This is a genomic window from Gluconobacter frateurii (genome assembly GCF_002723955.1).
Lineage (GTDB): Bacteria > Pseudomonadota > Alphaproteobacteria > Acetobacterales > Acetobacteraceae > Gluconobacter > Gluconobacter frateurii.
Genome location: NZ_BEWN01000001.1, coordinates 805920 through 921262, shown reverse-complemented (window position 1 = coordinate 921262; position 115343 = coordinate 805920). Strand labels below are relative to the sequence as shown.

The following is a 115343-nucleotide window of genomic DNA, read 5'->3' as shown; positions in this document are numbered from 1 at the left end:
ATCTCAGATGAAAATGAAAGCTGACTTCGTTCTCTCATCCTTGGGCAGCCCTCACAAGGAAAACTGATTATTCCCAATAATGGATAGGCCCCTTTTACCCGAAGCCAAAAATGACCGAACGGTTCAGTTCCCTCTTTTCACCGAGGAAATCTGGTCCTACACAAGAGGAAGAACAAGCTGACTGAAACGACGAGGCACACTTGCAACAGCCGGATCTCCCAACAAAAGACGCAGCCGCTCCAGACTGGCATTTGTCGTCTGGGGAGAGCGGTCCGGTTTTGACCCTGCAAGGCTCGTGGATGGCCCGTACCGGCAATATTCCGTCGTTTCCGGGAAACGGCCTTGATAGCGCCCCTGCCGGAAGCACTCTTGCATTTGATACGCGGGCAACGACCCGTTGGGACACGGGGCTCATCGCCTTTCTATGGGACGTCAAACGTGTAGGCCATGACAGGCACATCACTCTGGATACGCAAAGTCTTCCAGCACCGATGCGGCAACTCCTTGATTTGCTGCCTGATGTTCCGGCCGACAAGCCAGCCCCCCGTAAAAAACGGCTTCCATTTCTGGAAACAATCGGGACGCACACGCTTGATGGCCTGACAGAAATCGGAACCGTTGCAGGTCTGGGCGCGATGACGGTTAAGGGCGGTTTCCTTGCCTTGACCGGTCGCAGCCGCATGCGATTTGTCGATCTGCTGACAGATACAACGAATGCTGGTCCCTACGCCCTGCTGATCGTTGGGATCGTCAATTTCCTTGTCGGCGCCATTCTCGCATTTGTGGGCGCCGTCGAACTCCAGAAATTTGCTGCTGGCATCTATGTTGCGAGCCTCGTCGGCATCGCGATGGTGCGCGAAATGGCAGCCGTCATGACAGCGATCATCATGGCTGGCAGAACTGGCGGTTCCTACGCGGCACGCATCTCGACCATGCAGGGCAATGAAGAAATTGATGCCTTGAACGTTTTCGGCATCCCAACTTCAACGTACCTGATTTTACCCGCCGTCCTGTCACTCGTCATCACCATGCCGTTTCTGTACCTCTATGGTTGCCTGGTCGGGATGCTTGGTGGCTTCGTCGTGGCTATTTCAATGCTTGATATTACGGCTGCCGGATATTTTCATCAGACCGTGACTTCATTCGGGATCGGTCAGTTCATCTTTGCCTTTATTAAAAGCATCGTATTTGGTGCTTTCATTGGTCTCACCAGTTGCCGCATTGGCCTGAAGGCCGGACGATCCGCCGCTGACGTCGGAATTGCCGCAACGCGCGCCGTAGTCGTTGGGATTGTCGGTGTCATCGCCATTGATGCCATCTTTGCCGTTATTGCTGACGTGGTGGGGATCTGATCCATGAGCGACACCAGACCAACCGTTCTTTCCATGAAAGACGTAACGCTCGCCTTTGGCCCCAAAGTGATTCAGAAGAACATCACTCTGGACGTCAAAAAGGGTAGCATCTTTGCTGTCATGGGCGGATCCGGTTGCGGCAAGAGTACCCTGCTGAAAAGCATGATTGGCTTGCTACGCCCGACTGCTGGTGAATACCTGGTCGATGGCGACAGATACTGGGACGGATCAGAAGCAGAAAGAACCGAGCTTAATCATCGGTTCGGCGTTCTCTTTCAAAGCGGCGCACTCTGGAGTTCCATGACAATTGGGGAGAACGTCGCCCTTCCCCTCCAGATGTTTACAGACCTGAAACCCGACGTCATCCGCAGACTGGTTGAACTGAAGCTTGGTTTTGTGGGCATGCTACAGGCCATAGACCTTCAGCCGTCCGAAATCAGTGGCGGCATGCGCAAACGCGCGGGTCTGGCACGTGCCATTGCGCTTGACCCGGACGTACTGTTTTTTGACGAACCCTCTGCCGGTCTGGACCCTATTACATCGGCCCGTCTGGATGACCTGATCCTCAATCTCCGGGATGGACTGGGTGCGACGATTGTTATCGTCAGCCATGAACTCTCAAGTCTTTTCCATATCGCTGATGATGGCATCTTTTTGGATGCCAAAACCAAAATACCCATCGCTCACGGCTCTCCACGGGACCTGCGCGATCACTGTGATGAACCTCAGGTCCATGCATTCATGCATCGGGAACGTGACGAAGAAGGACGCAATTGATGAACAGGCAAGCTCTTGTCGGTGCCTTTGTCGTAGGCGGTATCGGGCTGGCCGTTGGAGCATTTGTGCTTTTCGGCAACTTCCATCCGTTCACCCGAATGGAAAAGGCTGTCCTGATTTTTCACGGCGCATCATCGGGGCTTTCAGTCGGGGCACCCGTCACGTTCCGCGGCGTGCAGGTCGGTGCTGTCGACAAGGTCGTCATTGAATATAATCCAGAGACAAAGGACGCTTACATTCCGGTGTATGTGACCATGCGTCCGGACAATATCACCTTGACCAGCAATGCTGCGCATCACCTGCCAACAATCAAGGATCTGGTCTCTCAAGGATTACGGGGAGAGATGAACCTCAAAAGTTTCGTCACAGGCTCATCCGAAATCGATCTGGACTTTGCTCCGGAAACTCCAGCCGTTCTGCACCCGGCGATCGCAACGGTCACCGAGATACCGACCAAGCAGTCTTCCATCCAGGCGATGTCTCAGACCTTGCAAAACCTTCCTCTCAAGGAACTGGGAGATAATGCCAACGCGTCTCTCGCGGCAGTGCGAGAACTTTCCGACAGGCTGGATCGCGATCTGCCGGCACTGATTGAAAGCGTTCGCTCCACGTCCGACCATAGTCGCGATATGGTGGATGCCAGCCGCGATCTGATTACGCACCTTCAGCCAGAGCTGGAACAAACCCTCAAGAGTCTCAACAGACTGGCCGATACCGGTTCAGAACAGTTGAGCGCGCGGGGCAAAGAACTCCATACACTTCTGGAAAACAGCAACGCCACAATCCAGAAGGCCAACCAGAGCTTGGGCAACATCCAGAGCATGACCTCTCCCCGTTCCGCAGACAGAGCCAACCTGGATGCAAGCTTACGGGATCTCGCATCTGCAGCATCAGCCCTTCGCGGATTTGCCAATGATGTCGAACGTAATCCGCAACTTCTGCTGACGGGACGCCACCAATGAAACTGTCTTTCCCTTCTCTGGCCGTTGCAGGACTTCTGCTGAGCGGATGTTCCTCTGCACCCATCAAGTTCTACACATTGGGCGCACCAGCCGTAGCAACAGCAACGACCCCGCTCAGTGCCACCACATCTGTTCTGGAGGTCGATCCCATCCTGCTTCCTGATTATCTGGATAGCCAGGATATGCTTGTCAGACACGGGGATCTGTTGGATCGCAGCACAAATGGGCGGTGGGCCAGTCGCCTGTCTCGCGGAATGACAGATCTGGTGACAGCAAAACTATCGCAGATCTGGCCAACTGTTTTTGTGACGTCTCATACTTCTGCCTCAACACCCAGTACGAGGCTGAACATCAACATCACCCGGCTGGATATTGCAGCGAACGGCCTAGGCACGCTGGATGCAGACTGGTCTTTCGTACCATCGGACGAGCAGAAACCTGTGACGCATCATCGCGCAAGTTTCACGGCACATGGCCCCATTGCTACGGATGCCGGGAACGTTGCTCTGACGCGTGATCTGGTGGAGCAACTTTCTGCAGCAATCGGAGCATCAACTCCAACTTTTTGAGACGAATGCGCAGAGATATTCTTTTTCCCTGCGCGCCTGCGCCCTTTATTCCTCGGGTTGAGCAGACATCAGAGCACTGACAGCACTCCACTCGGGCGCCGCATCTGCCGCGCCGTGATGCGTTGTCGCCAGTGCGCCACACGCTGATGCGATACGAACGGCTTGTTCGAGCGTATGTCCCTGCGCCAGGGCAAAAGCCAACCCGGCATTGAAGCAGTCTCCTGCTGCAACCGTATCAACGGGCCGTACCTGAAATGGCGCGCTATATCCGCTTCGCGTACCGTCGTGCCAGAATACGCCCCGGCTTCCCATTTTCACAAGAGCGGCTTTCGCCCCTTTTGCCAGAAGAATGTCCGCGGCACGCGCGGCGTCCTCAACAGTTTCGGCACGAATGCCCGTCAGCTGGAATGTCTCACTCTCATTAGGCGTCAGAACATCTATTTCCTGCCAGAGCTCTTCCAGAAGTCCATTTTCCGGCGCAGGAGCAGGATCAAGGACAACAATCGCCCCCGCGTTCCGAGCCCGGCGTGCTGCGGCAAGCACGGCAGGCTGAGGGATTTCCAACTGAAGCAGCAAGACTTTTGCACGGCTCAACCATTGTTCAGCATGCAGTACGTCTGTCTCATCAACAGCCATATTTGCGCCACCCACGACGGTTATGCAGTTTTCGCCACTCCCATCAATTCCAATCAGAGCAATTCCCGTTGGGTTGGCAGCATCCTCACGCAGAGGAGAAAGGTCCACACCAAAACGCTCAAGCTCCTGACGCGCCTGCACACCAAAGCCATCCCGACCTATCCGCCCAGCAAGAGCGACCTGAACATTAGAACCTGCTGCAAGACGGCCGGCCGCAGCAGCCTGGTTGCTTCCTTTTCCGCCAAGCATGACAGCATAGCTTTCCCCATGAACTGTCTCTCCAGGTCGCGGCAAACGAGCGGCTCGAGCCGTGACGTCAATATTGATGCTTCCGAAAGACAGGATCAAAGGAGTATTGTCTGGCATGGCTTCGTCTCAGTGAAAGGAAGCCCTCCCCTTAACACTTCCAGCCGATGTCCGTCAGTATGCCGTACATCCGTCGCTGGTGATTTGATCAAGGATCACAGCGCGCTGACAGAAAAATCCAGCGTATAAGAGGATTGATCTTCAGAACGCCCCTGCTGAAGAACATGGATCGCTGTATCCTGTGGGAACAGGCAGTTCACAAGCCAGACCGTATCCAGGCCGGAGCCCCGATTACGGTAAATCAGCCGATACTTCCCTTTTTGAAATTCCGTGACAGCCCTCAGATGAATATCAATGGTTCCCGTACCAGCTTTCATAGCTGCGACTGATGGAAAATACGCCTCCCCCGCAATGAGCTGACTTGGTCGCCCATTGATGGAAAGCGACAGCCCCCGGGTAACACGCGAAACATATCCAACCTGCTCAGCAAGAGACAGGTTTCCATCCCCGTTCCGATCAATCTGACCGATAACGCCCTCCGCGACATCCACCCCGGGTGTGAGCCGCAAATGGAGTGAAATATCGCTGTGCGTAATGTTCAAGGTTGTTGCCTGCAAATACTCGTCCAGACGATGCGCGAAAGCAGACGCAGGGACAGCCAACAAGACAATCGCAGCAAAAGAAGCGATCCTTGTCATGTTCATTGAGCCGTAAAACGGCTGCCGTAACTGTTCGTCGGGTCACGGTAAACCGTATGAACATGCAGCGTAGGATCGCCACCGACGCCCTGAGGAGAAAACTCGATCAGCAGACGGGGACCCTGAATACGGTAATAGGAAGAGCCGTTATGACCCGGCTCGCATGTGGTCGGGCCACTCCATGCAAACCATGTCTCATCGAGATCATTGCGGATTTCCTTCAAACGGGGCGCCGCATAAGCGTCATTGATAATCCCAGCCCATTCCGTAATGAGGTCCATCAGAGCCGCTTTCTGGTCAGCGTTCAAGGCTGATCCTTTGATGCCTTCCGGGATGATCGTCTCTCCATCGTGCCCCGGCCCCTGAACGAGATCATCTACCTTGTAGGAAAGAAGGGCCTGATGACGCTGTGCGGTATCCAGCGAATTCAGAAGCGCAAATGCCTTGTCATTTTCTCCCGACAGCACACGAACCGTTTTGCCATCGCGCTTGTAAATCGCCGGCTGTGCACCCGTCAGCGTAGGAGTCATAACGCCATGAGCGCCGTCAATGACGATATTCAGCCCAAGATGATGGCCACCAAACTGCACCATCCATGGCTTTGTTTCAGAAGGCTGCCCAAAGATCGCAATAGTATAAACGGCTTTCCCGGAAGCAAAAGACGTACCACTTTCTGCGAGGGTCTGATCCGATCCCATGATGTCCTGCACTTTCTCGTAGCCTTTGACGCTCAGAAGAATTTGCAGAAGATGGAGGACCGCCGACTGTTGAGACGTTGTTAGTTGCCCCATTTGCAGGCCGGGACGCAGCACATCGCTCACTGGATAATTGGACCACACAGCCACACCGTAGCGTTCGCCGATAAATCCACCTGGAGGCCCCATACCTGGACCTCGTTTTACCGGCTCGACAGGTTGTGAATCCATCACAGGACGTGCGGGCTGATCCGGCGCACTTCTCCGAAAGCGAGCGAGTTCACCCGACTTTTGTGTAATGAAAGGAAACTGAACCTTTCCAACACTTTTAGAATCGAATGTTGCAAGGAAAGCCCGAGCGGCCATCATTGCCTCATGGGTCTGTTTTACAGACATGGTCTCTTCCGAAGCAGTAGCCGAAATATGCGGTGGAACACTCTTCCCCGAGGCTGGAAAGGCTGCAAGAAACAGCCCTCCAACCATCCAAAATCTGGTATTCATCCAGCCCTCGTTCTTAATCCGCGTTCCCTGGAAAACACGTCTGGTCCAGAGCCAGCACTGAAACACTGCATAGGGCATCGGGGGAGATCAAGGCTTTACCTTTTCTGCTTGGAAGCGTTCACAGGAAAGGAGCACGGTCACGCGCGCCCGAAGATTCTGACACTAACAAAGCGTGACCTTAAGACCTTGATAAAACGAGGAACGTCATGCCGTTTGTACAATTTGTTCCCATCCCTTCAGTAAAACACCCCTGTTCAGTCATGGTCCGGCTGGTCACAGCATCTCTCCTGGCGACGTCAGCACTGGTTCTTCTGTCGCCCGCTGCGCATGCTACAACGTGCGCAGATCTGGCACACACAGCTCTTCCGGATGCCACTTTTACAAAAATCGAAACTATAGCCGCCGGAGCCTGGCATAGTCCGCAGACCTCCCTGACCCGGATCATGAGTACGCCGGGAATGAACCTTGCCGGACATCCGGCACAAGACACGAACCCATCGTTTTGCCGCGTTGCGGTGACCTTGCATCCCTCTACGGACTCTCAGATCCGCACAGAAATCTGGCTTCCTCTCACAGGATGGAACGGAAAATTTCTTGGTGTGGGAAATTTCGGCTGGGCAGGTTCGCTCATGTATGAGGGCATGACGACAGGCGTGAAAGAAGGCTACGCGGTTGCTAGCACTGACACCGGTCATGACAGTTCAACACCAGAGGGTCAGGGAGGCCGTTTCGCACTTGGCCATCCGGAAAAACTGATCGACTATGCCTACCGCGCCGACCATTTGATGACGGTCACAGCCAAAAATCTCATACGCCGCTTTTATGGAAAAGCAGCCTCCCATGCCTATTGGATCGGATGTTCCCTTGGCGGCCTCGAAGGATTGATCGAAGCCAAACGCTATCCTGAAGACTATGACGGCATTGTCGCAGGTGCGCCTCCCAATCCGATCGTCAGCTTTAATGCTGAACAGCTTTGGGCCGGCTGGATGAGTTATCACGATCCTGCCCTCCGCGTGGGCCGTGAAAAATTCCAGTTACTCAACCGTGCCGTTATGGCTGCGTGTGCATCGCCTGTCGGGAAAAAACAGGGTTTTCTAGACGATCCTGAGCGTTGCGGTTTCAAGCCAAGTCAACTGTTATGCAAAGGACAAGAGACATCTGACTGTTTAACAGCAAATGAAGTAAAATCCGCCGAACAGATCTATCGTGGCCCTATTGACCCTAATAGCGGTAACGTAATCTTCCCAGGTCCCGCAAAAGGCAGCGAGGAAGGGTTTTCAGCAGATGGAAAAGCTTTTCCTGTAGCTTTGGATCTCTTCAAATATGCAGCTTTCCAAAATCCGGAATGGGACTGGACCGCACTGAACTGGGACAAAGACATTGCAACCGCTACACGTAAGCTGGGCCCCTTGTTACATGTTGACGACAACCTAACGCCTTTTTTCAGACACGGTGGAAAGCTGTTGATGTATATCGGCTGGAACGACGGTCATAATCCTGAACAACTCGCCAGCTATTACCAGTCCGTTATCAAGAATTCTGGGGCCTCCGGGCAGAATTCTGCGCGACTCATTACTATTCCCGGCATGGGGCACTGCTACGGGGGGTCAGGGTGCGACACCTTCAGCAAACTTGGTGTCATTGATGATTGGATTTCTCGCCACCAATCTCCCGAAACTATTATTGCGGCCTACGTATCCAACGGTAAAATTATTCGTACACGTCCAGTTTGTGCTTGGCCGAAGATAGCGTATTACGACGGGCATAGTAATATGAACGACGCAGCCAGCTTTTCCTGCATCATACCACCAGCGACAATGAAGATGAAGTAAGACATTATCGTATACTACAATATTTATTCAGAAATTACATGACTGATCATGAGCAAACAGGTCAGTCATGTAAGATACAAATTTATAATTACATTAAATTAACGAGTTTATTATAATTTTTCTATGAGTTTTTTAAATATATACTTTCCTCAACTAACAGATTCCAGAATCCCTTTACATATTGCAACATGCGCCCGGTATGAATGAATCTGGATCAATGCTCTTTTCTATTAAAATAGTACAATTTTCATTTTAATAACTATCTTGTTAAGCTATCGTTCACCCATTCAAGGCGTTCTGCACTAAGGTCTGGACGGACCTTCCGTGTGCCCTGCTCGAAACAGATATAGCTCAAAAGGTCTCATCGTTATGTCTTCTACTCGCCGCCAGACAACAGGTCGCCCCGCATCAAAGAAACCTGCTACCGCGCCTCGTGCAAAAAAAACCACGTCGGTTGTAGAGACAGCACCAGAACCTGAAATTGCGGTCGTAGAGACAATTACAGAAACTCCAAAGTCAGTTGTAAGTCCCTTCTTGGCTGACATGGTCTGCGCTTTTGACAGAGCATGGTATGAGCGCCAATATCCGGATGTCACTGCGGCCGGACTTGATGCCGCAACACATTATCGCGAAACTGGCTATCGGGAAGGGCGGCAGCCAAACCGCTTTTTTGATCCCAATGACTATCGTGCAGCAAATCCTGACCTTCTGGAATATGATGGCGATCTTTTCCTGCATTTCATTTTCTACGGCCTTCAGGAAGGTCGGCGCCTGCGCTAATCTGCAAAAAATATTCTCCTACAGACCGGCGCATTAAAAGCGGGCTATTGATAGATTGCTCTTATATCCTGAACGGGAGAGACTTTTTTCTCCGATCCCGTTCAGGAGTCTGAAAACCATGCAGAGTAATCGTTTACGTGTTGCAATCGACATGGACGAAGTAATTGCAGATGCACTTGCAGCACAGCGTCTTTGGTATCGAGACACTCATGGATACATCTGGACCGATGACGAACTGAGAGGCCGGAAGCTAGAAAACCTAGCGGATCCGGAACATGCCAAGAGCATGGAAAAACTCCTGCATGCCGGAGATTTTTTTGCAGACCTAGAGGTCATGCCTGGGGCGCAGGAGGCCCTGAAAGAACTCAGCCAGAATTTCGATATTTTTATTACGACCGCTGCAATGGAATATCCCGCATCCTGTGCGCCCAAGTTTCACTGGCTGAAACAGAATTTCCCTTTTGTCTCCCCTTTGAATATCGTCTTTTGCGGTCACAAAAGTATTCTGGCTGCTGATTACCTCATTGACGACAATGTTCGACATTTCCGTAATTTTCAGGGTCAGGGTGTTCTGTTTTCCGCTCTTCATAACCAGACTGTGGAATGGTCTCCGCGGGTGAATGACTGGCAGGAAGCCGTATCCTATCTGACGGCGCAACGTCTCGCCGGAAATCCGTAAGCCTTCAGAGCGATCACGAGCGACAAAAGCACTTCTTCGAGATTACAACATTGTAAGCCATTCCGGTTTTTTGCTTTTGGATTTGTGCTCCAGTTTACGATACAGATTTGCTCCCGTTTTTTAGCTTCTGGTCTGTGAGCACGTTTCCTTTATGTCCACTCCTTTCCGCTCTGGTGCATTTCGCCTCTCTCCGTCTGATTACCGCGCCCTCACAGACGCCGCACGTCAGGATCCGGAAGCCTACTGGCAGAACCAGAGCACACGACTGGAATGGGATATTCGTCCTTCCTCCGCACAGGATACCGGAAACGGTTGGTTCGCAGATGGCACCCTGAATGCCAGCGTGAATTGCCTGGACCGCCATCTTGAAACCAGAGGCGACCAGACTGCACTGATCTGGCAGGCGGAAGAAGCCGACCACGTTGTTCGCCTCACTTACCGCGATCTGCATGCGCGTGTCTGCCAGATGGCCAATGTCCTCCGCGACCATGGTGTTTCTCGCGGTGACCGGGTTGCCATTCACCTTCCCACGGTCATTGAGGGGGTGATTGGAATGCTGGCCTGCGCCCGACTGGGTGCCATTCACGTCGTGCTGTTTGGCGGGTTTTCTCCAGAAGCCATTGCGGATCGACTGGCCGATAGTGGTGCAACACTGGTGATCACCGCAAATGTCGGTCGTCGTGGCGCGAAACGCATTCCCTTCAAGACGACCATGGACGCTGCGCTGAGCCTACGGCCTGAGACCTTGTCTGTCCGGAATGTTCTGGTTGTCAGTGTGACGGACGAGTCAGTTCCGATGCAGGAGGGTCGCGATGAACTGCTGAATCCGCTTCTGAAAAAAGCCGAGCCGTCCTGCCCTGCCGAAACCATGGCCTCTACGGACCCGCTTTTTCTGCTTTATACGTCCGGCAGCACCGGTAAGCCCAAAGGCATTGTACACGGAACGGGTGGCTACCTGACATGGGCCTCCTACACGCATGAACTGGTCTTTGACCATCAGCCGGGCGATGTCTTCTGGTGCACGGCTGATATCGGCTGGATCACCGGCCACAGCTACGTCGTGTACGGACCACTTTCGAACGGTGGAACCGTTCTTTTATTCGAGGGCATGCCGTCCCACCCGGCTCCGGGCCGCTGGTGGGAAGTCATCCAGTCCCACAAGGTTACGACATTCTATACCTCACCGACGGCCATCCGCGCCCTGATGCGGGAAGGCAATGACCTTCCACGTCAGTATGACCTGACGTCCCTGCGTGTTCTGGGAACTGTCGGCGAGCCAATCAGTCAGGAAGCCTGGTCCTGGTTTGATGACGTGATTGGCGGTGGCCGATGTGCATTTGTCGACACATGGTGGCAGACCGAGAGCGGCGGCATCATGATTTCCCCTGTGCCAGGTGCCGTAAAGGAAAAGCCTGCGTCCGCAACCCTTCCCCTACCGGGCGTTCATCCTGTGCTTCTGGATGACAAGGGGCAGGTTCTGGATGGTGCGACAGAAGGCGTTCTCTGTCTGGATGGTTCCTGGCCGGGTCGCGCACTGACCATCTGGAACGACGATACGCTCTTTCAGACCACTTACCTCCGCCCCTATCCCGGCCACTACTTCACGGGTGACGGCGCGCGACGGGATGAAGACGGTTATTACTGGATCACCGGACGCGTTGATGACGTCATTAATGTCTCCGGCCATCGCATCGGATCCGCCGAAATCGAGGATGCGCTAGCCGCTGAGCATGCCATTGTCGAAAGCGCAGCCATCGGTATCCCGCATGACCTGAAGGGTCAGGGGATCATCGTCTACGCCGTTGCCCGCGATCCGTCTCACCCCGAACTGGAAATGCTTGCGGTCCGCGCCATCACAGCCAAAGTCGGACGCTACGCAGTACCGGAAAAAGTCTACATCGTACCGGATCTTCCAAAGACCCGTTCCGGGAAAAACGTACGCCGTCTGATGCGCAAGATTGCGTGTGGAGAGACAGATGGCCTGGGCGATCTTTCGACGCTCGCAGACCCGGAAATTGTGGACATTCTGATCCGCATTGTTCAGGGCTGACCGATGCACACTGTCGGATTTTAGTTCAGGATCCGGCAGAGCGTCCGAAAGGCAAACACTATGAGGCAGTCTTGGCGCAACGTTCTTCCCGCCACGTGGCGGAGTGACATTCTCGCCGGGTTGTCTCTTGCCTTTACTAACGTTCCGCAGGTGCTGGGTTACGCCCGAATAGCAGCCATGCCAGCAGTGACGGGTCTCTATACCGTCCTGCTTCCGTTGGCGGGTTTTGCTCTTTTCGGATCGTCCAAACACCTCGTCGTCGCAGCAGATTCTGCCACGGCGGCCATCCTCTCAGGCTCACTCAATGCCCTGGCCCCGCTCGGCAGCGCTCATTACATAACGCTCGTTAGCGCTACAGCACTGATGGTAGCAGCGCTCCTTCTTGTCGCGCGCCTGTTCCGGCTTGGCTTTCTGGCAGATTTCCTGTCCCGCACGGTTCTGATTGGCTTCATGACGGGTGTGGGGCTCCAGATCATGATCGCCATGCTTCATGAACTGCTCGGCGTTCAGACTAATGCCCATAATCCCATTCGCCAGCTTGCGCAGACCTTGGCCAACCTGCATCACGCCAATGGCGCTTCAGCCTGTATTGCAGCAGTCACAATCGGTGTCATACTGCTTCTTAACCGCTTTCGTCCGCGCTTTCCCGCTGCATTATGCGTGGTCACCGGAAGCATAGTTCTTAGCAAATATGCCGGACTTTCACATTTTGGCATCTCTACACTCGGGCCTATCAGTGGAGGCCTTCCTCATCTCCAGTTGCCGATCATTGGCTGGAATGAGTTTGTCTCTCTTCTTCCGGTCGCTGCATCCTGCGTTTTCGTGATCATCACGCAGAGTGCGGCAACCTCCCGGTCTTTCGCGACACATTTCAACGAAACGCTTGACGAAAACAGGGACCTGGAAGGTTTGTGGATTGCCAATGCAGCGGCGGCATTCAGTGGAACGTTCACAGTTAACGGCAGCCCCACGCAGACAGCCATGGCCGTTCGGTCCGGCGCCCGCAGTCAGGTTGCGCAACTGACTTTCGCAGCCATTACCCTGCTTGTTCTGCTCTTTTTCAGCGCCCCCTTGCAGTACCTACCCCAATGCGTTCTGGCTGCCATTGTTTTCACTGTAGCAATCGGCATGGTTGAAGTCCGTGCGCTGCTGGCTATCCGCCGTGAAAGCCCCGGAGAATTCTGGCTCGCCCTAACAACTGCCGTCGTTGTTCTGGGCGCCGGGGTTGAGCAAGGCATTCTCATGGCCATTGCCCTCTCACTTTTCCGCCACGTGCGCCACAGCTACGCGCCTCATACAGCGGTTCTTCAGCCTTTCGGAGCAACGGGAGCCCTTGAGTCAGTTCCAGCCCATGGTGGTCTCGAAACTCAACCCGGTCTCATCATTTTTCGCTTTTGTGCAGACCTGTTTTATGCGAACTCGGCCCGGTTCAGCCGGGACGTTCTAACGCTCCTGAATGAGGCCCCTCATCCCGTGCGCTGTATTGTGGTAGAGTGCAGCCCGATCACGGATATTGATTATTCGGCTGCGGAGGATCTGCGTGCCCTCCTCAAAAATCTCAACCAACGAGGAGTCAGGATGTTTTTCGGGCGTGTCAGTCCAGAGCTGAAAGCAGACATGAACCGTCATCGGCTTGTAGGCGCGATTGGCGCCGAAAACCTGTTTGAGGAACTCCACACCGCTTTGGCTGCCGCTCGTCAATCCATTCAGGCTGTTGCCACGCCATGATGGATGGTCAACAGGACGAGAAGAAAGATCTCACCCGACGTCAAAGCAAGAAGGATCGGACGGCTACAGCTCTGGCCTGGGAAGCCTTGCGGCTATTCTCAACGCAGGGATACGAGGAAACGTCTGTCGAGCAGATTGCTGAAGCCGCGAATGTCTCCCGTCGGACTCTGTTCCGCTATTTTTCGGGAAAAGGCGACATCATCCTCGCCTGGACCAGTGAAATGACCGAGGCACTCAAGAACGCGATCGCCTCAGCCAGCCCGGACGCTTCTCTTCAGGACATGGTGCTGCTGGCACTTTTGCCCGTGGTGCACCGTATTACGGCAAACAGAGAATACGCTTATGCCCTTGTTCAGCTTCTGGAACTTGAACCAGCATTACGCAGCGTCAGTTTGCAGAAATATGAGGAATGGGAAGAAGCGCTGGCTAAAGCTCTGATGGCGCGCCTCCCCCCTACCGATATGCCGTCTCTTGCCGCGCGGCTAATTGCCCGTACGGCCATTGCAACATATCGGACGGCCGTTGATGAATGGATGAAAACGGAAGGCAAAGCCGATCTGGAAGATCTGCTGCGCCGCGCCTTTACCTTTCATCCCCTTCTGTGGATGGAAGACAGCCCTCTCAGCCTTGGCTGAAAGGGCTCATATGGCTTAGAGATCCAGTTCGATGGAGAAGTGGTAGGTTCTCGGCAGGCCTGCCACTGCGGAGTTGGTAGCCGTCCCGCCGCCATTGATGCTGGAGGGATAGACGGATGCCCAGTAGCTCTGGTTCGTTACGTTATCGACTCCGAAGCGGAAGACCAGCGGCTGCTGATAGACATGCGTTGCGTAACGAGCCCCCAGATCAAGCGTCACATAAGACGGTGCAAACGTCGTGTTATAAACATTCGCCGCACGACGCCCCATGTAATGAACATTTGCATTCACCGCACCACCCTTCAGGAACGGCAGGCGATAGTCCAGCAGAACATTCGCCATAAGGGGTGGAACACCGACGACCTGCTTGTAAGCCGTCTTGGCCACACCAGTATTGAGAAGCTGCGCATCAAGCCACGTCATGCCGCCGAGAACGCTCAGGTTTTCGGTGATATTTCCGGAAGCCTGAAACTCAACACCATAGTTCCGCTGGATGCCATAATTGGCATACACATAAGTGACAGGGTCCGTGAAACCGAACGGACGGGACATGCGGAAGCCTGCGACATTCAGCTGGAGTCGTTTGGCAACAAGGATCTTGTAACCAACTTCATATTCTTCCGACCGTAGCGGGGCCGTCACTTCATTGACGTTCACAGACCCTGTTGGAGCCGTGGTCCCGGCCTGCAGGGAGCGACCCCATGTGAAATAGGCCGTCTGATTAGATGTGGGCTTATAAATCAGGCTCGTCATCGGGCTAAAGGCCGCGGAACGACTATACGTTGATGTTTTGACGGCCGCTGTGGAATAGTTGTTGGTACTCAGCCAGCTCCAGGCCAGTGTCCCCATGATGGACCAGTGCTTGCCAAGGGAAATCGTATCCCCCGCCAGAAGGGACTGGGTCATGGTGTCCGCAGACTTATAGCGCCCGGAATAATAAGGCTGGGCGCTGGAAACGGTCTGCGGGTTGCCGATCGTGGCTTGCCCCAGCGTAATATTCCCTGTGGACGACGTCGGGTTGTAGTTCCCCATAACGTAGCCATTTGTTCCGATCTCAATCTGATGCTTCAGCGGGCCAGTATGGAACACACCATTCAGGTAGGCCATGTTGCTGCCGGAGACAAAGTCATTGGCCGTCGTAGCTGCCGAAATCGTCTGATTATAGCGCCCGGAGGAATTCAGCAGTTGATTACCGACACTAAAGACATTTCTACCCGCATTTTCCCACATACCACCGAGCTTCAGGCTCCAGTCATCATTGAAATGATGAATGATCTTCATCAGGGCGGTGTCAGTTTCCATATTGTAGCCAGCCTGCTTCTGGCCGTAGCCCTTCTGGCTCAGGTCAGGGGCGTTCGGAAGCTGAATAGCCGTGCTGTAAGAAAAGCCGCCCGGATAACCACGCTGCGCGTAGGTGTACTGGCTGGCATCAATTTGAATAACGGTTTTGGGCGAAAGATGAATATCGAAATCCCCGCTCACCAGATCACGGCGCATGTGAGAGTCCGCGACGTATCCTTCCCCGTTCTGATTCAGCAGATTTAGGCGGTATCCAAACCACTTGTTGTGCCCTACACGCCCGGAAACATCGACGCTCTCCATCGGAGCACCGTTTGAATCCACGCCGACAACAAAACGCTCCGTTTTGCGATCCGTCGGCCGCTTCAGGGTGAAATCAAACGTGCCAGCAGGGTTTTGCGGCCCATACACAGCACCAGACAGCCCGTTAAGCACCTGCAGACTATCAAACTGCTCGGCTGCATAAGGCGTGGTGATGACCATGTTGAGGCCATCCATCCGGGAGTTGGAAATCACGTCCCCTTCAAACCCACGGGACTGCGGCCGACTGGTATTCGGATCTCCGCGCATTTCAAGCTGGGCAGACGGAACAAAAGCAACAAGATCATTGATGTTTCTGACCTGCTGATTGACCAGAACATCATGCGGCACCACCATCACGGACATTGGCGTATCCAGAATGGAACGTGTTCCGAGTGGGCCGAGCGAAGCCTCCTTCGTCCGGTAGTCTGCAACCGTTCCACTTCCACTCCGACGATGAACAGTAATCTGCTCGGCTTTCGGCGCACTTACGGCTTTTTTTGAAGATGACGGATGTTTCGGGACATCCGCCTGGGTCTCCGCAGCGTGTACCGAGAAGCTGCTCATGACAGAGCCAGCCAGAAGACACATCGCAAGCCGCGAGATTTTCATTCCATTATCCTGTATGCTGTCTTTTAGATTCTCTGGACCTTCTACATTTTGGCACTGAGTGCCACAATTTATATGAACCTATTTTCCATATGAAATTGCAGTTTTCCAGGCCAGGTGTTTCCAATCTGGCACAGTTTGACCGGAATTCTGTTACAATCCGAGATTGTCCCTCGTGAGATACGCCATATTACTGCCACGCTGCGCCCTTCATATCTCTCTCAAGAACATGTTCGGATAAACGGCTCTGCTGCGCCGGACCATGTTGAGAAAGGCAATTTATGCGTAAAAAAATTATCGCTGGCACTTTGATGAGCTGCATGCTGGCAATCACGATTAACTCAGCGTCCGCTGACCCACATGGAGGTCCCGGCGGCCCGGGTGGACCAGGTGGCTTCCAAAACCGGGGCGGTCACAATGGAGGTCCAAATTCGTTTGATCGTAACCGGGTGTGGCGTAAGGGCGAACGTTACACAGGACCGCGGAATAATGGATGGATTGTCAACAACTGGCGCGGTCATCCGGGTCTCTGGCAGCCTCCCCGTGGGTACTACTGGATGCAATACGGAAACCAATATCTGTTAACAGCTGTCACAACCGGTATTATTGCGGGTGTTGTAGGGGGCGTGATTGCCAGCCCACAGCCAGTGGCTCCGGGATATCAGCCGGTTCCCCCGCCACCCCCTGGTCCTGGTCCTTACTGAGGTACAGACAGGCTCGGGTGAATATTGACCCGGGCCTTTTCTTATTCCTGAACGACATTATTTTCCACAGTTCAAAGCTCGACAGTTTCGGCGCTCTGGCCCAACACCGTTCTCCCATAAAAGAATATTTTAGATGCGTAAGAAGAGTGATCTGGATATGTGCATCTGATGTTTTCAGGAAGGTGCCTCTATGCCGCTCTCACCTAACTCCAAGGACTGGCTAGGCCTATGCGCGGCGCTCGTCCTGGTTGTGGCCTTAAGCATATTTGGCTGGCTGGGTTGGGAGAAAGTTTCGGGTGATGATTCAATCACGCATGTCGCGATTGCTACGGTTATCAGTGTTGAGAAGATCACCGGGGACAGTGATGACCCTGTCTCATACAAAGTGACTTATAATCTCCACGGCCACCCCTTAAGCAATTATTTCTCAGCCGAATGGTACGAGAGTCACAAGACAAGAAAGCACTTTTTGATTACCTACCGCATGGCCAACGGATACCATATTGACAGCGTTCGATAGGTCTTCCCTACCCTGCCTGAAAAGCCGGATTAACAAAAATCCGGCTTGACCATTTTTGCGTCTCAGGCGAGCCCTTCTTCCTGAAACGCACGCTTCGCAGACGGGCGTGCCATGACCTTTTCTCTCAGTGCCCACGCTTTGCGATGATGGGAAATATCCACCTTCTTGAATACAGCCCATGTCATGATGACAGCCGCATAGGCATCGGCTTGTGTGAAATCATCGCCTAACCAATAAGCATGATCATCAGAGAGCATCTGTTCAAACTGGCTCATCCGGCGATGGATCTGCTCATGAACAGATTTCTCGGCCTCCTCCGTCAGGCCCGGCGCAAACAATCCGCCAAACGCGCTATGCAGGTCTCCACAAAAGCCGAGCGCTTCCTGTAGGCGGGCGCGTTCCATGGAACCATAAACGGGTTTGAACGCAGCAATATCGGCATGGTCCCCGACATATTGAAGGATAGCCGAATTCTGCGTCAGAACGACACCGGGCTCAATCTCGATTGCCGGAACTGCACCGCGTGGATTGATGAGCAGGTAATCTGCGCCGGTTTCAGTTTTTTTGGTGGATGTATCCACCTTCTCAAGACTGTAAGGCTTCCCGATCTCATTCAGAATGATATGGGTGGCCAGTGAACAGGCGCCCGGCTTGTAATACAGCTTCATGGTGTTCTCCTCATCTGCGGAACGTGTACCGAGTTGCGTTTACTCAGCAGAGTGAAAGACGAAAGGCCGCAGCCTCACGCCTTCCCTCACCTGAACGCTTACGGCTGCTTTTCGAATGCACCGGCAATCGTCAGGTTCACGTCATCGCTGACATAAGGCACATACTTCTTCACTCCGAAGTCGCTGCGATGGATTGTTCCCGTGGCCTGGAAACCGACTGTGTAGGCCTTATCCATCGGGTTCACACCTGCGCCAACGAAGTGCACATGCAGCACAACAGGCCTGGTGACACCATGAAGCGTGAGATTGCCACTCACAACCGCGTCTTCTGCACCGGCCGGAGAAACCTGTGTCGAGACAAACGTCGCATCAGGGTACTTGGCGGCATTGAACCATTCATTGTTCTTCAGTTCGTCCGTCAGGACTGTGCTGGACGTCGAAACACTGGAAACGGGGATGGTCACCGACAGCTTCGAAGCCGAAGGATGAGCAGCATCAAGCTTCAGGCTACCACTGACGTTTGAAAACTGGCCCGAATAGTATGTGAAGCCGAAATGCAGGACGGAAAAATCGACCTGTGTATGACCGGCTTCAACCTTATAGGTGCCAGATTTGACATCTGCCGGGGCAGCCGCCAGGGCGCTGGAAGCAGCCAGAGTAAGCGAAAGAGCGGCCATGGCCCCGGAGAGAAGTATCTTCATAACAAAGCCCTTTCTGGACGTTAAAAAAGAAAATGGTGTCAGCCGAAACGGAAGCCGGACAACGCCTTTCCCATGACGGTATCACTGTAGTCGCGAGAACCCGGATCAATTCCTGCGGCTCCAGCGACAAACATCAATGGCATCAGATGCTCTGCTTCTGGATGACACACCCTTGCGCAGGGCGCGTCTTCCCATGAAGCGAGCAACAACGCACGCTGAGATGGCGCAGCCTCGACCGCTTTAGTCAGCCAGCCATCAAACTGTATGGACTGCCTGTCGGCTTCAGCATCAGGTCGTAGAAAGCGTCGCAGATTATGATAGGACATGCCCGCCCCAACCAGCAGGACATTCTCATCCCGCAAAGGCTCAAGTGCTCGGCCGATTTTCATGACATCTTCTGCTGAAGCATGATGGGGCAGAGACAATTCCACCACGGGGATGTCAGCTTCAGGGAAAGCAAGCATAAAGGGTATGAACACCCCGTGGTCAAACCCGCGCTGATCATCTTCATCACCGGCAATACCAGCGCGCTCCAGAAGACGCCGAACTTGGTTTGCCAGAACTGGTGATCCAGGAGCGGGATACTGGAGCGCGTAGGTATGCTCCGGGAACCCATAATAGTCGTAGATTAGTGGAGGTGCTTTGCCTGACGTAACGGTTGGGCGATCAGTTTCCCAATGTGCGGACATGACGACAATCGCCGATGGGCGACGAGGCAAGGTCTTTCCAATACCACGCAGGTGCTCTCCCATACGATCCCAGACGTGAGGCCAATCCATGAAAAAGCATGGGCCACCACCATGGGGTATGAAAAGAACGGGCTGCCGCTCCACGTCGACTTTCGTCGCTGAAATGTCTGTCATGAGAAGCTGCCTCCCTTCATCTCTTAAGGGGCAGGTTGTCATCAAACTGGTGCAACGATAATCCTGACTTCAGGAAAGTCATCTAACACCCGGGGTATGAAATGCTGGATCGTATTACCAGTATGCAGGTTTTTGTCCGGGTCGTCGGACAAGGGAGTTTCGCAGCGGCTGCCCGCTCTTTCGGACTCTCGCAGACGATGGTTACCAAGCATGTGTCAGCTCTTGAAGACCATCTTGGCATCTCGCTGTTCCACCGCAGCACCCGGCGCCTTTCCTTAACGGAGCCAGGGCGCCTTTATCTGGACCGTTGCCAGAACCTGCTTTCCAGCCTGGAAGACATGGAACAGGAAGTATCCGCCGAAGCTCTGGAGCCGCGAGGTCTGCTGCGGCTAAACACGCCAGTTTCTTTTGCAATCCGCTATGTCGCACCACTGTTGCCGGACTTCAGCCGAAGATATCCGCTTGTGACGGTTGAACTTGGTGTGGATGACCGTCGGGTTGATCCCATTACGGAGGGCTGGGATCTGACCTTACGCATTGGCCATCTCCCTCCCAGCAGCCTCAAGGCCCGCCGGCTTGCTCACATTACTTTCACACTCTGCGCTGCTCCCTCCTATCTGAAACAGCATGGCACCCCGAAAACAGTCAGTGACCTTCAGCAGCATGCCTGCCTGGGATATACATTGAGCGATGCCGTGGGCTCGACGCACTGGAGCTTTGGCCGGAAGGGAGAGCGCACCATCCCCATCCAGAGCACTTTAAGAGCAAATAACGGGGACATTCTGAGAACGGCAGCCCTTGCGGGCCAAGGCATCCTATATCAGCCGACCTTTATCGTGGCGGACGAACTTCGTGCCGGATTATTACGCCCCATCACTCTCGACATGCCAGTTCTGGATGGGCCTGACCTGCATGCCGTCTATGTTCCAACCACGCATGTTCCTCTGAAAGTCAGGGCCATGATCGACTTTCTGGCAGAACACTATGCCCCTGTTCCACCATGGGAACGGGTCTTTACTTAGTCCTGAAGGCGGTATCGGGCACGAACGAGGACATCCTGCTCCAGCATGCCAAGTACCTCTGGGCGTTCGTCCACCTTCACGAGAAGCACAACGGTACTGAAGGGATAACCAACACCCAGAACGCGGTCCTGAAAGAGCTGTGCCATTGTGACGGACAGGCCTTCCCGGGAACAACAGGAGCAACCGGCCCCATGGATTTTGCGAAACGGAGACGGTGGGGGAAGCGAAATCTGCCTCGCCCAGCCCTCTTCCACCTGATCCGCGACCAGCACGGCGTCAGACCGACGCGTCAGCGGCCAGTCTGACAGATCCGTCACAACACAAACCGAAAGCTGCATCCCGTTATCCCGCCGTCCGACCAGCTTTGGCGACTACAGGGCGCCTTCCCCAGGTGTTGGTCAGAACCACACCCGCCATAACGATTGCCCCACCCAACAGCGTTCGCACCGTCGGGATTTCATTCGTCAAAATATAGGCCAGAAGCATTGTCACGGGTGGCAGGAGATAAAGCAGCGCAGCTCCGCGTGTCGCCCCCAGATGGCCAATGACGAAGGCCCACGCTGCGTACCCGATAGCCGCTGGGAAAATACCCAGCTCCAGTACGGAGACCTGACTTGCAAAAGACCCATGGACGAAACTGCTGATTCCAGCCGGAAGCCACGGGCTGAGAAACAGGGCTCCACTGATCAGCACATAAGCAATCGTTGTCAGCGCACCATATCGGTGAATGAGACCCTTCTGCAGATTGGTGTAGAGCGCCCCACAGACGGCAGCCCCGAAGACCAGTGTCGCGCCGGAGCCGAAAGACAACCCGCCTGACTGCCCTTCTGCGATCAGGACCACACCTGCAAAACTGAGAACAGACCCGGCCCAGCCCCAGAGAGACATCCGCTCCCCAAGAAATGCCATGGCCATCAGACCAGCCATAAGGGGGGCCGCACTGATGAGAAGGCTCGCCGCACCAGCCGAAACTGTCATTTCTCCGCAGTTAAAGAAGATGTTGTACAGCGTGATACCGACCACACCACAGGCCAGAACCTGTGGCACGTCAGAGAGACGCAAACGTGCCGGTCGCTTCCAGATAAGCCATCCTCCCGCGATAACCGCCGCAATCGCATAACGCAGGGCAGCCAGAGGAATAGGCGCAAAATCATGAAGAGCAATTCGCACAACCGGGTAGGCACTGGCCCACGACAGAATGGCGACAGCTACAAAAAGGAGAAGAAAGCGACCAACTGAATTTGTCATTACAATGCCGTAGCAAATATGTGTCCCCGCGGGGAGGCGTTCCTCATTATGACAGGAGGTCCAAAAGAAGGACAAGAGAGATCCGGTTTGCCAGCAGCTTCCGGGAACCGTTATACAGACGAACCTCCGACGCAGACTATGCCCGCGTCATGGTCTGTCCTGTTCCGTTTCCTTCTTGAAGAGCGCCTCAATGTCCTCACGTCCCCATCTTCTTGATGCCCTGTCAGACCAGGTTCTGCTCTGTGATGGTGGTATGGGATCGCGTGTGCAGATGCTCGATCTGGAAGTTGAAAAAGACTACTGGGGGCAGGAAAACTGTACGGAAATCCTGAACCTGTCCCGCCCGGAACTGGTTCGTGAAATTCATCGCGGCTATTTCGAAGCTGGCGCGGACATGGTGGAGACCAATACGTTCGGCGGCTCCATCGTCACGCTGGCCGAGTTCGGTCTTCAGGATCGCGCCCGTGAAATCAACCGCGTCGCCGCCACTCTGGCAAGGGAAGCCGCAGACACGTTCTCGGACGACCGCCACCGTTACGTCATGGGGTCCATCGGGCCGGGCACGAAACTTCCAACACTAGGGAACATCGACTACGACACGCTTGAAGCGGGTCTGCTTGAGCAATGCCGTGGCCTGATTGACGGTGGCGTAGACGGCTTCCTGATTGAGACCTGTCAGGACACGCTCCAGATCAAGGCTGCGGTGAACGCCGCAAAGATCGCCCGGATCGAGCTTGGATCGGACGCACCGATTTTCGTCCAGGTGACGGTTGAGACGACCGGCACCCTTCTCGTGGGGCCAGATATTGCCGCCGCTGCGACGACCGTTAACGCGCTTGATGTTCCGTCCCTCGGCCTGAACTGTGCAACCGGTCCGCAGGAAATGGCCGAGCATGTGCGCTGGCTGTCCGAAAACTGGCCGGGCTTGATCTCCATGCAGCCCAATGCCGGACTGCCGGAACTGGTTGATGGCAAGACGGTCTACCCGCTCAGCCCGGCTGAAATGGCTGTCTGGATGGAGCGTTTTGTTCGCGAAGACGGGCTGAACCTGATTGGCGGCTGCTGTGGAACATCTACACCACATATTCAGGCCCTGGAGGGCATGCTGCGTCGTGTAGGTGGCGACAAATATCGTCCTGCGCCCGTCAAGCGTAGCACGATCTGGATGCCGTCCGTTTCCAGCCTCTACACCCAGACCCCTCTGCGGCAGGAAAACAGTTATTTCTCGATTGGTGAGCGCTGCAATGCCAACGGTTCAAAGAAATGGCGCGAACTGCAAGAGAGCGGTGACTGGGATGGCTGCGTTGCCGTAGGCCGTGAACAGGCTGCCGAGGGTTCCAACGCGCTCGACATCTGCACAGCCTTCGTAGGACGCAACGAAACCGCGGAAATGAGCGAAATCATTACCCGGTTCACGTCCTCTGTGAATGCGCCACTCGTGATCGACTCAACGGAAACTCCCGTTATCGAAGCCGCTCTGAAGCTGCATGGTGGCAAGCCGATCATCAACTCCATCAATTTCGAAGATGGGGAAGATCACGCGCACGACCGCATGAAGCTGGCGCGAAAGTTCGGCGCTGCCATGATCGCCCTGACGATTGACGAAGTTGGTATGGCGAAGGAGCCGCAGGACAAGCTGCGCATCGCTGAACGCCTCGTCGATTTCGCCTGCAATCAGTATGGGCTGCCGCAGTCTGACCTGATGATCGACCCCCTCACCTTCACGATCGCCACCGGTGTGGAAGACGATCGGAAGCTGGGCCAGTGGACGCTTGAAGGTATCCGCATGATCCGGGACAAATTCCCGGACATCCAGATCATCCTTGGTCTTTCTAACATTTCCTTCGGTCTGAACCCGGCCGCGCGTGCTGTCCTGAATTCTGTCTTCCTTGACCATGCCGTCAAGGCAGGCATGACAGGCGCTATTGTCCATGTCTCCAAAATCCGTCCGCTGCATCTGATTGCACCTGAGGAGGTCAAGGTCGCCGAGGACCTGATTTTTGATCGCCGGACCGAGGATTACGACCCACTCCAGAAGCTCCTTGAACTGTTCGCAGGACGTAAGGCCGCCGATGCCGTCAAGAAGCGTCGCGCCGAAACCCCGGTCGAGCGCCTCAAGGACCGCATTGTCGATGGTGACCGAAAGGGCATTGAGGAAGACCTCGAAGCCGCAATGCAGGAAATGCCCGCGCTGGACATCATCAACAACGTGCTTCTGGATGGCATGAAGGTTGTTGGTGAGCTGTTTGGTTCGGGCAAAATGCAGCTTCCGTTCGTGCTGCAATCTGCCGAGACCATGAAAACCGCCGTTGCGTGGCTCGAACCGCATATGGAACGTGTCGAGGGTCAGCATCGTGGTACGATGGTTCTGGCGACCGTGAAGGGCGACGTTCACGACATCGGTAAAAACCTTGTCGATATCATCCTGACCAATAACGGGTATCAGGTCATTAATCTTGGCATCAAGGTTCCGCTGGCAGACATGATCACGGCGGTTAAGGAGCACAAGGCCGATGCCATTGGCATGTCCGGGCTGCTGGTCAAATCCACGGTCATCATGCGTGAAAACCTGGAAGAGATGAGACGTCAGGGCTTTGATGTTCCCGTCATCCTGGGGGGCGCCGCCCTGACGCGAAATTACGTCGAGGAAGAATGCGCGCTGTCCTATGGTGGCAAGGAGCCCGGTCGCGTGGCTTATGCCAGAGACGCATTCGATGGCCTCTCCCTCATGGACAAGATCTCCCAGAAGGAATTTGACGGTTATCTGAGCGCCATCCAGACGCGCCGTGCCGGCAAGGCCAGCCGCAAGAATGCCCGTGCACCCGAGACGGCAGAGACGCGTGGTTTCGGCGTCGTGGACCCGGCTGCGGCCCGCGAACGCCGGAACCGTGTTGCGGGCGAGCTTCCCCCGCTTGAGCCGCCGTTCTGGGGCGCGCGTCTGGTGGAAGCTACGCCCAACGCCGTTCTGCCATTCCTGAATGAGCGCTCGCTTTATCAGTTCCAGTGGGGCTTCCGGAAACAGGGCCGTACCCTTGAAGAATTCATGGACTACGCGAAGACGGAACTTCGTCCCGTCCTGAAGCGCATGCTGGCTCTGAATTCGGAGCAGAACATTCTCCGCCCGCAGGCCATCTACGGCTACTGGAAAGCCGCTGGCGATGGGAACGATCTCATCCTGTTTGAAGAAGACGGAAAAACAGAAGCTGCCCGCTTCACCCTGCCTCGCCAGCCCAAGGATGACGGCGAGTGCATTGCCGACTTCGTGCGGGACATCAACGACGAACAGCGCGATGTCGTCGGCCTTCAGGTCGTGACGGTTGGGCAGAAAGCGTCTGACCTGGCTCGTGAATGGTTCGAGGCCAACCGTTATCAGGACTATCTGTACCTGCATGGCCTCTCGGTCGAAATGGCGGAAGCCATGGCCGAGTACACACACAAGCGCATCCGTGCCGAACTCGGCTTTGCTGCAGAAGACGACCGCGACATGGAGAAAATGCTTTCCCAGTCCTATCGTGGATCACGATATTCCTTCGGTTATCCCGCCTGCCCGCGCCTTGAAGATCAGGAACCCATCCTGCGTCTTCTGGATGCGGAACGGATCGGTATTTCCCTGTCTGACGGGTTCCAGCTTCACCCGGAGCAATCGACATCCGCTCTGGTCATTCTGAATCCGCGCGCCAAATACTTCACAGTCTGATCCAACGGAGACCCACGCTCATGGCATCCCAGCAAATCGACGGGCTTTTGACCCAGCTTCGGCAAATCAACGGTGAGCGTGGTTTCTTCGCAAACTTCTTCGGGCTTTTCTGCGTGACGTGTCTTCTGGGGCTCGCCAACATGTTCAGCCGGTCCGTTCTTCACGCCGATATGGGTTGGCTTCTCAAGCCACTAATGGTCGTGATGGCGCTTTATTTTTTCCTGCCTTATCTGCTGCTCCTGTTTCTGGACCGTCGCAGAAACGGGTAGTTCCCTCCTCCTTCAAAACGCCCCGCCATGGGGCGTTTTTTTTGCTCTACTGCGGAGCTGGTAGAGAGAGTTTGTCTTTCCAGGTATTGAATTTATAATAATTTTACAAAATTACTCATTTTTCATTCTGGATATTCCATGACGGTTCTCTCCCCCTCTGCCGAAGAACGCCTTCAGACTGTTCTGTCCCGCCTTCACCCCCGGCTGGAAAACCAGATCAGCACAGCGTCTTCCGTTCTGGAGGAACACAGCCACGGTGAGGCCATGGATGCTGCGCGCCTTCCTGCTGCTGTCATATTTGCGGAAAACACCGAGGACGTTTCGGCCGTTTTGAAGGAATGTCACGTCGCCCGTGTTCCTGTCGTTGCCTTTGGAGCAGGAACATCCGTTGAAGGGCATGTCACACCACCAGAGCACGCCATCAGCCTCGACCTGTCCCGCATGACGGCCATCGTGGAATTGAACGCCGAGGATCTGGATTGCCGCGTTCAGGCCGGCCTTACGCGGCAGTCTCTCAATACCCAGATCCGGGATACCGGTCTGTTCTTCCCGGTTGACCCCGGCGGCGAGGCCACGGTTGGCGGCATGTGCGCAACCCGAGCCTCCGGTACGGCAGCCGTGCGCTATGGAACGATGAAAGAGAATGTACTCGGTCTGACCGTTGTACTGGCAACGGGCGAAATCATCCGCACAGGGGGCCGCGTCCGCAAATCCTCAACGGGCTATGACCTGACATCGCTTTTCGTCGGCTCAGAGGGCACACTGGGTATCATTACCGAAGTCCAGCTTCGCCTGCACGGTCGCCCCGACACGCTCTCTGCCGCCGTCTGCCAGTTTGAAAACCTGCATGACGCCATCCAGACGGCTATGGAAATCATCCAATGCGGCATCCCTATCAATCGTGTTGAACTGATGGACAGCGTGCAGATGGAAGCCTCCATTCGCTTTTCGAAGCTCGAAGGCTTCCTTCCCCTCACCACGCTGTTCTTCGAGTTTGCCGGGGCGCCTGCGGCCGTGCAGGAACAGGTCAGCGCTACTGAGGAACTTGCGCTCGCCAACAACGGCCTGGGGTTTGCATGGGCCGAAAGTGCGGAAGATCGTGCACGCCTCTGGAAAGCCCGGCATGACGCCTTCTGGGCAGCCAAGGCGCTGGACCCGACAGCACGCGTGATTTCAACGGACTGCATCGTCCCCATCTCCCGCCTTGGCGAATTGATTGAAGGTGTCTCGAAGGATATTGCAGCGTCCGGTCTGAAAGCTCCGCTTCTCGGCCATGTCGGAGACGGCAATTTTCACACCCTCATCATCACGGAACATACGCCGGAAGGATATGAGCGTGCGCTCGATCTGGACCGGAAGATCGTCGGCCGTGCTTTAGCTCTTGATGGCTCCTGCAGCGGAGAGCACGGGGTCGGCATGGGGAAACTGGAATTTTTGGCGACCGAACATGGAGAAGGCGCACTTAGCGTCATGCGGGCACTGAAGAACACAATGGACCCCCATCACATCCTCAATCCGGGCAAATTGCTTCCCAACGGACCCGTTTATAGAGGATAAGAGCCTCCTCCTTTTGTTCTGCTTTTACGGACCCTGCCTCCAATGCCTTCAGCTTCCGCTACGTTCCCTGATGTCGTCCTGATCGGGGGCGGTGTCATGAGTGCGACGTTCGCCGCACTGCTGAAAGAACTGTCTCCCGAACTGTCCATCACAATGTTCGAAACACTGGAGCATTGCGGACAGGAAAGCTCTAAAGCCTGGAACAATGCCGGGACAGGCCATGCGGGGAACTGTGAGCTGAATTATACGCCGCAGCGCCCGGATGGCAGCGTGGACATCTCCAAGGCTCTGGCGGTCAATACGGAATTCGATATTTCCCGGCAGCTCTGGTCTCACTGGGTTCGCAGCGGGCGTCTCGCAGATGCTGGCTCCTTCATCCATGCCTGCCCGCATGTCAGTCTGGTCTGGGGCAAGGAAGATGTTGCGTTCCTGAAGGCCAGATATGACGCTATGGCCAGCCATCACTGCTTTGACGGAATGGAATACAGCGAAGACCCGGCTGTGATTGCCGACTGGGCTCCATTGGCCATGGAAGGGCGCGATCCGTCCGTCCCGGTAGCAGCCACGCGGATCCGTAGTGGAACGGATGTCGATTTCGGTTCACTAACGCGCAGCCTGTTTTCCAGCCTCGAAAAAGAAACAGGTTTCCATAGCTTCTATCGCCACCGTGTTACGGATCTCGTCAAAACAACGGATGGTCGGTGGCGTGTGACGGGGGTCAACACGCAGACGGGTGCAAGGCGCTCCGTTCTGACGCGGTTTGTTTTTGTTGGAGCGGGCGGGGCGGCCCTGCCCCTGCTTCAAAAATCCGGTATCCCGGAAGCGTACCGATACGCGGGCTTCCCGGTCAGCGGTCTGTGGCTGCAGTGTACTGATCCAGCCATCACCCAACGCCACCATGCAAAGGTTTACGGAAAAGCCCCGGTCGGATCGCCTCCCATGTCCGTCCCTCACCTTGATACCCGCGTGATTGATGGCAAATCCTGCTTGCTCTTTGGGCCCTATGCCGGATTTTCCACGAAGTTTCTCAAGAGCGGTTCATGGATGGATTATTTCCGGTCCCTGAATGGTGGAAACATCATTCCTGCAGTCACAGCCGCCAAAGATAATCTGTCTCTGATGAATTATCTGGTTCGGGAAGTCACACAGAGCGATCACAAACGCTTCCGCTCCCTTCTCAACTTCTACCCACGTGCAAGCGAGAGTCAGTGGACGAAAATCGTCGCAGGGCAACGCGTTCAGATCATCAAGCCGGATAACGGACTGCACGGTGTCCTGCGCTTTGGGACAGAGCTGGTCCGCAGTTCCGACCAGTCTCTTGTGGCTGTTCTTGGCGCCTCACCGGGTGCGTCCATTGCTGCGTCGGTAGCTTTGCAGGTCGTTGAGAAATGCTTCCCGCAGAACGTGACTACGGCTGGGTGGCTGCCCCGTCTTAAAGAAATCTTCCCGGCTTATGGAGTGGATCTGAAGACCGATCCGGACCTCTGCCGTGCACTTCGCCGGGACACAGCCCAAACCTTGCAGATCGAAAACTGATGTCTCAGACGCAGCCCCAATAAAAAAGGCCGGTTATCGTCCCCCGACGAACTAACCGGCCATATCAGACAGACCTGGAGAGCGATCAGGCTGCCTGAACTGTACTAACCTTTGGTGCTGGCGAACGCGCGGAAACGGCACTCGCTGCATGTGGCGTCAGGGTGCGCTGAACAGCATTTTGCCACCCATCAATCATGATGCGACGCTGTGCAGGGTCCATCTTCGGAGAGAACAGACGTTCCTGCTCCCAGGTGGCAGCGACTTCATCAAGATCTTTCCACAGCCCCACGTGCAGCCCGGCCAGGAAGGCGGCACCGATCGCGGTGGTCTCGACATTCACAGGGCGCTCGACGTCAGCCTTCAGCATGCTGGCCAGGAACTGGGCGAACCAGTCATTCGCAGCCATACCGCCGTCAATACGCAGGGTCTTGGCGCGCATGGCTCCATCCTGACGCATGGCGTGAACCAAGTCATACGTCTGGTAAGCGACGGATTCCAGCATCGCACGGGCAATATGCGCCTGCGTTGAACCCAGCGTAAGGCCGCAGATCATGCCACGAGCTTCCGGGTCCCAATGAGGTGCGCCAAGGCCAACGAACGCCGGCACCATGTACACGCCATGGCTGTCAGGAATACGCATTGCCATGTCGTCGGTCTGGGACGCATGGGTGATGAGTTGCAACCCATCGCGCAGCCACTTGATGCCAGCACCAGCCACAAAGATGGAGCCTTCAAGCGCATAAGTCGTCTTGTTACCAATGCGATAACCAATCGTCGTCAGAAGACGGTTGTTGGACTGGATCGGCTTTTCCCCGGTATTGAGCAGCATAAAGCAGCCCGTACCATAGGTGGCCTTGGCCATGCCTTCTTCAAAACAGGCCTGCCCAATGAGCGCCGCATGCTGGTCGCCAGCCATCCCACCGATGACAACAGATTCCCCGAACAGTTCCGGGTCCGTCCGACCAAACTCGCCACTGTTGTCCTGCACTTCTGGAAGAAGCGCACGAGGCACGTTGAACAGGCTCAACAGTTCATCGTCCCACTGGAGGGTATGAATGTTGAACAGGGACGTGCGGCAGGCATTCGTGATGTCTGTGGCATGTTTCTTGCCACCTGTCAGACGCCACAGGAGAAAACTGTCAATCGTGCCGGCGGCAAGCTCTCCAGCTTCCGCACGCTGGCGCGCACCGGGAACATGATCAAGCGTCCAGGCAATCTTGCTGGCTGAGAAGTAGGGGTCCAGCAGGAGGCCGGTCTTGTCCCGAATGATCTCTTCTGCCCCCTGCTCCCGCAGCCGGTTGCACTCATTGGCCGTCCGACGATCCTGCCAGACAAGAGCGTTATGAATAGGCTTGCCCGTCTTGCGATCCCAGATCACTACCGTCTCGCGCTGGTTCGTGATCCCGATCGCAGCGATACGACCGATACCACCCGCCGTTGAAACAGCTTCCTTTGCCGTTTCAAGAACATCTTCCCAGATATCTTCGACGTCGTGCTCCACCCAGCCCAGTTCAGGGTAATGCTGGGGGAATTCGCTGCGAGAAATCGACAGAGCCTTTGCATTGCGATCAAAAACAATGCTGCGGGTTGACGTGGTGCCCTGATCGATCGCCAGGATGCAGTCTTTCTGTGTCATGGTACTTACTCCGGAAACGGACAGATCAGGAGACCTTGTCGATGACGGGGCCTGTTGAAGCAGGCATGGAAGGGTTCGAGACAACAAGAACGGGTTCAGACATGTTTAGCGCTTCAGATACGGACGACGTCGTCACGACAGACACCCGCGGCATGAAGGGACGCAGACCGTACTGATAGATAGCGGCGCCGATTGGGCCACCAACCATGGGTGCTGCAATCGGAACCCACCAGTAGTTTGACGGTGCCGGAATGGCAGCCTGTCCCCACCCTGCAAAGAAGCAGAACAGACGTGGGCCGAAGTCACGAGCCGGGTTAATGGCCCAGGCCTCAAGATAACCGGCAGATGCACCGATGATGGCTACCAGAAGACCAATAATCAGCGCCCCGGAATTCGCCTGCGGTGCCTGCGTGTTGTACTGGCAGGTTACGGCGAAAATACCGAACACCAGAATACCGGTCAGAACAGCTTCATCCCAGAACGCATGAGCGACGCTGATGAAATCGCCCGGGTGTGTGAAGAACACGCCAGCAGAGCCGCCATCAAGCGCACGCGTCAGGCCATGAGCGGCATTGTAGTGGTCAATAACCGGCACATAGAGCGAATACACCAATGCCGCACCCGCCAGGCCACCCAGTACCTGAGCTCCCATATAGGGCACGACCTTCTTCCATGAAAACCCACGGAAGAGTGCGAGTGAAAGCGTCACGGCTGGGTTGGCGTGCGTCCCACTGACCGCACCGGTCGCGTAAATCGCAACCGTGACGGCCAGTCCCCAGACGATACAGACGCCCCAATACGCCGTCTTGTACGGGCTGGGATCGTAAAGCGAATACATGGCCGCCACGCCATCTCCGAAGAGGATGATGATGGCGACAGCAAAGAACTCAGCAAGGAGTTCACCAAGGTAGCGTTTATTCTCTGACATGACCGGATATCCGACATGAGAATTGAAGAGAAGAAGATCAGGCGACGTCCTGCCGCCATGTCTGTGTTGTTTCGGAACCCGCCGGACGACCCGTCTCGACGCGTTCCTCGATATAGGTCTGGAGGGACGCCTTCTCCGCATCCGTCATGAACAGACCAAGCTTGGACCGGCGCCACAGGATGTCCTCAGCCGAGCGCGCCCATTCGTTGTCGATCAGATAATCGACTTCACGGGCACTCAGCGTCGTACCGAACCATTGGCCCATTTCGGTTTCAGCAGCCGTCGCGATATCGAACGCCCGCAAGCCGTAATTCCGGACCAGACGCCATGCTGTTTTCGGCGTCAGATGAGGGGCATAAGCTTGAAGCTTCGCAACCTGACGATCGAAATCGGCTGGCGCGAAATCACCACCCGGCAGCGGTGTGTCCGCCGTCCAGGATGGACCTCCAAATGCAGGAAGATACGTCACAAGTTTTTCAAGCGCATGCTCTGCCAGCTTGCGGAACGTCGTGATCTTGCCGCCGAAAACAGAGAGGATCGGCGCGCCAGAGGCGTCAACATCCAGCACATAGTCACGGGTGACAGCAGACGCATTGCCCGAATTGTCATCATACAGAGGACGAACGCCAGCATACGTCCAGACCACATCATCCGGGCTGACTGATTTCTGGAAATAGCGGTTCACGCTCTCGCAGAGATACTGGATCTCGTCCTTCGAAATCTCCACCTTGCCTGGGTCCTGCTCCCAGGGAACGTCCGTCGTGCCGATCAGCGTGAAGTCCTGCTCATACGGGATGGCAAACACGATGCGCTTGTCGGGATTCTGAAGGATGTATGCCTGCTTGCTCTCGAACAATCGCGGCACAACGATGTGACTGCCCTTGACCAGCCGCACCTTGTTCTTGCTGGCAACGCCAACACGATCCTGAAGCAGTTCTGCGACCCAAGGACCGGCAGCGTTGATGATTGTCTTCGCCTGAACAGTCCGTGTCTCGCCACTTGCGCGGTCAAGAAGAGTAGCCGTCCAAAGCTGTGAGCCACGCTCCGCATGAATCAGCTGTGTGCGTGTGTTGATCGAAGCCCCCAGACGCTCAGCATCCATGGCATTCAGTACGACAAGCCGACTATCCTGCACCCAGCCATCAGAATATTCGAAGCCACGCACATATTCGCTCTTGAGCGGACGACCCGTCACATCGGTACGCAGATTGACGGCGCGAGTCTTCGGCAGCGTCATGGTCGTACACAGGTGATCGTACAGGAACAGCCCGGTCCGAAGCAGCCAGGCGGGGCGAAGTATCTTGGAATGCGGCAGAACAAAGCGCATGGGCCAGATAATATGCGGTGCGATCTTCAACAGTCGCTCACGCTCGATCAGGGCCTCACGAACCAGGCGGAACTCGTAGTATTCAAGATACCGAAGCCCGCCATGGATCAGCTTTGTGCTCGCAGAAGAGGTATGGCTTGCCAGATCGTCCTGCTCGACAAGCAGAACGCTAGCGCCACGGCCTGCAGCGTCACGCGCGATACCACAGCCGTTAATGCCCCCACCGACGACAAGCACGTCATAAGGCGCGCTTTCCCGGTTCAAGGGTGAAACTTCACGAATCGATGACATAACACTCTCCTGTCACCACGCTCCAAAACGAGCATCTGATGTTCGTTTTCGCGCATATTGAACGATAAAGTAAAGAGCCTTATTCGTTTTATAACAGATTAGTGTTCTTTTTTTCGCGCTCTACTGTGATGTTTGGGCGATATGGAGTGTGACGTTCGCGGCGTCCAGGAGGGCTTTGAACTCTTCTGAAACAGGCCGGTCCGTGATCAGATCATCAATATCCGCAAGGCCACCCACACGTCCCATAGGTAAGCGGCTGAATTTCGTATGATCGGCAAGTAATAGAACCCGCTGGGAATTACGGAGGATTGTTCGCGCGCACTGAATTTCAGATAGGTCGAAATCCAGCAGCGTTCCGTCTTCCGCAATTCCGCTGATCCCGATCACACCATATTCGGTTCGAAAGGAATCCAGCGTCTCGATTGCCGCAGCGCCCAGGATTGCGCCATCCTTCGGACGTAGCTCTCCCCCACAGATCACCGTTCGAAAATCAGGCCGCCCAGAAATCAGGGAAGCCACATGCAGGTTATTGGTCACCACCCGCAAATCACGATGGCCACCAAGCGAACGAGCAAAAGCCTCGGTTGTGGTGCCAATATTGATAAAGAGGGACGAACGATCTGGAATGAGGCCGGCCGCGCATCGCCCGATCGCGTCTTTGGCCTTGAGGTTCAGGATCTGCCGTTCGTTATAGGCGATGTTTTCAATAGTGGAGTTCGGTGTGGCGCCCCCATGATGCCAAGTCAGAAGCCCCTGCTCCGCCAGGAAGCCGATATCTCTCCGGATCGTCTGGACTGCCACATCAAACTGTTGGGCCAAGTCCTCATTGGAGACATATCCCTGGCTCCGAACCAGGCGAATGATCTGCTCCTGGCGAGGATTAATCCGGACGGAAAGATTGCTCATAGGGACTGACCTGACATGATTTTCAGGTCAGTGTGACAACCCGAACAAAAACGCGCAATCACGAACTTTCGTTTCTGTTCGGCGATCGCATGTCAGATTTCAATATTCTGCAGAACCTGAAACCCCTCGAACACTGGCGGCCCTACTGTCAGAACCTTGCCCTGCCCCGCACCAGCATGAGCAGCGCGGAACTGCTCCGACTGTGTCCATCCGACAAAAGCGTCATAGGACTCCCAGACGGTATGGGAGGCATAGAGAATATGATCCTCCCGGTTTGGCCCTTGCAGGAACTGGAAGCTGACAAAACCCGGTACCGTCTTGAGAAGAACTTCGCGTTCCAGCCAGCGCTGGCGGAAAGCCTCTTCGCTGTCAGGGCGCACCTTGAAGCGGTTCATTGCAATATACATGATGTCTCCTTGTTTGATGTTCTGCCCGACATGACGAGATCATGGGGGACAACATAGGGTCGGCCGGAACTGTCATGATGATGTATACAGCCGTCCGGAATTCCAAAAACGTCATTCAGCAGTTGGGAGGTCAGGACCTCCTGAGGCGTACCCTGGGCCTGTATCTCACCGTTGTTCATGACTACAACCCGATCAGCACAGGCAGCAGCCCAGTTCAGATCATGCAGGACAAGAAGAACACCGCCCCCTCGCCGCGCATGTGTTCCAGCAATCTGAAGAACTAGCCTCTGCCGCGCCATATCCTGCGCTGACAACGGTTCATCCAGCAGTAGAAATCCCGGTGCGTTATCCTGCGCCGCAATCTCAAGCTGGGCCAGTACGCGAGCCAGATGAACACGCTGCCGCTCCCCTCCTGACAAGGTCATGACATCACGGGCAGCGAATGCAGAAAGCCCCACATGCTCCAGCGCAGTCTGCGCGGCCGCAGCCCTCTCCGAAGCCGGTCGGGACTGGCCTGAAATGGCCGTTCCCATCAGAACAAGCTCCAGAGCCGTAAACCTTGCCCGCATTGGACATTCCTGCGGCAACAATGCCCGACGCTTTGCTAGTTCGCTGTTTGAGAGGTGGCTGATGCTCTTTCCTTCGAAACTGACAGAACCCTGCTGCAGATGCATTAACCCGCAGGCCAGTTTCAGTAAGGTGCTTTTGCCCGCTCCATTCGGCCCAATGACGGCAACAGTCTCTCCGGCAGCCAGTGACAGGTCGAGATTCCGGACAAGACTTCGTCCATTCACCGACGTGGAAACATTCTGGATTTCAAGCGTCATGACGGAATATCCGCTCCATGAATACGGCTAAGAAGCCAGACAAAAACCGGTGTCCCCAGAGCTGCGGTTACAATGCCAACCGGCAGTTCTGCGGGCGCCGCGATAACGCGGGACACCGTATCCGCCGCAGTCAGAAGGATCGCTCCCAGCAAAGCGCTTCCCGGGAGAACAAAGCGATGATCTGGCCCCGTCACCAGTCGCACCAGATGGGGCACGACAACGCCGATAAAACCAATAGCCCCCACAAATGCGACAACTGGTCCAACGGATGCGGCGACCGCCAGCATGGCCAGCCGCTTGGTACGTTCAACGGGATAACCCATCAGCGCAGCATCAGCCTCCCCCAACAGCATCGCATTCAAAGGTGCGGCAATGCGGGTGGCGATAATCCCTGAGACGAGCAGGAAAGGCGTGAGAAGCCCGATACGCTCCCAGTTCGCACCAGAAAAACTCCCGAGCGTCCAGAATGTCAGGTCCCGTAACGCCGTATCATTGGCCCGGAAAATAAGGATGCCTGTCAAAGCACCCGAAAAAGCCCCGAAAGCAACACCAGCCAGCAGAACTGTCGTTACGGAGGTAATACCTGCCCGGGTTGCAAACACATACAGCAGGATCGTGACCAGAAAGCTTCCCGCCATTCCGGCAATGGGAACTGCCCAACCATTGAGCAGGCCTGGCTGCGCCATATCGACGCCCAGAACGATCACACAGGCGGCAGCGAGTGCAGCGCCTGAAGACACACCAATCAGACCGGGATCAGCCAATGGGTTGCGGAACAGACCCTGCATGACCGTTCCCGCCGTTCCGAGAGCTGCGCCCGCCATTGCGGAGAGAACAACACGCGGTGCGCGGATATGGGCCATTACCATCCAGGATAAGGATCTGCCCGCATCCTCGGAACCATGCAGCAACGAACCAATCCCGATACCGCTCGCCCCGACTTCCAGAGCACCTAGCATCACGAGCGCCAGAACCGGAACAAGAGCCAGAAGCCACAGATTCACGTGCCTCCGCACGTCAATCATACCGGCTTTCCTGCATTAACCATCATATGCGCCAGATCGAGTGCAGCTTCAGGCGTGCGTGGCCCAAACCCCAGAAGTCGCTCGCCTTCCATTTCCACGATCGCTTTCTTCTGACCTGCGGGCGTCATGCTGAAGCCGGGATCACTTAGCAAAGCCTGACGGATTTCTGCTCCGCCCTGGCTCATGGTCAGAATGATATCCGGCCGCAGCGTTACGAGAGATTCAGTGTTGAGCAGCTTGTAGCCTTGCAGATTGTCTCCGACGTTAATGCCACCCGCGAGACGGATCACAGCGTCAGCCGCCGTTCCCTGACCAGCAACAAGCGGTCGGTTATTGGTCATCCGCATGACGAACAGAACTCTGGGAGTACCAGAATGGCTTGCTCGCCACTGTTCCAGCGCATCGAAATGTGCCTGGATATCCCGGCACATCTCTTCTCCGGCCTGCTCACGCCCTACCGCTTTGGCCAGAAATCTTGTGCGCTTCAGAATAGCGTCCGGCGACGAAGTAGAATCTACGAACACAACCGGGATACCGGAAGCAACAAGTTGATCCATCGCATCAGCCGGGCCCGACGCATTCATGGCCAGAATAAGATCCGGCCGAACGGACAGGACACCTTCGGAGGAAATGGCTCGCATATACCCCAGAGATTTCTTCTCTTTGAGTGCCTCTTTCGGCCAGGTCGATGTTGTATCAACCGCGACAATTCGTTCCGATACTCCAAGTTGGTAAAGTGTTTCCGTAATGGTGCCGCCGATGCAGGCAATACGGGAAGCACTTCCTACTGAAACGGAACGTCCACGACAGTCCGTTATCAGGCGACCTTCTGCATGCCCCGCGATCGGCACGAGTGTCCCGGCAAAGAGCAGAGTGACAAAACCACGACGATCAAGGCCACGATTACTCATCACGCCTGCTCTTTCCTTTTTCAAAAACGAACACTGTTTCATATGCAATCCATGAAAATGATATTCATTCTCATTTATAACGCAACCCGACTTCTCGCTGCCTCTTCTGCTCCATCTTCTCCAAGCAGCTTCTGGGCAAGGTCCAGACATGTGGAGAAACGGGCAAAAGCCTCTTCCGCAGCGCTTACGCACATGGTCCGGTCCAACTCCGCTCCATCAATCGCAGCCTTGAACACTTTCCAGGACTGCCCCCGCCCCTCTGGAGCTGGCGCGAGATGCCGGGCACCAAAACTCTCTGTCAAACCCAGCGCCAAGGACATGCGAGACAGGATATTGGCGCCGAGCTTTGATCCTTCAGCAACATACAGCCAACCAACAGCAACCGAGGGATTAAATGGAATCACATCCCCGCTACTGGCAGGCGGCTGAGGCAGATCAAGATCATGCATATCGGCTTCTATGCATGCGAACCGGTTGCGCGATTTTAAATCAGGGAGAAGTCGAATTAATGTTTCGCCTTCGTAAATTTTCACTATGTCACGGTGAAAAATATATTGTGACAGCAAGAACATTCTGTAACCGTTCAGACTTGAGAAAAGCCCCATGGACATGATCCGATGATCAGTCCGGTCATGAATGGATTTTGTCTTTTCGCGCAATGCGAATGACAGCGTGTTTTCAGCAAAAAAAGCGCACATTACTGGCGTTTTCCTTTCGTTTCCCACAGACATAATTTTTCAAAAACCAAGACCCTCTCTTCAGATTTGAAGAGTCGGTTCACTTCCTATGTGGCAGATTTGCTTTTCCATCTCAATGAAAATGAGAATCAGTATCAATTAGGTTGACGCACCAAAAACTCTGGAGGATTGAATGCGAACAATTCTCATCTAGAGGCTGAAAATGATTCGACATATATCGGCTCTGACACGTCACCGACGTCAGGCAATGCTGGCTACATCTGCCCTGGCCTGGGGACTTTTAGTCTTCCCTGCTGCACAGGCTCAGACAACAGCAGCGCCTAAAGAAACGCCAGCAGCACCAGCAGCAAGCCCTACCCCTACAGTAAAGCTCCGTCCGCTCCACGTGCACGGACAGGCTTCGGCAGATGTTATCAATTCCATGAAAGTTGATCCCGACGCCGACTATAGCGCTGTCGGAAAGCCTCGTGTCATGACGACAACGGTGACATTGAAAACACTTCAGTCGCGCATGATCGACAGCATTTCAGACTATGCACGGCGCGTAGATGCCGGGATAAATTACAACAACAACAATCTCAGCATTAACATGCGTGGATTGGATCAGAACCGCATTCTGACCACGATCGACGGTATACGGACGATCTGGGCTAATGACGGTGCCCGGGGTGTAGATGGCGGTGTATCATCCTACGATTTTAATTCGCTTGGTTCGATCGACATTGTCAAAAACGCAAATTCCGGCTTTTTCGGAACAGGCGCTCTCGGAGGTGTTGTCTCCCTCAAAACCCTGGACCCGGAAGATATCCTGACGGGAAATAAGGTTTTCGGCGGCCTGACAAAGCTGACCTACGACGGGTCTAGCGAAAGCGGATATCTCAATCAGGCTCTCGCAGGACGTTACCATAACACAATGATCCTTGTTCAGGGCGGCTATCAAACAGGAAGCCAGACTGGAAACATGGGAGGTACCGGCGGTGTAGGCACAACGCGTTCTGACAAGGATCCTGCCTCTTACACACAGGGCAATTTTCTTGGAAAAATTCACCAATATGTCGAAGGCGGCCATCGCTTTGGGCTGACAGGGGAAGTCTTTGATCGCAATTACAACGAAAATACATTGAGCAGCATCAGTTCCACCTACAGTCGTTATCACACGTTGGAAGAAAGCAAGCGGTCCCGCGTTTCCGGCAGCTACGACTACAAGGCGGAGCGCCCTTCTGCATTCATCAGTGAGGCCCATCTCATTGCCTACTGGCAGAAGGTCAACATGATTACCGATACCGCCGCCAATCGTCTTACAGCTCCGATCGGCGAATATGACCGTAACAGCAATCTTGCCGTCCAGTCGTATGGTACAACAGGTTCAATCACCTCCAATGTATTTACCGGTCCACTTCATCACGTCATCACCCTGGGGGGAGAAGCTTATATTACTGATACGAGCCAGTACGCTGGTGGCATAGATAACTGTACAGCGACCGTTTATGCCTGCAGCTTCCTCCACGTTAACCAATCAGATATGCCAGATGTTCATGGTACAGACTTGGGCGCGATCGTGCAGGATCGGATTGGAGTGGGGAAAATGGAGTGGCTCCATATCACTCCAGGCTTCCGCTTCGATTACTACAAGCGCAGCCCGCAATACACACCGACCTATGTCAACAATGCGGCTTACAGCGGCACACCCAACGGTGCCAGTGGCTCCCATTTTTCACCAAAGGTCCTGGTCGAAGCCCGCGTCCTGAAAAACCTTACACTCTATGGTCAGTACTCCGAGGCTTTCCGCGCACCTTCTGCTACCGAAATGTACCTAACATATGGTGGCACAGGAAGTTATGTCTCGATTGGAAATCAGAACCTCAAACCTGAAACCAGTCGAGGCTGGGAAGTCGGCGCCCGATACGGAGATACCAAGCGCGGTGCCACGATTTCATTCTTCGACAATTACTATCACAATTTTATCGACACCATCACCACGACGGCTGCGGCAGCAGGAATTAGCGGCTATTATCCATTTGGTGTCTTTGAATATGTTAATCGTCAGCACGTCCGTATCTATGGTGTGGAGGCCAGAGCAAACTGGACATTCGCCAATTACTGGCAGGTCTGGACCTCCCTCGCCTATTCCGACGGGCGTGACACAGATGAACACGTTCACCTGAATTCCGTAGCGCCCTTCCGCGGGATTGTGGGTGTTGCCTATAACCGGGAACATTGGGGTGCGAACTTCTCGACGACGTTTGCCGCTGCGCGAAACAAGGTCGAAAATATGGCGTCCAATGCCAACAAGACACCAGGTTACGCGATCTTCGACCTGACAGGTTGGTACTCGCCCAAGTTCTTCCCGAACCTGCGCGTTCAGGCCGGAATGTATAATATGTTCAATAAGCGTTATTATAACGCACTGGATATTCCAGACAGCATCAGCGTTCCAAAATCCTACTACTCACAACCAGGTCGGAGCTTCAAAGTCACGACGCTTATCAATTTCTAAACGACCTATTCTTTTCTGAATGGCCCGTATAACTTGTGGGCCATTCAGAAAAACCCCAGCGTCTCACACCCGGATCCGACATTAACCGTCCTGATAGATTTCCGGGTCGCAAGATCGATCTCTGTCACTGTCCCATCATCTTCATTCGCAACGATCACAGTCGTTCCATCCGGCCTGAAGGCTGCATCCATCGGCTTGTTCCCGACTGCAACAGGATACTGGTCCCACTGTGGCAGGCTAATCAGGGTCACAACAGGCTCGAAATCGCCAATAACGAGAAGCCACTGCTCGTCTGGACTAAGCCGAACAATCTGCGCGGCTTTCCTATGGTGTTTGAGTGCGATTTCCTGCCGCAACTCTCCAGCATCCACATCCATCAGAAAAAGGGATGGCTTGAAAGCATTTGTCACCACGACGAATTTTTCGTCCGGTAAATGCTCTATCCCCGCGACAGGTGCAGGAAGAATAATCGTGCGCCTGACGGTATCGTCACCAATACGAATGACAGACAGCGTTGCATCTTCCTCATTCTCCGTGACGATCAGCTTGCGCTGGGGAAGAATGGTCAGTCTGTGGGAATTGCTGGAATGCGTCGGCAGAACTGCCGTCACGCGTTTGGTTTCCGGATCAATTACCGCAAGCGCGGAACTGTTTTCACAGCAGACATACAAAAGTCCGTCCGGACCAAAGCGCAAAGTGTGCGGAGCTTCCAGTGGTGTCAGATCAATATCTGCAACGCGCGTTCTGGCATTAAGGTCAATTACTGAAACGAAATGGTTTGGATTGGGGTTGTTTCCATGTGCCCCATCTCCGAAGGCAGGTATGAATGCCAGCCCGCGTTCATGATCAATTGCCAGTTCGTGCGGCAAAACCGGCATTCCCCCAATGTGATCTAGCGTCTCCAGTGTATCAGGATCGAGAAAAAGAACCTGAGCAGCCTTCTTGTCGACTGCAATAAGCCCGTTGCCGCACGGATTGATCATGAAGGTTATCCTTTGGCTCGCTTTTTCAGATGTATCCACTGAATAAAAAACGAGCTAAAGATCGTTCAGTTTTATGTTTTTTACTGTTTGAAAATCACGAAAAAGCCAGACCCAAAGACAGTTTCGAGAAACCAGCCTGGAAATATCAGGCCATAACCGCCATAGGAGTTTCCAGAACCTGCATATCGGCAATTCGAAGATTGATCCCGGCCCTCACCAAGCGATCACCAACCTCATCAGACAGCCCGGAATCAGTTATTACGGTATCGAAATCCGTGAGATTGGCGAGATGATTAAGCGCGCTGATACCAAATTTACGACTATCCACCATCAGAACACGTCGATCTGCCATGTTCATCAGCGCACTCTTCGCCTTAATGAGATCTTCATCCTGATGATAAGCAGAAAGTCCGTGAATGGCCGAGGTCGACATGAACAGAGTGTTGATCCGCAAAGACGTGACACTCCGCTCGCACAATACCCCCAAGAAGGCATCGAAGGTCGGATTATAATGCCCACCCAGCGCAATCAGATTAATATTCCTTGAGCGCCCCACCTTGGTGCTGATCCCAAGACTGTTGGTCACGACCGTGAGTTGCCCGATCGAACTCAGGCGCTCAGACAAAAACCGGGACGTCGTGGAATCATCAAGGGCGATGGTATCGCCCTCTTCGATCAAGCCCGCAGCAATCGCGGTAATTCCAAGCTTTTCCTGAACGGCCTGCCGAGCCCTGTGCGTAATACTGCTAGCGGCAACGGCATTGGAGAGTGTCGTAACACTTTCGCCAACCTTGCGAATAAGCCCCTGCGTGGCAAGTGCATGCAGGTCGCGGTTCATGGCCGCCCGCGTCATGACAAAATGCGAAAGCAGGTCCTGAATCAGCACGCAGCCCTGCTCCGTCACGTAATCCAGCACGGCCTGTCGGCGCGTTGAAAGACCGCGACTGCCAGGAAGAAGATCAGGGATCATGCTGGCGCCCTTTCCTCGATGACACGGTCGATCAGCTTTTCGAAGTCAGGGACATTCCAGCCAGCACGCCCCACGAACACGCCGTCTACATTTGGCTGCTCGACATAGCTGCGCGCATTGTCCTGGGTGACACTGCCGCCGTAGAGCAACGGCACACGCGCCCCGATCTCCGGACCGGCGATTTCATTCAGAACCTGCCGCAGACCGGTATGAACACGCGCGACACAGTCCGTATCGGCAGCACGCCCCCCTGCCCCAATAGCCCAGACGGGTTCGTATGCGACGAGAATATTGGGCAGATCTTTCACTGCCACATCATGCAAAGCGATCTTGAGCTGTCGCGCCAGCGTTTCCGCCGTTACGCCATAATCATACTCATCAAGGCTTTCCCCGATGCAAAGAAGCGGCTGCAGACCATGCCGCAACGCCGCAGCCATCTTGCGACTTACAGTCCAGTCCGTCTCAGCAAAATGCTGCCGACGTTCGGAATGACCAATCAGCACGATGTCGGCTCCACATTCCTTGACCATTGCTGGTGAAATTTCCCCGGTCCAGGAGCCGCTCTCCTCCCAGTGCATGTTCTGCGCACCCACCCGAACGTCTGAAACTTTCAGAACATCCGCGACAGCCTGAAGAGACGTAAAAGGCACGATGATGAACGGCTTCACGCCCTCTGGCGGTTGATAACCCTTCAGGGCCTCGGCTGCCGCAAGAGCCTCAGCCGGCCCTTTGTTCATTTTCCAGTTCGTGCCGATCCAGACTGTCTTGCGAGTCACCATTCATCTCCACACAAAAGAGAGCGATTGCCGATTCTTTATCGCTCAACATAGGACAGCTTTAACGCTAAATCCTAACATCCCAAACACAGGAAGTTCCGAAATGAATGATATTTTCCAGTCAACTCTCCGCGCCTGATCAACGCGGAGAATGCTCATACAGACGCGAAGAGCTTGGAATGTAAGGATCTTTATAAGATCAGGCGGCCTGTTCCAGCAGCACGCTTTCCGTCACCAGACTATCAGATTCGGCCGGACGCAGCATCGTAATGCCTTTCCGGCTCAGCCCGTCATGATAGAAATGCGTTGCCTCATTCGGTGACAGATCACCATCCGTCACACGGCGCATGGCTTCAATCAGAAGCAGCGGATCATCAGCATCCACGATCTTACGACCAAACAGGGCAGCACGCGCGCCGCTGCCCTGAGCCTGATGCACCAGCTCAAGACAATCGCGCGTTGTTCCACTGCCGCCACCCATGATCCCGACAATAACAGCCGGATCATAATGGCAGAGCTCACTGAGCGCCTCCCCTCCATTGAACGGAACCTTCAGGAAAACAGGCTTTTCCTCTTTTCGTAGTCCGGCAAGACAACGGGTGATCATATCATTGAGGAACAGTCCATAATCCTTGGACGCGATCCGACTTTCATTAGGATTGAAAACTTCCAGGAAATACGAGAACCGATGGATCTGGGCTTCTTCACGGAAGCGGGCGAATTCTTCCAGAGCCAACGTATCCTGCTCGACATCACCATTGAACGTCATGGAATACAGACCAAGACCCGTCTGGGCACGTTCAAGGGAGGCTGAGCGAAATGGGACTGACTTCTGGGACCGATAATCGCTGCCCCGCCCGCGCCAGAGATCGGTCGTATCGTTTGCACGAATAGCCGTCTGCACCTTCGTTCCATCAAATGCGTCCCGCTCCAGCAGGTCTTCCAGAATGGAAGCAGACGTCAGCATGATGTCCACAATATCCTGACGGATAATGGACTGGATTTCAGACAGATATTCCGGTCTGGTCCGAAACGCAGACTGGCCCGGCCGAGGATTGCGACGGCGCCCCATGGCGCTGATACCCGCGGCCATATCTGAGTCCTTGGCGTCTGCCAGAATAAAGTCGTAGCGCGTGTCCTTGCCGGCCACCATGCGTGCAATTTTTTCTTCGTAACGGTTCATGGCTCAAGCCTTCAGAATTTCGTGGGGTTCAGACGAGAGAGGGAATTCACCCCGAAGGTTGTGGCGCTCACGCCCTTCCTTCCAGGCAGCCTGAGCTTCACGAACAATATCCTGCTCGCTCCAGCCCAGTTCTTCCCCAACGACACGAGCGACGTCCTGCACCACGTCCGGTGTCATACGTCCGCTCAATGCAATAGGTGTGCGCCGGTACAGAACATCCGACAGTCGGCGCACCAGCTCATTTCTGGCAATAAACGCCAACTCACGACGCGTGTATGAAGGCAGCGTGCGCAGCGGCGCGTCCGCCTCTTCCTGACAGAACGCGGCAATTTTCCGCGCAAGCGTTCCATATCGATCCAGTAGATCAGCAGCCCGGGGGCGCGGTATTCCGCAGGAGATGGCCAACCTGTCCAGATAGGCCGTGTGCTGCTCCACAGATGGAAAACTACGCCCTCCGCCAATGGCCAGTTCTTTCGTGGACGTACTTCTGGGATAATCTAGCAACGTCAGAATACGATCTGCTACTTCTTCACCCAGCCCTCGGAATGTCGTCCACTTCCCTCCGACGAGAGAGAGCAGAGGCGTTCCTGCAAGGTTGTCTTCGTGGGTGATGTGATCTCGGCTGATAGCCCCCGGATCTGCCGCATTCGTGGCCGGCAAAGGTCGCACACCGCTGTATCGGTAGACGACCTGTTCCTTGGCAATATGAAAACCGGGGAACAGATCCGCCAGCATACGGAGCATGTAGTCCTGCTCTTCATCCGTGCAGACGGCTTTGTCCGGGTCTTCAATCCGTAGGTCCGTAGACCCCACAAGTACATTACCGAAGAACGGATAGGCTAGGCAGATACGCCCGTCCGGCGTGCCGAAATAGACCATCCGCCCCTTCAGTTCCCGAATCAGGTCATCGTGCTTCAGAAGCAAATGGGAGCCTTTGGTGCCTCCAATATACTTCGTTGGGAGACCAAGAACTGCATTGATCTGATCAATCCATGCGCCGCCGGCATTGACGATGACACGGGCCTTCACGGTACGCGTTTCACCCGTCAGCACATCACGCAGTACAAGATGACCATTCTGCAGCGAAACAGGCGCAGTGTAGGTCAGGGCTTCACAATTCGGAGCCGTTTCAAGCCCGTCCTGCACACACTCATAGCCAAGCCGCTCAGGCTGCGTGATGGCAGCATCATAGTACTGAGCCGTCGCCACAACATCTTTCGCCATATGCGGCCATTCGCGGCGCGTACGACGGTTCAGGAACAAAGAATGCCGTGGCATGACCCGGGCACGACGCCCCAGGAAATCGTAGATCTGTAGCCCCGCTTCCAGAACAAGCGCGCCCCGATCCGTCATCTTGCCCCCCAGATTCAGGAAGCGGCGGAAAGACGGAACAATGCCTCCAAACCATGTGCGGATCGGCAGGACCGTCGGCAGTGGACGCACCACATGCGGTGCATTCCTGAGAAGCAGGTTACGCTCAAGCGTGGATTGCGCCACAAGTTTGAACTCGCCTGTCTCCAGATATTTAATGCCCCCATGGATCAGACGGGAGGGTGCGCAGGACGCGCCCGTGCAGATGTCGCTCCGATCCAGAATGAGCGTCCTGACGCCCTGTAACGCCAGTTCGCGGAACAACCCTGCGCCATTGATGCCAGCGCCAATGATGACGACATCAAATTCAGTGTTGTCCGAAACAACGGAAATGGATTTCATGGCCTGATCTCCTGCGTCATTTCAGCCGCGACAATAAAATTTGGGACCGGCGCCTGATTACTCGCCTCGATTGCCCGCCCTTCCGCTGCCCCTTCATACAGGCCTGACCAGAACGGCTTCATGGCCTGCGTGAGCGCAACGTAACGCTGGTAAATGCCCTCATAGACCCGGGTCCGGGCTGGCTCGGGCTGATAGACAGTCATGGGAATATCCTGTGCCGCAACACCGTCTTCGAGACTGTCATGGAGACCAACGGCCACACTGGCTGTCAGTGCCGCTCCCAGCGCACCGGCTTCCCGAACGGTGGAAATTTCCACCGGCATATTAAGAATGTCCGCGAACATCTGGGCAATGGACGGTTGACCGCTCCCTCCCCCCGACACGCCAAGGCGACGAACAGCACCCGTCAGACGAAGGGTCTCGACATGCTCCCGATGATTGAAGATCGTGCCTTCGATCATGGCCTGAAACAGATCGGCCCGGTCATGCCATGACTGTACCCCGAAAAGGGACGCACTGGCCGGAGCCTCGTAAGGGGACCCGAACAGGAAGGGGTGATAGAGTGGAACCGCACGCTCCGCACGGGACCGACCCAACCTGGCGTCAACTTCTCCCGCCAGAATTTGAGCCGCTTCCTTTTCTTCTGGAAGCAGCAGGCGCGCCAGCCATTCGAGATTGCTGGAGGACGCAGGCGAAATAGCCATGCAATTCCACAACCCGCGACGATATCCGGCACGGCAGGCCCATCCGTCTCCAATGACCGGACCGCTCCGGAAAATCTCGTTGATGGAAAAAGTGCCCGCGGTAATGGAGAGATCGCCCGGTTGCGTATAACCGAGCCCCACCGCCGCAGCCGTCACATCATGCAGGCCCACCGAAACTGGCGTGCCTTCAAGAAGTCCCGTCGCAACCGCAGCATCACGCGTAATCGCGCCGCCCCGATCACAGGAAAGGCGCATCTGTGGCAGCGCATTCCTGATCTCTCTGATATCAAGAACATCAAGGATGCTGTCGCTATAGTCCTGCGTGTACAGGTCCGTGAACGACGTACTGGCTTCCGTCAGATCCGTAGCAATTTCGCCAGTCAAACACAGCCGGATCCAGTCCTTGGCGAAAAAAACCGTCCCAATCGCGCCATACCGTTCAGGCTGGTGACGCTTCATCCACGCAAGAAGCGTGTTGGCCGAATAGGGATAAGGCCGCTGCCCCGCAATCGGAACAATCTTCTCAAGACACCCCTCCTGCTTCCATTCCTCGTGCAATTCCGCTGCGCGACTGTCGAGCGACATGATCCCACGCCCTAGCGGCTCACTTGAGCGGTCAAGAACAAAAAGTCCATCACCGTGTGCCGTCACGCCCACGCCGGCAATGGCTCGGGGATCAACGCCCGAGCTCTCAAGCGCCTCTCTGACAGCCTCAATAACTGCGCGCCATGCTTCATGCATATCGCGTTCGACGTGGCGCGGCTCGTTCATATGTTGAGGAACCCTCCGACGGCCCAACCCTACGATCTCACCCGTTCTCGAAAAGACAACGGCCTTCGTCGTGGTGGAACCACAGTCGATCCCGATTGTGAAATCCTGGCGCATCACAGGCCCTCCGGACGTTATCTCGCCATCGGCCTTCACGGAATGATCAGCCGATAACACCAAAAATGTTATTATCAGGTGATATAAGTGTTATTATATCGCCGTCAATGTGATAAATATCACTTTCTATCCCACAGAGCTGCGTGTGTGATATTTCCACCGAAAACCTCATCAAACTGCACATCCGAACATTACAAATCTCGTCAGCGCTGGTATGTAGAAGTCCCTTTGCCGCGAAACGGCCTTCCCGATGGACAAGGATCTTTTTGACAGATGACTGATGGTTCGGGCGTGACAACTGCCTCTCCTGGTGTCCTTCTCAGCAAACGTCGGGACAATAGCGCCAGGCAGCAACAGATTCTTGACGTTCTTCTGGAAACAGGAAGCGCCACGATCGAGACCCTGTCCGAACGGTTTGGCGTCAGCCGCATGACCATCCACCGGGATGCACATGCCCTCGCCGCCCAGGGTCTGATCGACAAACTTCATGGCAGCATTGTTCTTAAAAACCGCGTCGTAACGCAGAAAACTGTCAATTTCCGAAAGTCCCGTGCACCTGATCTAAAAGAGTCGATCATCCATCGAGCCATCTCGATGATCACACCGGAACAGATTCTGGTACTGGATGACTCGACAACGGTTGCAGCGATGCTTCCGCTTCTGCCGGCTCTCGCTCCCCTGACAATTATTACTAACGCCGTCGGAGTTATTCAGGCCCTTTCCCCTTACCCTAACCTCAAACTCATCTGCCTTGGGGGCGATTATAATCAACCGCGCAACGCTTTTTTCGGTCTTGTATGTGAACAGGCGGCCAAATCGCTGCGCGCCAATACGATGTTTCTCTCAACATCGATCATCCATAACGAGACCGCTTTCCAAAACGATCAGGACGTCGTGAAAGTGAAGCAGGCGCTGATGCAAATCTCGGATCAAACGGTCCTACTTGTAGATAGCACGAAATTCCGAAAAGGCGGCCTACATCGGCTCGCCTCCCTAAACGAGTTCGATCTTGTCCTGACGGACTCTCAGCTCAAACCATCCATTCGGAAGTCTCTGATCCAGGATGGAATCAATATAGAAACCTGCGGTTGATTTCTGATTCCGGGAAATTTCGAAATCGAGTTTCCCGGAACGTTCATGTTTCGCTGCATTGTCAAACGCAAATGCAGCCATGATTGACTGATACTCCGGCTTTAAAATTCTAAAAAACACTATTTAAAACGTTTCATTGGTAATGACACAGCGCAACCAAACCTGAAAATTCGTAAAATATCGCCGTTATCACGCATATCATTTGCGGAAACACTGACTGGCCAGAATCAGCTACGAACACTATCTGGAGCAAAGCGATCTCACCGCTCTACACCCTTCGCGAAGCATCTTTTTATGTATCCCACACGTCCACACAAAAAAGTTATCTATTTTAACTATGTATTTTAGTTATAAATTATTTCTTGGGCAGACTGTCCCGATTTCTGCACTCCTACTCCCCTCTTCCTAGAATAACCGCCATCTCAATACGGGCGGTAGGTATCCTACGAAAACCTCCATTTTTGTGGAAATATGGCCAAAAACGGAATGGAAGTTTCAATTGGTATCATTTGTGTCCACAATGATATTAACGATATATTGACGATTACCGATCAGCCAGCGTACCCGTAGTTCTCCGTCTTCCTCGACACACCGGAGATGCTGAAATGGCTGGCATAACATTAAACGATTTCCTGAGTGTCACACGCTGGACACCCGCCGAACTCGCTGTTCAAATCGATCGCCATCAAGACGATATTGAATGGTGGTTAAATAATCAGGAACATGTTCCTGAACGCCTCACTGCCTGGATGAGCCAAATCGTTGATGCCTTTCGGACCAACCCGGCACCAAAAGGCTATGCAATGGAGCGCTCAGAGGGCTGCATCTTTAATGATGACCCATCCATCACTGTCGTATGCTCAGTATGCCGGTTTGCTGCGACATGCAGAGCGTCTCGAACGGTCAAGAACTAGGGATTAGCCATTAGCTTTCAATCCCTGTTGGTGGCGAAATCCTCATGAATTTTGCCAAGCCCTGATTAAGAGCGCGTTCGAACGTGGCAAGCGTTTCTGCCCCAACGTAATGCTCTATACCTTCAGCATCAATGCGAGCATTCTCTTCACTGACGCCCAGCGCAAGAAGAAAAGCCTCTACAATTCCATGACGATGCCGGGCTTTATTGGCCATGGCCTGCCCAGCATCCGTCAAGAACACTCCCCTGTAGGGTTTTTGGGTCACAAGCCCTTCCGCTGAGAGCCGAGCAAGCATCTTGGCAACCGTTGGCTGAGACACGCCCAGCCGTCCGGCAATATCGACCTGACGAGCTTCCTGCCCTTCGGACAAAAGATCGGAAATTAACTCGACATAATCCTCAACAAGCACTTTCTGTCGGGCAGCCCGGTTGGCACGGAATCCTTCTGAATGAGTTTCCATGTCCAAAAGAGCTTTCTGACTGCTTTTTTTGCGTTCCACTGTTTGCCAACCAACTTCGTCATCAATTATTCACAAGGGAATAAAACATTCTTTCATTTAACTCCAGCTTTTGAAAAATTGAGAAGTATCTCATCAATATAGCATATTGCATAATTTAAAGATTTACGTTTGAATGGCATTCTGATGCCAGAAAACTCCATCCCACCTGAAACGTCCTCATGCGATCTGCCTCACAAAACTGCGGCATGGCGTTTTTCACGTGAAGAGGACGAGACACGCCCCTCCCTGCCGGAGGTTTTTTCCAGCATTCATGTCCCTGATGGGAAGACGTCCTGGCTGAAGCGTTTTCTGGCCTTCGTCGGCCCCGGGTACATGGTTTCAGTAGGCTATATGGACCCTGGTAACTGGGCCACGGATCTTCAGGGAGGGGCCCAATACGGTTATAGCCTGCTCTGTATCATCATGCTTTCCAACCTGATGGCAATCCTGCTGCAGGCACTCTCTGCCCGCCTGGGCATTGCTACCGGTCGTGATCTTGCGCAAGCATGCCGCGATCAATTTCATCCGGCAATCAATATTGTCTTATGGCTGGCCTGCGAACTGGCCATCATTGCCTGCGACCTTGCAGAGGTCATTGGGACGGCGGTGGCCTTACAATTGCTATTTGGCCTGCCATTGTTGGGAGGGGCCATCCTCTCGATCCTCGATGCATTTATCGTTCTACTTCTTATGGGACAAGGTTTCCGATATCTGGAAGCCTTTGTCATCGGACTTCTGTCCATCATCGCCATTTGCTTCGGTGTTCAGCTTGTTGCCGCGGCCCCCCCTGTCGCCGGTGTTCTGAAAGGGCTGGTTCCCACCTCTCAGATCGTTACGACACCTGGAATGCTTTACATTGCGATTGGCATCATCGGCGCGACCGTCATGCCACATAACCTGTATCTGCATTCTTCCATCGTCCAGACCCGGGCTTATGACCGCACGCCTGCAGGAAGGCGCGAGGCAATTCGCTGGTCAACCTGGGACAGCACGATCGCCCTCATGCTAGCCCTGTTCATCAACGCCGCCATCCTGATCGTAGCAGCAGCCGCATTTCATGAAACAGGCCATCAAAACGTTGCAGAAATCGAGGATGCTTATCGGCTGCTGTCTCCCATTCTTGGCTTAGGGATTGCCTCCACACTATTTGCCCTTGCCCTCCTTGCCGCAGGAACCAACTCGACTGTTACCGGCACCCTTGCCGGGCAAATCATTATGGAAGGCTTCCTGCGGCTACATATTCCGCACTGGGCCCGACGCCTCCTGACACGGGGTCTGGCAATCATTCCCGTTGCTATCGTGACAGTGATCTATGGCGGCCATGGTGTCGGCACCCTCCTGCTGGCCAGTCAGGTCATTCTTTCGCTTCAGCTTCCCTTTGCCGTCATCCCTCTTGTGATGTTCGTATCCGACCGTCGCAAAATGGGAGAATTCACGATCTCTCCCGTTATGACCGCTCTTTCCTGGGGCGTGGCCGGGTTGATCCTCATCCTGAATTTCAAACTCCTCTATGACACGCTGGCTGGATAAGACCGGCCCTTATCTGACGGATTCTTTATTTTCGTGGCGATTGCATCTCAATATTCAAAAATGGAAAAGCGCCACACACCTAAGAGAAAGTAGCTGTTATAGGTCACCCTGGACCAAAGCCGTGAGCGCTTTCCCCAAGCTGGGCGCAGTATCTCACGGCATCGCCCACGGCCAGATTCAAGTCACACCGCATGGCCAAAATGCGTTATTCAGCCAAGCCATGCGGCGAATGCCCGGCGTAATCCAAGACATTTATGGCGAAATGCATGTCTGTGGAGAACATACAGGTCTCACCTGTCGCATGAATGGCATCAGTCAGGAACTTCCGCACCGGCAGCAACACACGTCAGCCCTGGCAATACAAAAACAGGAACGAGAATACGCTTAGTGAAAGGAAAGGACATATGCAGCTCTCCGCAATGCCATTTCATAGGTATTCGCTCCAGAATACCAAATATGGGAAAATATTCAATTTATAGCGGAATATAATTATTGTATTAATTTAATAATGTATTGCTATTTCTTCTCATCGACTGGCGCGAAAGACATTCCAGCCTGTGTGCTGGACAAGCCGCTCGAGCGCACGGGTTCCAAGCAGGGAATTGCCTTGCGTGTTCAGGCCAGGTGACCAGACTGCCACAGACGCTACTCCCGGCGTAACCGCAAGAATACCACCGCCAACACCAGACTTTCCAGGAAGCCCCACGCGAATGGCGAAAGACCCTGAACCATCATAATGACCGCACATCATCATGAGAGCGAGAACCGTTTGTGCATTCCGGGTTGAAATAACCCGCTCTCCCGTGCGGGGGTTAATCCCGCCGGTCATCAGGTAAGTTCCGACTTCCGCGAGTTGAAGGCAACTCATGGTCAGAGCGCACTGATGAAAATAAAATGCAAGCGTCTCATCGACGGCATTGTGAATATTCCCGAAGGTTCGCATGTAATTCGCGAGGGCCTTGTTGCGGAACCCCGTTTCTTCTTCCTGAGTGGCAACCTCACGATCAATCAGAATGGTATCCGGATCAGCGCTCAACGGACGTAGAAGACCCAGGAGCTCATTCTGAGCACCCTCCAAGCCATAATGCGAAACCAGAATATCCGAGACCACAATAGCACCCGCGTTGATGAACGGATTTCTGGGAATTCCATTCTCATTTTCAAGCTGGATAATGGAATTGAAAGCACTGCCAGACGGTTCCTGGCGCACACGGCTCCACAAGCCTGCATCTACGGCATTCAGGGCAAGAGTCAGGCCAAAAACCTTGGAAACACTCTGAACGGAAAATGGCTCTTCGGCATCACCAACAGTATGGCTGGCGCCTTCCGCGTCAATAATCGCCATCCCAAACCGCCCTAGATCAACAGAGGCCAGGGGCGGGATATAGTTTGCCACCTGTCCTCGGTCCGTTTCGGCCCGCATTTCATCTGCGATTTCCGAGATGATAGCCGTCAGTGACGTCATGGAATACTTCTCCGGATCAGGCGTTACCTCCTACATTTTCTACAAAGGAACACCGTTTAAATTAGCTCTTATGGCGAAATCACACGATGGTTGACGACTTCGCCAACAATGACCAGCGCCGGCGATGAGACTTTGGCCGCAGCAGCCTCTTCAGCGATTGTAGCCAGCGTTCCTGTCAGAACACGCTGAGCTGGCTGAGTTCCACGCTCCACAATCGCAACTGGCCAGTCCTGCGGAAGACCATTTTTCATGAGCCCTGCCATAAGCTCGGGCAGCGTCGATATTCCCATGTAGATTACAACTGTCTGGCGTCGGTCAGCCATATCATCCCATGGCAGATCCAGAACGCCATCCGCACGCGCATGTCCCGTCACGAAAAGACAGGCCTGCGCACAGTCTCTGTGGGTCAGCGGTATCCCGGCATAAGATGCGCACCCGCTTGCGGCGGTAATTCCCGGCACGACACGAAAAGAAACGCCTGCCTCAACAAGAGACTCGATTTCCTCCCCGCCACGCCCGAAAATGAATGGATCTCCACCTTTGAGGCGTAGAACGCGCTGGCCCGCTTTCGCATGCCGCACCATCTCGGCATTGATCGCGGATTGCGGCATGGCATGACGGTCACGCTGTTTTCCAACGAAGATCAGTTCAGCATCCCGGCGCACACGCTCCAGAAGAACCTTGGGCAGAAGATTGTCATATAGTACGACATCAGCATTCTGCATGAAATGCAGCGCCTTAAGCGTAAGAAGATCCGGATCACCGGGGCCACCGCCCACGAGCCAGACTTCTCCGGCCTTTTTCTGCTCTGTCAGAAGTTGATCAAGGGTCCGATCTGCCCGAACCTCATCGCCGGAAAGCGCCGCTTCAGCGCCCGCGCCATCCAGAAAGTCTTCCCAGATTCTTTTGCGATCCTGAACCGCAGGATATTTTTCTGAGACACGCGGCCGCCGGGACTGCATGTAGGCTGCGAGCCGCCCTGTACCTTCTGGCATCCAGCTCTCAATCTGCTCCCGCAGACGACGAGCCAGAACAGGCGCTCCCCCGGCCGTAGAAATAGCCACCCGAACCACTCCCCGCCGCACCTGGGCAGGCGTTATGAACGTTGAAGGCTCCGGGTCGTCAACCGCACAGACGGGAATGTTCAGGCTGTCTGCGAGCGTGGCAACCACCCGGTTAACGGCCCTGTCATCCGTCGCAGCATAGACAAGACGACAGCCCGGCATGACCTGCCTGAGCATCGCGTCATCGACCCGACCGCCAACATGTCGCGCTAGGCCTTCATCCACCCATTCCTGAACAATACCGTTCAAGGCCTCAGCAACAATCTCGATCCTTGCACCATGATCGAGCAGAAGTCGCCCCTTGTTGACGGCAACCTCGCCGCCGCCAACAACCAGAACACGTGCACCTTCCAGACGAAGGGAAATGGGAAACCAGCCTGTCTCAACCCCGGATGCGGGCATCTCTGTATCCATACGCTTTCAGAAAACAGTTCCGGAAAGGAACACCTTCCTACTCACTACACGCCAGTTCCTGACAGGCAAAGCCGGTCACACGCCCATGGACAGAGAGACCATACTCTTCAGATGAAAAAATCGCCTTTAGCGATGGCTGTACCCACCGCCGCCGCCCATATACGGGCCACCACGACGATCATGGTGATGATGCCAGTCATGTCCGTGAGGACCGTAACAAGCCATCAGTGGCAGCATCAGACCAAACCCTAGAAACAGTGTCGCAAAACGCTTCATCACACATTTCCTTTTTTCAGAATTCAGAGAACGCTATTCCGGCAATATGGCCTCATTCAGGCAAAATTTTCATACCGAATAAGCGTCCTATGCCCGCGGAGGCCATTATACCAGTCGGCCTTTTCTGAAAGAGACGTTATCTTTTCAGATGATTTGTCCTATAGTTCGGCCAAGTGCCCAAGACGTCACCTGTGCACTGTTACCCGGAGTGCGCCATGGCCCAGTTCCTCGTCAAAGCTTTTAAATCCCTCCAGAATGGAATTGGTTTTCCGGTTCTTCTGGGCATTCTGGCGACACTGGTCCTCATCGGCTATCTCATCCTGTATGCGCTGGTCATGTAACGCGAGAAAGCACGTCGATCTCCCATGATTTTTTGACGACCGGCTCTTCGAAGCATGCTGTCCAACGACCGGAACTGACTGAATGACCATCACCGAGATTGAAAGACGTCTCGATTTCCTTCGTGAAGCCTCGAAATTAAAAGACGTGCTCCGACGATCATTTACGCAGGATGGCCAACCGGAAAGCACAGCAGAGCATACATGGGGCCTTTGTCTGCTGGTCATCACCTTTGCAGACTATCTTGAAGGCATTGACCTGCTGCGGCTGCTAAAAATCTGCATCCTGCATGACCTTGGCGAAGCCATTCATGGAGATGTTCCGGCAATCTCGATTGAAGCGTCGCTCAATAAATCCAAACAGGAGCGCGAAGATCTTCTGACGGTCATGGCTCCCCTGCCTGACGATCTGAGGACCGAATTCCTTGAGCTCTGGGATGAGTACGAAAACGCGTCTACCCCTGAAGCCAGAATGGCCAAGGCTTTCGACAAGATCGAGACCATCTGGCAACACAATACGGGCGTTAATCCCCCGGATTTTGATCACCAGTTCAACCTGACCTATGGGCGCCGTTACACGGACCACTCTACGCTTACCCGCGCCATAAGAGATGTGATCGATCAGGAAACCTTACGGAACGCAGAAAAAATCTCCTTCTGAGGAGACTATTTTCTGCTGCCGTGTTGCTCGACAAAACAGAACGTATCCGTCAGAACAGGCCTGTTTCAATACGCCTTTCGGAATACGAAGCTTGGCCTGACTTTTCTCTCAGCAGGACCAAAGGCTATTTTCGCGGAGATCAGCGGGTCGACAATGAATAGCCTCACTCATGGCCATCTTGCCGCCACGTCGTCTCGGTTCGTCATACGGACACTTTCATATTACGGTCTCGGAGCCGCCCTTTCCTGCGGCACTGCCTTGGCACAGGCTGACACCGCTTCATTTACACCACCCCCTGCAAGCAGCGCGCAGACAGAAACCCCCTCCACGACTGAGCGGATTGTTGTAACGGGTCACAAATCTGAGGGAACGGTCATTGGCGCGCCTAAGCCGCTCATGCGGATCGGAGCAGACGAAATCCGTTCTTACGGGGTTGATACTGTTACTGACCTACTCACCACCATCTCCCCGGAGACACGCTCAGGCCGGGGCGCCACAGGAAATGCTCCGGTTGTCTTGTTGAACGGCAAACGAATTTCCGGTCTCCAAGAAGTTAATGACCTGCCATTCGAAGCCATATCCCGCGTAGAAATCTTTACGGAAGAAGAAGCTCTACGCTACGGCTACGCAGCAGACCAGCGCGTCGTAAACATCATCACGGTCAAGCAGTTTCGCGCCGTTCGCGCCCGCGCATATGGTGAGACCTCGACGGATGGTGGCGGCGAAAATGGTGCCCTCGCACTCAGCTTCACCAAACTGCATGACGACCGGCGCATCAATCTCAGCGCGCGCTATACGGCAAGTGCGTGGCTGCGAGACAGTCAACGGGGTGTTGCTCCTCCCGCAGCCAGTTCGCTTTATTCCACTCAGGGAAACCTTGCCACGGCTGATGGCAGCAGCCTTGATCCCGCACTCGACGACCTTGCTGGTCAGACCGTTACGACAGCGGGTAGCCCCTCACTTCCCTATGGGCAGGCCGCTACCCTCACCGATATTCTGCAATCCGCAAATTCACTGACCAGCAGCACAAATGCTTCTGCTTATACCCTGCAACCGCGCAAACATGAGCTCTCCCTGAACGGGGTCTACGCCGACCATCTGACCGAAAACGTCACAAGTTCCATCAACCTGAGCTTTGACCATCAGGATCAGATCAGTCTTCAAGGCCCAGCGCGGGGCATAGTCACGATACCAGCCGGAAATCCCTATTCGCCCTTCTCTCAGGATGTTCTACTTTACCGAGGTTTCAGCAACATCCGCCCTCTCCAGCAAACGGGTCACACCGAGACAGGCCATGTAGGTCTGAATTTCAACGGCGATCTCGGAAGCTGGAAATGGAATGGAAAAGGCAGCTACGACTACGCCCGAACAGTGACACAGAGCCAGACTGGCCTCTCCCTGACAACGGCCCAAACGGCTCTGGACACCGGAGACCTGTCTTTCGATCCATGGTCCACCATTTCATCGTCATGGCTCAACAGTAGACTGGTCAATCATGGTCGCACGACCAGCAATCAGGGTCAGATCAGCGGCCTGCTGTCAGGGCCGGTATTTTCTCTCCCCGCGGGAGATGCTTCAACAAGCATCGCCGCAACTGGAACACTCAGCAAACAGAACGCAGCATCGTCCATCAGCGGGGTCACGTCCCGTTCTTCGATCAGCCGGGATATAGGGACCCTGCGGATCAACGGGGACCTTCCGATCGCCAATAGCAAGCAGCACGTCCTGTCGTTTATGGGAAAACTTGATGCCAACGTAAATGGCGCAGTGAGTCAGGTCTCCCATTTTGGGACACTCGGCACTCTTGGCGGCGGTGTCACGTGGTCCCCGACAAGCTGGATTCAGCTTCCCTTCTCAGCTCTACAACAAACAGAGGCTCCAGCAGCCTCATCTCTCGTCGCTCCCACCATCGAGACACCAAACGTCACGACCTATGATTATGTACGCGGTGAGTCCGTGCAGGTCACAACCATTTCCGGTGGCAACCGCAATCTGCGCTCCGCGGATCGTCATGAACTCAGTTTGGGCGCCATTCTCTCCCCGCCTTTTCTGAACGGATCGCGCCTGCACCTCAATTATGTGCATGACAACACACATCATCCCGCTCTTTCACTCCCGACCGCCACGGCAGCTCTCCAGGAGGCGTTTCCCGATAACTACCAGCGCAACGCAACCGGCGTCCTCGAAACAGTAGACCTGCGTCCTGTGAATGCCGAGAACGAGAAACGGACCGAGTGGAATACTACCTTCTCGCTTTCGCGCCCCTTTGGAGACGACCATGCGGCGTCGGATCATAAAAGACATGCCGGTAGTGGCACTCAAGGGCGGTACTACGTTGTTTTGACGCAGGTCTGGCGCCTCAATGATACCGTCAGGCTACGCTCCGGCTTGCCTGCCATTGATCTGCTGAATGGCGGCACCATTGGAGGGCTGGGTGGAAAACCGAAACACGAAGTTGAACTGCAGGCAGGCGCTTACAGGAATGGCTTTGGCGTGCGGCTGGATGGAAAATGGCAGTCCGGCACGACGACGCTCGGAAGCACCTCGGCGGGGAGCCTGTATTTCAGCAGTCTCGCAACACTCGATGTCTCTGTCTTCGTGACACTGGGAGATATGCCACATTGGCAGAACCGGAACTGGGCGAAAAACTTTCGCATCATGCTGTCGCTGGATAATATCTCGAACACGCGTATCCACGTGCATAATGGTATGGGCGTTACACCTGCTGGCTATCAACCCGCTTTCATGGATCCGATAGGCCGTACGGTTGGCCTTTCCCTGCGCAAAACACTGTGACGCTGGAAAAGACCTCGCTTTCAAACTGTGTGACGGAGAATGGTTTCCACAGACTGACGCCATGAAACGGGCTTGAAGCGGTTCTCAATCTCTTTTGCCCACTGCTTCAAATTATGGCGATCTTCAATAGCATTCCGGATAACACGCAATGCGTCATGCAGGTTCAACGGATCAAAATGTTTCACTAACCCCTGATCGCTCACGTTTCCTGCCAGCGCATGCGAGGCCAGACAGGGCTTACCATAATGGAGGCTCTCCAGGACGGGCAGGCTGACGCCTCCAGCAAGAGATGGAGCCACGGTGAAAAGGCAGTTGCGATAGAGATGTTCCAACTGCGCATCGGATGGCGCACTGACGAGCTGCACATACCCGTTCAGCCAGTCCGAGTTTTCAAGCTGCTGCATGAGATCACTCACCAGCCATCCAACCTCCCCCACCAAAATCAGCTTTGGAATAGTTGTAGCAGGCATGACCTGAAGCAGACGACGCCATACCCGCAGTAGCAATTCGTGGTTCTTGCGGGGTTCAAGCGTGGCCACACAGAGAACATACTCCCCTTCAACTCCAATTTCCCCTCTTTCCTGCACGGGCAGATGAGCATCAGTCGAGGTAGGTGCAGTTCCCAAAGGAACAGTCACGATTGGCTGCAAAAGCGGACGACTGATCTGCGCCAGATATGTGGTCACCTCGGATGCGGCGTCGACCCCATCGACAAAAACCTGATCCACCAATGGCAGAATTGTCTGATGCCATGTTTTATACCGAGAGGTCTTATTCTTTAAAAACCACTCCTGACGGTAAACAGGCAGCAAATCATGAACAAAGAGACCGAAACGAACACGCAGCACGTCCCGAAGCCAACGTACCGTCTGGGGATAGTCCTCTCGCTCCCATGTGGACCCAAGAGCAAGAAAGAGATCTCCCGGACGTACCACCTCCCTGAGTGAGGAGCCGCTGAGAACGGATGCGCGGTGCCGTCTGACTGGAACATGAGCCGTTTTTGATAAAGCTGTCCGACGGGCACGATTATCCTGCCATCGCTGCAGGCTGTATCGTGCGGCCGCTCCAAACCATCCTGACCCGGCCCGAAGAACCTGAAGCTGTGTTTTCAGAACATCGGCTACACCGTTGGTCTGCGTAAAGGACGCACCTTCCGAGATTTTCGAAGGCTTAGTTGTGCTAACCTGTCGCCCGGTCAGATGAAGAGCACCAGCCCGGTAACGGGTCACAGCAGGCAGATCCTGCACGTCCGACCAGTCCACGCACACCCAGTTTTGCGGGCCACCTTTCCGGCGTACAAAACCAACCTGAGTTGACGCGCTCACCTGCAGGGCCTGGCAGATCTCCAGCACAACGCGCAGAACGCTCGGCGGACAAATTTCTACTGATGAACGGGAAAACAGTACGTCGATATCAATCCAGATCCTGCTCATCAGCCGGCCCTCCGCAACGTCGGCTGGGACGACTGGTGAGCCACCTCGCAGGATTGCAGAATAGCCTTGGCAGTGTCGGACCATGGTGTGGGCCGAAAATTCTTACGGATCTGATCTTCCCAGGCTTTCAAACCCTCACGATCCTCGATTGTCCGGCAAATGGTGTCATATACAGTCTCGAAGTCATACGGATCGAAATAACGCGCAAAATCGCCACCCGCCTCAGGAATGGATGTCACGTTGGACGCCACACAGGGTCGGCCGAACAAAAGACTTTCCGTCACCGGTAAGCCCCAGCCCTCGTAGAGCGAAGGGAACACTGTAAAGAGACAGTTTTTGTAAAGGCATCGCAGTTCTTCGTCGCTTGGCTCGCGTATCAGACGAACTTTTCCATCCAGATAGTCCGTATTTTCCATCTGCTGCATCAGGTCTTCCACCATGGACGCCGGACGGCCCGCGAAGACCAGTGTTGGCACATCCGTATAAGCCTTCTCGCGAAGCAACCGCGCCCAGACCTGAAACATCAGAATATGGTTTTTACGGGCCTCAAGCGTGGAGACAAACAAGACGTAACTTTTGGCAGGAGGCAGTCCGGGGGCATCGGGACCGCTGGTTGCAACGCTCATATCCCCAAAACCCCCACCCATGGGAACAACCCATGGCGCCTGATTCAGATGCAGGCTGCGTTGGACGAGAAAGTCTTGAACATCTTTCTTTGTTGCATGGCTGATCACCATGATATCACTGCATTGCGGAATAACGTTCTCCAGCCATGCAGAAAACGTTGATACCACCTGAGGTGGGAACCACTCCGGACATGTCAGCGGAATAAGATCGTAAATCAGCAGTACCGGTTTCATACCATAGCTCTTGCGCACCGCACGAAGGCGCTCACCAAAAGCTGCATCTGCCCATGCAGCCCCCATAACAAGAAAAATATCATCCGGCTTCATTCCGTGAGGGCGCGGCAGCGGAGCCGAAGATCCTCTGCCTGACTGAGGTATCCGAACGGGCACATTTTCCCCAGATGCAGAGTGCCTGACAGCCGACTGGTTTCTCAAATCCCGTATCATCCGCAGGACACGCATCTGGAGCGTTCCTGCCCGCAGTAACGGTCGCCCCACAGGCTCGGGCATCTGCTCGAACTTCCTGATCAAAGCGTGACGTAGGGAATTAAATTGCCTGAACGCCACCGCTTTCGCGTTTACAGACTGTAAAGAAAAGTTTTTTCTGCGCGCCTGTTTAGAAGACGGGGTTTTTCGCGAAAGGCCCGAAACGGATGCTATTTCGTCGTCTGCCAGCGATGCAAAAAGATTTTCGACATCTTGAGCGGAAACAATACAGGCAGGATCGCCATCAGCCCCCTTGCGAACATATCCAATACGAACATCTTCCGGGCGAGAAATACATCCCTGCAAGACCTGAAGAATTTCATATACCTGGCGCTGTATACCGCTCGGTCTGCGATTGTGTGCCGCGTACTGGAAGATATCCTCCATATCAATCCAGATGGTATATGCCGCCATGCGTCTCCCTGCTTTCAGACAAGTGCCCGATCGTCTATTTTAACGGTTTTTTAACCCGCTCAGCAGGTGGTATGAAACACGCTCTGCAAGAATACAATACGCCTTGGACAGTCGATGCAGCAGCCTGTTCAGCGGTTTAGAAATATTTTGATATATTTTCGGGAAGAAATTTTCTCTCACACGACTCAAGGCCGCTATTTCTTTCGACGTTGTTCTTCAATTCAGAAAAATGCGTTTGTATGCCAACTCCTTTTTGGCACATTGGAAGAGCAACCCCTGTTTTCAAAGTTTGCAACTTCGCAAACAAAATCCGCAAAAGCCCACCACGCCTGATAGCTAGTTTTTGAGAATTTTTTCAATTCCAATCAATGACTTTACCATAAAAACCACACGACCTTCGCCGATGTGCAACGTTCGGTCATAAAATGTGAGTTTTGATTTTCACCTAAAAGCCTATTTCTGAGGCCGATACATGACAACGATCTGACAGCGATGAAAGTTTCCACACCCTGATGTCGGACGCAACACCGTCTTTACAGCCCCAGAAAGCGGTCGGCGGCCGGCGTGTCATGAAAAATGTGAGCCTCCTTCTGGGCGGTCGCGTCATTAACGCTCCACTCAGCCTGGTTCACATCTGGATGGCCACCCATCTGCTTGGCAGTCACGGGTTCGGGTTAATAGCCATGATGTACGCGTTCGCCCGGACAATGAGTGACCTTGTGGATTTTCAATCCTGGCAGACCGTCTTGAAATATGGGCTGCACCCACTGACCAGCGGGGATTGTTCCGGATTTCAGCGTATTGTTGCGTTCAGCTTCCTTCTGGACGGCATTGGAGGCCTACTAGGGTGCGCAGGCGGTATTGCCATCAGCCTGTCCGGCATGACGCTCCTGGGATGGCCACCGGAAATCCATGTGATTGGCGTCGTCTTCTGCGTCTCGATCCTCTTCATGGCCTCCGCAACGCCAACGGGGCTCCTCAGCGTTTTCAACCGCTATGATCTGATTTCCATTCAGGGCGTGGTGGCTACGATTGTTCGTGTGATCGGTACGGCAGCCCTTGCCTTCACCGGCCCATCTGTCATGGCGCTTGCAACCGTCTGGATTCTGGCTGAAGTTGCTGCCTGGGCAACGCTGAGCATCATGGCCTTGCGAGAACTGATGCGACGAAACCTGATCCGGGGCCTTCCCAGGGAGCTGTGGGGCCTTCTCCCGGATCTTTCCAGCGGAACGTTCTTTAAAACCCATCCCGGTATCCGCCGCTTCGCTCTTGCTACCAACCTCAATTCAGCTCTGGCTCTGACCTTCAACCATATCGGCACTTTGGTCGTGGGCGCTTATGTGGGCCCAGCCAGTGCGGGTTATTGCCGCATTGCCAGCCAGATTGCGTCCGGCATCGCCAAACCAGCGTCCATTATCCAGACAACAGTCTATCCGGAAATGGCCCGCCTGTGGCGTGATCATGCCATGACACGCCTGTATCGTCTTACCTTACAGGTGGCACTAGCAGCGGGCTGCATTGGCACCTGTCTGCTGATTGCAACCCTCCTGGCTGGAAAACCCCTTCTTCAGCTCTATATTGGTAACAGCGGAGCCGTGCAGACGCTTCCCGTCATCCTGTGGCTGCTCGCCGCGGAGGTGGTGGCGGTCTGGGGCCTACCGCTGGAGCCTCTTCTCTTCACAACCAACCGCTCCGGGGCAGCAACGTCAGTCCGCCTTTTGGACTGCCTCGTGTTCTTTCCCGGGCTCGTGCTGGTTGTTCGTCGCTACGGACTGGACGGCGTTGGCCCAATGACTCTTCTGGGCGTCACACTCCTGATTGGTCTGCAGCTTTTCCTTGTCCTTCGAACCCCTACATTGCGGACGGCAAACTGACTATGAAAGTCGTCTTTCCTCTGATTGCACAGCGCCATCAGACGCTGCACGCTCTGCCGATTGCGCTCGAAATGTCCGCACGGCATCCTGAAATTTCCGTACATGTCGCTTGCCTGACTAGCAGCCACCTCGAACTGGCGCGGTCACTGGCAACGCTCTATCCGGAATCACGCGTTCAGTTTGATCTTCTTCCCATTTCGGAAAACCTGCGCCACCGCATCGAAGCTCAGGGCCTCCGTGTACTGGACAGACTCCTGGGCCTTTTCTTTTCACGCCGGTATTTCCGAGGCTTCGAAGCAATTATCGTCCCTGAAGCAACCTCTCTACAGCTTCGCAACATGGGCGTGCGTACACCCCGCATGATCTGGACGGGTCATGGCGCAGGTGATCGCGCCATCGGCTTTGCACAGCATCTGCGGAAATTTGATTACCTGCTTGTACCGGGCCGGAAGGTCGAAGACCGCATGTTGAAGAACGGTATTATCCGCCCGGGCTTCTACCATCGCGGAACATATGCAAAGTTTGATCTGGTTCGGCGAATGCATGCCCGCAGACAGCCACTCTTCAGCAACAATCGTCCGACCGTTCTGTACAATCCACACTTTGTGCAGAAATTTTCTTCCTGGAAGGCTATGGGCCGCGACCTGCTGGACTTCTTTGCCCGGCAAGACCAGTACAATGTGATCTTCGCGCCGCACTTTCGTCTCTTTGACAATAATCGTGATGAGGGAGAAGCCCTCAAACGTGATTATGAAAGTGTTCCGCACCTTATCGTTGACCCTGGAAGTCAACGCAGTATCGATATGACCTATACCATGGGTGCAGATCTCTATCTCGGGGACGTTAGCAGTCAGGTTGCAGAATTCATGATAAAACCCCGGCCCTGCCTGTTTCTGAATGCTCATGAAGCAGACTGGCAGAACAACCCGAATTATCAGTCATGGACGCTTGGGCCTGTTACGGATAATATCGCCCATCCAGCTGACGAAATTGTTAAGGCGTTTGAGACACACTCACGTTTCCTTGAGATTCAGCGCCAATATGTACTAGAGACATTCGAAACTCTAGGCGAACAGCCTACGGCCCCCGCTGCCGCGGATGCCATTGTCGATTTTTTACAGAAAGCCGCCTGATGTCCGGCGACCCTAATGGAGCTAGTCTAGGTTTGACCGAGGACAACCAGAACCCCATCGCCCATCCCGCTCCGACGCCAAGCCGCTCCGGTCTGGTCAGACGGTACGGAGATTTCCCGAGCTTCGCCGCAGCGCTTGATTACGCAGCCCAGGGCGAGAGTGGATTCAACATCTACTCCGGACGTGGACAGCTTCTGGAAGCTCTGCCCTACCGCGTCCTGCGCGAACAGGCGATCTCGATGGCCCGACGCCTTCTGGGCCTTGGACTGGCTCCTGGGGACCGGGTCGCGATTGTTGCGGAAAGCGATGGCGATTTCGCCCGCATCTTCTTCGGCTGTCAGTATGCCGGTCTGGTTCCTGCCCCCCTTCCGCTTCCTGTCGCCTTTGGTGGCAAGGAAGGATATGTGTCCACGCTTCGTGGCATGATTCAGGTAGCGGCCGCGCGCGCAGTTGTCGTGCCGGATGTGATCGGAAGCTGGACTTCTGATATTGTGGACGGTCTGGACCTGATCTTCGGCGGCTCCCCTGCGGACCTGCATCGCCATGCCGAGGCCAGTGTCGATTTGCCGGACATCCGGCCTGAAGACCTGTCCTATCTGCAGTTTTCATCAGGCAGCACCCGCTTCCCGATGGGCGTCTCCGTGACGCAGGCTGCCGGCATGGCCAATGCCCGTGCCATTGCCCGGGACGGCCTGAAGGTTCATCCGGCAGAAGACCCGCGTGATGATCGCTGTGTGTCCTGGCTCCCGCTTTATCATGACATGGGACTGGTAGGGTTTTTCCTGACGCCACTCACATGCCAATTGACGGTCGATCTGCTGCCGACGCGTGAATTTGCCCGGCGCCCGCATGTCTGGCTGGACCTGATCTCGCGGAACCGTGGCACGATCGCCTACAGCCCGTCGTTCGGATACGAGCTCTGCTCACGCCGCAGCGGTCAGGCCGAACTGGATCTTTCGTGTTGGCGCATTGCTGGCATCGGCGGTGACATGATCCGCCACCATATCCTTGAAGGCTTTGCTGAACGCTTTGCCTCCAATGGGTTCGATGCGCGCGCTTTTGTTGCCAGTTATGGCATGGCAGAAGCTACGCTCGCCATCAGCTTCGCTCCGCTGAACACTGGGATCCAGACAGATACAATCGACCTGCGGACGCTCGAGAAGGATGGACTCGCCCAGCCCTCCAACGATCCGTCTCATGCCCTTCGGACCTTCGTGCTGTGCGGCGAGCCTCTGCCTGAACATGAAATTGAGGTGCGCGACCCGTCAGGTAAGGTCCAGCCCGATCGTCATGTCGGCTGCGTTTTCGTTCGGGGCCCCAGCCTGATGTGCGGCTATTTCCGTCGTCCAGAAGAAACAGAAGCTGTTCTGGATGCTGATGGCTGGCTGAATACAGGCGATCTTGGCTATCACCTGAATGGTCAGATCGTGGTCACAGGCCGTGCCAAGGACCTGATCATCATCAATGGCCGCAATATCTGGCCTCAGGATCTTGAGTGGTCCGCCGAAAGTGAAATAAGCACTTTGCGCTCTCGCGACGTCGCTGTTTTTTCAGTTGAAACGGAAACCGGCGAGAGCATCGTGGCTCTGGTGCAGTGTCGCGCCACCGAAGAAGAAAGTCGCAACAGCCTGCGTGATGAAGTCACCAGCCTCTTCCGTCGTCAACATGGCGTGGATGTCCGGGTCGTTCTGGTTCCACCTCGTACGCTTCCGCAGACGTCTTCTGGAAAGCTGACGCGTGCCCGCGCCAAGGCAATGCTGCTCTCGGGTCAGTTCGACCTGGAACAGGCTGCAAGTTCAGCAGCCTGAACAACATCAGTCCGCCCCCTTGCACAGAAGGGGTAGCGGACTGACGTGCTTTGACGCATAAAGCGTCCCCAAAACTGCATACAGAGACCGAGAGTTCAATTTCATGACTGACAGCGTCGCCGGCATCTCCGGCATGATCATCGAAAAACTGCTCGCCAACCCGAAAGTTCCGCGGGACATCAATGGCAACAGCAAGATCGTCGAAGATCTGGCTTTCGATAGCCTGGCAGTCATGAATTTCGTTATGGAAATTGAAGACGAACTGGATGTCTCGGTCCCGCTGGACAAGCTGGCCGACATCCGGACCATCAACGATCTGGCTGCATGCCTACACACCCTCAAGGCCAGCCAGGCGTGATCGATATCTTCGCCAAGCACGCGGCGCTTCGTACAGCTTACGAGGGGCTTACCGCAGTGTCGCCGCGCAACCCGTTTGAGGTTGTGATCGAACGCCCCCTTTCGGCGACGGTTGGGCTGATCGAAGGCCGAGAGACGCTTCTGTTCGGCACCAACAACTATCTTGGTCTGAGCCAGTCTTCGCGTGCGGCTGAAGCCGCTATTGAAACAGCCCGCACCATGGGCGTCGGCACAACCGGCTCCCGGATTGCCAACGGCACGTTCGGTTTGCATCAGCGCCTTGAAAAGCGTCTTGCGTCCTTCTTTGGCCGCAAGCACTGCATGGTGTTCTCCACCGGATATCAAGCCAACCTGGGCACGATCTCTGCACTCGTGAACAAGGACGATGTCCTGCTTCTCGATGCAGACAGTCATGCCAGCATCTATGATGGCGCCAAGCTGTCCGGCGCGCAGGTCATTCGTTTCCGCCACAATGATCCGGTCGATCTGGAAAAGCGTCTCGCACGCCTGAAAGATCATCCTGGCGCAAAGCTGATCATCGCTGAAGGCATCTACTCCATGACGGGGAATGTCGCCCCTCTGGACAAGTTCGTGGACATCAAGACGCGTCACGGCGCTTACCTGATGGCAGACGAAGCGCATTCCTTCGGCGTACTGGGCGAACATGGCCGCGGCGTTGCAGAGATGCAGGGCTGTGAAGATGGCATCGACTTCATTGTCGGTACCTTCTCCAAGTCTCTTGGCACAGTTGGTGGCTACTGCGTCACGGACCATGACGGCGTGGATCTGATGCGCCTATGCTCACGCCCTTACATGTTCACAGCGTCCCTACCCCCGGAAATTATCGCTGCGACCCTTGCGGCTCTGGATGACATGGAAGCGCGCCCGGAACTGCGCGTGAAGTTGCAGGAAAATGCCGCCCGTCTTCACGCAGGCCTAAAGGCTGCCGGACTCCAGACCGGTGAGCATGTTTCTCCAGTCGTCGCTGTTACGCTTGAGAATATTCCGCAGGCTGTTGGCTTCTGGAATGCTCTGCTGGAAAACGGCGTGTATGTGAACCTGTCTCTTCCACCGGCGACGCCTGACAACCGCCCGCTCCTGCGATGCTCCGTCATGGCTGCTCACAGTGCAGAAGAAATTGACAAGGCGACAGCAGTTTTCAAAGCAGTAGCGGAACACTTCCAAGCCTGAAGAAAACTGGATCTTCAAACATAAAAAAGGACCTTCTCGAAGGTCCTTTTTTATGTCTTAGCTCTGCGCCTGCTTGCGCAAGCGCTGCATACGCCGCAGAAGAACTGGCAGAAACAGAAGCGGATGTTTCTGTTCCGCTTCGGAAAGATTCAGGTCCAGCCCCGTATGCCGCTGGATTTTCCAAGCAAGATAGGACGCTCCGTTCTCGAAGGTGAAAGCCGCCTTTATCAAGCGAACGACATTCCGAGACTTGCCGGTCTGAGCGACCAACTTCCAACGCCGTGCAGCACGCTTTCGGGCCCCGAGAGACAGAACGGGTTCCAGCGCATTTCCCGTAGCCGAATAACGGAGGTGAGCCCGCGCCCAACCCAGTGGCAACATGGCTGCAAATCGGTTCTCCTGACCGGAGATCAGGCTTTGCCCTCGGCCCTTCTTCTCAACTCGCAATTCAGAAGCGTAGGTCCGTGAAAAGAGGGACTGCCAGTATTCAATCGCCGTCATACGCGGCGCTCCCAACAAAGCTGCCCAGCAGGACGCCGTGGTTACACACCGTGCAATCAGATCGAGAAGCGTGTCTGCGGCTTTTTCGTCCCTCACCCAGATGAGCCTGACTGGCTGGCAGAATCTGGCCCACAGGGTTGTGTCCAGCGTGCCAAGCGTTGTGCGCTCTTCAAACTGCTGGCGTGACAGGACCGCGATTTTGGCCCGCAGAGTTCGCTGTCCGGTTTTGAATTCCGCATAACGCACATTAGGCGGCAACAGAAGATTGCCGGTTCGTGAAACCAGCCCTCCTGTAAAGCCTCCAGCGTCTTCCGTTACAATATAGAAATCGAGAATACCTTCGAAGTCTTCCGTCCGCAGGACAGACCCATAAAACAAGACCCCAAGAGGGGTCTGAGGGCAGGCAGAAGCCAAAGCATCCGCGAAGGCCACGACATCAGGATGAACCGAAGTTGTCAGTTCCCCGATCAGGAATTTTTCAAGAGCGTCAGGCATGGAGAAAACGGAATGCCGGTCCACGCTCAAGACGCATCTGCTCATGTTCGGACGGCGTGAAAACCTCGCCGTCCAGAACGAAATCGCTTTTCGTCGTCAGAATCATGTCATCGGTGCGGCCGCTGACGTAATCCGGATGACGACGCAGCCAGCGTGGCGCACGGCCACACAGCAACGCAGCCGTCGCGCGTGAGAGATTTTCTGGATGAGCCCCGACATCGAGGTAGCGGAGTCCTTCAACATTCGGCTCCGCATCCCAGAAAGGCCAGATCCCACGGGAGAGCTTGGACAATCCCGTCGTCAGAAACATGAAGCTGTTTCCGTCATACGCATGCCCGGAGGTTTCAACCCTCAGAGCCTCGCCAGAGAGCCAGCTTTCCCGGCTTTTTCGAAACATGAGACTGATAACAGTGCTGAGTAGCGTAAAGCCAACAGCCAGATCATGCGGCGCAAAGCGCACCACAGTCGGGGAATGCGCAATCCGGACAGCCCGCGCATATCCGGTGCAGCCGCCAAAAAGCCCAAGAACGGGACTACGGTCTGTCTCCGGCCATGACAGCCGGATTGGTGTCCGGATGCTGGAACGCATCGCCGCCCCTCGCTGAAGGCGACGGATTGCCTCCATCCCGCGTAGCCCGAACCCGACATCATTGGCGATCAGATTGGTATTCCCTGAGGCCAGGACAGCAATATCCGGCAGCCGGTCGGCAGGATAGACACGGGCAATGGCAGTCAACGCTGTGCTGACTGTGCCGTCTCCACCATCAATCACGATCGTCCGCACATCTCTTTTGCAAAGATGGCGCACGTGCTCCGTCATACCTTCCCGACTATCTGATGGAACGAAGTTTTCACCCAGAAGCGCTTTGGCCTCAACAGCAAAAACGGAACCACTACGCCTGTTCTTGCGGCTACGGGCATTATGAATAAGAGCAAATCGCACTATGGGGGGAGTTCTTCGTGTTATGTTCGGAGCTATGCGGGCGGGTCTAGCACGGCTATGATGGTTCCACCAGAATATGGGTGTCTCCTTCTGGTGGAAAGACTGACTAAGGCCACGTTTCTCAAATGCCCCACACACGCCCCGCAGAAACACGCACTCCGCGGGAGACGCATGCCGTCACCTTGGCCCACTTGTCAGATCCCCACCTTCCGCCACCGCCGGTGCACTGGCGGGACGCCATCAACAAGCGTGCACTGAGCCTTCTGTCCTGGAAAAAGCACCGCCGTCATGTGCATCTGGCTGCAACCTGTGCGGCCATCGTAGAGGACATCGCCAGAAATAATGTGGATGCCATTCTGGTCAGTGGTGATCTGACGAATTTCGGCACCCCGGATGAATTTGCGCTTGCTGCGAACTGGCTGAAACAACTTCCGGCTACCGCTATGGTTATTCCTGGCAATCATGACTGCATGATTCGTCAGCCAGCCGAAAAAGGCCTGCTTCAGTGGAAGACGTGGTCTGCCGCGTCTTATCCGTATGCACGGATTCATGATGGCGTGGCAGTTATCGGTGTGAATTCAGGCGTGCCGACACCGCCTTTCATGGCCTATGGTCGCGTCGGGCGCAAACAACTTGCACGGCTTGAAACCCTATTGAACCAACTTGGAAAGGCTGGGCTGTGCCGTGTTGTCATGATTCATCATCCGCCCAGACGCGGTCTGGTGACTTGGCGCAAGTCCCTGCACGACTACCGGGCTTTTGCCCGGGTGCTTGAGCGCACCGGCGCAGAAATTGTTCTGCATGGCCATTCTCATGACGCGACCCTGACCCATATCCCTGGCACGGACATACCCCTGCTGGGCGTAGCCTCGGCGTCCCTCATGGACAAACGGGAACACCGGCAGGCCTGCTGGAATCATCTCTCCATTCATTCACAGAACAACGACTGGGTCATTCAGATGGCTCGCCACAGATTCGATGGTAGGATTACGGAAAAAGCGTCCTGGGTGCGGCCACGGAAAAACCAGGCATGAAGCAGCGCGCAACCATACTGGACCGGTATCTTCTCACGCAGATGATACCGCCGTTCGTAATCGCTCTGGTCGCAATGCTGATCGCATTGCTTCTGGAACGGCTTCTGGCTTTGTTCGATTATCTGGCATCAGCAGGGAGTTCTCTGGCAACGTGTATCAAGTTGCTGACAGATCTTCTTCCACATTACTTCGGAATTGCAGTCCCGGCGGCGCTTTGCATCTCCGTGTTCCTCACCATTCGCGGAATGAGCGACAACAACGAGATTGATGCGCTTGAAGCCGGTCGGGTTTCCCTTCTGCGTATCAGTCGTCCGTTCATGTTCGTCGGCCTCCTGCTTGGGGCCGCGAGTGTCCTGCTTTACGGATATATCCAGCCAGTGGCCCGATATGATTACCGGGCTGGCTTTTATTTCGCCGCCCATACGGGATGGGCGCCCCATCTTCAGGCCGGCATGTTTGCATCGACATCCAGCACGGCCGTGATGACGGCGGACAATGTGAGCCACGCGGGCACTCGGATGAAGCGGATTTTCATTCGGGAAGTGAACAAGAATGGCGTGGCCCACATCATCACGGCACGCACGGGTCAACTCACCATTTCCAACAAATTGCGTAGTACCCAGCTTGATCTGTGGAACGGGGAAATTGTTGATGACCCATTCCCCAATCGCGCAAATTTCAAGCCAACAGTGACCCATTTTTCCCATGTGGTGCGCATCATTGAACGACCGACCCAGGAAAATTCTTTCCGCTCCAGAGGAGCGGACGAGCGGGAACTAACCCTTTTTGAACTGGCTCATGACCTGCGATACGGCGTTCCCGGGATTGAATACCGTACGCTCCGTGCGGAAATGGATTTCCGTGTGGCGCACGCGCTGGCCATCCCGTTCATTCCCCCTTTGGCCGTGGCATTGGCTATCGGTTCAAGACGGCGCAGATCCGTGTGGGGCCTGATCGCCGTGTCCGCCATTCTGGTGGGCTTCGACCAGACACTGATGTTCGGTCATAGTCTGGCCGCTACAGGGCGCCTCCCCATCTGGTTGGCCATCTGGGTTCCGCTGGCCATTTTCTGTATCGCCTGTCCCGCCACGCTTCTTCGCCGCTCCCGCGGATCCTGGAGACGTCGCAAGCTGGTTCGCCCCTCATGACTGCACACGCACCACGACACGTTCTGTACCGGTATCTGAACCGCGCCCTGCTCGGCCGCTTCATGCTATGCGGTGCGGTTCTTGTTTCTCTGCTCGAAATTCTGGCGCTTCTTGAAAAAACGACGCCCATCCTGAACCGGAATCTGGGCTTTCGGGGCATTCTGACGTTTGCGTTTCTGCATCTGCCGGCCCTGAGCGTTGAAATCATACCCTTGGCGTTCATGATTGGAGCACTGTTCCTGCTCATGCAGATGACGCTTTCGTCGGAAATGGCTGCACTTCGTGCATCCGGCCTTTCGACTGCAGGTCTTTACCAACGTTTTCTCCCGGCAATCCTGATTGTCGGCTTTACCGCCACGGCGGTCCAGTACTGGGTCATCCCTCCCTGCGAAAATGCACTTGCAACGTGGTGGAACAAAACTGATCCCGACGCCGCAAAGCCGGATACACCTGCAAAGCGTATTCTATGGTTCCGTGCGGGACCAACACTCGTGCGGATTGGCCAGTACGCACACGGCGGGTCTTTTCTTCGGGACGTGACGATCTACCACCGTGATGCCAGCGGCCTGCTGACGGGTACGGAGCACGCCACAACACTATCTTATGACGGGCAAGTCTGGCAGCCGACGGGCGCCCAGGATTTGACGCTCACAGATAATGGGGCTTTCGTAAAGGTAACGGGAGGTGACAACCGCTTCGAAATTCCGGCCACCCCCAAGATGATCATGACCCTCTCTGAAGACAACGCTGCCGTTACACCAGCGCAGATCGGGGCTATTCTTCACAAGGGCGCGCCAGCCAGTCTGCCGCGCGCGACATATCGCATGGCACTCTTCAGTGGCATCATTCTTCCATTTCAGATTGCAGTAATGCTTCTATTGGCGCTGCCAGTGATCTATATCCCTCCACGGGCAGGACTTCGAAATCCTCTTCCGGTCTATGTACTGGCTGCCGGTATGGGTTTCGTAATCCTGCAAGGAATGATTTCCGCACTCGGAAATGCAGGAACGCTTGGAGCGCCTCTGGCTACCAGTGCGGGCCCGCTGCTAGGCGCCTTCTTGGGGATGACCTGGATCCTGCGGATGGAGGAAAAATGAGCAAGTCCAAACCCTGGCATAATATGTCGTCCCTGCGGACGGGGCGCAGCTTTGATCTGGGCAAGATGTCTCTGCCCCAGCTGTGGATTGCCTACCTCACATACCCAACGATCCTTCTCTATTTTGCGCTGATTGCCGCCGCTGCCTTTGGAGCCCTTCACTTCTCCCACAGCCTATGGGGCACACTGATCCCCATCCCGGTTGTGATCGCCGTTTATCCTCTGGCCTGGTACATGATCCATCGCTTCATCCTCCACGGGCGCTGGCTGTATCGGAATCACTGGACCGCGGCTCTGTGGAAGCGCATCCATTTCGATCATCATCAGGACCCGCATCTTCTGGACGTACTGTTCGGATCGCCCCTGAACACGGTTCCGACGATGGCGATCATCACCATGCCGATCGGGTATCTCATAAGCGGCTGGAGCGGCTCTTTCTGCGCACTTTCCACAGCTCTGGTGATGACGTGCATCTATGAGTTCTTTCACTGCATCCAGCATCTGGCGTACAAGCCGCGCTGGAAATGGGTCGCCCACATCAAGCAGTTGCATGTTCTGCATCATTTCCATGACGAGGACGGCAATTACGGCATCACGAACTACGTGCCGGACCGTCTTTTCGGCAGCTTTTATCGCGAAGCACGTGATCGCGCCCGCAGCCAGCACGTTTTCAACCTCGGCTATGACATCGAAGAAGCCAAGCGCTATCCTTGGGTCATGGATCTGACGGGATCTCCCCCGAAAGATCGACCAGACGGCGCCCGTCCTGCATCAGACCGTAGCCGCACGGCGTGACTCTCCCCGTTCTGGTTCTTGCCGGTTCCCGCGATGGTGAACAGGATGTCCTCGCCCAACTGGGGAAAGTGTCTCACAAGGCACTTCTCCCCGTTCGGGGAGAACCCATGCTTGGGCGTGTTCTCAGAACACTTGCAGTCACGCCCGGTCTCGGCCCTGTTACCATCAGCATTGAAGCACCTGACCGCATCCGTGACATTGCTGGTACGGCTGAGATCCTGAAAGCCGCCTCCTCCCCCAGTGAGAGTGTTGCAGAGGCGCTAACCCACATCGGCACCCCGTGCCTTGTCACCACGGCAGATCATGCACTGCTACGGCCCGAGTGGATCACTGAATTCCTCGGGAAAACCCGTGACTGCGATCTGGCCGTAGGTGTTGCACTTAAAGCCACTGTCGAGCGGGATGTTCCCAACACCAAGCGTACCTATATCCGACTGTCGGATATGAGTTTTTCGGGGTGCAATCTTTTCTGGATGGGAACGCCACGCGCCGAAGCTGTCGTGGAGCTCTGGAAACGCTTGCAGAAAGACCGCAAGCGCCCTCTGAAAATGGCGCGGACGCTTGGTTTTGGAACCCTTCTTCGCGCCCTCCTGGGACGGCTGGATTCCAACGCACTCTGTCAGCGTATCGAAACCCTGACAGGCGCACGCGTCCGTCTTATACCCTTGTCGGACGGTCAGGCCGCCGTGGATGTCGACAAGCCAGCCGATCTTACCCTGGCCGAAGAGCTTCTGGCACAGCGATCCTCATGAAAATTGCCTACGTTATCAATTCTCTGGAATGTGGGGGCGCACAACTTCCCATCCCTGACATCATCTCTGTTCTTCAAAGTCGGGGCGGTGAAGTCACGGTGTTCAGCCTTGAAAAGCGAGACGGTCTTGCCATCCCCGTGCTGGAGAAGCAGGGAATCAAGGTTCACGTCCGCTCCGGCGGCAAGAAAGATCATCTGGCCGCATGGCGATGGCTTCGCGATGAAATGGATGCTTTCCAGCCCGATCTGATCTGGACATCTCTGACGCGCGCAACCCTTCTGGGCCAGCGTGCGGCCAACAAGCTGGGCGTCCCTGCAGTTCACTGGCAACACTCGGCCCGCCTGAAGAAGGCTAACAGCATTCTGCTACGTCTTCTGTGCCGGAAAGCCGCCCTCTGGGTTGCAGACTCCCCAACAGTCGAAAGCTTTTCACGCAAGAGTCTGGGTCTGCGGAGCAAGGTCATGACCTGGCCCATTTTCCGGGCAGATCCTGCGAGCCCAAAAGCGCCGGCGTGGAAAAAGGGAAAAGTTGTCCGGATCGGAAGTCTTGGTCGGCTCCACGCGGTCAAAGGATACGACCTGCTGTTCGAAGCACTGGATCTTCTGCGCGACCATCCGGATCTGCCACCTTATCGGGTCGTGCTGGCAGGCGATGGTCCTGAAAGAGACGCTCTTGAGAAGATCGTTCTGGACAAGAAGCTACCTGTTGATTTTCTGGGTCACTGTGAAGAGCCATTCACTTTTCTTCCGACCTTGCACCTGTACGTTCAGCCCTCTCATTGGGAAGGCATGTGCGTTGCTGCCCATGAAGCCATGGCTTGTGGATTACCCGTGATAGCCACCCCTGCTGGCGAGATTCCCCATACGATGGATGATGGGCACTCAGGTTTGGTTGTGCCCTTCAACAATGCTCCTGTTCTGGCAAGCGCCATTGCAGAGCTCATCATGCAGCCGAAAAAGCTGCACTCCATGGGGGCCCTGTCCCGCAAGCGCGTGCTGGACCGCTTTGGCCCCGACGCCTTCCTGCGGCAGGGCAATGCGGTTCTGGATCGGCTACCGGGTTTTAGCCCAGCCCGAGACGACGCTTCACGTTCATAAGGTCTCGCCTGGGGCCAAACCCCACACGCTTCACATCTACAAGCGTCACCTGCCCTGCCGCAGATAACGTGTGAAAACCGTCCGGGAAACGACGACGGAGTACGGCAGGCGCGTCCAGAATCGCGTCCGGCGTGACTTTCGGCAGTCCGCGCTCCAGTCCTTCGATTTTCAACAGACGAATACCCCGACCGTAGGTGCCGCGGCAGTCCTGCGTCGGGAGGAAGATTTCTCCATCGACCACGATGGGTGTGCCGCCCGGCCGTGCCCCTGCGCGATCGTTCAGGAAAAGGCCTAGAGACGTCCACGGCCCCATAAGGTCATCAGCCACCGAGAGATAGAGTGTTGACTGGCGTTCTTCCCGCGTACCGGCAGGCGTCCAGAACATCCACCAGCGCCCGGCATGGTGAAAAGGCGTCGCGTCGATGGCAGCTTCCGGAAAATTGAACGCCTCGACCTTTTCCCAACCAAGGGGAAACTGTGTCGCCCGGTAGAGGGTCAACCGGCCAGACGCACTGGCTTCTGGCAGCAGATACGTCTCCCCCTCATGCTCGAACACATAAGGGTACGAAAGGTGCCAGTCTTCACGCAGCACTTCCTCGCGCTCGATAAGCCGTCCGGTGCTGTCATAGACCAGCACTTCGATGACACCTTTCGGGCTCCGGTAATCATAAGCCTCAGCAAAGACATGCAGCCTTCCGCCCCGCCATAATCCGAATGGGTCTGCGAGAAACCGGTGGTCTCCAATGTCTGGCAGGGTTGTGACTTCAAATCCGTTCAGACTTCCTGCCCGGATCAGATCTGCCAGAGGAGCGTGGATAATGGCACAACGCCAGTGGTCCGTGCGCAGGAACGGCATGCCGACTCTCCTTGAACATACAAACAGGGAAAAACAAGAACAGGGGCAGACGTAAAGCGCAGATCGGGGCAATATGGAACCATGAGTTCGGTTCTTTCCGAGATGACACCCGGTTTTCCAGAGAGACAACTCGCTATTAGGCGGGCTGTTCTGGGGCTTTGTCGCACCATGGGCTGGGCCGCGATCAATGAATTCGCTCTGCCCTCAGCCGGGCGCCGTGCAGACGTCATGGCGCTTCTGCCGGATCACAGCCTGACCTGTATCGAGATCAAATCCGGCATCCGTGATTTCCAGGCGGACCAGAAATGGTCCGACTATCGAAGTTGGTCTGACAGGCTATTTTTTGCTGTGGATGACGGTTTTCCGCTGCATGTTCTGCCGGAAGACGTTGGCATCATCACAGTCAGCCTCAGCATGGTTCCAGACAGTCTGTTCCACAGTATTGTGGCGGAATGCGCCGTTATCCGGGAACCAGCAGAGCACAAGCTTGCTGCTGCCCGCCGCAGGACTATTCTGCACCTCTTTGCTACGACGGCGGCCAGCCGCCTGATGTCTCTTGAAGATCCCGCCCTTACTGCCTCCCTGCGTGCCGCGCGCCGCACAGAATAGGAAATACCCTAATGAGTTTTGATCCTGTCGCCGTGCGCCTCGAAGCCGCCCGGAGCGTGGTTCGGGATGCGGCCGCCCTTGCCCTCTTGATGCGTCCGGCGCCCGGTGGGCCGACGGGCACGATGAAGGGGCGGCAGGACTATCTGACGGAAGCGGATGGTGCCGTTGAAGCCTTGGTCAGCAAGCGCATTCAGGAGCTCTTCCCGGAAGATGGTTTCCAGGGCGAAGAAGGTGGCGTCACCCGCGAAGGACAATTCCGCTGGGTTGTGGACCCCATTGATGGCACCTCCAACTTTGCGCGAGGCCGTGATCGATGGTGTGTTTCGCTTGGCCTTCTCAAAGGCGATGAACCCGTTGCCGGTGTGATCGAAGCCCCTGCGCTTGGTGAGGTTTTCACCGCCCGGAAAGGCAAAGGCGCCTTTCTGAATGGCAAGCCGATCAAGGCCTCCCCAATCAGCAACCCTCAGGAAGCGATGATTGAGATGGGATGGTCCTGCCGCGTCTCGACCGAACTGTTCGGCGAAAAGATCGGCGCCATCATGGCTCTGGGGGCCATGCCTCGCTCTGGCGGTTCGGGGGCTCTGGCCCTGACGGATGTCGCCTGCGGCCGCAGTGACGGCTATCTGGAAATCGTGATCCAGCTCTGGGACGTCGCAGCGGCTCTCATTATTCTGGAAGAAGCCGGGGCCACTGTCTCTCCATTTCTCCAGACCGGCGGTCTGACAGGCGGGGCCACCATTCTTGCGGCAGCCCCCGGTATCGCCAAGGCCCTTTCCGAAGCGGTCCAGGTGGAAATCTGAGTCCCTCCCTAATCCCTATTCGTGATTTGGCCGCATTTCCCGCATAGTGCGGGAAGACTTCAATGTTGCCGTTAGCAGAAGGTAAGCTTTATGACCCTGTCCGGTCTCCTGCGTTCGACCGTTCTTGCCGCCACAGGGTGTGCAACGCTCGCGGCGTGCTCTGGTACGTCCACCACAACAGCCAGCGAACAGCAGATCGTTGTCGACAAGGCGACAATCGCAGTTCAGGACCTGTTTGCGAACACGACCGCGACCTCCCGTTCCCAGCAGCTTCTGGCGCAGGCCAAGGCCGTCATGGTTTGCCCGTCGGTGCTGAACATGTCCTTCGGGCTCGGTGGCTCTGGGGGACGCTGTGTTCTCATGAGCCGGGATGCCCGCGGCTCATGGTCTGACCCGGCATTCTATCGCCTGAGCACAGGCTCGCTCGGTATCCAGGCTGGTGTGCAAAGTTCCGAGATGATTTTCTTCATCATGTCCCAGCGTGGCATCCAGGCCCTTCTGGATAGCCAGTTCAAGTTTGATGCAACGGCCTCCGCGTCCTTCGCAACGATCGGAACCGGAGCAGAAAGCAGCACGGCCGGAGCTAGAAATACCGACATCTACGCTGCCCAGAAGGCACAGGGGCTTTATGCAGGCCTCTCTCTGGGTGGCTCGAAGCTGACTGTCGATAGCGGAGCCAACAAGGCCTACTACAACCAGACGGTTGGGCCAGAAGACGTCATCGTGACGATGCGCGTGAATAACCCATCCGCTGATCCCTTGCGTCGCATGATGATGAATGTTGCCAAACTGCCAACAGCATCCACTGCTCACGCGACGGCTGCTACGGCTCCTGCGCCCCAGACTGCCACAACGGATGTCGATCCCGTAGGCAGCAGCCCCTATCCGAGCAACTACGACGCATCGCGCCCTTACAGCACACAGACGCGCGGTGTACAGAGCTCGTCTCTGGCACCCGTTCACTAAAAAACAAAGAAGCCCCGCATCTTAATACGGGGCTTCTTTTATCACTGGGGCGAAGCAGTTTTTTCGCGATAAGCCCTAATATTCTGGTCCTGCTCCTGCAGGGTCTCCGCAAAATTATGACCACCCTCTCCCGTCGCTACAAAATACAGAGCTTTACTGTCTGCCGGATGAGCGGCGGCCTCCAGGGAAGTAACACCGGGGGAACAAATTGGCCCCGGTGGCAGGCCAGTTTCGAGATAGGTATTATACGGACCCGGCGTTTGCAGATCCTCATGCATGAGCGGACGATCCAGCGTTCCGAGACCGTCACTCAGGCCATAGATCACGCTGGGGTCCGTCTGAAGACGCATCCCAAGTTTGAGGCGGTTCAGAAACACCCGCGCCACCATGGGGCGCTCTGACGGCACACCCGTCTCCCGCTCGATCAGGGAAGCGAGCGTCAGAAGCTCCTGTGGGCTCTGGATCAGGCCATCCAGAGCTTCCACATCCCGCTTCTCCCAGCTTGCTTGCAGCTGCTTGTCCATCATGCGGTGCAGACGATCCACGATAGCCTGCCGTGGAGTTCCCCACACATAAGCGATGGTCTGGGGCAGAACTGTTCCTTCGGCGATCTCGGGAACATCACCAGTCAGCACAGGTGCCTTGCGAATGATGTCCGCAATCTTCTTGGCTGTCAGGCCTTCCGGAACGGTCAGGGGATGAGAGAGGGGTTTACCATGGCGCAGAATCTCAAGGACATGCGCAACAGAAACACGGGAAGGAAACAGGAATTCAGACGCATGAATCTGCCCTTCGCGATGGGTCAGAAACGCTGAAATGCGAAAAAATGCGCCGGAAGACCATGTGGGGGACAGGATACCGTCCGCCTGAAGCGCCTTCGTGACCGTGGCATTGTTGCCATGAGGGATCACGAACGCCTTGGAGTCAGGCAGCGGTCCCGGATCGGTATAATGACCGTATCCGGCCACCGCTGCTGCAAGACAGAACAGCGGCGCCATGAATATTGCCAGCTTGCGGCCAGCCTTGGGGGGAAGAAGCGGTGTCTTGTTTTCTTCGCCGTCCGGCTGGCTGTCAGGCATAGACCACAGTAATCCCGTTCAGCCCTCGCAACGCTTCAGGATGATGCTGGCATTCGTGCCACCAAATCCGAAACTGTTGGACAGGGCGACATCGACCTTGCGCTTCTGGGCCTTGAGAGCCACGCGATCAATGACGCTCTCGCGGGCCGGGTTCTCGAGGTTCAGCGTCGGCGGAACGATGCCGTCACGGATGGCCTGAAGGCAGAAGATGGCTTCTACGGCACCAGCGGCACCCAGAAGATGGCCAATGGCAGACTTCGTGGAGGACATGGCAAGGTTCTTGGCATGGTCGCCGAAGAAACGCTCGACTGCATCCAGTTCCAGATCGTCAGCCATGGTGGAGGTGCCGTGCGCGTTGACGTAGTCGATGTCAGACGCCTGAAGACCGCTGTTCTTCAGAGCAGCCTTCATGGCGCGGAAGGCACCTTCATGACCTTCCGCCGGGGCTGTGATGTGATGAGCGTCGCCGGACAGGCCATAGCCGCCGATTTCGCCATAGATCTTTGCACCACGGGCCTTGGCATGCTCGTACTCTTCCAGCACGACCACCCCGGCGCCCTCACCCATGATGAAGCCATCACGATCCTTGTCCCACGGGCGGGAAGCCTTGGTCGGATCATCATTGGAGCCGGTGGAGAGCGCACGTGCCGAGCAGAAACCGGCAATACCCAGCGAGCAGATGGCCGCTTCCGCACCACCGGCAATCATGACGTCTGCATCACCGTACTGGATCAGACGGGAGGCATCGCCGATCGCATGCACGCCTGTTGCGCAAGCTGTGACAACAGCATGGTTCGGTCCCTTGAACCCGTAGCGGATCGAAAGGTGACCGGAAATGAGATTGATAAGCGCGGACGGGATGAAGAACGGTGACAGACGACGGGCCTTGCCGCTCGAAACTGTCAGGGAACCTTCATAAATCGTCTGCAGACCACCGATTCCGGAGCCGATCATCACGCCTGTGGCGCAGCGATCGTCTTCGTTCTCAGGCTTCCAGCCCGAGTCTTCGACAGCCTGGATGGCAGCGGCCAGACCAAGATGGATGAAGCGATCCATTTTCTTCTGGTCTTTGACCGGCACCCAGTCAGACAGCGTGAGACCGCCTTCTTCGGTCGGTCCCTCAGGAACCTGACCAGCGACCTGCGCAGGGAGTTCGGATGGATCAAAATGGGTGATACGCCCGATACCGGACTGCCCTTCGATCAGACGCTTCCACGTCAGTTCCGCACCCACCGCAAGTGGGCTGACAACACCGATACCGGTAACGACGACGCGTCTTCCGTTGATTGCATTCCCGCTCATCGATGCCTCATGTCTCACGTTGTAAACGACCAGTACGGCGCAGCCTTGAGACTGCTCCGTTTATCCGCCCCTGTTTATTATAGGGCGGGATGGGACCAGCCTGAAGCCAGTCCCGAAAGCGCCTCAGGCAGCCTTCTGCTTCTCGATGTAGTCAATCGCGTCCTTGACGGTAGCGATCTTCTCGGCTGCATCTTCCGGGATCTCGACGGAGAAAGCTTCTTCGAAAGCCATGACCAGCTCGACCGTGTCGAGGCTGTCTGCGCCCAGATCGTCAATGAAAGACGCTTCCGGCGTGACCTTGCTTTCTTCAACGCCGAGGTGCTCGACAACGATCTTCTTCACCTTGTCAGCGATATCGCTCATCTGTTTGTTCCTTCTGCCCGTTCAGGGCGTTACAAAAAACTCGTATTGCCGTCTGCCAGTCCGGTAGCCCTCATGGGCTCCCAGCGCAGGCCACCTCCCCTTGCGGAAAGGCGTTGCCGCCGGCCGAACCGGACATCGGCCTTCATCAGACCGGGCAAAGCAGCGCGCGATTAGCACGCTTTGACCTGAAACGCCAAGCGTCTCAGACCATGGCCATGCCACCGTTGACGTGCAAGGTCGTCCCGGTGACCCATGCAGCCTCGTCAGAAGCCAGATACACCACTGCCGCAGCTACGTCATCCGGGTTTCCCATCCGACCCAGCGGAATGGAGCCAACCAGCTTCTCGCGGATGCCTTCGGACAGCACATCTGTCATCGGCGTTTCAATGAAACCAGGGGCGACAACATTGACCGTCACACCGCGCGGACCAGCTTCCTGGGCCAGGGACTTGCTCATACCAACGATGCCGGCCTTTGCAGCCGCATAGTTGGCCTGACCGGCATTCCCCGTCGTTCCAACAACGGATGCGATGGAAATGATACGACCAGCACGACGACGCAGCATACCCTTGAGAGCTGCGCGAGCCAGACGGAACGGGCTTTCCAGATCCACCGTCATGACCTGCGACCAGTCACTATCCTTCATACGGATGGCAAGCGTATCGCGCGTCAGACCCGCGTTGTTCACCAGAATGTCCAGCGGAGCACCAGCCACTTCCTCCGCCTTGGCAACAAGGCCATCGGCTTCGGACGCGTCTGACAGATTGGCAACGGCAATATGCGCGCGCTCACCAAGGCTGTCTGCCAGTTCCTTCAGAGCCGCTTCACGCGTGCCGCTGAGAACAACCGTTGCGCCGAGTGCATGAAGCTGACGAGCGATAGCGGCACCGATACCACCGGATGCGCCTGTTACAAGCGCGGTCTTGCCAGAAAGAGAGAACATGGTTCGTTGTCCTTACAGAGCCTTGAGCAGGGCTTCGATTTCAGCAGGGGTACCAGCATTGTCCGTCGCAAGGTCCGGTGCAATGCGACGCGCCAGACCACACAGAACCTTGCCTGCCCCCAGTTCGTGCATATTCGTCACGCCCATGGCGGCGATGGCCTGAACGCTCTCGCGCCAGCGAACGGTCCCCGTCACCTGCTTGACGAGAAGATCACGGATCGCCTCGGGATCGGTCACCTTGGCCGCCGTGACGTTGGCAATCACCGGCACTTTCGGAGTATTCAATGTTGCCTTGGCGAGAGCCTCTTCCATTTCGTGAGCGGCCGGAGCCATCAGCGACGAATGGAACGGCGCGGAGACCGGAAGCTTCACGGCGCGTTTGATTCCGCGCTCTTTTGCCAGGGAGATAGCGCGATCTACAGCATCCATATGGCCGGAAACAACAATCTGGCCACCGCCATTGTCATTGGCAATCTCAAGGATCTGCCCCTGAGCCGCATCGTCACAAATCGACTGGGCTTGCTCGGCTTCAACACCCAGCAGAGCGGCCATTCCGCCCTCACCTGCCGGAACAGCGCGTTGCATGGCCTGACCGCGCAGACGCAGGAGGCGTGCACCTTCCGCAATCCCAAGCGTCCCGGCAGCCGCAAGTGCAGAATATTCGCCGAGCGAGTGGCCCGCTACCAACGCCGCCTTGTCCGTCAGGGCGAAACCTCCTTCAGACTCCAGAGCGCGAACCGTAGCCAGCGAGACTGCGAAAAGAGCTGGCTGCGTATTCTCCGTCCGGGTCAGTTCATCAGCATCGCCAGTAAACATAAGCTTGGACAGGTTCTGCCCCAGAGCGTCATCGACTTCCTGAAAGACGGCGCGGGAGGAGGCAAAGGCATCGTGCAGGGCCTGCCCCATTCCAACTGACTGGCTGCCCTGACCGGGAAAGACAAAAGCGTGAACGGACATGGAGCCCCCTGCTGGCATGAAAAACAGGCTCAGGGTGATGCTGTTTCATGCGCGATCTGTCAAATTCTGCGTTATCTGTCCGGCGTAAAAGTCAGATATGCATCCCCCGGAATTCTGACACGAACCTGCGCAAAAGGCTTGGTTGAGCGGAAAATCGTGCCTTCCGAATAATCCTGCGGACGCAACAGGACTGTCATGGGCTCTTTGCCTGCGTTGCTGGCCAGCAACGTGACATGACCGCCGGTCACAGCCTCGAAACGCGCGCCAGGCGCCAGATCGACTTTGAGCCGATGCGCATCAGGCATGAGCCAAGACAGGATGACTCCCGTAAGATCCCGGATGCAAGCGTTGATCTGTGCGAGCCAATGCCGTGCCTGAACACCCGTAAATCTGTCCCCCTGAGGCACTTCCACCCGGAGAGACAGTTCTGTCCGGACGTTATGACCCATCGACACTGTCTGAAGAATTGGCGGATTTTCTGCCACCAACTGGGCTGTACGCGGGAAGTGCATCTCCCGATCTGTTCCGAAGAACAGAGGAATATCACCTTGCTTACTATGGATGACGAGGCGCGCTTTTGACGGAAGCTCATGATCCGGCAGCAGTTCACCGGTAAAATGGAGTGATAGTCCCTCCCGGGCTGCAGCCGGAAATTTTTCGAAGCGTTCATAGAGATGGGCGACATCCTTGTAAGTCGCCACGCGAACAGCAGGTTTTCCCGCTACGGTCACATGCTCATCAGCAGCGTACGCCACATGAACAGGGAGACAGAAAAATGCGGTTACAAGACTGAATGTCCGAAATGTTCTGGTCATTATACCCATTCATGACAAATGATGTCTTACCCAATCTTCTGCAAGACAATCAGAACCTGAGGCAGTCGTACAGGATTATCCAGATACTCGATCATGCGGAAAAGACCGCCCCATGCCTTCAGAACATAATTCCGAGGGATAATGGCCTCGCCATAATGCGCCTGAAAATGGGGAGGCTTTGCCGAGGAAGCATGCAGAAACCGGCCGGCCTCGAAATCCGAATTGGCACGGGCCTCATCAATAAAACTGTCCGCACAGGCCTCGTGCCAGGGATGTTCCAATCGCATTCCTGACGCCCGACGCAGACGCTGCTCCGCGCAGAACGCCAGAAAACGGCGGCTCTGTGTTGTCAGAACAACCAGCCCATCCGGCTTCAGAAGCCTATGAAATTCTCGCATCCAGTGACCGGCAAGAAACTCATCCAGATGGGAAAAGGTGGACCAGGACGTCACCAGATCCAGACTTTCGGACACCATCGGGAGCGGAGGCACCGGTCCAGCCTGAAGAAAACTCAAAAATGGATTGGCCCGACGGGCAGCCATGAGAAAGCGATCCGTGTTCTCCACACTCACAAGAGACTGCGGACGCACGTCTTTCATGAACAGACGCGCCGTACGTCCCCATCCGCATCCAAAATCCAGCAGCGCTGTCTCTGGTCGAACAGGCCGACCGGCATAAGCACAGTAAGCTTTGATTTCCCGGTAGAAAACATGCGCTTCATGAATAGAGACTTCTCCATGATGCCCATGAATTTCACGCTGGATGTTGTCTGGTGGGAAGTCTGGCATCCGAACGCCACGAACCTCCCGCGCGAAAACGGAAGCCGTCAGAACATGCAGCCATTCTTCATCGCTGAGACCGTGAAAAGCCTCAAAAACTGCATCCGTCCTGTCGGAATGAGTCATTCTTCTACCGTTACACCATGTCAGTAATGATTAATTAACGTATCTTTACCGACAAGAGAACTGGCCGACGCTGTTTTACGGCATACCCCACCCCTACAAGCCCTATCCGCGTCGTTTTTACATGAACTGAATATGGCTCTTGAAACCAAGGAGAGCCGCATCCCGAAGGTTATATTGGGCATTCGGGTGAATGTAATATTCAAAGAGCGGCGTAAAAATGACGCCTCGTACGACGTGAATTGCGTAATTGAATTCCATCACGACAGCATCCCGCTGCACTCCAGTGGCGTGATTGAGAAGTGTCCCTCCCTTCCGGATCAAAGCCGCTTCCGTGCGACTGACACCGGACGCAATCTTCGTATAGGTCAGGGAAAAGCCCAACGTATCGTATGGTCGGGAAGCGAAGAGACCACGATTAATAAGCGCCCCATAAACCAAATAGCGCCGCAGCGATGTGTGCGGATCATTGTAAATCAAACCAGCCATTCCGGTTAAACCAGATCCTTTGGCCTTATAGTGCAGGAATTGCTGATCCAGCATGACCCATGTGGACCATGATGCACTCCGTTTTTTCTGTGCAAGTCCAGTGGTGGCATAGGAGCCGCCATACAGATCATAATAGTTATCGACCTGAGGCGTGCTGAAAACCTGGGCACCAAACTTGTAGTGGCCCGGCAGTTTCCCGTGTCCGAACACAGGTTCCCAGGCGGTTTCAATTGGTGCGGCATAGCCAATGATATTGGCGCCGTTGAATTTGAAGCCGGTCCGATGCTGATAGACCTGATAAATTCCGTTTTCGATTGGGTACACACCCGTCTGCACATAGACAGAACGCACAGGCCTCCCACGTACACGGAAACCCCATGTTGCCGCCGGGTAACCCGCATCGAAATTGGTATCGGTAATGCCCTTGGGGCGGCCGCAGAAACTTCCGTTCTGAAAATTGCAGAATAATGGGCTGGCAGCAAAATCCGAGATTTCAGACATCCGCCCGGCAGCTATGGCAAGTCGACCGCCATAAAGCGTTTCTTCACCATACATATAAACAAGATGCACAACGACATTGCCTCCTCCGCCGTAATCTTCGGAAGCATGATTGAGCCAGTCACCAAACATACGGTTCGCAGTGGTGCCGTAACGCCCGACCGTAATCATGTGCGTGGCAAATCCACGCAGGCCCGCAAGCTTTTCCCAATCGATATCGAGCTGCATTGCATACTGACCTGCATTGCTCGCACCCTGCTTATAGTTTTCAAAACCCGGCGTGCTGCCTCGCGTCGGCCTGGTAATAGCGCCTGCAAATTCATTGGTGTTATCGACGAGGAAATTGATCCCCCTCTTGCGCAGCCAGTCTGACAGCGGATTGGAAACAATAGCTTCCGGATGAGAAAATTCTGGCACGCTGGTCTTGCGGGAGCCATTTTTCGGCAGAGGCGTCGAGACCAGAAGACTTGGAGCAGAACCAACATCCCGGTCCATAACCTGCCCTAATGCTGGAACTGAGACAAATACACTTCCAAACAAGAAAAGACCCGCAATACGTCGAAGATTTCCACCTTGCACACGAACGCGTAAGTTCCGCATCTTCCATCCCAATAGAACAATCGTTACATCACAAGTTCTTGCGTCATATATTTCAGGATTCTGAACAACAGACACATAAATACAATGACGAAATTTGATAATAAGAGAATTCTATTTTTGACACCTGTCGGGGATTTGATTTTCAAAAACAAAATTCACAGATATATAAAATTTTTTTATATTTTCTTGTTTGAATAAAACAAAGTATACATTTTCCATATTAAATACTCATGTCGGTAAAAATAATTATCAGAGATTGTTTAAATATGAACAGGATGTAATATCACTGTCATATGAAACACATTTTTGTGGATGTTTTCGAAAGTGTGTCTTTTTTTGTGGAAAATCAAAGACAGGAAGGGGAAGAAGTTTATCGTTCACGCGAACCACATGTCGTGGCGTGTGAAGAGAGAGGAAATTTCTGCATGTCTCTTTCTGGTAAGATTGCCGCTGTAACCGGGGCGGCTCAGGGTATCGGCAAGGCCATTGCTCTTCGTTTAGCGCGCGACGGCGCGGACATCATCCTGCTGGACGTCAAACAGGAAACCGTTCAACAGGCTGCAAAAGAAGTTGAAGCTCTTGGCCGTCGCGCCATCGCGCTGACGGCGGACATCAGTAACCGGGATGCATTTCAGGCAACCCTGAAAGACGCTGCCGACCAGCTCGGTGGCCTCGACATCATGGTGAACAACGCCGGCATCTGTCAGGTCAAACCCATTCTGGATGTAACACCGGAAGAAGTTGAGAAGATTTTCCGCATCAACGTGCAAGGCGTCATCTGGGGTATTCAGGCCTCAGCCAAGATCTTCCAGGCCAGCGGCAAGAAGGGCAAGATCATCAATGCCTGCTCTATTGCCGGACATGAAGGCTTTCCACTTCTCGGCATCTACTCCTCCACCAAGTTTGCCGTTCGCGCCCTGACGCAATCCGCCGCCAAGGAACTGGCGTCTTCCGGCATTACCGTGAATTCCTATTGCCCCGGCATCGTCGGGACAGACATGTGGGTCGAAATCGACAAGCGCATGGCTGAGATTACGGGTGCAGACATCGGCGCAACGTATAAAAAGTATGTCGAAGGCATTGCTCTCGGCCGTGTTGAAACTGCCGACGACGTCGCAGGCTTCGTAGCATTCCTGTCCGGTAAGGACTCGGATTACATTACCGGTCAGTCCATCCTGATCGACGGCGGCCTCGTTTACCGCTGATCTGAGACCATAAAAAAGGGCCGGATTCCTCCGGCCCTTTTTTGTTCAGGCGTCCCGCGGGATCAGGCGGCCACGCTGCCAGGCTTCGGCTGCTTCATCAGGGTCCTGCCCCTCCACGCCGATCATATAGTCCAGCGCACTCATGACCTTGTTGCCGAGCATCATCTCGGAAAGCTCATCCAGCAGATCCGTGTCCGCTTTGCGGGCCACGTCTTCACGCAGGATCATGCGAGCGGACATCTCGCCACCCAGTAGCTTGCCCGGATCTTCAACCAGCGTCAGCAAAGACGTGTGAAACACAGCATGCGGCTGTGTTGCGACAACAAGGGGCGCCTCCCCTTCGGCCTGAGCCTTTTCCAGCCGGGCGATTAAAGCGGCTTCCCCAACCACTTCCATCGGAAGAGAGGACAGCGCCGGAAGCTGCTTCAGGGCTTTTTCTAGAATTTCCCGGCTGTCATCCGCAACGATGACACGATCGACGTCAGCGGACGTCAGGGTATTGACCGGACCAACCGCTTTCAGTGCGGCAAAGGAAATCTGTGGCTGGTACAGGTCACCGATAACACGGGAGCCGGGGCCGGATAATTTTTCATCTCGTGGAAACCAGGCGGAAACCAGAAGATCGACTTCCCCCTGCTCCAGCGCTTCTTCGATGTCTTCCGGGTCGAGGTCCACGAACTCGACTTCCACTTCATGCGCTTCGAGAACACGCGCGACCGCACTGGCGCACCCGGCATGAAGCGAGGTGTACAGATGGCCGATCGTCATTTGCGTCATGAGGCAGGTCCGTCAGTCGAAAAGTTGAAACGTGAGACCGTGAAATAGGCCTCACGCTTCGTTTTGTCACGACCCTTACCAGATCTTTACGCGCTGATCCGGGGCCAGATAGAGCTTGTCGCCCTCTTTTACGCCAAATGCGTCATACCAGGCATCGATATTATGTGTAGGGATGTTCACACGCGTGACAGCCGGTGCGTGTTCGTTCGAAAGCATCTGCTGACGCAGCGCATCCGGACGATCCTTCTCACGCCAGACCTGCGCCCAGCCCAGGAAGACGCGCTGATCACCCGTTAGGCCATGGACCTTGGTTTCCGGCTTGCCATGCAAGGAGTCATGATACGCCTGCAGACCAAGATTTAGACCACCAGAATCCGCGATGTTTTCGCCCATCGTCATCTTGCCGTTCACATGGGTGCCCGGCAGAGGCTCCTGCGCGTCATACTGTGCACCCAGACGATCCGCGAGCTTCTGGAATGCATCGGAAGACGCCTTGCTCCACCAGTCATTCAGACGACCATGCTCGTCATAATGACGACCCTGATCGTCAAAGCCATGGCTCATCTCGTGGCCAATGACACCACCGATGGCACCATAGTTCACAGCCATATCGCCCTTCGGATCGAAGAACGGCGGCTGAAGAATGGCAGCCGGGAAGACGATCTCATTCATCGTCGGGTCGTTGTAAGCGTTCACCGTCTGCGGCGTCATGCCCCACTCATCGCGATCCACCGGCTTGTCGAGCTTGTTCAGCTCATGCTGCCAGTTGAACGCCGCACCACGCACGGCATTGCCGTACACATCGCCCTTGCGAACGACGAGGTTGCTGTAATCCCACCACTTCTTCGGATAACCGACCTGAATGGCGAAATGGTCCAGCTTGTTGAGCGCGGCCTTGCGGGTCGGCTCATCCATCCAGGTATTGTGCTCAAGGCGATCATGGAAGGAAGATTTCACTTCCTGCACCAGAGACGTGATCTGGGCCTGCGCGGACGGTGGGAAGTAACGAGCCACATAGATCTTGCCGATCGCCCAGCCCATGGCACCGTTCGTCACGCGGGTTGCACGCTTCCAGCGCGGGGACTGCTGGGCAACACCAGAGAGCGTCTTGCTGTTGAAGTCGAACGAGGCGTCCGAGAAGTCATGCGACAGATAGGTTGCCGCGTTGTCCGCCAGATGGAAAGCCAGCCAGGCCTGAAGCGTGCTGTAATCGGCGGCTTTCAGAACGCGGGCCATGGCCGCAATGCCTTCCGGCTCGCGCACATCAACCTTGCGATCTGCCAGGCCTTCGGCCGGGAGACCTGCTGTGGTCAGGAAGGCCGTCCAATCAAAATCCGGAGCAATCTTCTGGAGCTGGGATACCGGCATCGGGTTATAGATTTTGAGCGGATCACGGGTCTGGTCACGAGGGACTTCGACCTTCGCCAGAGCCGTCTCCAGATCCACCACAGCCTGAGCATTCTTTGTGGCATCCGGCCAGCCTTCAAGCGTCAGCATGCGGGCAATATACGCCTGATAAGCCTTCTTTTTGTCGGCCAGCTTGGGGTCTGTGTAGTAGCTGATATCGGGCAGGCCGAGACCGCCGCTGACACCGATACTCATACCCTGATCGAGCATCAGCATGTAGTGTTCCGGGTCCTTCTGGTCCTGCTCGACGCCAATCTGAAACGTCGAGAACGCCATGGACTTCAGGGATGACCCAAAGGCTGCTGCAAGGCTCTTGGCGTCACTGACCTTGCGGATCTTTTCCAGATCAGCCGCCAGCGGCTTGGCACCAAGCGCGTCTACAGCCTTCTGGTCCAGGAAGCTGGCATAGAACGTGCCAATCTTGCCCATGTCATCCGACGGTTCTGCCGAGACATGCTTCTGGGCTTCGCTCAGGATCGCCTTCTGACGCTCCATGGACAGCTCGTAGAGAATGCGGAATGGCCCGTAGCTGCTCATATCCCCTGGAATTTTCAGGTTCTTGAGATAGGTGCCGTTGGCATATTCGAAGAAATTGTCGCCCGGTTTGACGCTGCGGTTCATGCCGGCTTCATCGAAGCCCCAGCCCGAATTGTAACCAGCAGCCTGAGCACTGACAGATGTCAGGCCCATGGCCAGCGCAAAGAGGCTCGCGCCCTGCGTCAAGCGACGTTTAACAGAAACTGTGGTCTTCACATTATGCCTCATGTTCTGGCGGTTGCCGTAGCATGAGGCATAAAAGATCACGTCGTCAAAAAGCCGTCCATACAGACGGAGACTTTTTGTTACTTACCGTTTTTACGAGAGGCCTTACGGGCCTTTTCCGCCGGGGCCGAAACAGCCAGCACATCATAGTCAAAGACCATGACCTTATCGAGATACGGCCCTGCAAACTCCTTGAAGGCTTCATGAGCCGGATCGAAGAAGGCCGGGTCGGTCACGACAGGCTTGCCCACATAATAATTGCGGTCCCCTTCCGAACGGAAGGTCACAAAAAAAGCCTGCTGCAGGCCGCCCTCGACCCCCTCACCGCTGTTCTGGAAGCCCGTCTCCAGGCTTACGACGACAGGTCGTCCATCCGGGCGACGGCTATCCTGCGCCAGGTGAAGGAAGCGGGCCGCAACTTCGGCACGCTGTGCAGGCGTCGCATCCTTCTTGTATTTGAACATGACCATGTGACGCACCGTTCCGACATGCCAGTCAGATGCGGTGAACTGGGCATATCCCACCTGACGCGCCAGTTGCTGACTCGCAACAGTTGCGCCCGCAGGTGCATCCGCCTTGATCGGGCCAGAGGTCGCAATCGGGAGAGAGTACGGATCAGCCTTTGCGGCAAATCCCTGAGACAGTCCGGCCACGGACATCAGGGCTGCGGCACCCCAGATCAGGCGGCGGGACAGAAGTGAACGGACGTCCATTCTCAAGCTCCAGTATTCAAGACAGAAAATGCACGTCTTCATGACACAAAACTGCATCTTCCGTCTTGTGAATTTCAGCGGAGGACCAACCGGTCAGGCTGCAATCTGGCGCTGGAATGACCGCTTGCGCCACTGGATCAACCGATAGACACCATTTGCCGCAAGCCTCTGAAGCTTTGAATGCGGCGTAAAGCCGATGGTCTTGAAGATCATGGCCGTCACACGATCAATATGCTTCTGCTGATAGAACCCCATCGCCTTGGACATGTACGCCGCGATGCAGCGCTTGTGATCGTAAGGGACGTCCTCTCCTTCATTGGTCGTGTGATAGGCAGAGGCGAGTTCATCGTCCTCACTCTCCGTCACACGACTTAAAGCAATGCGGGTCCGCGCCCAGACGCTTAGCTTCTCGCGCTTCAGATAACGGTGCATGTGATCATAGAACAGCTTGAAGTGGCGGTATTCGTCGGCCGCAATCTGCTTGCAAATGGCTTTCAGAAGCGGCTCATCCGTCGCATCCGCCAGCGCTGTATAGAACGAAGACGTCCCCGTCTCGACCATACAGCGCGCGATCAGTTCGCCCGTGCGGGAGCCACGAATGGATGCATCGACATCTGCATCAATCTTGTAACTTGCCCTGTACCGGTCAAAGGCTTCTTCATAGTCCCAGCTCGGGTCCGCCAGCATCGCCCAGCGACCCAGCGCATCACCATGCTGTACTTCTTCCACCGCCCAGTTGGCCGCCGCGGCACTGAAATCAGGATCACCTATAAAGACCCGACGCAGATATTCCGCGTAGTCCAGACCGTTCTTTTCCACCACTGAAGCAGACTTCACCAGAGGAATGATATCCGGGTCCACGCGGGATGGATCAAAGGAATCCCAGTCCATCTGCTCGATACGCCAGTGTTTCATTGCTTTGCCTCGTCCGTTTTCCGGCTCATAATCATGACGATGAGATGACACGCCGGGGCCATTTTGGGTAGGTGTGACGCAACAACGTTGGAGAAAGCCCCGTGACGGCTCAGAAAATGACACAGCCAGACGTCCGCCACGACTGGACGCGCGCTGAGGTTGAAGCACTGATCAACCTCCCCTTCCCGGACCTGATGTTCCGCGCCCAGGAACTGCACCGTCGTTATTTCGACCCCACAAAAGTGCAGATTTCCACGCTTCTTTCGATCAAGACGGGTGGCTGCCCGGAAGATTGCGCCTACTGTCCGCAGAGCGCACGCCACGAGAAAAGCGTGAAGGCCGAGCGTCTGATGGCGCTCGACAAGGTCATGAAAGAAGCCCGTGCCGCCAAGGCCGCAGGTGCAGGTCGATTCTGCATGGGCGCCGCATGGCGCTCCCCGAAGGAGCATGACCTCGATTCTGTCTGCGAGATGATCGAAGGCGTAAAATCTCTTGGTCTTGAGACCTGCGTTACACTGGGGATGCTGGATTCCACGCAGTCCCAGCGTCTCAAGGATGCCGGGCTGGATTATTACAACCACAATCTCGATACGTCCGAAGAGTTCTACGGCTCCATCATCTCGACACGCACCTATCAGGAACGTCTCGATACGCTGTCCAACGTGCGGGATGCGGGCATCAATGTCTGCTGTGGCGGTATTGTCGGTATGGGCGAAGACCTGTCTGACCGTGCTGGCCTGCTGATGACGCTCGCCAATCTGCCGAAGCATCCGGAAAGCGTGCCGATCAATCTGCTCGTGCGCGTGGAAGGTACACCTCTGGGAGACGTGGAAGCCGTCGATCCGATTACCTTTGTGCGTATGATTGCCACGGCCCGGATCATGATGCCGCAAAGCCATGTCCGCCTTGCGGCTGGCCGTGAGAACATGACGGATGAAGCCCATGCCCTATGCTTCCTGGCAGGTGCCAATTCCATTTTCTGCGGTGAAAAGCTTCTGACGACCCCGAACCCCGCAGAACACCGGGACCGTCAGCTTCTGTCCGCTCTGGGCATGACCCCGATGGTACAGTCCGAAGCGGAAATGGGCACTCTACGCCCTGCCGTTCCAGACATTGCCGCCTGCGAACCTGCTTTATCCTGAAAACAAAAGGAGGTTGCCGTGTTATTGGCAACCTCCGGCCACCTGATCAGGCCTTCAGACGGGCCGCAATATCAGCGACGCGCTTGCCATAGTGTTCAGCTGTGATCAGGTCACCTTTCTGAACACCATCAACACCCGCATTTGCGGGAGAGCGCGCAAGCAGACCGACTGAACCACCCAGATTGTTCGGATCCTCCGCGGTTGCTTCGAGAGTATTCGACGGTGGCATACCAAGGCTGACCCAGATCCCCCCATGTTGGGACGCAAGCGTCTGCAGGGTAATCAGTGTGACCTGCTTGTCGCCACTCGGGCTCGCCGAATTGGTGAACCCGCCAAATACCTTGTCCTGCCATCCACGCGTGAACCAGATTTTGGACGTGGCATCAGCAAACTTCTTAAACTGCCAGCTCACATTGCCCATATAGGTTGGCGTACCGAAAATAATGGCATCTGCCGCATCGAGTGCTGCCCAGTCTGCGTCGGTAATGTCACCCTCTGCGCTGATGGCGACAAGTTCTGCCTGAGCGCCTTTTGCGACATGCTCAGCAACAACTTTCGTGTGCCCATATCCTGAGTGATAGACGACCAAGACCTTCGACATTGTTTTGCTCCTTCACATAGCAAAAACGCGTTTGGATACGTGGTTTCTTTTTGATACCACTCCCTCATCCGTGGTAGAGCGTTCAGACATTCTGAAGCAAGAAGGCACTTTTCAGACACATGGTCACCTCCGAGAAACCTGCGTCACGCCCCCAGGCTCTTTGCTTTAACGTCTACGCCAAGGATTGCCCCACGCGGCTGGTTCTGGATCGGCTGGGAGACAAATGGGCTCTCCTCATCCTTGACCGACTTCAGAATGATGTTGTGCGTTTCAACGCGCTCAAACGGGATATTCATGGGATTTCCCAGAAAGTCCTCTCACAGGTTCTGAAAAACCTTGAGCGCGATGGACTGATTTCACGAACAGTCTATCCAACTGTGCCGGTAACAGTGGAATACAGCCTCAAACCACTGGGCATGACCTTGATCCAGGCGGTCTCCAGCCTGACACATTGGGCCGAAACGCATATGTCAGAAATCGAGAAGGCTCAGCATCTCTACGACGCATCAAAAGACTGATCACTCCCGATGGTCTTCCCGCCTCTGCCAGATCGCTCCTTTACTTTTTCTCTTGGCGCGGCTGCCGTTCTTTCCTAAACCCTCGCCCTTTCGCGAATTCGGGACGGGACCAGCCAGCATGACGACGCATTCTTCTACAGCGCCAAAAATTCGCGTCGGCATCGACTTCGGCACGACCAACAGCGTTGTGGTCATTGCAGATGAGCACGGCACGACGCAGCCTGCCGTCTTCAACTTCATCGACAGCCCGTCTTCCGAAACCTGTCGGACCCTGCTCTGCCTCTGGCTCGATCAGGATGGGAAAAAGCGCGTACTTCAGGACGCCATTGGGCTCGATGCAATCGAAGCCTATCTGGACGATCCGGCGGAAAGCCGCCTCATCATGTCCATGAAGACCTATCTCGCTCAGGGCTCCTTCCGCGAAACCCGCGTCTTTTCCAGCACCATGACGCTTCAGAACCTGATTGCCCGGTTTCTTCGCTCCCTTATGGACAAAGCCGGTATCAGCCCGGATCAGGTCAGCGCCACGATTGGGCGCCCGGTACGTTTTGCCGGCGAGCTCGCGGATGACGAACTGGGTGTAAAGCGTCTCAAGGAAAGCTTTGTCGAAGCGGGTTTTGCAGAACCCAATGTTGTCCTTGAACCGGAAGGCGCCGGCTGGCGGTTCATGCAGCGTCTCGATGCTCCCGCGACTGTTCTGGTCGGAGACTTTGGTGGCGGTACCAGTGACTTTTCCGTCATGCGCTTCGATCCGCACGGCTCTCCCCGCACTGTCACGCTTGGCCATTCCGGCGTTGGCATTGCAGGAGATCAGTTCGACTTCCGCATCATCGATAATGTCATTGCCCCGGCCCTCGGACGGGATACGACCTACCGCGTCATGGGTGGGCAACCCCTTCCCGTTCCGATCGAATGGTATGCGAGCTTGGGCCGCTGGCATCGCCTGTCCCTGATGCGGACGCCTCAGACCCTCCGCAGCATCGAAGATGTCGCTAAGACAGCATCCGACCCGCAGAAGCTCCGCAATCTGCTGCGTCTGATCGAGGATCAGGAAGGGCAGAACCTCTACCGGGCCATCGGTCAGGCCAAGACCGAGCTCTCCCGGCAGGACAGCACCGTACTGCGCTTTGCTCACAAAGATCTTAAAATCGAACAGACGATCACGCGCGCAGACTTCGAGAGCTGGATCAGTCCGGATCTGGATAAGCTGGCGACTGCTATTGACGACGCGCTTGAGCGGACCGGTCTGGGAACAAATGGGATCGATCGCGTGTTCCTGACCGGCGGTACGTCATTCGTGCCCGCCGTCCGTCAACTGTTTATCGACCGCTTTGGGGCAGACCGCGTCGATGGTGGCTCGGAATTCGTATCCGTCGCCGAAGGTCTGGCGCTCATTGAACTGGAGGCCGGAGGAGCGGCCTGAAACTTTAGGTGGAATTGCCTGTCAACCGGTCTGGAGAAATGGATTTCATTGTCCGGGCCGACACGGAAGCGTATTTGAAAGTTCCCTCCAGTGTCAGCGTAAAAGAGGTGTCGGTCTTTCCATAGGCCCGCGTTGTGAGACAGGCACCTGCAGACGTGAAAATCTCTACGACTGAGCCATCAATGAAAATATCCAGTGCGTTGCGAGCTGCCAGAGGAAGCGGTGCGCTATCGCCATTGGCTATCAGTTCGCTTTCCGGGCGGTACGGGTCGTAATCAACGTCGAGAAACGCTCCCTGCCCTCCAAATGTCAGACGTCCCGGTGCTGTCCCGGTGAACGTCAGACGAATCCGGCCATTCGGTCCGTTAGGCGCAGACCAGATGAACGGAGCAAGTTGGCGGAATGGCGCATCTTCCAGCGCGGAAAGAGCCGGATAGGGCTCAAGACGAAGGCTTCCGTCCCTATTGGATGTGACTATTCTTGGAAGAGACATAACGCCACTCCAACCCGCCTCCATGGCGGCATGGCTGCGCTCTGGCTTTTCGGGAATCCAACCCCAGAGAACGCGCTTCCCATGTTCATCAAGCATCGTTCGCCCGGCATAAAACGATCCATATCCTAGAGAATGAATCAACCGAGGCTCAAATATGCCTGCGCGGTAAGAGCCGGATGCGTAATAGACGGTATTTCCCAAGGAGTAGATCAGAACCTGAGTATTGCCGAGCGAAAAAAAGTCAGGGCATTCCATGGCGTCATCATAGGCGCCGCTCATATGTGTCGGGCCATAAAAGAGACCGCGATACGTCCAGTCTTTCAGGTCATGGCTATCATATTTCAGAACCACTCCCCCGGACCGAGCGGAGACTGTCGGACGTTGGCACCCAGCAACATGTGCCACCCTTCCTGATCTTTCCAGACCAGCGGATCACGAAATCCATCGACCTCCAGACCCGGCGGCGGCTCGGAGACCACAGGGACAGGGTTCTGTTCCCAGTGCACCATCTGCAGATCTGACGTCGCAGTACACTGCACAGATGGCTCAATACCCGTATAAAAAGCGATCGCACGGTCTCCGACGATCACTACACAGCCGCTGAATACCCCGAGGCTGTCAGGACCACCGGGAACAGGGCTCAGCGCCACCGGCTCATGATGCCAATGAACCAGATCCGTGCTTGTAGCGTGCCCCCAGTGAATGTTTCCAAAAGCGGCCTTGTCCGGACCCCACTGATAGAACATGTGATAGCGACCATTGACCCACACCGGACCACACGGGTCATTCATCCACCCGTATGGCGCAATCAGGTGATATTGTGGGCGCAACTGATCGGCAGCCATGGCAGCAGCCGAGGGCAAGCGATAAGGGCGCGCGACACTTCGACGTATTTGGCTGAGCGCTAGCAAAGCCACTCCAGACCCAAGAACGACCCGTCTGGACGCCTGCTTCATCTCATTCTCCATTCATTCCGATGTCGTCACTATCGGATGAATTGGGTAGCGTAAACAATGCCAGAAGACGGTTTGGGGGATTAGCGAATGGGTGTCGCTGGCGTACTCACCGTGGAGACCGTGATGGACGCTTTCTCTACATGCCCGGTTTCCTGTACACTACGGCTCGACAGTTCCTGCTGGCGCAAGGCTGCGGCAGTGCTCATGTCTCCCTGTGCCTCAGCGGCCTGAGCGGCCACGAGAAGGGCACGTCGCATCCCTTCATAATCCTGCGCATCCCGTCTTTTCTGCGTCAGGGACATCGCCTGATCCAGAGCCAGGGCTGGCGCATGGTTCAGGAGCGCCAGACGCGCCGCCAGATCCTGATGGTCCATCTTGGCCGCAGGTTCTTTCGAGGGGGCCAGTAACGCTGCCATCCGGGTCAACTGTACTGTGTCCCCCTGATCCGACGCCCCCAGACCAGCCAGATAAGCCGCCCGGTTCCGGATTTCTGCATCCGCCGACTGGAGAGCCATAAGAGCTGAGGCTTCAGAGCCTGTCAGATCATGCTGCCGGTACAGGGCCGCACTTCTGACAAGTTCCAGATCACTGGTCTGGCTATACTGACGAAGCTTCAGGGCTCTCTCGGTACGATCCAGAGCCGTCAAAGCGTCAGCAGGCTTGTTTTCCTCCAGCAACGCCGTGGCGAGGTTGAACCCCGCATCATGGATCTGGGGAGCATCATCCCGGATCAGGGCACGATCCATGGCAGTGCGATACTGGCTCTCAGACTGGTCCGGATGACCAAGATCGAAAGCGCTCCGACCGGTTTCCATGGCATTCTCATAGGCCTGATCCGGATCGGGGCCTTTGCTGACTGACGAACATCCAGCCATCAGCAGACACAGGACCATCATGGGCTTCATGGTCGAACGGCCTCCGCTGGCAGACGATGGGACGGTGTTTTCTGCGCACTTCCGCCAAGGAGCCATAGGCCTCGTAGCTGATCGGTCAGCTTGCGCAGACTGTTTGCGCTGGCTTCCGCCTGTGAGATCAGGGCCGGAATCTGGGCCGTGGCCGCATTGGTATGAGCAATCGTTTCCTGAACCTGCGGCATGCTCTTTTTCAGTGTTGCAGATGCAGACCGGGCATTCTCCATCGTGCCGTCAGCTTTGGTCATGACGCCACCAAGCTGTTTCTCGATTGGCTGAAGGCGCGCGATGACTTCATTCAGGTTCTCAAGAGCCTGATTGGCGCGCTGAAGGGTGTCATCCTTGACCAAAAGGCCACCCACCGTCCCCTTGCCTGCCCGCATATCCGTCAGCATGTCGTTGACCTGCTTGGTGATGGCCTGAACGCTGTCCATGGCAGGGACCAGCTTGTTCCGAACATCTGTGACAGTCTGGGTAATGACGTCCGCAGGATTGGCTTCCACAGTTGCGTTCAGGACGGCATAGCCCCAGTCCATGTCCTCGCCTCTCCCGCGTCCCAGCTCGATATAGCTTGCGCCAGCGACAACGAACCGATGCCGGATCACGGCTGAACTATCCTGCTTGATGAAGGGCACAAACTGGGGTTCGATATAGCCTTCCGCGTACATGCGGCCCGTGCTGTTCAGATCCAGATGGCGGATTTCACCGGCATGAACACCCATGATTTCGATGTCATCGCCAATCGCCAGGCCTGCAACGCCAGTTTCAGGCAGCACAAAGTGGATCTTCTTTTCCGGGGTCAGCCACTGTTTGAGAAACCCGGCTTCCGCTACGGCAACCGCAAACAGGACAATGGTTGCAAGAACCAGCAGCCCAACCCATTCATCCGCGTAGCGGTTCTGAAAGAGCGGACGGGCAGTGTCAGGGCGGCGTACGCGAAACATCAAGACCCTCGCATCGAAAACAGTCCATCATCATAAAGACGCAGGCGAATGCTCGCATCCGACTCATAGGACCGCCAGCTACTGTCATCGGGCGCAAGCCAGACAACCGCACAACCACGATCCCGCGCATCGGTCAGGGCTGACAGAAACGCATTAAGGAGGGGAGCATTCGCATCCCCCATGGGGTTCTCAAGCAACAGAAGCGCTGGCTCCCCCAGAAAAGCCCGCACGCAATCTGCCCGGCAGCGGTCCAGTGGAGAGAGCTTCCCTGGAGAAATGACCGGTAACCCGGGAAGACCGAACTGCATGCCAAGCTGCACGGCCCGCTGCATCAGGCGCTCTTCCGGCACACGGGTATGATATAACTGCGGCCAGAGAATGTTCATGTGAGTGCCGTACAGGTCGATCCAGCCACCATTGGCGACCATTCGCCCGATACGGCCGCGCAGGGCAGCGGCCCGCCGCTCATCCAGATCATTCCATTCGAGGCCCATACACCGGGCCTGCCCATCATCCAGATCCACCAGTCCGACGCACATATCGGCAAACAGACTGGCCTGCTGCATGTCCCGACATTCGATCAGGGCGCAATCGCCGGGGTTCAGGCGCAGATTGTAGCGCACGGATGCCAGCCCGGTGCCGTCAAAGCGGGGTCGGGCGTCCACCAGTTCCAGAACCGGATCAAGGATATTCAGTTCGGTAGCCGGAGCCTTGTTCTCGTCTGCCATGTCAGTCCAACCACACGCTCAGAACGACATTGATCGTCATGATGGACAGGATACCGCGTGCAAATCCGCGAGGCATCAGGGAGGCAAGGTCATCCTCACTCGTAGCATCCATACCAGAGAGGCAGGAACAGACGCCGACGGCAAAACCACTGAAAATGAATTTGGCCGGGATGGCGAAGTAGTCCACCGGGTGCATGCTGCTTACCACCTGATCCAGGAAAGCCCAGACCGGCATGGTGATGACCCCCTCCACCCGGCATACGACATATCCCACCAGAAGAGCCGTAAGACTGAAGATGATCCCCAGCGTGAATCCGCTGATGGTCATGGCAAGGCTGCGGGGGAGCAGGAAGGCCACGAACGGGTCGATCCCCATTCCTGTCAGAACCCGCATCTGCCCTCCGGTGGTAAGTGTTCCCAGTTCGGTCAGCATCAGCATACCCGACCGCCCCAGCAGGATGACGCCCACAAGAACCGGCGCAATCTCACGCACCATAACGGTTGAGAGAATGGATCCGGTCATCTGTGCCATTCCGGCGAAACCCAGCCAGTACACGGCCTGAGCAACGATCCCGAATCCTGTCAGTGCCGCCGTGACGAGAACACTGATCATGCCTCCGCCGGTGGCCTGCTGAAGGGAATGCCAGAATTCTATCCTTACAGTCCGCCGCCAGGATGTCGGGGACAGTCCCAATCGCAGAACGCCCCATGCCGCTCCGATGACCATCAGGGTAAAGCGCATCTGGGCACGGGTGAAATGCCCCAGATAGGCCAAAGCATTCTGAATGCGGGATATCCTCTCCAGGCGGCCTTTCATCGGCGACCAGCCAGAATGAAGCTGCGGGTTACGCCGCTATTGGGAAGATAGAACATTCCGCGTGCCCGGAAGAGGAAATGCTCCCGAAGCTGAAGATAAGCCTGCTCTGAAACCTGGATCGTCCCAGCATCTGGCGCGCTGGCAGCCAGAAGCTCGGCAACATTGATCGCTTCGCCCCACAGATTGAAAACCGCAGGGTCACACCCCAGCATGGCTGCCATAACCGGCCCGACGTCAATGCCCACCCGGAAGACAGGATCGATATCAACGGATGCCAGCAGTGACAGACATGCCTCACGAATAGACACCGCGGCATCCGCAAGACGCAGCATAGCATTCGGGTCTGGCTCCTGCGAGCAACCACCCACCAGAACCAGACGGTTGCTCACAACCTGCACGGAGAACAACCCGGTTTCACGGGAGATGCGCTGGATGTCCTCACTGAGGGATGACACCACTTTCATGGCCCGCTCGGCGCTATGGCGATCCATGGCGTAAGGGTCTGCAAATGAAATGACCATGACCGGCACCTGCGGATAGATCCCGCTGGGAACGGCCTCATCCTGCACACCGCCCGATGCTGGAGGCAGAAGAAACCCCTCGTCGTAGCGGGTGTCTTTCAACTGATGGGTCACGCTCGGCCGGGCATCGGCCTGACGATCAGTCTGATCCAGCGCCTGCGAAAAGCGAAGCGCTACGACGGACGAGACAATCGCCACGATATGCTCCATCGCATCGGCTTTGGACGGGTTTTCAAGCACGATGGCGCCAACCGGCTGATGTCCACGCATCACGGGATGAAAAACCAGCGACGTGGCTTCAACAGCTCTCATGATGATGCGTTGAAAACTCTGGCTGCGCTCATCCTGTCGTGCATCGTCAATGGAGAGGGAATGTCCTTCCATCAAGGCTTCAAACAGCAGAGGATTTTCGCGCTTGGTGATTTCGATGCCGGTACTGTGGACGTCACGAACCGGATCAAAAGCGTCTTCACAAAGCAGCCTGTCTCCATCCGGCAGGAGCCGCCAAAGGCTGGCACGGCGGGAGTTTGTACGTGCCGCCAAAGCTTCCGTCAGGATTGGAACATCATGGGAGGCCTCAAACAGATCTGGCGTACTGGCAATCTCGTAAAGAGAAGCATTTTCCGCGCGCATCTGTTCACGGCCGATTTCGATACGTCTGCGAAGCCGCTCAATACGTCGCCCTTGGATGATCAGCCCCAAAGCCAGCAACGACGCCAGCCCGACCACAAGCGCTGAAAACCACATGTTCTGCCGACGCGCCGTAATGGCAAAATCCGAGAAATCGTTTTCAGGAGCGTTCAGCAACAGCACCCAGCGCCTGTGCACAAACGGTAGCGCTGTCGCGATGGTGACGTAGTTTTTTCCTCGCGCCGAAACCAGGCCGGGGCCCGGCCCTTTCACCCTGAATGTATTCAGTGCCCGGATGAAAACCGGCTGCGTCTTGGGATCAAGATGCATGTTAGCCGGGTCAAAGGTCGGTTGCGTTCCATCATCTGTCGCTGTTTGCCCGGCAATGATCTGGCCATGCATGTCGACGATCACCGCCTTGCCACTCCGCCCGACCTGAAGGTTGCTCAGGAAGGAAGTCAGCCGGTTCAGGGCAATATTGGTTGCGAAAACGGCCTGATGACCATCATTCGTCTGAAAGGCCATGGACGCGGTGATGGTGAATTCCCGCGCCGCGAGATAGGCGTAGGGGTCAGTCCAGTAAAGGGCCCCCTCTCCTCGCCCGATGCGTTTGATGGCTCCCCGGAACCATGGCCGGACCGTAACATCGTATCCGTCCGCCGGATCGAAGCCGGTCCCCACAGGCGTGCCGCTCTGATCGACGTAGGTGTGACGATAGACACCGTGACCATTCTCGATCTGGAAGTGGGTCTGCTCGTAGTCCTTGCCGTGTCGTGTGACCATCCAGAACTGCTTCTGGTCATTGGCCAGATAGAAGCTATCGACCTGAGGCATGTGCGCCAGCATCGAGCGCCCATAGAGCATGAACGCTTCTGGCGAAGCGTCCGTCAGCGGCTCACGGAACATGTCCTGCGCGATGGTCGCGCTGTCCGAGGCTGGGGACAGATAATTCTGAACCTCTTCCGTCACGTATTTCTGCTGGCTTCGCAACAGATCGCTGGACAGGGAAATCGCGCCCTGACGGGTCGTCCGGTAATTGTGAAGACTGATTGCGATAATTGCCGCGATGACGAGCAGCACACCAATAATCGGGCCAAGAAACTGCAGGACCTTCTGCCGGCTACTGGCAGGACTACGTGTCGGGTCAACAATCTCGGCGGCTGACAAGGGCTTTTACTCCGGGATCACGGATATTCGAACGCTATTTCTAACACTCAGTAACATGCCAATATCCTCCGCTCCATGATTGATCGCAACCCGCATGCCGGGTGACAAACGCATGAGGCCTCAAGATTTTTACTTTCTGGCAATAAAATTTCGTCAATTCGGTCCTCTATACATAAAGAGCATAATCCGTATCATACTGGTCCTGTTTCACTGAATCTCCTGTGATGCTCGGGGCACCTCCTGAGAGTGTCACGCTTCAAGAATTCTCGGTGCGTCTCCATGCTTGACCTGCTGCCCTACCGTTCCGTTCTGGCTTTCACCGGCGCTGATCGCGTCTCCTTTCTGCAAGGACTGATCACGAACGATGTCCAGCTTCTGACACCAGACACTGCTTTGTGGAGCGCCCTCCTGACCCCACAGGGGCGGTGGCTGAGCGAGTTTTTCCTGTTCAGCACGCCCGACAGAATTCTGATGGATTGCCCGGCGGATCATGCGGACATGCTGACTAAAAAGCTCTCCCGGTTTCGGCTGCGCGCTGACGTCAAAATTGCCGCCACAGACTTTCAGGTGATTGTCGGGCATGACAGTTCGGCTCCAGCGGATACCGTCTGTGTGGCGAATGACCCGCGATGTGACGATGCGGGATGGCGGGCTGTAGTGGAGCAAGCGCCTGTTGATGCAAAGCATGGTGCGGACTGGCTGAAGAGGCGACTTGAGAAAGGTCTTCCTGAAGCTGTCGATTTTGAGAGCGAGAAGACGCTGGCCCTTGAAGCCAATATGGACCTGCTCCACGGCGTATCGTGGAAAAAGGGCTGCTATATGGGCCAGGAACTCACGGCCCGGACGCATTACCGTGGGCTGTTACGTCGTCGCCTGCTACCGGTTCAGCTTCAGGATGGGGCTTTCCCGGAAACCGGTGGTACGCTGGTCATGGGCGACAAGGAGGTCGGAGAACTGCGCTCCCGTCAGGGATCGCGCGCCTTGGCCATGCTGCGTCGTGAAGCGTGGTCGTCTCCAGAACTTGCTTTTGAAGGCAAACCGGTCTCCGTTGTCTGGCCTGACTGGTTCCCCTTGGAGATGCGTTCGTGACCTACACCCCGCCTGCCCCCGCCATCGTCGATGACATTGTCAGCCAGACGAAGTTCGATGCGAATGGCCTGATTTCCGCCATCGCGCAGGATACGAAGGGCGTTATTCTGATGCTGGCATGGATGAACGCAGACGCCCTGCGGGAAACGCTGCTTACCGGCCGCGTCTGCTATTGGTCCCGCAGCCGCAAATCCCTGTGGCGGAAGGGCGAAACGTCAGGCCAGCAGCAGCATCTTCTGGAAGCCCGGCTGGACTGTGACATGGACGCTGTTCTGATGATCGTGGATCAGACGGGCGTAGCCTGCCATACGGGTCGTCGCAGCTGCTTCTATCATGGGGTCACCCCGGACGGGCTGCGTGATACCGCGCAGCCCGAAATCAGCGCCGAAGAACTTTACGGGCGCTGATCTGTCACGGCCGCTTGTGCTCCGGGAAGCGGCCAGCCCGGCATCATGAACGTTGCCGGGCAGTTATCCTGAACCTGCGGGGATGACCGATAAGACCCATTGGCCGGGAAGGTCGACAGTTTCTGCGGATCGAGTGTGAACCAGAGCTGCGTCAGAACGACTTTCCCATCATGATCAGGTTCGCACTGGAACTGGAGTGCCCGCTCTTCCCGCACGCCGGTCAGTTGTACGAACATCTCCAGCAGATCGTCTTTTTTCACCTGAAAACCGCTATGCTGCGCTAGCCACTGCCCATAAGCGGATGACGCAAAACGATCCCGCAACTGCATGGATGTGATGAAAAACTGATCTGCATCGTAACCGAAGCAACGGGCATGCTTGGTATATTCATGTACATGCAACGGATGCTTCAGGTGAGGAACGACGCTGGCCAGTGCGTTTTCCGTTGCAGGCTGGAGCTTTGGCGGTGTGTCATCGTGATCGTAGATGTCACACCCCTTCATCCACCACTGCTGAACAGGGACGTTCTGCGCTTCAAGTGCGTGCGGCTCTGACGCCCAGAGACCATGCAGGCCAATCAGATGGTTATGCGGCTGACTGGCCGTACAACCGCCTCCACTTGCGCAAAACCCCGGCTGCCAGGTCAGGGCCAGCGTATCGTGACTGAAATCCGTATGGGTAACAGGTGTCAGCGATGGTCCGACAGGCGCCTGTGAAGAAACGCACCCGCCGAGAACAAGAAGGGCAGCAACAACAAGGCGCTTCATGCCTTCAGTCCTTTGGCGTGATGGGTCAGATGATCGGCAATGAAGCTCTGAATGAACCAGTAGGAATGGTCGTAAACGTCATGATGACGCATTTCGAGCGACTGCCCACTTTCTTTTGCGGCCTCGACAAGAGCATCAGCCCGCAGGTCGGACAGGTACTGGTCCTGCAATCCCTGATCCACAAGGATTGTGGCGGGATGCTTATGGCCGTTCCTGAGAAGCAACGTGGGATCGCAGTCGCGCCATTTTGACGGGTCCCCACCAAAATAGGCATCGAACGCCTTCTGCCCCCATGGAATCACACTCGGATGGCAGATCGGTGCAAAGGCTGAAACGGATTTCCAGAACTCGGGATAACGAAGCGCCTGAACGAGCGTGCCCATGCCGCCCATGGAATGGCCCATGATGCCCCGACGGTCCCCATCAAGCGGGAACAGCTTTTCCGTCAGAGCTGGCAGTTCCCGATGGATATAACTCTCCATGCGATAGTGCCTGCTCCATGGTTCAGCCGTGGCGTCCACATAGAACCCTGCCCCTGAGCCGAGATCATACGCGTCATTTTCGCCCGGGGTTCCTGTATCGCGAGGAGATGTGTCCGGCGCAACCAAAGCAATGCCATGCTCTGCCGCGAAACGGATGGCGTTGGATTTGATGAGGAAGGTTTCATGATTGGCGGTCAGACCAGCCAGAACGTGAATAACCGGAACCTTCTGCCCAGCCAAAGCCTCCTTGGGCAGGAAGATCGAGAACGTGGCGGGAACGCCCAGAACCTCTGAGGGATGTTTCAGAACACGCAGGGAGCCCCCACAACAGGCATGCTGCCCCACTGTTTCTATGGCTAGGTTTTCAGACGACATGCTCAGAACTCCACAACGCTACGGATGCTCTCGCCACGCGCCATCAGATCAAAACCGTGATTGATTTCGGAGAGCTTGAGTTTGTGGGTGATGAGGGAATCAATGTCGATCCGTCCATCCATGTACCAGTCCACGATTTTTGGAACATCCGTGCGACCCCGCGCTCCACCAAATGCCGAACCGATCCACCGGCGACCCGTCACGAGCTGAAACGGACGCGTGCTGATTTCCTGCCCGGCTCCGGCAACACCAATAACGCAGGATACACCCCAGCCACGATGGGCGCTTTCCAGAGCCTGACGCATGAGCGTGACATTGCCCACACATTCGAACGTGTAGTCTGCGCCACCACCGGTCATTTCGATGAGATGCCCGACCAGATCGCCATTCGGCCCGAGATCTTTTGGATTCACGAAATCCGTCATGCCAAACTGGCGTGCCATGGCTTCACGGCCGGGATTGACGTCCACGCCGATGATGCGTGTTGCGCCTACCATCTTTGCGCCCTGAATGACGTTCAGACCGATCCCCCCCAGACCGAAGACCGCCACGGTCGAACCCGGCTCGACCTGCGCCGTAAACATGACCGCGCCAATGCCGGTCGTCACGCCGCAGCCGATGTAGCAGACCTTGTCGAACGGAGCGTCCGGGCGAATTTTGGCCAATGAAATTTCAGGCAGAACCGTAAAATTCGCGAAGGTTGAACAGCCCATGTAGTGATGGATCGACTGGCCTTTGTAGGAGAAGCGCGAGGTTCCATCAGGCATCACGCCCTTGCCCTGCGTGGAGCGGATAGACGTACAAAGATTCGTCTTGCGGGACAGGCAGGACGGACATTCCCGACATTCCGGCGTGTAAAGCGGGATCACATGGTCACCCGGTTTCAGATGCTTCACACCCGGTCCGACTTCCCGGACGATACCGGCACCTTCATGACCCAGAATGGCGGGGAACAGGCCTTCCGGGTCCTGTCCGGACAGGGTGTACTTATCGGTATGACACAGGCCGGTCGCCTTGATTTCGACCAGAACCTCGCCTTCTTTGGGCCCTTCAAGCTGAACGGTATCGATTTCAAGCGGCTTGCCTGCTTCAAACGCAATCGCGGCAATGACATCCATCTGACTGTCTCCCTGCATACAGTGCTGCCAAGGTATCGCATTCGGGAAACAGGACGCAAGAGGCGCGTTATGCTTTCCTCCGGCCTTTGCAGGCGGACCTGTCGAGGAGAAAAGTTTCTGTCCCGGTTTGACTGGCAAAACTGCGCAAAACTGCGGAAATCTTTTGGTGTTGGCCGGTCATACTTTTCACGGTTAGTTTCAGAGGACATACCGCATTCAGGCAAGGAGCCTTCGGCTTGATCGTCAATCGCCAACACGGCCTGGCTATTCTCTTCAGAGAATCCCTGCCACCCATTGTTCTCCTGGCACTCTGGGACCTTGTGGTCGTCATTCTCTTTCAGATCTACCATCAGGAATGGATGGACCAGCCTGCTCTTCCCATCTCGTTGATGGGTTCCGCACTGGCCATCTTCCTTGGCATGCGAAACAACGCCGCCTATGCCCGCTGGTGGGAAGGACGGACCCTTTGGGGCGCCATCACGAACAACTGCCGATCCTTCGGACGTGAAGCCGCATCCCTGCTGGGCGGTCGTCCAGATCTTGCACGATACATGGCCGCCTATCCGCATGTCCTGCGCGCCGCGCTGCGTGGGGATTCTACGGGCGAGGAAGTCGAAAGACTGCTCCCGGCTGACGTCCGCACCAAGGTCTTTGCCTGCTCCAACACGGCGAATGCACTGCTTTACGAAATCGGTCTTGGCGTACAGCAGGAAGTGGAACTCAAAGGCATTGATGGTGCCGTTCATGGCACGGTGGATCGTATTCTTTCGGATATTGCCAACGCACAGGGTGGTCTTGAGCGTATCCGCAATACGCCACTGCCAGTGCAGTATTCCGTCATTCCTGAACTGGCAACGCATCTCTTCTGCATCATTCTACCCCTTTCGGCAGTCCAAACACTTGGTTGGATCACGCCTCTTGGGTCCAGTGTGATCGGGCTGCTATTCCAGATGCTGGACCGCAGTGGTCGTGACCTGCAGGAACCGTTTATCGCCAGCGTGCACGCACTCCCGATGCACACCATGGCCCGCACCATCGAGCGCGATCTTCTGCAACCCATTGGAGAGCCTGCGCCAGCCCCAATCCAGCCCAGGCACGGCGTGCAGGCATAATTCAGGTCGGATAGTGCAGGACAGGATACCGTTTTTCTGGTATCGTCCTGAGTTATGAACACCTTCAAGACCCCCCCGAAGGGCGGCATGACCGACGAAATGGCTCGTGCCGCAGCCAAGAACACCGCCCGTCAGACCGATCCCGAGCACGGTTCAGATCCGTTCAGCGAGGGTGATTCCATCGTTTACGCAGCGCATGGCGTAGGCCGGGTGGACAAGATCGGTATGGTCGAAGTGGCCGATACCATGATCGAGATGATCCAGATCTCGTTCCCTGGCAACCAGATGACCCTGCGTATCCCGCTGGCCAAGGCCCGTAAGGCCGGCCTGCGCAAGATCGTCACCCGGGACATCGTGGACAAGGCGATGACGGTCATCAAGGGCAAGCCACATGTCAGCAAGGGCATGTGGGCCCGCCGTGCCGTCGCCTATCAGGAAAAGATCAACTCCGGTGATCTGATCCAGATTGCGGAAGTGCTGCGTGACCTCCGTCGCAACGTAGACAGCCTGGATGGCAGCTTCTCTGAGCGTAAGCTTTTCGAAGCGGCACAGGAGCGCTTCGTTGCAGAAGTTGCCGTTCTCGAAAACACGGACCCCGCAACGGTTCTCGAGAGCCTGACCAAGACCATGAAGGCCGCCTGAGCCTTCCAGAATTCTGTGATGTTTTCATGTCATTATGAAAACATCACAGTTTGAAAAGCATCCTTCAGGCCATTTCCGCGTTGGCGACACGGAAGGCCGCTCCCGGATGCCCTACCCCATCTTTAAATCACTGACGTTCAAGGAGAGGTGAGGACCTATGCCCGCCCCTTACAGCAATCGTTTCGCCGGCAAGAAAGTACTCGTTACGGGTGCGTCCCAAGGTATTGGTGAGGCCACTGCCCTTCGCTTTGCAGAAGAAGGCGCTCAGGTCGCACTGAATGGCCGCAAGGAAGACAAGCTGATTGCTGTCCGCGAGAAGCTTCCGAAGGTCTCTGGCGGTGAACACCCGATCGCCACGGGTGACATTTCCAAGGAAGAAGACGTCCGCCGCCTGATGCGCGAGAGCATCGAGGCCATGGGTGGACTGGATGTTCTGGTCTGCAATGCAGGCTACCAGATTGCGTCCCCGTCCGAAGACATCAAGCTCGAAGACTTTGAAGGCGTGATGGCCGTCAATGTGACGGGCGTGATGCTCCCGTGCCGCGAAGCCATCAAGTACTGGCTTGAAAACGGCATTCAGGGCGCGATCATCGTGAACTCCTCTGTTCACCAGATCATCCCGAAGCCTCATTATCTTGGCTACTCTGCCTCCAAAGGCGCTGTGGGCAACATCGTCCGCACGCTGGCTCTGGAGTATGCAAGCCGTGGCATCCGCGTGAATGCAGTGGCACCGGGCGCCATCGTGACGCCGATCAACATGTCCTGGATTAACGATCCCGTGCAGTACAAGAATGTGTCAGATCACATTCCGATGAAGCGCCCGGGCGAAGGCCGTGAAATTGCTGACGCCGTCACGTTTCTTGCAGCAGAAGACAGCACCTACATTACAGGTCAAACCCTCTATGTGGATGGTGGCCTGACGTTGTATGGTGACTTCGAAAAGAACTGGTCTTCGTAAAATCCTATGGCGCCTTCCCTCACTGTTCTCATCATTGAAGATGATTTTCTGATCCGTACCTGTCTTGTGGAGTTTCTGCAGGACAGCGGACTAACTGTGAGGGAAGCAGGGACCTGCGCGGAAGCGATCGCCTGCATCGCTTCAGAGCCTAGCCTGGACGCCCTTGTGGCGGACATGGCACTTCCTGATGGCGATGGCATGAGCCTCAGCCATCAGGCACGCAATCGCTGGCCCGATCTTCCGGTCATTTACATCAGTGGCCATGGGGATCTTCGCAGGGACGAAACGTCCGGGGATCCCGCAAGGGACCGTTTCATTTCCAAACCCTATTCTCTGGCCGCCATCCTGAAAGCCCTTCAGGAGATGGCAGAGCCGGTTTCGGGCTAGGACAGGTACAATGAGCAGTACCAGCGACATCGCATTATCTTCCCCTCTTGATCATCGTCTGAGCGAAGCGGATCAAAGTCTTAGAGCCGGAGACGCAGAAACTGCTCTGGCGCTGCTCTCCCCTCTCTCAGACAGCGATGCGGTCCATCTGACGAGGGGCCGCGCATTCTTTCGGCTTGCCCGGTATCAGGACGCAGCCGTAGAGCTTGAAAAGGCTACCCGACCATTCGGCGGCCATGCCGTCGTCGCCCTTGTCGACGAAGCGGTGGCCATGCGCCGCAGAGCAGATCTGCTCCTACTGTTTGCAGAAAGCCGCAAGCTAGCCCCTCATGATCCGCGCCTTTTGGATGCCCAGGGAAATATCCTCATGCACCTGGGCCGCTTCGATGAAGCAGAGGTCTGCCTGCGGGAGAGTCTGAAACGGCGCCCGAATGACAAAGGCACTCTCAACCTTCTGGCCATGAATCTGACCGAGCAGGGACGCTTCGATGAAGCTCTCGCCATTCTGGATGATCTGCGTCAGCGCTCCCCAGGGGAATGGGGCCCGGGCTGCAACATGGCTGCCATTCTGAACAATATCGGGCGCCTCGAAGAAGCAGCGAACATCTACCGGGAAACCATTCCTCTTGGGCCAAATGAGGCTGCACTCAGGCTCAATCATTCCATTGCCATGCTCAAAAGCGGCCGTATGGCTCAGGGTTGGGCAGAGCACGAATGGCGCTTCGGAGTGCCGGGGCATACAAACCTGCCGCAGAGCCGCCTTCTGCCCAATATCACGCCATCCCTGAACCTTGTGGGAAAGCGTGTCCTCGTGACGCAGGAAGAAGGTCTGGGCGATACGCTGATGTATCTTCGGTATATTCCCGCTTTGGCCCGAACAGGAGCCATCGTTCATATCTGGGGTACATCCACGCTGGCCGGACTATGTGGCCGTGTTGAAGGTGTCTCCATCGTGCAACACGGTGGCGAGACGCCGGAATACGATTATCATTGCCCATTCATCAGTCTTCCCCGTGCGTTCTCTGCAACGCCAGATGCCATGGGTGCTCCGGTTCCCTACCTGACCGCCGAGCCGGCTAAAGCCACCCAGTGGAAGAAAAGCCTTCGTACTGATTGTAACCTGCGTGTTGGTCTGGTTTGGGCAGGTGGCGCACGGCCGGAGAACACTGGCGCGCAGATGGTAGACCGCCAGCGCTCCATGCCTCTCTCAGCCCTTGCGCCACTCGCTGATCTGAAGGGCATCAGTTTCTACTCTCTCCAGAAGGATGAACCAGCCCAACAAAGGCTGGATTTCCCGGGGCCTCTGGTAGATTTCATGCCGCAATGTCTGGATATGGATGATACGGCTGCTCTGGTGTCCTGCCTTGATCTGGTCGTGTCCGTGGATACGTCCATGGTGCATCTGGCGGGAGGGCTTGGGAAACCTGTCATCATGATGGACAGGTTCAACAACTGCTGGCGTTGGCTTCATGGTCGGGGCGACAGCCCGTGGTATCCGAAAATGAAAATCGTCCGCCAGACCCGTTTCCGGGACTGGTCGGACGTTGTAACCCGGGTCAGGTCACTGCTTGAAGACGCGGTCCGCGCCCGCTAGCCAAGCTTAGTAGTCGAACCCGTAAGACAGGCCGACACTCGATCCCGGATCGTTTTCCGGAGTGGTGAAGCCTGTCACCTGCCCACCTGTTCCGACCGTCGTGTTAAGCTTGAGGCGCTTCGTCAGATCAATCTGAACCTGTGCCTGCGTACCTGAACCCGATGTGGCCTGTTTCGCACCCACATACACGCCCTTCATGACGTATTTTCCGGCTTCCACACTGGTCCCGCCATTATCGACGCCGCTCCCGCCCCCCACAGCAAGACGATCAAGCCCAAGCGCATTCCGCACCTTCCCGAGCGGATCGAATGACGAACCTCCAGCAAGTTGCGCTACAGCAGCAGCAAGTTCTGCAAGTTGAGTCGTGGAAAGGGAATGGGCGTCCGTTCCGAAAAGTAGAATGGCCAAGACTTCATCCCGAGGCTGCGTCGGCACTGATGCGAAGTCGATCTTGGGGGCACTGGCATAGCCAGTCACCAGAAGGCTCGCCAGTGTTCCTTTAGCATTACGATCCGCGCGGAAATCCAGTGTCGGATCGAGCTTGTGATTCACGCCTGTGCCATTGAACGCGACGCGCCCATGCGTGAAGTTCAGGTTGATCCCGGCAAGGTTGAAGTTACCGCGCTTCATGTCGAAACCACCGGTCACTGATGGTGCACTGCTGGTACCACCGACATGCAGCTTGCCCTGCATTTCTGCATCCAGACCATGTCCCTGCACCACAAACTGGCCCGGCGAAATCACATCAATCGCCAGACCAATGATCAGGGCACTGGTCGTGTCTGGTGCCTTCTGGCCAGGACGAACCACATCAAGCTGCGCCACAGAAGCCGGCATGGAGTTGGGGATGTTTACCGTCACGCTTGGAAGAACGATCTTTCCATCCACATCGACGCGGGTCGTGGCCTGTCCGTGAATATGGAGATCCGTGTTGATCGTGGCTGTTACCAGATCACTGGAAATCGGTCGCGCCTTGTTGGAAATGACTTTGATATCCACCGGCAGCCCCGGCCGGAACACACCGACTGTTCCCGTCAGACCAATCGTTCCCTGCCCTGCGTGAGCCAGAACGTTCTGAAGCGTCAGAGTGTCACCTGAGGCCACAATCGCACCGTTGATATCCGTCAGACGGACGCCCTGTGCATAATGATCGAAAGAGACATTGCGCAGGTCAACCTGCCCGGTTGCCCGAGGCTGGGTTGCGTTTCCGGTGACATTCAGATTGATCCCGATCTGACCCTTCGTCGCCATGCCGCTGGCGCCCAGAACACCGTTGGCCACAGACAGATCCACATGGCCCGTCGTGTTCAAAGCGATCGCACCATCCTTCGACGTAGGCGCCGTTCCACGAACGGCCAGAGCCACTTTCGGACCAGCAGCAAGGGTCGCATCCACCTTTGCTGTTTTCCCGGCCAGGCCGATATTTGCCAGAATTTCTGCCGCTGGCAGCGATGCTGCCGGGCCTGTCTGCATTTTCAGACCATGCGCATTCAGAGACACGGTTCCGGTCGGTGCATCCAGTGTTCCGCCCAGATTGGCCTTCGCGGAAATGGTGCCGCTTGCTGCCAGATCCGGGGCGAAAGGCTTGGCAATCGCAGGCGTCAGACGGTCCACCGTCGCAGTCAACGCAAGGCGTGGCTTGATCGAGCCTGCAACATCAATCGTTGCAGGCGCCACACCCTTCGGTGCCAATGTCGCGCGCAGATGATCCACGCCCATGATATCACCGAAGGATACATTGGCGGGCCCACCCAGACGAATATATTCGTCTTTCGCCATGGCCGTCAGACGATCAATGCGGACGGTTTTCTTCGGCAGGTTCAGCAGAACAGCCGTATCGACATTGGCCGGTGCACCCATGACATTCTGGAAAGCACCATTCAGCGTCAAGGCCATCGCAGACTGCGGCCCTTTGACCGTGGCCCGCGCCTTACCCGTGATATCCTGCGAGCGAACGCCTGCGAGATCGAGCGTCAGATCCGGAGTTGGGTCATCAATCGGATTGGAAATCAGACCCTTTAGAGTCAGGGACTGCACGCTCGCCTGAGCCATGGCCAACGCACCATCAAGTCCGAGTTTGACCTGCGGCGGTGCGCCTTGTGGCTCGGTCGTATGAATGGAAAGAGCCAGATGTCCCTTGATGGCCTGACCGATCAGACGCTGGAAATCCGCAAGGTTTTTGACGCTGAGATCCAGATCACCCAGAGGCACCTTCGCGCCATTGGGCAGGCGGAGTTTGCCGTGCCCGGTGAGGCTGTTCCAGCTCAGCTTGTTCAGATCAACATGGAATGCGCCATCATCCGTTTTCTGCACGGCGCTATCCAGCACCAGCGGCGCGTGATCCAGCGTTCCGTGAGCCGTCAGCGTGCCCTGAGGATGTGAGGGCAGATGCTGGAAATCCGCATCCAGTGCTACTGGCCCCTTCGCAACATCCTTTGTCCCGAACTCACCTTCCAGACCGGCTTTGACAGCCAGATCATCGGTCGGTCCATCCGCCGTGGCCGTCAGGGT

At 55.6% G+C, this 115343-nt stretch carries 103 protein-coding genes and 1 pseudogene (1 of these 104 only partly in view); 47 read left to right on the top strand and 57 right to left on the bottom strand.

Annotated elements, in window-relative coordinates; genetic code table 11:
* Positions 1–200 precede the first annotated feature (200 nt).
* From GFR01_RS04235 to GFR01_RS04220, 4 genes are read left to right on the top strand one after another with little or no spacing between them, the layout of a single operon-like run.
* On the top strand, positions 201–1352 hold the full coding sequence (locus GFR01_RS04235) for an MlaE family ABC transporter permease (protein ID WP_099181378.1): 1152 nt from the start codon (positions 201–203) through the stop codon (positions 1350–1352).
* Positions 1353–1355: 3 nt separating this feature from the next.
* Positions 1356–2129, top strand: coding sequence for an ABC transporter ATP-binding protein (locus GFR01_RS04230; protein ID WP_007282142.1), 774 nt, complete (start codon positions 1356–1358; stop codon positions 2127–2129).
* On the top strand, positions 2129–3091 hold the full coding sequence (locus tag GFR01_RS04225) for an MlaD family protein (RefSeq protein ID WP_099181377.1): 963 nt from the start codon (positions 2129–2131) through the stop codon (positions 3089–3091). The genes GFR01_RS04230 and GFR01_RS04225 overlap by 1 nt, the downstream gene beginning before the upstream one ends.
* Entirely contained in the window at positions 3088–3660 is a 573-nt protein-coding gene (locus GFR01_RS04220; protein WP_099181376.1) for a PqiC family protein, read from the top strand. The genes GFR01_RS04225 and GFR01_RS04220 overlap by 4 nt, the downstream gene beginning before the upstream one ends.
* A gap of 45 nt (positions 3661–3705) precedes the next feature.
* On the opposite strand, the gene GFR01_RS04215 is transcribed toward GFR01_RS04220, so the two are convergent.
* From GFR01_RS04215 to GFR01_RS04205, 3 genes are all read right to left on the bottom strand, one after another.
* Positions 3706–4662, bottom strand: a complete 957-nt coding sequence (locus tag GFR01_RS04215; protein ID WP_099181375.1) for a ribokinase — start codon at positions 4660–4662, stop codon at positions 3706–3708.
* 95 nt (positions 4663–4757) lie between these two features.
* Entirely contained in the window at positions 4758–5300 is a 543-nt protein-coding gene (locus GFR01_RS04210; protein ID WP_244902143.1) for a hypothetical protein, read from the bottom strand.
* A gap of 2 nt (positions 5301–5302) precedes the next feature.
* On the bottom strand, positions 5303–6391 hold the full coding sequence (locus GFR01_RS04205; RefSeq protein ID WP_373317582.1) for a DUF3500 domain-containing protein: 1089 nt from the start codon (positions 6389–6391) through the stop codon (positions 5303–5305).
* Between the two features lie 422 nt (positions 6392–6813).
* Between GFR01_RS04205 and GFR01_RS04200 the strand changes: the two are divergent.
* The 6 genes and pseudogenes from GFR01_RS04200 to GFR01_RS04175 form a co-directional block, all read left to right on the top strand.
* Positions 6814–8328: pseudogene (locus GFR01_RS04200) on the top strand (tannase/feruloyl esterase family alpha/beta hydrolase); the annotation flags it as partial.
* A gap of 534 nt (positions 8329–8862) precedes the next feature.
* Positions 8863–9108 carry a hypothetical protein gene (locus tag GFR01_RS15900; protein ID WP_373317583.1) on the top strand — a complete coding sequence of 82 codons (246 nt, stop codon included), beginning with the start codon at positions 8863–8865 and terminating at the stop codon, positions 9106–9108.
* Between the two features lie 118 nt (positions 9109–9226).
* Positions 9227–9787 (top strand): 5' nucleotidase, NT5C type, encoded by a 561-nt coding sequence (locus GFR01_RS04190; protein WP_099181372.1) that lies wholly within the window; start codon positions 9227–9229, stop codon positions 9785–9787.
* 151 nt (positions 9788–9938) lie between these two features.
* Positions 9939–11837, top strand: coding sequence for an acetate--CoA ligase (acs, locus tag GFR01_RS04185; RefSeq protein ID WP_099181371.1), 1899 nt, complete (start codon positions 9939–9941; stop codon positions 11835–11837).
* Between the two features lie 60 nt (positions 11838–11897).
* A complete protein-coding gene (locus tag GFR01_RS04180; protein ID WP_099181370.1) occupies positions 11898–13565 on the top strand; it encodes a SulP family inorganic anion transporter in 1668 nt (555 codons plus the stop codon).
* Positions 13562–14200: a TetR family transcriptional regulator gene (locus tag GFR01_RS04175; RefSeq protein WP_063902887.1), complete on the top strand. Its 639-nt coding sequence runs from the start codon at positions 13562–13564 to the stop codon at positions 14198–14200. Before GFR01_RS04180 ends, GFR01_RS04175 begins: the two co-directional genes overlap by 4 nt.
* Positions 14201–14215: 15 nt before the next feature.
* On the opposite strand, the gene GFR01_RS04170 is transcribed toward GFR01_RS04175, so the two are convergent.
* A complete protein-coding gene (locus tag GFR01_RS04170) occupies positions 14216–16411 on the bottom strand; it encodes a TonB-dependent receptor (protein WP_174694652.1) in 2196 nt (731 codons plus the stop codon).
* A gap of 278 nt (positions 16412–16689) precedes the next feature.
* On the opposite strand from GFR01_RS04170, the gene GFR01_RS04165 reads away from it, so the two are divergent.
* A complete protein-coding gene (locus tag GFR01_RS04165; RefSeq protein WP_063902888.1) occupies positions 16690–17112 on the top strand; it encodes an RcnB family protein in 423 nt (140 codons plus the stop codon).
* 582 nt (positions 17113–17694) lie between these two features.
* Here the strand turns inward: GFR01_RS04165 and GFR01_RS04155 are convergent.
* The 3 genes from GFR01_RS04155 to GFR01_RS04145 form a co-directional block, all read right to left on the bottom strand.
* Entirely contained in the window at positions 17695–18300 is a 606-nt protein-coding gene (locus GFR01_RS04155; RefSeq protein ID WP_099181369.1) for a glutathione binding-like protein, read from the bottom strand.
* Between the two features lie 98 nt (positions 18301–18398).
* A complete protein-coding gene (locus tag GFR01_RS04150) occupies positions 18399–19001 on the bottom strand; it encodes a YceI family protein (RefSeq protein ID WP_099181368.1) in 603 nt (200 codons plus the stop codon).
* Positions 19002–19039: 38 nt separating this feature from the next.
* Complete coding sequence (locus tag GFR01_RS04145; RefSeq protein WP_099181367.1) at positions 19040–19864, bottom strand: DODA-type extradiol aromatic ring-opening family dioxygenase; 825 nt, start codon at positions 19862–19864, stop codon at positions 19040–19042.
* Positions 19865–19965: 101 nt separating this feature from the next.
* On the opposite strand from GFR01_RS04145, the gene GFR01_RS04140 reads away from it, so the two are divergent.
* Positions 19966–20886, top strand: coding sequence for a LysR family transcriptional regulator (locus GFR01_RS04140; protein ID WP_099181366.1), 921 nt, complete (start codon positions 19966–19968; stop codon positions 20884–20886).
* On the opposite strand, the gene GFR01_RS04135 is transcribed toward GFR01_RS04140, so the two are convergent.
* Positions 20883–21224 (bottom strand): hypothetical protein, encoded by a 342-nt coding sequence (locus GFR01_RS04135; protein WP_099181365.1) that lies wholly within the window; start codon positions 21222–21224, stop codon positions 20883–20885. The two genes, GFR01_RS04140 and GFR01_RS04135, sit on opposite strands and share 4 nt — an antisense overlap.
* A 4-nt stretch (positions 21225–21228) precedes the next feature.
* Positions 21229–22134, bottom strand: coding sequence for a DMT family transporter (locus GFR01_RS04130; protein WP_099181364.1), 906 nt, complete (start codon positions 22132–22134; stop codon positions 21229–21231).
* 190 nt (positions 22135–22324) lie between these two features.
* Between GFR01_RS04130 and metH the strand changes: the two genes are divergently transcribed.
* The 4 genes from metH (at position 22325) to mqo (ending at position 29193) form a co-directional block, all read left to right on the top strand.
* The gene (metH, locus tag GFR01_RS04125; RefSeq protein WP_099181363.1) at positions 22325–25831 is read left to right on the top strand and encodes a methionine synthase; all 3507 of its coding nucleotides are present in this window, start codon (positions 22325–22327) and stop codon (positions 25829–25831) included.
* Between the two features lie 20 nt (positions 25832–25851).
* Complete coding sequence (locus GFR01_RS04120) at positions 25852–26100, top strand: hypothetical protein (RefSeq protein ID WP_007282164.1); 249 nt, start codon at positions 25852–25854, stop codon at positions 26098–26100.
* Between the two features lie 138 nt (positions 26101–26238).
* Complete coding sequence (locus GFR01_RS04115) at positions 26239–27657, top strand: FAD-binding oxidoreductase (protein WP_099181362.1); 1419 nt, start codon at positions 26239–26241, stop codon at positions 27655–27657.
* A gap of 42 nt (positions 27658–27699) precedes the next feature.
* Entirely contained in the window at positions 27700–29193 is a 1494-nt protein-coding gene (gene mqo, locus GFR01_RS04110) for a malate dehydrogenase (quinone) (protein WP_099181361.1), read from the top strand.
* Positions 29194–29278: 85 nt separating this feature from the next.
* On the opposite strand, the gene glpK is transcribed toward mqo, so the two are convergent.
* The 9 genes from glpK to GFR01_RS04065 all read right to left on the bottom strand — a co-directional run bounded on the left by glpK (position 29279) and on the right by GFR01_RS04065 (position 38149).
* Positions 29279–30829 carry a glycerol kinase GlpK gene (gene glpK, locus GFR01_RS04105; RefSeq protein ID WP_099181360.1) on the bottom strand — a complete coding sequence of 517 codons (1551 nt, stop codon included), beginning with the start codon at positions 30827–30829 and terminating at the stop codon, positions 29279–29281.
* A 25-nt stretch (positions 30830–30854) separates the two neighbouring features.
* Positions 30855–31757, bottom strand: a complete 903-nt coding sequence (locus tag GFR01_RS04100) for an MIP/aquaporin family protein (RefSeq protein WP_099181359.1) — start codon at positions 31755–31757, stop codon at positions 30855–30857.
* A 37-nt stretch (positions 31758–31794) separates the two neighbouring features.
* The gene (gene glpD, locus GFR01_RS04095; RefSeq protein ID WP_099181358.1) at positions 31795–33375 is read right to left on the bottom strand and encodes a glycerol-3-phosphate dehydrogenase; all 1581 of its coding nucleotides are present in this window, start codon (positions 33373–33375) and stop codon (positions 31795–31797) included.
* A gap of 120 nt (positions 33376–33495) precedes the next feature.
* On the bottom strand, positions 33496–34281 hold the full coding sequence (locus tag GFR01_RS04090; protein WP_099181357.1) for a DeoR/GlpR family DNA-binding transcription regulator: 786 nt from the start codon (positions 34279–34281) through the stop codon (positions 33496–33498).
* Between the two features lie 92 nt (positions 34282–34373).
* Entirely contained in the window at positions 34374–34688 is a 315-nt protein-coding gene (locus GFR01_RS04085) for an antibiotic biosynthesis monooxygenase family protein (RefSeq protein WP_099181356.1), read from the bottom strand.
* Entirely contained in the window at positions 34673–35515 is an 843-nt protein-coding gene (locus tag GFR01_RS04080) for a heme ABC transporter ATP-binding protein (RefSeq protein ID WP_099181355.1), read from the bottom strand. Before GFR01_RS04080 ends, GFR01_RS04085 begins: the two co-directional genes overlap by 16 nt.
* A complete protein-coding gene (locus GFR01_RS04075; protein ID WP_099181354.1) occupies positions 35512–36540 on the bottom strand; it encodes a FecCD family ABC transporter permease in 1029 nt (342 codons plus the stop codon). The genes GFR01_RS04080 and GFR01_RS04075 overlap by 4 nt, the downstream gene beginning before the upstream one ends.
* Positions 36537–37451: a heme/hemin ABC transporter substrate-binding protein gene (locus GFR01_RS04070; RefSeq protein ID WP_244902141.1), complete on the bottom strand. Its 915-nt coding sequence runs from the start codon at positions 37449–37451 to the stop codon at positions 36537–36539. Before GFR01_RS04070 ends, GFR01_RS04075 begins: the two co-directional genes overlap by 4 nt.
* Before the next feature lie 74 nt (positions 37452–37525).
* Complete coding sequence (locus GFR01_RS04065) at positions 37526–38149, bottom strand: biliverdin-producing heme oxygenase (RefSeq protein WP_063902907.1); 624 nt, start codon at positions 38147–38149, stop codon at positions 37526–37528.
* 202 nt (positions 38150–38351) lie between these two features.
* Between GFR01_RS04065 and GFR01_RS04060 the strand changes: the two genes are divergently transcribed.
* Complete coding sequence (locus GFR01_RS04060; protein ID WP_244902140.1) at positions 38352–40646, top strand: TonB-dependent hemoglobin/transferrin/lactoferrin family receptor; 2295 nt, start codon at positions 38352–38354, stop codon at positions 40644–40646.
* A gap of 44 nt (positions 40647–40690) precedes the next feature.
* Here the strand turns inward: GFR01_RS04060 and GFR01_RS04055 are convergent, their stop codons facing one another.
* From GFR01_RS04055 to GFR01_RS04030, 6 genes are all read right to left on the bottom strand, one after another.
* A complete protein-coding gene (locus GFR01_RS04055; protein ID WP_099181351.1) occupies positions 40691–41629 on the bottom strand; it encodes a beta-propeller fold lactonase family protein in 939 nt (312 codons plus the stop codon).
* 145 nt (positions 41630–41774) lie between these two features.
* A complete protein-coding gene (locus tag GFR01_RS04050; protein ID WP_099181350.1) occupies positions 41775–42599 on the bottom strand; it encodes a DeoR/GlpR family DNA-binding transcription regulator in 825 nt (274 codons plus the stop codon).
* Complete coding sequence (locus tag GFR01_RS04045; protein ID WP_099181349.1) at positions 42596–43378, bottom strand: triose-phosphate isomerase; 783 nt, start codon at positions 43376–43378, stop codon at positions 42596–42598. The genes GFR01_RS04050 and GFR01_RS04045 overlap by 4 nt, the downstream gene beginning before the upstream one ends.
* A gap of 196 nt (positions 43379–43574) precedes the next feature.
* Positions 43575–44558, bottom strand: coding sequence for a beta/alpha barrel domain-containing protein (locus GFR01_RS04040; RefSeq protein WP_099181348.1), 984 nt, complete (start codon positions 44556–44558; stop codon positions 43575–43577).
* Between the two features lie 3 nt (positions 44559–44561).
* Positions 44562–46271, bottom strand: coding sequence for a glycerol-3-phosphate dehydrogenase/oxidase (locus tag GFR01_RS04035; protein ID WP_099181347.1), 1710 nt, complete (start codon positions 46269–46271; stop codon positions 44562–44564).
* A complete protein-coding gene (locus GFR01_RS04030) occupies positions 46268–47860 on the bottom strand; it encodes an FGGY-family carbohydrate kinase (RefSeq protein ID WP_099181346.1) in 1593 nt (530 codons plus the stop codon). Before GFR01_RS04030 ends, GFR01_RS04035 begins: the two co-directional genes overlap by 4 nt.
* A 273-nt stretch (positions 47861–48133) precedes the next feature.
* Here GFR01_RS04030 and GFR01_RS04025 point away from each other — a divergent pair, with 273 nt between their 5' ends.
* Positions 48134–48952, top strand: a complete 819-nt coding sequence (locus tag GFR01_RS04025) for a DeoR/GlpR family DNA-binding transcription regulator (RefSeq protein WP_099181345.1) — start codon at positions 48134–48136, stop codon at positions 48950–48952.
* Between the two features lie 924 nt (positions 48953–49876).
* Here the strand turns inward: GFR01_RS04025 and mntR are convergent.
* A complete protein-coding gene (gene mntR / locus GFR01_RS04015) occupies positions 49877–50365 on the bottom strand; it encodes a manganese-binding transcriptional regulator MntR (protein ID WP_099181344.1) in 489 nt (162 codons plus the stop codon).
* Positions 50366–50509: 144 nt separating this feature from the next.
* Between mntR and GFR01_RS04010 the strand changes: the two genes are divergently transcribed.
* Positions 50510–51895, top strand: coding sequence for an Nramp family divalent metal transporter (locus tag GFR01_RS04010; RefSeq protein WP_174694651.1), 1386 nt, complete (start codon positions 50510–50512; stop codon positions 51893–51895).
* 526 nt (positions 51896–52421) lie between these two features.
* On the opposite strand, the gene GFR01_RS04005 is transcribed toward GFR01_RS04010, so the two are convergent.
* The 3 genes from GFR01_RS04005 to GFR01_RS15680 form a co-directional block, all read right to left on the bottom strand.
* A complete protein-coding gene (locus GFR01_RS04005) occupies positions 52422–53360 on the bottom strand; it encodes a glutaminase (protein WP_099181342.1) in 939 nt (312 codons plus the stop codon).
* Positions 53361–53428: 68 nt separating this feature from the next.
* Entirely contained in the window at positions 53429–54826 is a 1398-nt protein-coding gene (cysG, locus tag GFR01_RS04000) for a siroheme synthase CysG (protein ID WP_373317585.1), read from the bottom strand.
* Positions 54827–54964: 138 nt separating this feature from the next.
* Complete coding sequence (locus GFR01_RS15680; protein ID WP_167384195.1) at positions 54965–55114, bottom strand: hypothetical protein; 150 nt, start codon at positions 55112–55114, stop codon at positions 54965–54967.
* A 215-nt stretch (positions 55115–55329) separates the two neighbouring features.
* Here GFR01_RS15680 and GFR01_RS16100 point away from each other — a divergent pair, with 215 nt between their 5' ends.
* The 3 genes from GFR01_RS16100 to GFR01_RS03990 all read left to right on the top strand — a co-directional run bounded on the left by GFR01_RS16100 (position 55330) and on the right by GFR01_RS03990 (position 58909).
* Entirely contained in the window at positions 55330–55455 is a 126-nt protein-coding gene (locus GFR01_RS16100; RefSeq protein WP_007282195.1) for a hypothetical protein, read from the top strand.
* Positions 55456–55537: 82 nt separating this feature from the next.
* Entirely contained in the window at positions 55538–56113 is a 576-nt protein-coding gene (locus GFR01_RS03995) for an HD domain-containing protein (protein ID WP_099181340.1), read from the top strand.
* 153 nt (positions 56114–56266) lie between these two features.
* Positions 56267–58909, top strand: a complete 2643-nt coding sequence (locus tag GFR01_RS03990; protein WP_099181339.1) for a TonB-dependent receptor — start codon at positions 56267–56269, stop codon at positions 58907–58909.
* A 20-nt stretch (positions 58910–58929) separates the two neighbouring features.
* Here the strand turns inward: GFR01_RS03990 and GFR01_RS03985 are convergent, their stop codons facing one another.
* Positions 58930–60342: a glycosyltransferase gene (locus tag GFR01_RS03985; RefSeq protein ID WP_167384194.1), complete on the bottom strand. Its 1413-nt coding sequence runs from the start codon at positions 60340–60342 to the stop codon at positions 58930–58932.
* Positions 60342–61478: a glycosyltransferase family 4 protein gene (locus GFR01_RS03980; RefSeq protein ID WP_167384193.1), complete on the bottom strand. Its 1137-nt coding sequence runs from the start codon at positions 61476–61478 to the stop codon at positions 60342–60344. Before GFR01_RS03980 ends, GFR01_RS03985 begins: the two co-directional genes overlap by 1 nt.
* Positions 61479–62437: 959 nt before the next feature.
* On the opposite strand from GFR01_RS03980, the gene GFR01_RS03975 reads away from it, so the two are divergent.
* The 5 genes from GFR01_RS03975 (at position 62438) to spt (ending at position 68231) form a co-directional block, all read left to right on the top strand.
* Positions 62438–63742 (top strand): lipopolysaccharide biosynthesis protein, encoded by a 1305-nt coding sequence (locus GFR01_RS03975; protein WP_244902138.1) that lies wholly within the window; start codon positions 62438–62440, stop codon positions 63740–63742.
* Between the two features lie 2 nt (positions 63743–63744).
* Positions 63745–64875, top strand: coding sequence for a hypothetical protein (locus tag GFR01_RS03970; protein ID WP_099181335.1), 1131 nt, complete (start codon positions 63745–63747; stop codon positions 64873–64875).
* Entirely contained in the window at positions 64875–66683 is a 1809-nt protein-coding gene (locus GFR01_RS03965; RefSeq protein WP_240283542.1) for a fatty acyl-AMP ligase, read from the top strand. The genes GFR01_RS03970 and GFR01_RS03965 overlap by 1 nt, the downstream gene beginning before the upstream one ends.
* A gap of 103 nt (positions 66684–66786) precedes the next feature.
* On the top strand, positions 66787–67041 hold the full coding sequence (locus GFR01_RS03960; RefSeq protein ID WP_007282203.1) for an acyl carrier protein: 255 nt from the start codon (positions 66787–66789) through the stop codon (positions 67039–67041).
* Positions 67038–68231: a serine palmitoyltransferase gene (spt, locus tag GFR01_RS03955; protein WP_099181334.1), complete on the top strand. Its 1194-nt coding sequence runs from the start codon at positions 67038–67040 to the stop codon at positions 68229–68231. The genes GFR01_RS03960 and spt overlap by 4 nt, the downstream gene beginning before the upstream one ends.
* A gap of 57 nt (positions 68232–68288) precedes the next feature.
* On the opposite strand, the gene GFR01_RS03950 is transcribed toward spt, so the two are convergent.
* A complete protein-coding gene (locus tag GFR01_RS03950) occupies positions 68289–69227 on the bottom strand; it encodes a hypothetical protein (protein WP_099181333.1) in 939 nt (312 codons plus the stop codon).
* Positions 69220–70170, bottom strand: coding sequence for a diacylglycerol/lipid kinase family protein (locus tag GFR01_RS03945; RefSeq protein WP_099181332.1), 951 nt, complete (start codon positions 70168–70170; stop codon positions 69220–69222). Before GFR01_RS03945 ends, GFR01_RS03950 begins: the two co-directional genes overlap by 8 nt.
* 125 nt (positions 70171–70295) lie before the next feature.
* On the opposite strand from GFR01_RS03945, the gene GFR01_RS03940 reads away from it, so the two are divergent.
* The 6 genes from GFR01_RS03940 to GFR01_RS03915 are packed head-to-tail and all read left to right on the top strand — an operon-like array spanning position 70296 to position 76092.
* Positions 70296–71204 (top strand): metallophosphoesterase family protein, encoded by a 909-nt coding sequence (locus GFR01_RS03940; RefSeq protein ID WP_099181331.1) that lies wholly within the window; start codon positions 70296–70298, stop codon positions 71202–71204.
* Positions 71201–72352 carry an LptF/LptG family permease gene (locus GFR01_RS03935; protein WP_099181330.1) on the top strand — a complete coding sequence of 384 codons (1152 nt, stop codon included), beginning with the start codon at positions 71201–71203 and terminating at the stop codon, positions 72350–72352. Before GFR01_RS03940 ends, GFR01_RS03935 begins: the two co-directional genes overlap by 4 nt.
* Complete coding sequence (locus tag GFR01_RS03930; RefSeq protein WP_099181329.1) at positions 72349–73449, top strand: LptF/LptG family permease; 1101 nt, start codon at positions 72349–72351, stop codon at positions 73447–73449. Before GFR01_RS03935 ends, GFR01_RS03930 begins: the two co-directional genes overlap by 4 nt.
* Complete coding sequence (locus tag GFR01_RS03925) at positions 73446–74243, top strand: sterol desaturase family protein (protein WP_063902932.1); 798 nt, start codon at positions 73446–73448, stop codon at positions 74241–74243. Before GFR01_RS03930 ends, GFR01_RS03925 begins: the two co-directional genes overlap by 4 nt.
* Complete coding sequence (locus GFR01_RS03920; protein ID WP_099181328.1) at positions 74240–74995, top strand: nucleotidyltransferase family protein; 756 nt, start codon at positions 74240–74242, stop codon at positions 74993–74995. Before GFR01_RS03925 ends, GFR01_RS03920 begins: the two co-directional genes overlap by 4 nt.
* On the top strand, positions 74992–76092 hold the full coding sequence (locus GFR01_RS03915; RefSeq protein ID WP_099181327.1) for a glycosyltransferase: 1101 nt from the start codon (positions 74992–74994) through the stop codon (positions 76090–76092). Before GFR01_RS03920 ends, GFR01_RS03915 begins: the two co-directional genes overlap by 4 nt.
* Here the strand turns inward: GFR01_RS03915 and GFR01_RS03910 are convergent.
* Positions 76058–76948 (bottom strand): glucosamine inositolphosphorylceramide transferase family protein, encoded by an 891-nt coding sequence (locus GFR01_RS03910; protein WP_099181326.1) that lies wholly within the window; start codon positions 76946–76948, stop codon positions 76058–76060. The two genes, GFR01_RS03915 and GFR01_RS03910, sit on opposite strands and share 35 nt — an antisense overlap.
* Before the next feature lie 81 nt (positions 76949–77029).
* Between GFR01_RS03910 and GFR01_RS03905 the strand changes: the two genes are divergently transcribed.
* From GFR01_RS03905 to GFR01_RS03895, 3 genes are all read left to right on the top strand, one after another.
* Positions 77030–77557, top strand: coding sequence for an MmcB family DNA repair protein (locus GFR01_RS03905; protein ID WP_099181325.1), 528 nt, complete (start codon positions 77030–77032; stop codon positions 77555–77557).
* 11 nt (positions 77558–77568) lie between these two features.
* On the top strand, positions 77569–78357 hold the full coding sequence (locus GFR01_RS03900) for an inositol monophosphatase family protein (RefSeq protein ID WP_099181324.1): 789 nt from the start codon (positions 77569–77571) through the stop codon (positions 78355–78357).
* A 90-nt stretch (positions 78358–78447) separates the two neighbouring features.
* Positions 78448–79323 carry a lipid-binding SYLF domain-containing protein gene (locus tag GFR01_RS03895; RefSeq protein WP_099181323.1) on the top strand — a complete coding sequence of 292 codons (876 nt, stop codon included), beginning with the start codon at positions 78448–78450 and terminating at the stop codon, positions 79321–79323.
* 41 nt (positions 79324–79364) lie between these two features.
* On the opposite strand, the gene mltG is transcribed toward GFR01_RS03895, so the two are convergent.
* The 8 genes from mltG to GFR01_RS03855 all read right to left on the bottom strand — a co-directional run bounded on the left by mltG (position 79365) and on the right by GFR01_RS03855 (position 87271).
* Complete coding sequence (gene mltG, locus GFR01_RS03890; RefSeq protein ID WP_099181322.1) at positions 79365–80402, bottom strand: endolytic transglycosylase MltG; 1038 nt, start codon at positions 80400–80402, stop codon at positions 79365–79367.
* An 18-nt stretch (positions 80403–80420) separates the two neighbouring features.
* Positions 80421–81704: a beta-ketoacyl-ACP synthase II gene (fabF, locus tag GFR01_RS03885; protein ID WP_063902940.1), complete on the bottom strand. Its 1284-nt coding sequence runs from the start codon at positions 81702–81704 to the stop codon at positions 80421–80423.
* A gap of 123 nt (positions 81705–81827) precedes the next feature.
* Positions 81828–82067: an acyl carrier protein gene (locus GFR01_RS03880; protein WP_007282219.1), complete on the bottom strand. Its 240-nt coding sequence runs from the start codon at positions 82065–82067 to the stop codon at positions 81828–81830.
* Positions 82068–82269: 202 nt separating this feature from the next.
* Positions 82270–83010, bottom strand: a complete 741-nt coding sequence (fabG, locus tag GFR01_RS03875; protein WP_063902941.1) for a 3-oxoacyl-[acyl-carrier-protein] reductase — start codon at positions 83008–83010, stop codon at positions 82270–82272.
* A 12-nt stretch (positions 83011–83022) separates the two neighbouring features.
* A complete protein-coding gene (gene fabD / locus GFR01_RS03870) occupies positions 83023–83967 on the bottom strand; it encodes an ACP S-malonyltransferase (protein WP_099181321.1) in 945 nt (314 codons plus the stop codon).
* Between the two features lie 71 nt (positions 83968–84038).
* Positions 84039–84782, bottom strand: coding sequence for a glycerol-3-phosphate dehydrogenase/oxidase (locus GFR01_RS03865; protein ID WP_244902137.1), 744 nt, complete (start codon positions 84780–84782; stop codon positions 84039–84041).
* A gap of 26 nt (positions 84783–84808) precedes the next feature.
* On the bottom strand, positions 84809–85687 hold the full coding sequence (locus tag GFR01_RS03860; RefSeq protein WP_099181319.1) for a class I SAM-dependent methyltransferase: 879 nt from the start codon (positions 85685–85687) through the stop codon (positions 84809–84811).
* Between the two features lie 117 nt (positions 85688–85804).
* A complete protein-coding gene (locus tag GFR01_RS03855) occupies positions 85805–87271 on the bottom strand; it encodes a carbohydrate porin (RefSeq protein WP_244902136.1) in 1467 nt (488 codons plus the stop codon).
* 425 nt (positions 87272–87696) lie between these two features.
* Between GFR01_RS03855 and GFR01_RS03850 the strand changes: the two genes are divergently transcribed.
* A complete protein-coding gene (locus tag GFR01_RS03850) occupies positions 87697–88476 on the top strand; it encodes an acetoin reductase (RefSeq protein ID WP_099181613.1) in 780 nt (259 codons plus the stop codon).
* Positions 88477–88521: 45 nt separating this feature from the next.
* On the opposite strand, the gene GFR01_RS03845 is transcribed toward GFR01_RS03850, so the two are convergent.
* The 4 genes from GFR01_RS03845 to GFR01_RS03830 all read right to left on the bottom strand — a co-directional run bounded on the left by GFR01_RS03845 (position 88522) and on the right by GFR01_RS03830 (position 93050).
* Positions 88522–89253 carry a glycine betaine ABC transporter substrate-binding protein gene (locus GFR01_RS03845; RefSeq protein WP_099181318.1) on the bottom strand — a complete coding sequence of 244 codons (732 nt, stop codon included), beginning with the start codon at positions 89251–89253 and terminating at the stop codon, positions 88522–88524.
* A 75-nt stretch (positions 89254–89328) separates the two neighbouring features.
* Positions 89329–91488, bottom strand: coding sequence for a M13 family metallopeptidase (locus tag GFR01_RS03840; RefSeq protein WP_099181317.1), 2160 nt, complete (start codon positions 91486–91488; stop codon positions 89329–89331).
* A gap of 14 nt (positions 91489–91502) precedes the next feature.
* Positions 91503–92135, bottom strand: a complete 633-nt coding sequence (locus GFR01_RS03835; protein ID WP_099181316.1) for a Dabb family protein — start codon at positions 92133–92135, stop codon at positions 91503–91505.
* 93 nt (positions 92136–92228) lie between these two features.
* A complete protein-coding gene (locus tag GFR01_RS03830) occupies positions 92229–93050 on the bottom strand; it encodes an acyl-ACP desaturase (RefSeq protein ID WP_099181315.1) in 822 nt (273 codons plus the stop codon).
* Positions 93051–93166: 116 nt separating this feature from the next.
* Between GFR01_RS03830 and bioB the strand changes: the two genes are divergently transcribed.
* Positions 93167–94192 carry a biotin synthase BioB gene (gene bioB, locus GFR01_RS03825; protein ID WP_174694667.1) on the top strand — a complete coding sequence of 342 codons (1026 nt, stop codon included), beginning with the start codon at positions 93167–93169 and terminating at the stop codon, positions 94190–94192.
* A 46-nt stretch (positions 94193–94238) separates the two neighbouring features.
* Here the strand turns inward: bioB and GFR01_RS03820 are convergent, their stop codons facing one another.
* Positions 94239–94793 carry a flavodoxin family protein gene (locus GFR01_RS03820; protein ID WP_099181313.1) on the bottom strand — a complete coding sequence of 185 codons (555 nt, stop codon included), beginning with the start codon at positions 94791–94793 and terminating at the stop codon, positions 94239–94241.
* Positions 94794–94912: 119 nt separating this feature from the next.
* Here GFR01_RS03820 and GFR01_RS03815 point away from each other — a divergent pair, with 119 nt between their 5' ends.
* Together GFR01_RS03815 and GFR01_RS03810 are read left to right on the top strand one after the other, a co-directional pair.
* Positions 94913–95311, top strand: coding sequence for a winged helix-turn-helix transcriptional regulator (locus GFR01_RS03815; protein WP_099181312.1), 399 nt, complete (start codon positions 94913–94915; stop codon positions 95309–95311).
* Between the two features lie 118 nt (positions 95312–95429).
* Positions 95430–96734, top strand: a complete 1305-nt coding sequence (locus GFR01_RS03810; protein ID WP_099181311.1) for an Hsp70 family protein — start codon at positions 95430–95432, stop codon at positions 96732–96734.
* Positions 96735–96738: 4 nt separating this feature from the next.
* Here GFR01_RS03810 and GFR01_RS16095 read toward each other — a convergent pair whose 3' ends face one another.
* The 7 genes from GFR01_RS16095 to GFR01_RS03780 form a co-directional block, all read right to left on the bottom strand.
* Positions 96739–97578, bottom strand: a complete 840-nt coding sequence (locus tag GFR01_RS16095) for a glycoside hydrolase family 32 protein (RefSeq protein WP_264780546.1) — start codon at positions 97576–97578, stop codon at positions 96739–96741.
* Positions 97569–98183: a glycoside hydrolase family 32 protein gene (locus GFR01_RS16090; RefSeq protein ID WP_264780547.1), complete on the bottom strand. Its 615-nt coding sequence runs from the start codon at positions 98181–98183 to the stop codon at positions 97569–97571. Before GFR01_RS16090 ends, GFR01_RS16095 begins: the two co-directional genes overlap by 10 nt.
* 80 nt (positions 98184–98263) lie before the next feature.
* Positions 98264–99088, bottom strand: a complete 825-nt coding sequence (locus GFR01_RS03800) for a hypothetical protein (RefSeq protein WP_099181310.1) — start codon at positions 99086–99088, stop codon at positions 98264–98266.
* Positions 99085–100038, bottom strand: coding sequence for an MlaD family protein (locus GFR01_RS03795; RefSeq protein ID WP_007282234.1), 954 nt, complete (start codon positions 100036–100038; stop codon positions 99085–99087). The genes GFR01_RS03800 and GFR01_RS03795 overlap by 4 nt, the downstream gene beginning before the upstream one ends.
* Positions 100038–100766 carry a P-loop NTPase family protein gene (locus GFR01_RS03790; RefSeq protein ID WP_099181309.1) on the bottom strand — a complete coding sequence of 243 codons (729 nt, stop codon included), beginning with the start codon at positions 100764–100766 and terminating at the stop codon, positions 100038–100040. The genes GFR01_RS03795 and GFR01_RS03790 overlap by 1 nt, the downstream gene beginning before the upstream one ends.
* 1 nt (position 100767) lies before the next feature.
* Positions 100768–101583, bottom strand: coding sequence for an MlaE family ABC transporter permease (locus GFR01_RS03785; RefSeq protein ID WP_099181308.1), 816 nt, complete (start codon positions 101581–101583; stop codon positions 100768–100770).
* Positions 101580–103901, bottom strand: a complete 2322-nt coding sequence (locus tag GFR01_RS03780; RefSeq protein ID WP_099181307.1) for a cache domain-containing protein — start codon at positions 103899–103901, stop codon at positions 101580–101582. Before GFR01_RS03780 ends, GFR01_RS03785 begins: the two co-directional genes overlap by 4 nt.
* A 279-nt stretch (positions 103902–104180) precedes the next feature.
* Between GFR01_RS03780 and ygfZ the strand changes: the two genes are divergently transcribed.
* Entirely contained in the window at positions 104181–104990 is an 810-nt protein-coding gene (ygfZ, locus tag GFR01_RS03775) for a CAF17-like 4Fe-4S cluster assembly/insertion protein YgfZ (RefSeq protein WP_099181306.1), read from the top strand.
* On the top strand, positions 104987–105397 hold the full coding sequence (hisI, locus tag GFR01_RS03770) for a phosphoribosyl-AMP cyclohydrolase (RefSeq protein ID WP_099181305.1): 411 nt from the start codon (positions 104987–104989) through the stop codon (positions 105395–105397). Before ygfZ ends, hisI begins: the two co-directional genes overlap by 4 nt.
* Here hisI and GFR01_RS03765 read toward each other — a convergent pair.
* The 3 genes from GFR01_RS03765 to GFR01_RS03755 are packed head-to-tail and all read right to left on the bottom strand — an operon-like array spanning position 105385 to position 108139.
* Positions 105385–106164, bottom strand: coding sequence for a ribonuclease T2 family protein (locus tag GFR01_RS03765; protein ID WP_099181304.1), 780 nt, complete (start codon positions 106162–106164; stop codon positions 105385–105387). The genes hisI and GFR01_RS03765 overlap by 13 nt on opposite strands.
* The gene (fghA, locus tag GFR01_RS03760) at positions 106161–107021 is read right to left on the bottom strand and encodes an S-formylglutathione hydrolase (protein WP_099181303.1); all 861 of its coding nucleotides are present in this window, start codon (positions 107019–107021) and stop codon (positions 106161–106163) included. Before fghA ends, GFR01_RS03765 begins: the two co-directional genes overlap by 4 nt.
* Before the next feature lie 2 nt (positions 107022–107023).
* Entirely contained in the window at positions 107024–108139 is a 1116-nt protein-coding gene (locus GFR01_RS03755) for an S-(hydroxymethyl)glutathione dehydrogenase/class III alcohol dehydrogenase (RefSeq protein WP_099181302.1), read from the bottom strand.
* Positions 108140–108375: 236 nt separating this feature from the next.
* On the opposite strand from GFR01_RS03755, the gene GFR01_RS03750 reads away from it, so the two are divergent.
* From GFR01_RS03750 to GFR01_RS03730, 5 genes are all read left to right on the top strand, one after another.
* Positions 108376–109251, top strand: a complete 876-nt coding sequence (locus GFR01_RS03750) for a bestrophin family protein (RefSeq protein ID WP_063902962.1) — start codon at positions 108376–108378, stop codon at positions 109249–109251.
* A gap of 54 nt (positions 109252–109305) precedes the next feature.
* Positions 109306–109893 carry a CarD family transcriptional regulator gene (locus GFR01_RS03745; RefSeq protein WP_063902963.1) on the top strand — a complete coding sequence of 196 codons (588 nt, stop codon included), beginning with the start codon at positions 109306–109308 and terminating at the stop codon, positions 109891–109893.
* A gap of 157 nt (positions 109894–110050) precedes the next feature.
* Complete coding sequence (locus GFR01_RS03740) at positions 110051–110851, top strand: SDR family NAD(P)-dependent oxidoreductase (RefSeq protein ID WP_063902964.1); 801 nt, start codon at positions 110051–110053, stop codon at positions 110849–110851.
* A gap of 6 nt (positions 110852–110857) precedes the next feature.
* Positions 110858–111238 (top strand): response regulator, encoded by a 381-nt coding sequence (locus GFR01_RS03735; RefSeq protein WP_063902965.1) that lies wholly within the window; start codon positions 110858–110860, stop codon positions 111236–111238.
* A gap of 10 nt (positions 111239–111248) precedes the next feature.
* Positions 111249–112832: a tetratricopeptide repeat protein gene (locus tag GFR01_RS03730; RefSeq protein ID WP_099181301.1), complete on the top strand. Its 1584-nt coding sequence runs from the start codon at positions 111249–111251 to the stop codon at positions 112830–112832.
* A gap of 6 nt (positions 112833–112838) precedes the next feature.
* On the opposite strand, the gene GFR01_RS03725 is transcribed toward GFR01_RS03730, so the two are convergent.
* On the bottom strand, positions 112839–115343 hold the 3' portion of the coding sequence (locus GFR01_RS03725; protein ID WP_099181300.1) for a translocation/assembly module TamB domain-containing protein. 1635 nt of this gene lie beyond the right edge of the window; only the last 2505 of its 4140 coding nucleotides appear in the window; its start codon lies off the right edge, out of view; it ends in the stop codon at positions 112839–112841.

Excerpts from the sequence above, each read along its gene's own strand:
- GFR01_RS04230 (WP_007282142.1), top strand. The coding sequence starts at position 1,356 with ATGAGCGACACCAGACCAACCGTTCTTTCCATGAAAGACGTAACGCTC.
- GFR01_RS04225 (WP_099181377.1), top strand. The coding sequence starts at position 2,129 with ATGAACAGGCAAGCTCTTGTCGGTGCCTTTGTCGTAGGCGGTATCGGG.
- GFR01_RS04220 (WP_099181376.1), top strand. The coding sequence starts at position 3,088 with ATGAAACTGTCTTTCCCTTCTCTGGCCGTTGCAGGACTTCTGCTGAGC.
- GFR01_RS04215 (WP_099181375.1), bottom strand. The coding sequence starts at position 4,662 with ATGCCAGACAATACTCCTTTGATCCTGTCTTTCGGAAGCATCAATATT.
- GFR01_RS04210 (WP_244902143.1), bottom strand. The coding sequence starts at position 5,300 with ATGACAAGGATCGCTTCTTTTGCTGCGATTGTCTTGTTGGCTGTCCCT.
- GFR01_RS04205 (WP_373317582.1), bottom strand. The coding sequence starts at position 6,391 with ATGTCTGTAAAACAGACCCATGAGGCAATGATGGCCGCTCGGGCTTTC.
- GFR01_RS04190 (WP_099181372.1), top strand. The coding sequence starts at position 9,227 with ATGCAGAGTAATCGTTTACGTGTTGCAATCGACATGGACGAAGTAATT.
- acs (WP_099181371.1), top strand. The coding sequence starts at position 9,939 with ATGTCCACTCCTTTCCGCTCTGGTGCATTTCGCCTCTCTCCGTCTGAT.
- GFR01_RS04180 (WP_099181370.1), top strand. The coding sequence starts at position 11,898 with ATGAGGCAGTCTTGGCGCAACGTTCTTCCCGCCACGTGGCGGAGTGAC.
- GFR01_RS04175 (WP_063902887.1), top strand. The coding sequence starts at position 13,562 with ATGATGGATGGTCAACAGGACGAGAAGAAAGATCTCACCCGACGTCAA.
- GFR01_RS04170 (WP_174694652.1), bottom strand. The coding sequence starts at position 16,411 with ATGAAAATCTCGCGGCTTGCGATGTGTCTTCTGGCTGGCTCTGTCATG.
- GFR01_RS04165 (WP_063902888.1), top strand. The coding sequence starts at position 16,690 with ATGCGTAAAAAAATTATCGCTGGCACTTTGATGAGCTGCATGCTGGCA.
- GFR01_RS04155 (WP_099181369.1), bottom strand. The coding sequence starts at position 18,300 with ATGAAGCTGTATTACAAGCCGGGCGCCTGTTCACTGGCCACCCATATC.
- GFR01_RS04150 (WP_099181368.1), bottom strand. The coding sequence starts at position 19,001 with ATGAAGATACTTCTCTCCGGGGCCATGGCCGCTCTTTCGCTTACTCTG.
- GFR01_RS04145 (WP_099181367.1), bottom strand. The coding sequence starts at position 19,864 with ATGACAGACATTTCAGCGACGAAAGTCGACGTGGAGCGGCAGCCCGTT.
- GFR01_RS04140 (WP_099181366.1), top strand. The coding sequence starts at position 19,966 with ATGCTGGATCGTATTACCAGTATGCAGGTTTTTGTCCGGGTCGTCGGA.
- GFR01_RS04135 (WP_099181365.1), bottom strand. The coding sequence starts at position 21,224 with ATGCAGCTTTCGGTTTGTGTTGTGACGGATCTGTCAGACTGGCCGCTG.
- GFR01_RS04130 (WP_099181364.1), bottom strand. The coding sequence starts at position 22,134 with ATGACAAATTCAGTTGGTCGCTTTCTTCTCCTTTTTGTAGCTGTCGCC.
- metH (WP_099181363.1), top strand. The coding sequence starts at position 22,325 with ATGTCCTCACGTCCCCATCTTCTTGATGCCCTGTCAGACCAGGTTCTG.
- GFR01_RS04120 (WP_007282164.1), top strand. The coding sequence starts at position 25,852 with ATGGCATCCCAGCAAATCGACGGGCTTTTGACCCAGCTTCGGCAAATC.
- GFR01_RS04115 (WP_099181362.1), top strand. The coding sequence starts at position 26,239 with ATGACGGTTCTCTCCCCCTCTGCCGAAGAACGCCTTCAGACTGTTCTG.
- mqo (WP_099181361.1), top strand. The coding sequence starts at position 27,700 with ATGCCTTCAGCTTCCGCTACGTTCCCTGATGTCGTCCTGATCGGGGGC.
- glpK (WP_099181360.1), bottom strand. The coding sequence starts at position 30,829 with ATGACACAGAAAGACTGCATCCTGGCGATCGATCAGGGCACCACGTCA.
- GFR01_RS04100 (WP_099181359.1), bottom strand. The coding sequence starts at position 31,757 with ATGTCAGAGAATAAACGCTACCTTGGTGAACTCCTTGCTGAGTTCTTT.
- glpD (WP_099181358.1), bottom strand. The coding sequence starts at position 33,375 with ATGTCATCGATTCGTGAAGTTTCACCCTTGAACCGGGAAAGCGCGCCT.
- GFR01_RS04090 (WP_099181357.1), bottom strand. The coding sequence starts at position 34,281 with ATGAGCAATCTTTCCGTCCGGATTAATCCTCGCCAGGAGCAGATCATT.
- GFR01_RS04085 (WP_099181356.1), bottom strand. The coding sequence starts at position 34,688 with ATGTATATTGCAATGAACCGCTTCAAGGTGCGCCCTGACAGCGAAGAG.
- GFR01_RS04080 (WP_099181355.1), bottom strand. The coding sequence starts at position 35,515 with ATGACGCTTGAAATCCAGAATGTTTCCACGTCGGTGAATGGACGAAGT.
- GFR01_RS04075 (WP_099181354.1), bottom strand. The coding sequence starts at position 36,540 with ATGATTGACGTGCGGAGGCACGTGAATCTGTGGCTTCTGGCTCTTGTT.
- GFR01_RS04070 (WP_244902141.1), bottom strand. The coding sequence starts at position 37,451 with ATGAGTAATCGTGGCCTTGATCGTCGTGGTTTTGTCACTCTGCTCTTT.
- GFR01_RS04065 (WP_063902907.1), bottom strand. The coding sequence starts at position 38,149 with ATGTGCGCTTTTTTTGCTGAAAACACGCTGTCATTCGCATTGCGCGAA.
- GFR01_RS04060 (WP_244902140.1), top strand. The coding sequence starts at position 38,352 with ATGATTCGACATATATCGGCTCTGACACGTCACCGACGTCAGGCAATG.
- GFR01_RS04055 (WP_099181351.1), bottom strand. The coding sequence starts at position 41,629 with ATGATCAATCCGTGCGGCAACGGGCTTATTGCAGTCGACAAGAAGGCT.
- GFR01_RS04050 (WP_099181350.1), bottom strand. The coding sequence starts at position 42,599 with ATGATCCCTGATCTTCTTCCTGGCAGTCGCGGTCTTTCAACGCGCCGA.
- GFR01_RS04045 (WP_099181349.1), bottom strand. The coding sequence starts at position 43,378 with ATGGTGACTCGCAAGACAGTCTGGATCGGCACGAACTGGAAAATGAAC.
- GFR01_RS04040 (WP_099181348.1), bottom strand. The coding sequence starts at position 44,558 with ATGAACCGTTACGAAGAAAAAATTGCACGCATGGTGGCCGGCAAGGAC.
- GFR01_RS04035 (WP_099181347.1), bottom strand. The coding sequence starts at position 46,271 with ATGAAATCCATTTCCGTTGTTTCGGACAACACTGAATTTGATGTCGTC.
- GFR01_RS04030 (WP_099181346.1), bottom strand. The coding sequence starts at position 47,860 with ATGCGCCAGGATTTCACAATCGGGATCGACTGTGGTTCCACCACGACG.
- GFR01_RS04025 (WP_099181345.1), top strand. The coding sequence starts at position 48,134 with ATGACTGATGGTTCGGGCGTGACAACTGCCTCTCCTGGTGTCCTTCTC.
- GFR01_RS04010 (WP_174694651.1), top strand. The coding sequence starts at position 50,510 with ATGCCAGAAAACTCCATCCCACCTGAAACGTCCTCATGCGATCTGCCT.
- GFR01_RS04005 (WP_099181342.1), bottom strand. The coding sequence starts at position 53,360 with ATGACGTCACTGACGGCTATCATCTCGGAAATCGCAGATGAAATGCGG.
- cysG (WP_373317585.1), bottom strand. The coding sequence starts at position 54,826 with ATGCCCGCATCCGGGGTTGAGACAGGCTGGTTTCCCATTTCCCTTCGT.
- GFR01_RS15680 (WP_167384195.1), bottom strand. The coding sequence starts at position 55,114 with ATGAAGCGTTTTGCGACACTGTTTCTAGGGTTTGGTCTGATGCTGCCA.
- GFR01_RS16100 (WP_007282195.1), top strand. The coding sequence starts at position 55,330 with ATGGCCCAGTTCCTCGTCAAAGCTTTTAAATCCCTCCAGAATGGAATT.
- GFR01_RS03995 (WP_099181340.1), top strand. The coding sequence starts at position 55,538 with ATGACCATCACCGAGATTGAAAGACGTCTCGATTTCCTTCGTGAAGCC.
- GFR01_RS03990 (WP_099181339.1), top strand. The coding sequence starts at position 56,267 with ATGAATAGCCTCACTCATGGCCATCTTGCCGCCACGTCGTCTCGGTTC.
- GFR01_RS03985 (WP_167384194.1), bottom strand. The coding sequence starts at position 60,342 with ATGAGCAGGATCTGGATTGATATCGACGTACTGTTTTCCCGTTCATCA.
- GFR01_RS03980 (WP_167384193.1), bottom strand. The coding sequence starts at position 61,478 with ATGCCCGAGCCTGTGGGGCGACCGTTACTGCGGGCAGGAACGCTCCAG.
- GFR01_RS03975 (WP_244902138.1), top strand. The coding sequence starts at position 62,438 with ATGAAAAATGTGAGCCTCCTTCTGGGCGGTCGCGTCATTAACGCTCCA.
- GFR01_RS03970 (WP_099181335.1), top strand. The coding sequence starts at position 63,745 with ATGAAAGTCGTCTTTCCTCTGATTGCACAGCGCCATCAGACGCTGCAC.
- GFR01_RS03965 (WP_240283542.1), top strand. The coding sequence starts at position 64,875 with ATGTCCGGCGACCCTAATGGAGCTAGTCTAGGTTTGACCGAGGACAAC.
- GFR01_RS03960 (WP_007282203.1), top strand. The coding sequence starts at position 66,787 with ATGACTGACAGCGTCGCCGGCATCTCCGGCATGATCATCGAAAAACTG.
- GFR01_RS03950 (WP_099181333.1), bottom strand. The coding sequence starts at position 69,227 with ATGCCTGACGCTCTTGAAAAATTCCTGATCGGGGAACTGACAACTTCG.
- GFR01_RS03940 (WP_099181331.1), top strand. The coding sequence starts at position 70,296 with ATGCCCCACACACGCCCCGCAGAAACACGCACTCCGCGGGAGACGCAT.
- GFR01_RS03935 (WP_099181330.1), top strand. The coding sequence starts at position 71,201 with ATGAAGCAGCGCGCAACCATACTGGACCGGTATCTTCTCACGCAGATG.
- GFR01_RS03930 (WP_099181329.1), top strand. The coding sequence starts at position 72,349 with ATGACTGCACACGCACCACGACACGTTCTGTACCGGTATCTGAACCGC.
- GFR01_RS03925 (WP_063902932.1), top strand. The coding sequence starts at position 73,446 with ATGAGCAAGTCCAAACCCTGGCATAATATGTCGTCCCTGCGGACGGGG.
- GFR01_RS03915 (WP_099181327.1), top strand. The coding sequence starts at position 74,992 with ATGAAAATTGCCTACGTTATCAATTCTCTGGAATGTGGGGGCGCACAA.
- GFR01_RS03910 (WP_099181326.1), bottom strand. The coding sequence starts at position 76,948 with ATGCCGTTCCTGCGCACGGACCACTGGCGTTGTGCCATTATCCACGCT.
- GFR01_RS03905 (WP_099181325.1), top strand. The coding sequence starts at position 77,030 with ATGAGTTCGGTTCTTTCCGAGATGACACCCGGTTTTCCAGAGAGACAA.
- GFR01_RS03900 (WP_099181324.1), top strand. The coding sequence starts at position 77,569 with ATGAGTTTTGATCCTGTCGCCGTGCGCCTCGAAGCCGCCCGGAGCGTG.
- GFR01_RS03895 (WP_099181323.1), top strand. The coding sequence starts at position 78,448 with ATGACCCTGTCCGGTCTCCTGCGTTCGACCGTTCTTGCCGCCACAGGG.
- mltG (WP_099181322.1), bottom strand. The coding sequence starts at position 80,402 with ATGCCTGACAGCCAGCCGGACGGCGAAGAAAACAAGACACCGCTTCTT.
- fabF (WP_063902940.1), bottom strand. The coding sequence starts at position 81,704 with ATGAGCGGGAATGCAATCAACGGAAGACGCGTCGTCGTTACCGGTATC.
- GFR01_RS03880 (WP_007282219.1), bottom strand. The coding sequence starts at position 82,067 with ATGAGCGATATCGCTGACAAGGTGAAGAAGATCGTTGTCGAGCACCTC.
- fabG (WP_063902941.1), bottom strand. The coding sequence starts at position 83,010 with ATGTTCTCTCTTTCTGGCAAGACCGCGCTTGTAACAGGCGCATCCGGT.
- fabD (WP_099181321.1), bottom strand. The coding sequence starts at position 83,967 with ATGTCCGTTCACGCTTTTGTCTTTCCCGGTCAGGGCAGCCAGTCAGTT.
- GFR01_RS03865 (WP_244902137.1), bottom strand. The coding sequence starts at position 84,782 with ATGACCAGAACATTTCGGACATTCAGTCTTGTAACCGCATTTTTCTGT.
- GFR01_RS03860 (WP_099181319.1), bottom strand. The coding sequence starts at position 85,687 with ATGACTCATTCCGACAGGACGGATGCAGTTTTTGAGGCTTTTCACGGT.
- GFR01_RS03855 (WP_244902136.1), bottom strand. The coding sequence starts at position 87,271 with ATGCGGAACTTACGCGTTCGTGTGCAAGGTGGAAATCTTCGACGTATT.
- GFR01_RS03850 (WP_099181613.1), top strand. The coding sequence starts at position 87,697 with ATGTCTCTTTCTGGTAAGATTGCCGCTGTAACCGGGGCGGCTCAGGGT.
- GFR01_RS03845 (WP_099181318.1), bottom strand. The coding sequence starts at position 89,253 with ATGACGCAAATGACGATCGGCCATCTGTACACCTCGCTTCATGCCGGG.
- GFR01_RS03835 (WP_099181316.1), bottom strand. The coding sequence starts at position 92,135 with ATGGACGTCCGTTCACTTCTGTCCCGCCGCCTGATCTGGGGTGCCGCA.
- GFR01_RS03830 (WP_099181315.1), bottom strand. The coding sequence starts at position 93,050 with ATGAAACACTGGCGTATCGAGCAGATGGACTGGGATTCCTTTGATCCA.
- bioB (WP_174694667.1), top strand. The coding sequence starts at position 93,167 with ATGACACAGCCAGACGTCCGCCACGACTGGACGCGCGCTGAGGTTGAA.
- GFR01_RS03820 (WP_099181313.1), bottom strand. The coding sequence starts at position 94,793 with ATGTCGAAGGTCTTGGTCGTCTATCACTCAGGATATGGGCACACGAAA.
- GFR01_RS03815 (WP_099181312.1), top strand. The coding sequence starts at position 94,913 with ATGGTCACCTCCGAGAAACCTGCGTCACGCCCCCAGGCTCTTTGCTTT.
- GFR01_RS03810 (WP_099181311.1), top strand. The coding sequence starts at position 95,430 with ATGACGACGCATTCTTCTACAGCGCCAAAAATTCGCGTCGGCATCGAC.
- GFR01_RS16090 (WP_264780547.1), bottom strand. The coding sequence starts at position 98,183 with ATGAAGCAGGCGTCCAGACGGGTCGTTCTTGGGTCTGGAGTGGCTTTG.
- GFR01_RS03800 (WP_099181310.1), bottom strand. The coding sequence starts at position 99,088 with ATGAAGCCCATGATGGTCCTGTGTCTGCTGATGGCTGGATGTTCGTCA.
- GFR01_RS03795 (WP_007282234.1), bottom strand. The coding sequence starts at position 100,038 with ATGTTTCGCGTACGCCGCCCTGACACTGCCCGTCCGCTCTTTCAGAAC.
- GFR01_RS03790 (WP_099181309.1), bottom strand. The coding sequence starts at position 100,766 with ATGGCAGACGAGAACAAGGCTCCGGCTACCGAACTGAATATCCTTGAT.
- GFR01_RS03785 (WP_099181308.1), bottom strand. The coding sequence starts at position 101,583 with ATGAAAGGCCGCCTGGAGAGGATATCCCGCATTCAGAATGCTTTGGCC.
- ygfZ (WP_099181306.1), top strand. The coding sequence starts at position 104,181 with ATGCTTGACCTGCTGCCCTACCGTTCCGTTCTGGCTTTCACCGGCGCT.
- GFR01_RS03765 (WP_099181304.1), bottom strand. The coding sequence starts at position 106,164 with ATGAAGCGCCTTGTTGTTGCTGCCCTTCTTGTTCTCGGCGGGTGCGTT.
- fghA (WP_099181303.1), bottom strand. The coding sequence starts at position 107,021 with ATGTCGTCTGAAAACCTAGCCATAGAAACAGTGGGGCAGCATGCCTGT.
- GFR01_RS03755 (WP_099181302.1), bottom strand. The coding sequence starts at position 108,139 with ATGGATGTCATTGCCGCGATTGCGTTTGAAGCAGGCAAGCCGCTTGAA.
- GFR01_RS03745 (WP_063902963.1), top strand. The coding sequence starts at position 109,306 with ATGAACACCTTCAAGACCCCCCCGAAGGGCGGCATGACCGACGAAATG.
- GFR01_RS03740 (WP_063902964.1), top strand. The coding sequence starts at position 110,051 with ATGCCCGCCCCTTACAGCAATCGTTTCGCCGGCAAGAAAGTACTCGTT.
- GFR01_RS03735 (WP_063902965.1), top strand. The coding sequence starts at position 110,858 with ATGGCGCCTTCCCTCACTGTTCTCATCATTGAAGATGATTTTCTGATC.
- GFR01_RS03730 (WP_099181301.1), top strand. The coding sequence starts at position 111,249 with ATGAGCAGTACCAGCGACATCGCATTATCTTCCCCTCTTGATCATCGT.